The sequence below is a fragment of the Krasilnikovia sp. M28-CT-15 genome (genome assembly GCF_047159595.1).
Taxonomy (GTDB): Bacteria; Actinomycetota; Actinomycetes; order Mycobacteriales; family Micromonosporaceae; genus Actinoplanes.
In genome coordinates, this window is sequence record NZ_BAAGAK010000001.1 from 7,132,501 (window position 1) to 7,247,843 (window position 115,343).

At 72.7% G+C, this 115,343-nt stretch carries 102 protein-coding genes (1 of these 102 running past the window's edge); 41 read left to right on the forward strand and 61 right to left on the reverse strand.

Annotated features, from left to right (window positions below; all coding sequences use genetic code 11):
* Nucleotides 1–239: 239 nt before the first annotated feature.
* Nucleotides 240–752, forward strand: a complete 513-nt coding sequence (locus tag ACMCNO_RS32770; protein WP_412753278.1) for a hypothetical protein — start codon at nt 240–242, stop codon at nt 750–752.
* 114 nt (nt 753–866) lie between these two features.
* The gene (locus ACMCNO_RS32775; protein WP_412753279.1) at nt 867–1,364 is read left to right on the forward strand and encodes a hypothetical protein; all 498 of its coding nucleotides are present in this window, start codon (nt 867–869) and stop codon (nt 1,362–1,364) included.
* Nucleotides 1,365–1,385: 21 nt separating this feature from the next.
* On the opposite strand, the gene ACMCNO_RS32780 is transcribed toward ACMCNO_RS32775, so the two are convergent.
* The 5 genes from ACMCNO_RS32780 to ACMCNO_RS32800 all read right to left on the reverse strand — a co-directional run bounded on the left by ACMCNO_RS32780 (nt 1,386) and on the right by ACMCNO_RS32800 (nt 6,717).
* On the reverse strand, nt 1,386–1,628 hold the full coding sequence (locus ACMCNO_RS32780) for a hypothetical protein (protein WP_412753280.1): 243 nt from the start codon (nt 1,626–1,628) through the stop codon (nt 1,386–1,388).
* A 332-nt stretch (nt 1,629–1,960) separates the two neighbouring features.
* A complete protein-coding gene (locus tag ACMCNO_RS32785) occupies nt 1,961–2,701 on the reverse strand; it encodes a helix-turn-helix domain-containing protein (RefSeq protein WP_412753281.1) in 741 nt (246 codons plus the stop codon).
* Nucleotides 2,702–3,066: 365 nt separating this feature from the next.
* Complete coding sequence (locus ACMCNO_RS32790) at nt 3,067–4,734, reverse strand: fumarate hydratase (protein WP_412753282.1); 1,668 nt, start codon at nt 4,732–4,734, stop codon at nt 3,067–3,069.
* Nucleotides 4,735–4,773: 39 nt separating this feature from the next.
* Nucleotides 4,774–6,084 carry a hypothetical protein gene (locus ACMCNO_RS32795; RefSeq protein WP_412753283.1) on the reverse strand — a complete coding sequence of 437 codons (1,311 nt, stop codon included), beginning with the start codon at nt 6,082–6,084 and terminating at the stop codon, nt 4,774–4,776.
* 144 nt (nt 6,085–6,228) lie between these two features.
* Nucleotides 6,229–6,717 (reverse strand): Lrp/AsnC family transcriptional regulator, encoded by a 489-nt coding sequence (locus ACMCNO_RS32800; protein ID WP_412753284.1) that lies wholly within the window; start codon nt 6,715–6,717, stop codon nt 6,229–6,231.
* Between the two features lie 88 nt (nt 6,718–6,805).
* Between ACMCNO_RS32800 and hppD the strand changes: the two genes are divergently transcribed.
* The 4 genes from hppD to hisC are packed head-to-tail and all read left to right on the forward strand — an operon-like array spanning nt 6,806 to nt 11,102.
* Entirely contained in the window at nt 6,806–7,963 is a 1,158-nt protein-coding gene (gene hppD, locus ACMCNO_RS32805) for a 4-hydroxyphenylpyruvate dioxygenase (RefSeq protein ID WP_412753285.1), read from the forward strand.
* A gap of 10 nt (nt 7,964–7,973) precedes the next feature.
* Nucleotides 7,974–8,777 (forward strand): RDD family protein, encoded by an 804-nt coding sequence (locus ACMCNO_RS32810; RefSeq protein WP_412753286.1) that lies wholly within the window; start codon nt 7,974–7,976, stop codon nt 8,775–8,777.
* Between the two features lie 55 nt (nt 8,778–8,832).
* A complete protein-coding gene (locus tag ACMCNO_RS32815; protein WP_412753287.1) occupies nt 8,833–10,026 on the forward strand; it encodes an RDD family protein in 1,194 nt (397 codons plus the stop codon).
* Complete coding sequence (hisC, locus tag ACMCNO_RS32820) at nt 10,023–11,102, forward strand: histidinol-phosphate transaminase (RefSeq protein WP_412753288.1); 1,080 nt, start codon at nt 10,023–10,025, stop codon at nt 11,100–11,102. Before ACMCNO_RS32815 ends, hisC begins: the two co-directional genes overlap by 4 nt.
* Before the next feature lie 95 nt (nt 11,103–11,197).
* Here hisC and ACMCNO_RS32825 read toward each other — a convergent pair whose 3' ends face one another.
* Nucleotides 11,198–12,751 carry a glycosyltransferase family 39 protein gene (locus ACMCNO_RS32825; RefSeq protein WP_412753289.1) on the reverse strand — a complete coding sequence of 518 codons (1,554 nt, stop codon included), beginning with the start codon at nt 12,749–12,751 and terminating at the stop codon, nt 11,198–11,200.
* Nucleotides 12,752–13,063: 312 nt separating this feature from the next.
* On the opposite strand from ACMCNO_RS32825, the gene ACMCNO_RS32830 reads away from it, so the two are divergent.
* A complete protein-coding gene (locus ACMCNO_RS32830; RefSeq protein ID WP_412753290.1) occupies nt 13,064–16,117 on the forward strand; it encodes a BTAD domain-containing putative transcriptional regulator in 3,054 nt (1,017 codons plus the stop codon).
* Here the strand turns inward: ACMCNO_RS32830 and ACMCNO_RS32835 are convergent.
* Complete coding sequence (locus tag ACMCNO_RS32835; protein ID WP_412753291.1) at nt 16,080–16,553, reverse strand: hypothetical protein; 474 nt, start codon at nt 16,551–16,553, stop codon at nt 16,080–16,082. The two genes, ACMCNO_RS32830 and ACMCNO_RS32835, sit on opposite strands and share 38 nt — an antisense overlap.
* Before the next feature lie 157 nt (nt 16,554–16,710).
* On the opposite strand from ACMCNO_RS32835, the gene ACMCNO_RS32840 reads away from it, so the two are divergent.
* Nucleotides 16,711–20,163, forward strand: a complete 3,453-nt coding sequence (locus ACMCNO_RS32840; protein WP_412753292.1) for a TIR domain-containing protein — start codon at nt 16,711–16,713, stop codon at nt 20,161–20,163.
* Nucleotides 20,164–20,166: 3 nt separating this feature from the next.
* On the opposite strand, the gene ACMCNO_RS32845 is transcribed toward ACMCNO_RS32840, so the two are convergent.
* The 3 genes from ACMCNO_RS32845 to ACMCNO_RS32855 all read right to left on the reverse strand — a co-directional run bounded on the left by ACMCNO_RS32845 (nt 20,167) and on the right by ACMCNO_RS32855 (nt 22,573).
* Nucleotides 20,167–20,649, reverse strand: coding sequence for an SRPBCC family protein (locus ACMCNO_RS32845; protein ID WP_412753293.1), 483 nt, complete (start codon nt 20,647–20,649; stop codon nt 20,167–20,169).
* 66 nt (nt 20,650–20,715) lie between these two features.
* Nucleotides 20,716–21,561: a hypothetical protein gene (locus tag ACMCNO_RS32850; protein ID WP_412753294.1), complete on the reverse strand. Its 846-nt coding sequence runs from the start codon at nt 21,559–21,561 to the stop codon at nt 20,716–20,718.
* 118 nt (nt 21,562–21,679) lie between these two features.
* Nucleotides 21,680–22,573, reverse strand: a complete 894-nt coding sequence (locus tag ACMCNO_RS32855) for a chitosanase (protein WP_412753295.1) — start codon at nt 22,571–22,573, stop codon at nt 21,680–21,682.
* Nucleotides 22,574–22,846: 273 nt separating this feature from the next.
* Between ACMCNO_RS32855 and ACMCNO_RS32860 the strand changes: the two genes are divergently transcribed.
* The 6 genes from ACMCNO_RS32860 to ACMCNO_RS32885 are packed head-to-tail and all read left to right on the forward strand — an operon-like array spanning nt 22,847 to nt 29,566.
* Nucleotides 22,847–24,028, forward strand: coding sequence for an ROK family protein (locus ACMCNO_RS32860; RefSeq protein WP_412753296.1), 1,182 nt, complete (start codon nt 22,847–22,849; stop codon nt 24,026–24,028).
* 55 nt (nt 24,029–24,083) lie between these two features.
* On the forward strand, nt 24,084–25,400 hold the full coding sequence (locus ACMCNO_RS32865) for an ABC transporter substrate-binding protein (RefSeq protein WP_412753297.1): 1,317 nt from the start codon (nt 24,084–24,086) through the stop codon (nt 25,398–25,400).
* A gap of 2 nt (nt 25,401–25,402) precedes the next feature.
* Nucleotides 25,403–26,341 (forward strand): carbohydrate ABC transporter permease, encoded by a 939-nt coding sequence (locus ACMCNO_RS32870; RefSeq protein WP_412753298.1) that lies wholly within the window; start codon nt 25,403–25,405, stop codon nt 26,339–26,341.
* Nucleotides 26,338–27,261 (forward strand): carbohydrate ABC transporter permease, encoded by a 924-nt coding sequence (locus ACMCNO_RS32875; RefSeq protein WP_412753299.1) that lies wholly within the window; start codon nt 26,338–26,340, stop codon nt 27,259–27,261. Before ACMCNO_RS32870 ends, ACMCNO_RS32875 begins: the two co-directional genes overlap by 4 nt.
* Nucleotides 27,258–28,523, forward strand: coding sequence for a 6-phospho-beta-glucosidase (locus ACMCNO_RS32880; RefSeq protein ID WP_412753300.1), 1,266 nt, complete (start codon nt 27,258–27,260; stop codon nt 28,521–28,523). Before ACMCNO_RS32875 ends, ACMCNO_RS32880 begins: the two co-directional genes overlap by 4 nt.
* Nucleotides 28,520–29,566 (forward strand): N-acetylglucosamine kinase, encoded by a 1,047-nt coding sequence (locus tag ACMCNO_RS32885; protein WP_412753301.1) that lies wholly within the window; start codon nt 28,520–28,522, stop codon nt 29,564–29,566. The genes ACMCNO_RS32880 and ACMCNO_RS32885 overlap by 4 nt, the downstream gene beginning before the upstream one ends.
* On the opposite strand, the gene ACMCNO_RS32890 is transcribed toward ACMCNO_RS32885, so the two are convergent.
* The 4 genes from ACMCNO_RS32890 to ACMCNO_RS32905 form a co-directional block, all read right to left on the reverse strand.
* Complete coding sequence (locus tag ACMCNO_RS32890; RefSeq protein WP_412753302.1) at nt 29,560–30,669, reverse strand: tetratricopeptide repeat protein; 1,110 nt, start codon at nt 30,667–30,669, stop codon at nt 29,560–29,562. The genes ACMCNO_RS32885 and ACMCNO_RS32890 overlap by 7 nt on opposite strands.
* A gap of 80 nt (nt 30,670–30,749) precedes the next feature.
* Nucleotides 30,750–31,235 carry a 2-C-methyl-D-erythritol 2,4-cyclodiphosphate synthase gene (gene ispF, locus ACMCNO_RS32895; protein ID WP_412753303.1) on the reverse strand — a complete coding sequence of 162 codons (486 nt, stop codon included), beginning with the start codon at nt 31,233–31,235 and terminating at the stop codon, nt 30,750–30,752.
* A 5-nt stretch (nt 31,236–31,240) separates the two neighbouring features.
* Complete coding sequence (gene ispD / locus ACMCNO_RS32900) at nt 31,241–31,933, reverse strand: 2-C-methyl-D-erythritol 4-phosphate cytidylyltransferase (protein WP_412753304.1); 693 nt, start codon at nt 31,931–31,933, stop codon at nt 31,241–31,243.
* A 42-nt stretch (nt 31,934–31,975) separates the two neighbouring features.
* Nucleotides 31,976–32,461, reverse strand: coding sequence for a CarD family transcriptional regulator (locus ACMCNO_RS32905; protein WP_041832964.1), 486 nt, complete (start codon nt 32,459–32,461; stop codon nt 31,976–31,978).
* 332 nt (nt 32,462–32,793) lie between these two features.
* Here ACMCNO_RS32905 and ACMCNO_RS32910 point away from each other — a divergent pair, with 332 nt between their 5' ends.
* On the forward strand, nt 32,794–33,606 hold the full coding sequence (locus tag ACMCNO_RS32910; RefSeq protein ID WP_412753305.1) for a hypothetical protein: 813 nt from the start codon (nt 32,794–32,796) through the stop codon (nt 33,604–33,606).
* A 43-nt stretch (nt 33,607–33,649) separates the two neighbouring features.
* Here the strand turns inward: ACMCNO_RS32910 and ACMCNO_RS32915 are convergent, their stop codons facing one another.
* From ACMCNO_RS32915 to ACMCNO_RS32930, 4 genes are all read right to left on the reverse strand, one after another.
* Entirely contained in the window at nt 33,650–34,144 is a 495-nt protein-coding gene (locus tag ACMCNO_RS32915) for a DUF6023 family protein (protein ID WP_412753306.1), read from the reverse strand.
* A 43-nt stretch (nt 34,145–34,187) separates the two neighbouring features.
* Nucleotides 34,188–35,252, reverse strand: a complete 1,065-nt coding sequence (locus ACMCNO_RS32920; RefSeq protein ID WP_412753307.1) for a type III polyketide synthase — start codon at nt 35,250–35,252, stop codon at nt 34,188–34,190.
* An 87-nt stretch (nt 35,253–35,339) separates the two neighbouring features.
* Nucleotides 35,340–36,494, reverse strand: a complete 1,155-nt coding sequence (locus tag ACMCNO_RS32925) for an acyl-CoA dehydrogenase family protein (protein WP_412753890.1) — start codon at nt 36,492–36,494, stop codon at nt 35,340–35,342.
* Nucleotides 36,495–36,510: 16 nt separating this feature from the next.
* The gene (locus tag ACMCNO_RS32930) at nt 36,511–37,368 is read right to left on the reverse strand and encodes a methyltransferase domain-containing protein (protein WP_412753308.1); all 858 of its coding nucleotides are present in this window, start codon (nt 37,366–37,368) and stop codon (nt 36,511–36,513) included.
* On the opposite strand from ACMCNO_RS32930, the gene ACMCNO_RS32935 reads away from it, so the two are divergent.
* The 4 genes from ACMCNO_RS32935 (at nt 37,367) to disA (ending at nt 41,823) form a co-directional block, all read left to right on the forward strand.
* Nucleotides 37,367–38,242, forward strand: a complete 876-nt coding sequence (locus ACMCNO_RS32935; protein WP_412753309.1) for a UbiA family prenyltransferase — start codon at nt 37,367–37,369, stop codon at nt 38,240–38,242. The genes ACMCNO_RS32930 and ACMCNO_RS32935 overlap by 2 nt on opposite strands.
* Before the next feature lie 98 nt (nt 38,243–38,340).
* Nucleotides 38,341–39,054, forward strand: a complete 714-nt coding sequence (locus tag ACMCNO_RS32940) for a hypothetical protein (RefSeq protein ID WP_412753310.1) — start codon at nt 38,341–38,343, stop codon at nt 39,052–39,054.
* Between the two features lie 59 nt (nt 39,055–39,113).
* Entirely contained in the window at nt 39,114–40,544 is a 1,431-nt protein-coding gene (radA, locus tag ACMCNO_RS32945) for a DNA repair protein RadA (RefSeq protein ID WP_412753311.1), read from the forward strand.
* Nucleotides 40,545–40,683: 139 nt separating this feature from the next.
* The gene (disA, locus tag ACMCNO_RS32950) at nt 40,684–41,823 is read left to right on the forward strand and encodes a DNA integrity scanning diadenylate cyclase DisA (protein ID WP_412753891.1); all 1,140 of its coding nucleotides are present in this window, start codon (nt 40,684–40,686) and stop codon (nt 41,821–41,823) included.
* A 75-nt stretch (nt 41,824–41,898) separates the two neighbouring features.
* On the opposite strand, the gene ACMCNO_RS32955 is transcribed toward disA, so the two are convergent.
* The 3 genes from ACMCNO_RS32955 to ACMCNO_RS32965 all read right to left on the reverse strand — a co-directional run bounded on the left by ACMCNO_RS32955 (nt 41,899) and on the right by ACMCNO_RS32965 (nt 43,748).
* Nucleotides 41,899–42,552, reverse strand: coding sequence for an adhesin (locus ACMCNO_RS32955; protein ID WP_412753312.1), 654 nt, complete (start codon nt 42,550–42,552; stop codon nt 41,899–41,901).
* A gap of 135 nt (nt 42,553–42,687) precedes the next feature.
* On the reverse strand, nt 42,688–43,239 hold the full coding sequence (locus tag ACMCNO_RS32960) for a peptide deformylase (RefSeq protein ID WP_412753313.1): 552 nt from the start codon (nt 43,237–43,239) through the stop codon (nt 42,688–42,690).
* A complete protein-coding gene (locus ACMCNO_RS32965; RefSeq protein WP_412753314.1) occupies nt 43,236–43,748 on the reverse strand; it encodes a glycine cleavage system protein R in 513 nt (170 codons plus the stop codon). The genes ACMCNO_RS32960 and ACMCNO_RS32965 overlap by 4 nt, the downstream gene beginning before the upstream one ends.
* 22 nt (nt 43,749–43,770) lie before the next feature.
* Between ACMCNO_RS32965 and ACMCNO_RS32970 the strand changes: the two genes are divergently transcribed.
* The gene (locus ACMCNO_RS32970; protein ID WP_412753315.1) at nt 43,771–44,673 is read left to right on the forward strand and encodes an A/G-specific adenine glycosylase; all 903 of its coding nucleotides are present in this window, start codon (nt 43,771–43,773) and stop codon (nt 44,671–44,673) included.
* A gap of 55 nt (nt 44,674–44,728) precedes the next feature.
* Here ACMCNO_RS32970 and ACMCNO_RS32975 read toward each other — a convergent pair whose 3' ends face one another.
* The 10 genes from ACMCNO_RS32975 to ACMCNO_RS33020 form a co-directional block, all read right to left on the reverse strand.
* Nucleotides 44,729–47,251 carry an ATP-dependent Clp protease ATP-binding subunit gene (locus tag ACMCNO_RS32975; RefSeq protein ID WP_412753316.1) on the reverse strand — a complete coding sequence of 841 codons (2,523 nt, stop codon included), beginning with the start codon at nt 47,249–47,251 and terminating at the stop codon, nt 44,729–44,731.
* 361 nt (nt 47,252–47,612) lie between these two features.
* The gene (locus tag ACMCNO_RS32980; protein WP_130509508.1) at nt 47,613–47,966 is read right to left on the reverse strand and encodes a histone-like nucleoid-structuring protein Lsr2; all 354 of its coding nucleotides are present in this window, start codon (nt 47,964–47,966) and stop codon (nt 47,613–47,615) included.
* 147 nt (nt 47,967–48,113) lie between these two features.
* Nucleotides 48,114–49,568: a lysine--tRNA ligase gene (gene lysS / locus ACMCNO_RS32985; protein ID WP_412753892.1), complete on the reverse strand. Its 1,455-nt coding sequence runs from the start codon at nt 49,566–49,568 to the stop codon at nt 48,114–48,116.
* A 114-nt stretch (nt 49,569–49,682) separates the two neighbouring features.
* Nucleotides 49,683–50,441, reverse strand: a complete 759-nt coding sequence (locus ACMCNO_RS32990) for a type III pantothenate kinase (RefSeq protein WP_412753317.1) — start codon at nt 50,439–50,441, stop codon at nt 49,683–49,685.
* A gap of 62 nt (nt 50,442–50,503) precedes the next feature.
* Complete coding sequence (nadC, locus tag ACMCNO_RS32995) at nt 50,504–51,391, reverse strand: carboxylating nicotinate-nucleotide diphosphorylase (RefSeq protein ID WP_412753893.1); 888 nt, start codon at nt 51,389–51,391, stop codon at nt 50,504–50,506.
* A gap of 44 nt (nt 51,392–51,435) precedes the next feature.
* A complete protein-coding gene (locus ACMCNO_RS33000) occupies nt 51,436–53,082 on the reverse strand; it encodes an L-aspartate oxidase (protein ID WP_412753318.1) in 1,647 nt (548 codons plus the stop codon).
* Between the two features lie 81 nt (nt 53,083–53,163).
* The gene (locus tag ACMCNO_RS33005; protein ID WP_412753319.1) at nt 53,164–54,075 is read right to left on the reverse strand and encodes a septum formation family protein; all 912 of its coding nucleotides are present in this window, start codon (nt 54,073–54,075) and stop codon (nt 53,164–53,166) included.
* A 166-nt stretch (nt 54,076–54,241) separates the two neighbouring features.
* Nucleotides 54,242–54,670 (reverse strand): aspartate 1-decarboxylase, encoded by a 429-nt coding sequence (gene panD, locus ACMCNO_RS33010; RefSeq protein WP_412753894.1) that lies wholly within the window; start codon nt 54,668–54,670, stop codon nt 54,242–54,244.
* The gene (gene panC, locus ACMCNO_RS33015; RefSeq protein ID WP_412753320.1) at nt 54,670–55,503 is read right to left on the reverse strand and encodes a pantoate--beta-alanine ligase; all 834 of its coding nucleotides are present in this window, start codon (nt 55,501–55,503) and stop codon (nt 54,670–54,672) included. Before panC ends, panD begins: the two co-directional genes overlap by 1 nt.
* Nucleotides 55,500–56,507, reverse strand: coding sequence for a Rossmann-like and DUF2520 domain-containing protein (locus ACMCNO_RS33020; protein WP_412753321.1), 1,008 nt, complete (start codon nt 56,505–56,507; stop codon nt 55,500–55,502). Before ACMCNO_RS33020 ends, panC begins: the two co-directional genes overlap by 4 nt.
* Nucleotides 56,508–56,658: 151 nt before the next feature.
* Here ACMCNO_RS33020 and ACMCNO_RS33025 point away from each other — a divergent pair, with 151 nt between their 5' ends.
* On the forward strand, nt 56,659–57,663 hold the full coding sequence (locus ACMCNO_RS33025; RefSeq protein ID WP_412753895.1) for an SAM-dependent methyltransferase: 1,005 nt from the start codon (nt 56,659–56,661) through the stop codon (nt 57,661–57,663).
* A gap of 122 nt (nt 57,664–57,785) precedes the next feature.
* On the forward strand, nt 57,786–58,910 hold the full coding sequence (locus ACMCNO_RS33030; protein WP_412753896.1) for an NADH-quinone oxidoreductase subunit D: 1,125 nt from the start codon (nt 57,786–57,788) through the stop codon (nt 58,908–58,910).
* 35 nt (nt 58,911–58,945) lie between these two features.
* Here ACMCNO_RS33030 and ACMCNO_RS33035 read toward each other — a convergent pair whose 3' ends face one another.
* The 4 genes from ACMCNO_RS33035 to ACMCNO_RS33050 all read right to left on the reverse strand — a co-directional run bounded on the left by ACMCNO_RS33035 (nt 58,946) and on the right by ACMCNO_RS33050 (nt 62,621).
* Nucleotides 58,946–59,935, reverse strand: a complete 990-nt coding sequence (locus ACMCNO_RS33035) for a hypothetical protein (protein ID WP_412753322.1) — start codon at nt 59,933–59,935, stop codon at nt 58,946–58,948.
* An 88-nt stretch (nt 59,936–60,023) separates the two neighbouring features.
* A complete protein-coding gene (locus tag ACMCNO_RS33040) occupies nt 60,024–61,022 on the reverse strand; it encodes a glycine betaine ABC transporter substrate-binding protein (RefSeq protein WP_412753323.1) in 999 nt (332 codons plus the stop codon).
* Between the two features lie 208 nt (nt 61,023–61,230).
* The gene (locus tag ACMCNO_RS33045) at nt 61,231–61,938 is read right to left on the reverse strand and encodes an ABC transporter permease (protein ID WP_412753324.1); all 708 of its coding nucleotides are present in this window, start codon (nt 61,936–61,938) and stop codon (nt 61,231–61,233) included.
* Complete coding sequence (locus tag ACMCNO_RS33050; RefSeq protein ID WP_412753897.1) at nt 61,935–62,621, reverse strand: ABC transporter permease; 687 nt, start codon at nt 62,619–62,621, stop codon at nt 61,935–61,937. Before ACMCNO_RS33050 ends, ACMCNO_RS33045 begins: the two co-directional genes overlap by 4 nt.
* Nucleotides 62,622–62,665: 44 nt before the next feature.
* On the opposite strand from ACMCNO_RS33050, the gene ACMCNO_RS33055 reads away from it, so the two are divergent.
* On the forward strand, nt 62,666–63,763 hold the full coding sequence (locus ACMCNO_RS33055; protein ID WP_412753325.1) for an ABC transporter ATP-binding protein: 1,098 nt from the start codon (nt 62,666–62,668) through the stop codon (nt 63,761–63,763).
* Nucleotides 63,764–63,782: 19 nt separating this feature from the next.
* On the opposite strand, the gene ACMCNO_RS33060 is transcribed toward ACMCNO_RS33055, so the two are convergent.
* The 7 genes from ACMCNO_RS33060 to folP form a co-directional block, all read right to left on the reverse strand.
* The gene (locus tag ACMCNO_RS33060; protein ID WP_412753326.1) at nt 63,783–64,274 is read right to left on the reverse strand and encodes a hypothetical protein; all 492 of its coding nucleotides are present in this window, start codon (nt 64,272–64,274) and stop codon (nt 63,783–63,785) included.
* Nucleotides 64,275–64,354: 80 nt separating this feature from the next.
* Complete coding sequence (locus tag ACMCNO_RS33065; RefSeq protein ID WP_412753327.1) at nt 64,355–64,645, reverse strand: hypothetical protein; 291 nt, start codon at nt 64,643–64,645, stop codon at nt 64,355–64,357.
* 64 nt (nt 64,646–64,709) lie between these two features.
* Nucleotides 64,710–65,834 carry an ABC transporter permease gene (locus tag ACMCNO_RS33070; protein ID WP_412753328.1) on the reverse strand — a complete coding sequence of 375 codons (1,125 nt, stop codon included), beginning with the start codon at nt 65,832–65,834 and terminating at the stop codon, nt 64,710–64,712.
* 96 nt (nt 65,835–65,930) lie between these two features.
* Complete coding sequence (locus ACMCNO_RS33075; protein WP_412753898.1) at nt 65,931–66,407, reverse strand: DUF3180 domain-containing protein; 477 nt, start codon at nt 66,405–66,407, stop codon at nt 65,931–65,933.
* Between the two features lie 35 nt (nt 66,408–66,442).
* Nucleotides 66,443–66,970 carry a 2-amino-4-hydroxy-6-hydroxymethyldihydropteridine diphosphokinase gene (gene folK, locus ACMCNO_RS33080; protein ID WP_412753329.1) on the reverse strand — a complete coding sequence of 176 codons (528 nt, stop codon included), beginning with the start codon at nt 66,968–66,970 and terminating at the stop codon, nt 66,443–66,445.
* A complete protein-coding gene (gene folB / locus ACMCNO_RS33085; RefSeq protein WP_412753899.1) occupies nt 66,967–67,314 on the reverse strand; it encodes a dihydroneopterin aldolase in 348 nt (115 codons plus the stop codon). The genes folK and folB overlap by 4 nt, the downstream gene beginning before the upstream one ends.
* A gap of 140 nt (nt 67,315–67,454) precedes the next feature.
* The gene (folP, locus tag ACMCNO_RS33090; protein ID WP_412753900.1) at nt 67,455–68,267 is read right to left on the reverse strand and encodes a dihydropteroate synthase; all 813 of its coding nucleotides are present in this window, start codon (nt 68,265–68,267) and stop codon (nt 67,455–67,457) included.
* Between the two features lie 364 nt (nt 68,268–68,631).
* On the opposite strand from folP, the gene ACMCNO_RS33095 reads away from it, so the two are divergent.
* The 7 genes from ACMCNO_RS33095 to ACMCNO_RS33125 all read left to right on the forward strand — a co-directional run bounded on the left by ACMCNO_RS33095 (nt 68,632) and on the right by ACMCNO_RS33125 (nt 77,249).
* Complete coding sequence (locus tag ACMCNO_RS33095; RefSeq protein WP_412753330.1) at nt 68,632–68,928, forward strand: hypothetical protein; 297 nt, start codon at nt 68,632–68,634, stop codon at nt 68,926–68,928.
* A gap of 15 nt (nt 68,929–68,943) precedes the next feature.
* Nucleotides 68,944–69,306, forward strand: a complete 363-nt coding sequence (locus ACMCNO_RS33100; protein WP_412737831.1) for a hypothetical protein — start codon at nt 68,944–68,946, stop codon at nt 69,304–69,306.
* 142 nt (nt 69,307–69,448) lie between these two features.
* Nucleotides 69,449–73,003, forward strand: coding sequence for an ATP-binding protein (locus tag ACMCNO_RS33105; protein ID WP_412753331.1), 3,555 nt, complete (start codon nt 69,449–69,451; stop codon nt 73,001–73,003).
* Nucleotides 73,004–74,971 (forward strand): MFS transporter, encoded by a 1,968-nt coding sequence (locus ACMCNO_RS33110; protein ID WP_412753332.1) that lies wholly within the window; start codon nt 73,004–73,006, stop codon nt 74,969–74,971.
* Between the two features lie 6 nt (nt 74,972–74,977).
* A complete protein-coding gene (locus tag ACMCNO_RS33115) occupies nt 74,978–75,526 on the forward strand; it encodes a hypothetical protein (protein WP_412753333.1) in 549 nt (182 codons plus the stop codon).
* Nucleotides 75,523–76,644, forward strand: a complete 1,122-nt coding sequence (locus ACMCNO_RS33120) for a M23 family metallopeptidase (protein ID WP_412753334.1) — start codon at nt 75,523–75,525, stop codon at nt 76,642–76,644. Before ACMCNO_RS33115 ends, ACMCNO_RS33120 begins: the two co-directional genes overlap by 4 nt.
* Nucleotides 76,641–77,249, forward strand: coding sequence for a hypothetical protein (locus tag ACMCNO_RS33125; RefSeq protein WP_412753335.1), 609 nt, complete (start codon nt 76,641–76,643; stop codon nt 77,247–77,249). The genes ACMCNO_RS33120 and ACMCNO_RS33125 overlap by 4 nt, the downstream gene beginning before the upstream one ends.
* Before the next feature lie 3 nt (nt 77,250–77,252).
* Here ACMCNO_RS33125 and ACMCNO_RS33130 read toward each other — a convergent pair whose 3' ends face one another.
* Nucleotides 77,253–77,798 carry a hypothetical protein gene (locus ACMCNO_RS33130; protein WP_412753336.1) on the reverse strand — a complete coding sequence of 182 codons (546 nt, stop codon included), beginning with the start codon at nt 77,796–77,798 and terminating at the stop codon, nt 77,253–77,255.
* Nucleotides 77,799–77,961: 163 nt separating this feature from the next.
* Here ACMCNO_RS33130 and ACMCNO_RS33135 point away from each other — a divergent pair, with 163 nt between their 5' ends.
* From ACMCNO_RS33135 to ACMCNO_RS33150, 4 genes are read left to right on the forward strand one after another with little or no spacing between them, the layout of a single operon-like run.
* Nucleotides 77,962–80,562 carry an FtsK/SpoIIIE domain-containing protein gene (locus ACMCNO_RS33135; protein WP_412753337.1) on the forward strand — a complete coding sequence of 867 codons (2,601 nt, stop codon included), beginning with the start codon at nt 77,962–77,964 and terminating at the stop codon, nt 80,560–80,562.
* A complete protein-coding gene (locus tag ACMCNO_RS33140; protein WP_412753338.1) occupies nt 80,559–81,203 on the forward strand; it encodes a hypothetical protein in 645 nt (214 codons plus the stop codon). The genes ACMCNO_RS33135 and ACMCNO_RS33140 overlap by 4 nt, the downstream gene beginning before the upstream one ends.
* Before the next feature lie 25 nt (nt 81,204–81,228).
* Nucleotides 81,229–81,480, forward strand: a complete 252-nt coding sequence (locus ACMCNO_RS33145) for a hypothetical protein (protein ID WP_412753339.1) — start codon at nt 81,229–81,231, stop codon at nt 81,478–81,480.
* Nucleotides 81,481–81,518: 38 nt separating this feature from the next.
* Entirely contained in the window at nt 81,519–81,743 is a 225-nt protein-coding gene (locus tag ACMCNO_RS33150) for a hypothetical protein (RefSeq protein ID WP_412753340.1), read from the forward strand.
* Here the strand turns inward: ACMCNO_RS33150 and ACMCNO_RS33155 are convergent.
* The 7 genes from ACMCNO_RS33155 to dacB form a co-directional block, all read right to left on the reverse strand.
* Nucleotides 81,733–82,599 carry a DMT family transporter gene (locus tag ACMCNO_RS33155; protein WP_412753901.1) on the reverse strand — a complete coding sequence of 289 codons (867 nt, stop codon included), beginning with the start codon at nt 82,597–82,599 and terminating at the stop codon, nt 81,733–81,735. The two genes, ACMCNO_RS33150 and ACMCNO_RS33155, sit on opposite strands and share 11 nt — an antisense overlap.
* A 239-nt stretch (nt 82,600–82,838) precedes the next feature.
* Nucleotides 82,839–83,516: a GTP cyclohydrolase I FolE gene (folE, locus tag ACMCNO_RS33160; protein WP_412753902.1), complete on the reverse strand. Its 678-nt coding sequence runs from the start codon at nt 83,514–83,516 to the stop codon at nt 82,839–82,841.
* Nucleotides 83,513–85,537 carry an ATP-dependent zinc metalloprotease FtsH gene (gene ftsH, locus ACMCNO_RS33165; protein ID WP_412753341.1) on the reverse strand — a complete coding sequence of 675 codons (2,025 nt, stop codon included), beginning with the start codon at nt 85,535–85,537 and terminating at the stop codon, nt 83,513–83,515. Before ftsH ends, folE begins: the two co-directional genes overlap by 4 nt.
* A 258-nt stretch (nt 85,538–85,795) precedes the next feature.
* Complete coding sequence (gene hpt, locus ACMCNO_RS33170) at nt 85,796–86,371, reverse strand: hypoxanthine phosphoribosyltransferase (RefSeq protein WP_412753342.1); 576 nt, start codon at nt 86,369–86,371, stop codon at nt 85,796–85,798.
* A gap of 127 nt (nt 86,372–86,498) precedes the next feature.
* Nucleotides 86,499–87,479, reverse strand: coding sequence for a tRNA lysidine(34) synthetase TilS (gene tilS / locus ACMCNO_RS33175; protein WP_412753343.1), 981 nt, complete (start codon nt 87,477–87,479; stop codon nt 86,499–86,501).
* Nucleotides 87,480–87,485: 6 nt separating this feature from the next.
* Nucleotides 87,486–88,553: a zinc-dependent metalloprotease gene (locus ACMCNO_RS33180; RefSeq protein WP_412753344.1), complete on the reverse strand. Its 1,068-nt coding sequence runs from the start codon at nt 88,551–88,553 to the stop codon at nt 87,486–87,488.
* A gap of 55 nt (nt 88,554–88,608) precedes the next feature.
* On the reverse strand, nt 88,609–90,198 hold the full coding sequence (gene dacB / locus ACMCNO_RS33185; protein ID WP_412753345.1) for a D-alanyl-D-alanine carboxypeptidase/D-alanyl-D-alanine-endopeptidase: 1,590 nt from the start codon (nt 90,196–90,198) through the stop codon (nt 88,609–88,611).
* Between the two features lie 553 nt (nt 90,199–90,751).
* Here dacB and ACMCNO_RS33190 point away from each other — a divergent pair.
* A complete protein-coding gene (locus tag ACMCNO_RS33190; RefSeq protein WP_412753346.1) occupies nt 90,752–91,255 on the forward strand; it encodes an inorganic diphosphatase in 504 nt (167 codons plus the stop codon).
* Between the two features lie 39 nt (nt 91,256–91,294).
* On the opposite strand, the gene eccD is transcribed toward ACMCNO_RS33190, so the two are convergent.
* Complete coding sequence (eccD, locus tag ACMCNO_RS33195) at nt 91,295–92,734, reverse strand: type VII secretion integral membrane protein EccD (RefSeq protein ID WP_412753347.1); 1,440 nt, start codon at nt 92,732–92,734, stop codon at nt 91,295–91,297.
* 175 nt (nt 92,735–92,909) lie between these two features.
* Between eccD and eccCa the strand changes: the two genes are divergently transcribed.
* Together eccCa and mycP are read left to right on the forward strand one after the other, a co-directional pair.
* A complete protein-coding gene (gene eccCa, locus ACMCNO_RS33200; protein WP_412753348.1) occupies nt 92,910–96,884 on the forward strand; it encodes a type VII secretion protein EccCa in 3,975 nt (1,324 codons plus the stop codon).
* 232 nt (nt 96,885–97,116) lie between these two features.
* A complete protein-coding gene (gene mycP, locus ACMCNO_RS33205; RefSeq protein WP_412753349.1) occupies nt 97,117–98,382 on the forward strand; it encodes a type VII secretion-associated serine protease mycosin in 1,266 nt (421 codons plus the stop codon).
* Nucleotides 98,383–98,458: 76 nt separating this feature from the next.
* Here mycP and ACMCNO_RS33210 read toward each other — a convergent pair whose 3' ends face one another.
* The 5 genes from ACMCNO_RS33210 to ACMCNO_RS33230 form a co-directional block, all read right to left on the reverse strand.
* Complete coding sequence (locus tag ACMCNO_RS33210; RefSeq protein WP_412753350.1) at nt 98,459–99,637, reverse strand: MarP family serine protease; 1,179 nt, start codon at nt 99,635–99,637, stop codon at nt 98,459–98,461.
* A gap of 31 nt (nt 99,638–99,668) precedes the next feature.
* On the reverse strand, nt 99,669–100,343 hold the full coding sequence (locus ACMCNO_RS33215; RefSeq protein WP_412753351.1) for an NUDIX hydrolase: 675 nt from the start codon (nt 100,341–100,343) through the stop codon (nt 99,669–99,671).
* Entirely contained in the window at nt 100,340–100,993 is a 654-nt protein-coding gene (locus ACMCNO_RS33220) for a TlpA family protein disulfide reductase (RefSeq protein ID WP_412753903.1), read from the reverse strand. Before ACMCNO_RS33220 ends, ACMCNO_RS33215 begins: the two co-directional genes overlap by 4 nt.
* Nucleotides 100,994–101,061: 68 nt before the next feature.
* Nucleotides 101,062–101,856, reverse strand: coding sequence for an endonuclease III (gene nth / locus ACMCNO_RS33225; RefSeq protein ID WP_412753904.1), 795 nt, complete (start codon nt 101,854–101,856; stop codon nt 101,062–101,064).
* A 91-nt stretch (nt 101,857–101,947) separates the two neighbouring features.
* A complete protein-coding gene (locus ACMCNO_RS33230) occupies nt 101,948–103,141 on the reverse strand; it encodes a CapA family protein (RefSeq protein ID WP_412753352.1) in 1,194 nt (397 codons plus the stop codon).
* A 245-nt stretch (nt 103,142–103,386) separates the two neighbouring features.
* Between ACMCNO_RS33230 and ACMCNO_RS33235 the strand changes: the two genes are divergently transcribed.
* The 3 genes from ACMCNO_RS33235 to ACMCNO_RS33245 all read left to right on the forward strand — a co-directional run bounded on the left by ACMCNO_RS33235 (nt 103,387) and on the right by ACMCNO_RS33245 (nt 107,842).
* Complete coding sequence (locus ACMCNO_RS33235) at nt 103,387–104,064, forward strand: Crp/Fnr family transcriptional regulator (RefSeq protein WP_130509547.1); 678 nt, start codon at nt 103,387–103,389, stop codon at nt 104,062–104,064.
* 293 nt (nt 104,065–104,357) lie between these two features.
* Nucleotides 104,358–105,824: a carboxyl transferase domain-containing protein gene (locus ACMCNO_RS33240; RefSeq protein ID WP_412753353.1), complete on the forward strand. Its 1,467-nt coding sequence runs from the start codon at nt 104,358–104,360 to the stop codon at nt 105,822–105,824.
* Nucleotides 105,825–105,835: 11 nt separating this feature from the next.
* Nucleotides 105,836–107,842, forward strand: a complete 2,007-nt coding sequence (locus tag ACMCNO_RS33245; RefSeq protein WP_412753354.1) for a biotin carboxylase N-terminal domain-containing protein — start codon at nt 105,836–105,838, stop codon at nt 107,840–107,842.
* A gap of 36 nt (nt 107,843–107,878) precedes the next feature.
* On the opposite strand, the gene ACMCNO_RS33250 is transcribed toward ACMCNO_RS33245, so the two are convergent.
* The 5 genes from ACMCNO_RS33250 to ACMCNO_RS33270 form a co-directional block, all read right to left on the reverse strand.
* Nucleotides 107,879–109,159: a serine/threonine-protein kinase gene (locus tag ACMCNO_RS33250; RefSeq protein WP_412753355.1), complete on the reverse strand. Its 1,281-nt coding sequence runs from the start codon at nt 109,157–109,159 to the stop codon at nt 107,879–107,881.
* A gap of 31 nt (nt 109,160–109,190) precedes the next feature.
* Nucleotides 109,191–112,829, reverse strand: a complete 3,639-nt coding sequence (locus ACMCNO_RS33255; RefSeq protein WP_412753356.1) for an adenylate/guanylate cyclase domain-containing protein — start codon at nt 112,827–112,829, stop codon at nt 109,191–109,193.
* Nucleotides 112,826–113,614 carry an MBL fold metallo-hydrolase gene (locus ACMCNO_RS33260; RefSeq protein WP_412753357.1) on the reverse strand — a complete coding sequence of 263 codons (789 nt, stop codon included), beginning with the start codon at nt 113,612–113,614 and terminating at the stop codon, nt 112,826–112,828. The genes ACMCNO_RS33255 and ACMCNO_RS33260 overlap by 4 nt, the downstream gene beginning before the upstream one ends.
* Before the next feature lie 111 nt (nt 113,615–113,725).
* Complete coding sequence (locus ACMCNO_RS33265; protein WP_412753358.1) at nt 113,726–114,211, reverse strand: RidA family protein; 486 nt, start codon at nt 114,209–114,211, stop codon at nt 113,726–113,728.
* Nucleotides 114,208–114,363 (reverse strand): DUF4177 domain-containing protein, encoded by a 156-nt coding sequence (locus tag ACMCNO_RS33270; RefSeq protein ID WP_130509553.1) that lies wholly within the window; start codon nt 114,361–114,363, stop codon nt 114,208–114,210. The genes ACMCNO_RS33265 and ACMCNO_RS33270 overlap by 4 nt, the downstream gene beginning before the upstream one ends.
* Before the next feature lie 119 nt (nt 114,364–114,482).
* On the opposite strand from ACMCNO_RS33270, the gene ACMCNO_RS33275 reads away from it, so the two are divergent.
* Nucleotides 114,483–115,343: the 5' portion of a hypothetical protein gene (locus tag ACMCNO_RS33275; RefSeq protein ID WP_412753359.1), read on the forward strand. Its footprint extends 294 nt past the window's final position; only the first 861 of its 1,155 coding nucleotides appear in the window; the start codon lies at nt 114,483–114,485; its stop codon lies off the right edge, out of view.

Consider the following 115,343-nt stretch of genomic DNA (forward strand, 5'->3'; position numbering starts at 1 on the left):
TCCACCTTGCCCGATAAGGGCATTTTAGGAGGTTAGACCGGTTTGTGAGTTGACTTCGTCGTCTGCGGTGCCTTGTCGCGGCTACGCACGGAGAACCGAATAGGCCGTGGAGGGAGCGACGGCCGACATCGAAGCTGGCCGCTGCGGTGGACGCGGCGGGGCGGCGCACGTATCGTCCGGAGGGTTTGTGCTCCTCTGTGGCACGATCCTAGACCCCCGGACGAACAGGATCCATTGTGATGCGACGCGCCATCCTGGCCGTGACCCTTGGCGGTGCTCTGTTGACCGCGGCGGCCTGCGACGACGCGGAGACTGCGACCCCGACGGCGGCGGGCACCCCCGCACCGACCACGACGGCCGCACCCGCCCCGACCGGCCCGAACTACGCCGCCGACACGAAGAAGGTGTGCGGTCAGGTGGAGGCGATCTTCACAGCGGATCTGAAGAATTTCGGTACGGAGCTGGGCAAAATGATCGCCTACCGGGAGGCGAAGCAGGCCGATGCCGCGGAGAAGGCGGAGAAGGCCGCCCGCGCCGAACTGAAGAAGGTCGGCGACAAGATCCGCAAGGCGACCACGGCGGCCCAGGACCCGGAACTGCGCAAGGCGGGCACGGAATCCGCCGGCAAGTTCAGCAGGAGCGCACAGGACTCCGCACTCCTCGACAAGATCAAAAGCACCAAGGATCTGGACAAGTCGCTCGAGGGCCTGATGACCAAGTGGCTCACCCCGGTCGCCGGAGTGTGCGGCTGACCTCGATCGAGGCTAGGAGGATCGCCGGGCCGGACCGCCCGAACGTCGGTTTGCCCGGCACCCGGACCGCCCGTATCGTGCCCGGCGATCTCCCCCTCGATGAACGGAATTGCGATGCGACGCGCCATCCTGGCCGTGACCCTCGGCGGCGTGCTGCTGAGCGGCACCGCCTGCAGCAACGACACGAAGACCCCGGCCGACGCCGCCGCACCCGCCACCACGACCACCACCGCAGCGCCGGACTACACCGCGGACACGAAGAAGGTCTGCGACGGGTTCGAGAAGGACCTGCAGAAGGGCGCCGAGGCGTTCGGTAAGGAACTCGGCAAGATGATCGGCTACCGAGAGACCAAGCAGACCAGGAACGCGGCGACGGCGAAGAAGGCCGCCGCCGCGGAGTTGAAGAACTGGGCCTCCGACGTCCGCAGCGCGACCAGGGCCGCGATGGACCCGAGGCTCCAGGCCGCCGGTGAATCGGCCGCCGGCAACATGGTCAAGGCCGCCGACGGCGACGCGTTCTTCGCGAAGTTCAAGACCGAGAAGGACGTCGACAAGCACTTCGAGGCGGAGCTGAACGGCTGGTTCACCCCACTCAACGCGCTCTGCGCGTAACTCCCAGCCACGGCTTCGGCGTCAGGACTCCCCGTCGCGGACGATCTGGCGAATGCGCTCGCGGGAGTACCCGGTGGCCGCCACGATGTCCACTTGGCGCATTCCGGCCCGGTCAGCCGCCTGAATCTCCTTTGCCAACACGGCGCGCGCCCGATCCACCCGATCCCTGGCTTCAGCAATGATCTGGGCGGCTCGCTCCTCCGCACGGGGCACTCCGGCTTGCGCCGCGCGCAGCTTCCGTACCGCCGCCTCCAGATCCGCCATTCGGCCATCGTCCCTGGCCATCCGCTAGGCCAAGTCACGCATCCATAATTTGGACCAACCAGGCTCATCGCCATTTGGCCAACTGTCTGGCTTAGTTGTTGGTATTCCCCGGCGCCCGGGAGTGCCTGGCCACGGAGTTGAGTCCCGCGAGGCTCCGTATCCACATGTGGATACGGCTGGAGGTGGCTGTCCGGGATATCCCCCCGACCCCGGCCGCCGAGCTTTTCGACCGCTTCCTCCGCTGGACCCGGTTGATACCACCAACTCCCAGCCACCAGATTGCGGGTACCGGCGTCCATGCCGGTACCCACGTGTTCGGCGCCACTCGGCCGCTAATCCGCCCCGGGCGCCTGCTCATACTTCGCCAGCGTCGCCTTGCGCGTGCTCGCGTCCTGGAAGGTCAGCGTCCACGGGCCCGTGTTGATATCCATGTCCTTGCCGAACCCGACCCACTTCCCGGCAAAGCGGCGGCCGGTCGGCTCGGCGAGGAGCTGAATCGCACCGTGGTAGCGGGCTCCCCGGTAGTAGCCTTCAGCCTCGGTCTCCTCGACCCAGGTCCCCGTGATCACGCTGCCATCGACCGCCAGATCCATCGTGAGCAGCGACGTGTGGGGGCGGTGGACGCTGCGTACGGTCAGCCGGTCGCCGTGCTGGAGGATCACCACATAGTGGGCGCTGTCGAACTCCTGGGCGCGGCTGCTGGAGTAGTAGCGGTAACGACTCAGCCACACTCCCGAGTGGCCACCGTGCGCCTGCGCCGCCCCCTTCGGGCCGGGGATCGCGGCGGGACGGACCTCCAGGTCGTGTCCTCCCCTGCCGTCATCGACGACCATCGCGTCCGCGTCCGCGGGGAAGCCCAGCGACGTGATGGGCAGCCGCGTGACCATCTCAAGCGCCCGGGCGCTGGCGGGACGAGGGCTTGCTATCTCGCCGCTCTCGTAGCGCTGGACGGTCCGCTTGGTGGTGCTGGCGGCGCCCGCCTCACGCATCCGCTCGGCCATCTCGTCCTGGCTGAGACGCATGGAGAGGCGGACGGCGCGGAATGCCGTGTTCGGCCGGGGCTGGGTCTCCATGGCCAAGACCGTACTCCGTACGTCGCCGGAATGTCGCCTTGAGTGTCGCCGGAATGCCGTCCCGGGCGTCGTCGCGCTGGGCGACATTCCGGCGAGATCCTGTCTTCGCCCCCCGGGTGCCCGGCTGGACAGACGAGCCCCGGGCACTCGGCGGGAGCCGAGATCCCGGGAGGCGGCGTGGCGCACATCGAGGACCTGCCCAGATGGGACTGCCGGGCTTGCGGCAGGCCGTGGCCGTGCAACCCGGCCCGGGAAGGCCTGTCCGCGGAGTTGTCCCGCACCGTGCTGCGCATCCACATGTGGATGCGGCTGGAGATGGCTGTCCGGGATCTCCCCCCACACCGGGATGCGGTTGGAGCCGACCGTTATCGCTTGCCGATCTGCAAGGTCGGTTTGGTGACCTCGGCGAAGAAGTCGTTGCCTTTGTCGTCCACGACGATGAAGGCCGGGAAGTCCTCGACCTCGATCTTCCACACCGCTTCCATGCCCAGCTCGGGGTATTCGAGCACCTCGACGTGCTTGATGCAGTCCTGGGCCAGCCGCGCGGCGGGGCCGCCGATCGAGCCGAGGTAGAACCCGCCGTGGCTCTGGCAGGCGCGGGTGACCTGGGCCGAGCGGTTGCCCTTGGCCAGCATGAGCAGCGAGCCGCCCGCGGCCTGGAACTTCTCCACGTACGAGTCCATCCGCCCGGCCGTGGTCGGGCCGAACGAGCCGGACGCGTACCCCTCGGGGGTCTTCGCCGGGCCCGCGTAGTAGACCGCGTGATCGCGCAGGTACTGCGGCATCGGCTCACCCGCGTCCAGCCGCTCGGCGATCTTCGCGTGGGCGATGTCGCGGGCCACGACGAGCGAGCCGCTCAGCGACAGCCGGGTCTTCACCGGGTACTTCGACAGCTCCGCCCGGATCTCGTCCATCGGGCGGTTCAGGTCGACGCGGACGACCTCGTCGGTCTCCAGGTGCTCGTCCGTGACGTCCGGCAGGAACCGGGCCGGGTCGGTCTCCAGCCGCTCCAGCCAGACGCCGGACGGCGTGATCTTGGCGAGCGCCTGGCGGTCGGCCGAGCAGGACACCGCGATGGCCACCGGGCACGACGCGCCGTGCCGGGGCAGGCGGATCACCCGTACGTCGTGGCAGAAGTACCGGCCGCCGAACTGCGCGCCGATGCCGAAGTCGCGGGTCAGCTCCAGCACCGCCGCCTCCAGCTCGACGTCGCGGAAGCCGTGCGCGGTCATCGACCCCTGCCGGGGCAGGTTGTCCAGGTACTTCGCGCTGGCCAGCTTCGCGGTCTTCAGCGCATGCTCGGCGCTGGTGCCGCCGATCACGACCGCGAGATGGTACGGCGGGCACGCCGACGTCCCGATCAGCCGCAGCTTCTCGTCCATGAACTCCATCAGCCGCGCCGGGCTGAGCAGCGCCTTGGTCTCCTGGTACAGATAGGACTTGTTGGCCGAGCCGCCGCCCTTGGCCATGAAGAGGAACTTGTACGCGTCCGGATGCCCGCCCGGATCCTCGGCGTACAGCTCGATCTGCGCGGGCAGGTTCGTGCCGGTGTTCTTCTCGTCCCACATGGTCAGCGGGGCGAGCTGCGAATACCGCAGATTGAGCTTGGTGTACGCCTGGTACACGCCCTGCGCGATCGCCCGCTCGTCCTGGCCGTCGGTGAGCACGTGGCGGCCGCGCTTACCCATGACGATCGCGGTGCCGGTGTCCTGGCACATGGGCAGCACCCCGCCGGCCGCGATGTTCGCGTTGCGCAGCAGGTCCAGCGCGACGAAGCGGTCGTTCGCCGACGCCTTGGGGTCGTCGATGATCGACCGCAGCTGGGTCAGGTGGGCGGGGCGCAGGTAGTGCGCGATGTCGTGCATCGCCTCCGCGGTGAGCTGCGTGATCACCGACGACTCCACCGTCAGGAAACGGCGCCCGCCCGGCCCGTTGACCACGTCCACGCCCTCGTCCGTAATGAGGCGGTATTCGGTCAGGTCGTCACCGATCGGCAGCAACGGGGCGTACGAGAAAGCGTCGGCTCTGCTCATGAACGGCAAGCCTAGGCCAGCCCCTGCTCAAGGTGCGAATCAACCTGCTCGATCAACGGCGAACGGCACGTACGCGAGGTCCCGCCCCGACACCAGCACCAGGCCACCGGGCCCGGTGGCGTACGGCTTGCCGGTGGTCCGGACCTCGGCCAGCACCGCGCCCGAACCGGGACCGATCGCGGTGACCCGCCCCGCCTTCGGCTCCACCAGCACCGCCGCGTACGGCGTCAGCGCCGCCTGGGCGCCCGCGCCGATCGACCGCCGCCACCCCGCGCCGCCCCGGGCTAAGGAGCGCCCGCGGGCCGTGGACCCGTCCGCGTCCCGCAGGACCGCGTACCGGTCGTCGACGGCCAGCACCCGCTCCCCCTCGACGCCGTGCCACAGCTCACGCCCGTCGTGCGCCGCGATCAGCACCTGCCGCCCCACCGGGTCCACCCCGAGCACCACGTCGCCCCCGCCCACCGGGTCGCGGTCCTGGCGGCACCCGGACCCGTCGTCGGCGGTGCGCAAGTTGACGTCGCGCTGCCACACCGGATCGTTCGACGGCGGATCGGTCGCCACGACCCGGTAGTAGCAGGTGCCGTCGCGGGCCCGCCCGGTCACCGTGAGCAGGCGGCCCCCGGCCACCGCGACCCGCTGCCGCGTACCCTGCTCGACGGTCTGCACCAGCCGCCCCGCGGCGGTGTCGACGATCTTGACCTGATCGTCGTCGGGGAGGCCGAGCAGGGCGGGCATGGGCGCCGGCCCGGCGATCTGGTCGTCGATCTGGCTGCCGGTCAGCGGCCGGGTGCCGGGCAGATCCGGGTTGTCCCCGTCCAGCACGAATCCCGGGCTCGGCGACGGCACCCGCCACAGCGGGTCACCGCCGCGCGGGTCCCAGGCGGTCAGCTCGCAGCCCGCGTCGCCGCAGTGCAGATCGAGGATCGCATTCGTGTACGTCCAGACGGCCGTCGCCGTGGTGTCGGCCCGCCGGACCGTCCCGGTGTGCGGGTCGAGCACCTGATAGCCCTTGGTGAGCAGCCGGCCGGTCACCACGACCGCGTTGGGCCCGCTGCCCGCCACCGCCGACCAGTCGGCGTCGGACTCCCACAGCCGCACCCCGGCACCCGCCCCGTACGCCTCGACGGAGGTGCGGTACTCGACGATCACCGCGTCGTCCGCGATCGCCACGCTGCGCGGGGTGCCGCCGAGCTTGGCCTGCCACTTCGCGGCGCCGGGGGCGATGGGTTCGCTGCGGTCGATCCAGCTCCAGAGCTTCGGGAAGGGGTTCCACACCCCGGTGGTGGCCAGCACGACGACGACCACGCCGGCGCAGACCGCGTATCCTCGCCACCCACCGCCGGACGCCACGCCGGACAACCTAACGAGCCCCGGCCGCCCCGCCCGGCAGCACGATTCGCCCGTGTCGAGTTGTTATGACCTAAATGCGGAGATCACGGCGACGGCGCTCGGTCCGTACTTCTAGGCATGGCCGCTGCGACGCCCGAGCGGGGACTACGCCCCTGATGCGGCGGATCGCACCAGTGGCAGCACCCGGTACGGGATCAGCTCGGCGAGGGCGATGATCGTGGAGGCACGGACGATCCCCTCGTAGCCGACGATCTGGTCGATGACGCGCTGCAGGTCGGCGTTGGAGCGGGCCACGATCCGGCACAGGATGTCCCCGGTCCCGGTGATCGTGTGCGCCTCCAGCACCTCCGGGATCTCGGCCAGGTGCGCGGCGACCGCGTCGTGGCCGTAGCGCTGGCTGATCTCCAGGGTGACGAAGCTGGTCACCCCGAAACCGATCACGTCCGGCGCCACGTCGGGACCGAAGCCGCGGATCGCACCGCGGGCGATCAACTTGTCCAGGCGGGCCTGGACCGTGCCGCGGGCGACCGCGAGACGGCGGGACAGTTCCAGCACGCCGATGCGCGGTTCCGCGTGCAGCAGGGCGAGCAGCCGCGCGTCCAACGCGTCGAGCTGAACATCTTGTATAGCCATGGTGGTTCTTGAGAGTACCGAATGCGCAGACTGATCAGCCGAGAACGAGACGGTTGCCCAGCGGTGTGACCTGCGCCAACCTCGGCACATGACGCAGATGATGGCAGCCGCCCAGTCGCCCAACGTCGACGTGTTCCCCGTCAAGGGTGTCGACTACCTGCAGTTCCTCGTGGGCAACGCGAAGCAGGCGGCCCACTACTACTCGACCGCGTTCGGGATGACCTGCGTCGCGTACCGGGGTCCCGAGCACGGCTATCGCGACCACGCCGAATACGTCCTGGTCAGCGGTTCCGCGCGGTTCCTGATCACCGGCGCGGTGCACGTGAACGCGCCCGGCGCGGACCACGTCACCCGGCACAGCGACGGCATCAAGGACATCGCCCTGGCCGTCCCGGACGTCGACGCCGCGTACCGGCACGCCATCGAGGCGGGCGCCCGCTCGGTGGCCGAACCGCACGACGTCACCGACGAGCACGGCACCGTCCGGCTCGCCGCCATCGCCACGTACGGTGAGACCATCCACACCCTGATCGACCGCTCCGGCTACGACGGGCCGTTCCTGCCCGGCTTCGTGGCCCGCGGCCCGATCGTGGACCGGCAGCCCGCGATCGACGCCGGCCTACAGCCCAAGCGCTTCTTCCAGGCGGTCGACCACGTCGTCGGCAACGTCGAGCTCGGCAAGATGGACGAGTGGGTGGAGTTCTACCGCCGGGTCATGGGCTTCACGAACATGGCCGAGTTCGTCGGCGACGACATCGCCACGGACTACTCGGCCCTGATGAGCAAGGTCGTGGCGGACGGCACCCGCAAGGTCAAGTTCCCGCTGAACGAGCCGGCCGTCTCCAAGCGCAAGTCCCAGATCGACGAGTACCTGGAGTTCTACGGCGGCCCCGGCGCCCAGCACATCGCCGTGGCGACCAACGACATCCTGGCCAGCGTCGACGCCATGCGCGCCGCCGGGGTCGAGTTCCTGGCCACCCCGGACTCGTACTACGACGACCCGGAGCTGCGGGCCCGCATCGGCTCGGTCCGGGTGCCGATCGAGGAGCTGAAGAAGCGCCGCATCCTGGTCGACCGCGACGAGGACGGCTACCTGCTGCAGATCTTCACCAAGCCGGTGCAGGACCGGCCCACGGTCTTCTTCGAGCTGATCGAGCGGCACGGCTCGCTCGGCTTCGGCAAGGGCAACTTCAAGGCCCTGTTCGAGGCGATCGAGCGGGAGCAGGAACTGCGCGGCAACCTGTAACACTGTCTGCGTGACACAGCCATCCGACGCGGGCGGTCGGCCCGGCACCCCATCCGGGTACGGGCCGCCGCCCGGCCCGGTCCCCGGCCAGCCGTACGGTCCCCCGGGCTACGGTCCCCCGCCCGGCCAGACGCCGCACCCGGGGTACGGGCCGCCGCCCGGTCAAATGCCGCAGCCGGGTCAAATGCCGCAGCCGGGGTACGGACCGCCGCCCGGCTACCCGCCACCGCCCGGATATCCGCCCGGTGCCGGCTACGGACCGCCGCCCGGTTACGGCTACCGGCCACCGGCGCTGAGCCCGGGTGGTCAACCGCTGGCGGACTTCGGCACCCGGCTGCTGGCTCATCTCATCGACGGCGCCATCCTCACGGGCGCCCTGATGGTCGTCTTCGTGCCGGTCATGTTCCTGCTGTTCACCCGGATGAGCGAGTTCACCGTGACGGCCGACCCGTACACGGGCCGCGCGACTGCCCCCAACTTCTTCACCGAGCTGATGCTGCCGATGCTGCTGGTGGAACTCGGCCTGCTCGTGCTGGCCATGGTGGCGTACTACGTGTACTACGTGGAGATGATGTACCGCTCCGGGCAGACCGTCGGGAAGAAGGTCCTCAAGATCCGGGTGGTGCCGCTGGACCCCACCGCGAAACTGACCCGCGGCATGGCCGCCAAGCGGTATCTCGTCGCGTACGTCGCCGGGACCTTCGTGCCGATGCTGGCCTGGATCGACGGGCTGTGGCAGTTGTGGGACAAGCCCTACCAGCAGACCCTCCACGACAAGGCCGGGCAGACCGTCGTCGTTAAGGTTCCGGCATGACCGACCGCACCGCCGCGCAGCAAGGGCCGGGAGTGCATGCCGTGGAGGGATCCGCATGAGCTCCCTGCCTGCGGGCTGGTACAAGGATCCGGCCGACCCGTCGACCCAGCGCTGGTGGGACGGGGAGGGCTGGGTGGGCAAGCCGCTCCCGGCCGACGCCGTGCCACCGGACGGCCCACCCGCCGACGAGGCGCCCACCTCACCCGCTCCGGCGCCGGACGCCGCCACACCGGGCGAGTCCACCCCGGGTCATCCGGCACCCGGCACCACCACACCCGGCCCGGGCGCACCCGGCGCTGCCACACCCGACCCGAACGCACCCGGTACGGCCGCACCCACCACGGGCGCGCCCCATTCGGGCGTCCCGTATCCAGGTGGGTCCCACCCCGGTGCGCCTTATCCGGGCGGCGTCCATCCGGGTGGGCCCTACCCGGGAGGGCCCTATCCAGGCGGGCTCCATCCGGGCGGGCACGGCCCCGCCGCCCCGGCTCCGCCCACGGGCTGGGGCCCTCCACCGGGCTGGGGCCCTCCGCCGGGCTGGCAGCCACCGCCCGGCTGGCAGCCACCGCCTGGGGGGCAGCTGCCGCCCGGGGGACAGCTACCGCCGGGCTGGCAGCCGCAGGCGCCGGGGACACCTGGCTACTCCTGGGCATACGTTCCCCAACTGCGGCCGCACGGCTTCGCGCTCGCCGGGTTCGGCCGTCGGCTCGTCGCCCGGATGGTCGACTTCGCCATGGTGCTGCTGCTCAACATCGCCGTGAACGGCTGGTTCGCGTACCAGTGGTGGCTGGAGGTCGAGCCGATCCTGCGCGCCGCCTGGACCGACCCCATGCACTCGACGCCGCAGCCGGCGTCGCTGCGGGCCAGCTACCTGATGTACACCATTCTGATCATCGCGACCGCGCTGTGGTTCGCGTACGAGGTGCCGGCCATCGCGAACCGCGGCCAGACCCTGGGCAAGCGGCTCATGCAGGTCCAAGTGCTCCGGCTGGAGAACACCGAACAGATCGGCTTCGGCCGCGCGTTCCGGCGCTGGGCCCGGCTCGGTCTCTGGACCCCGTTCTGGACCTTCTGCGGTCTCGGGCTGGTACTGCAGTTCATCGACTCCGTGTCGCCGCTGTTCGATCCACGGCTGCGGCAGGCATTGCACGACAAATCCGCGCAGACCGTGGTGGTCGCGCTCCCGGCGGGGTACCGCCGCCCTGTCGAGGCCGCCGACGGCGGCGACCACTCCGGAGGAGAGAAATGACCCGGCTCACCCGCGCCGACCTGGACGCCCTGCCCGCGTACGTGGCCGGGCGCAACGTCGCCGACCTGGCCCGCGACCTCGGCCTGACCGAGGCCATCAAGCTGGCCAGCAACGAAGTCCCGTACGGTCCGCTGCCCGGCGTGCCCGAGGCGATCGCCGAGGCGGCCCGCACGGTCCACCGCTACCCCGACATGGGCGTGGTCGCGCTGCGCGACAAACTCGCCGACCGGTACGGCGTGCGTCCCGACCGGATCGTCACCGGCTGCGGCTCGGTCGCGCTGGCCGAGACCCTGGCCAAGGCGACCTGCCTGCCCGGCGACGAGATCGTACACGCGTGGCGGTCCTTCGAGGCGTACCCGATCATCGCCACGGGCGCCGGGGCCACCGGCGTACGTGTGCCCAACACCGCCGGGCACGGCCACGACCTGTCCGCCATGGCCGATGCGATCACGGACCGGACCCGCCTGGTCATCGTGTGCAACCCGAACAATCCGACCGGCACCAGCGTGCGCCGGGCCGAGCTGGACCGGTTCCTCGCGCAGGTACCCGACGACGTGCTGGTCGTGCTCGACGAGGCGTACCGGGAGTTCGTCACGGACGAGCAGGTGCCGGACGCGCTCGAAACGTACGGTGACCGCCCCAACGTCGTGGTGCTGCGCACCATGTCCAAGGCGTGGGGCCTGGCCGGGCTGCGGATGGGTTTCCTGGTGGCCCAGCCGGAGGTGGCCGCGACCATCCGCAAGGTGGTGACCCCGTTCTCCACCAACCTGCTGGCGCAGGCCGCCGCCCTGGCCGCACTGGACGCCGAGGACGAGGTGACGCGCCGCTGCGCGGTGATCATCGCCGAGCGCGACCGGGTCACGGAGGCGCTGCGCAAGCTGCAGCTGGAGGTCCCGGCGAGTCAGGCGAACTTCGTGTGGCTGCCGCTGGGCGACCGGGCCGCGGCGTTCGGCGCGGCGTGCGAATCGCGGGGGGTCATCGTCCGGGCCTTCCAGCCGGAAGGCGTCCGCGTGACCATCGGTACGCCGGAGGAGAACGACGCGTTCCTCGCCGCCGCGGAGCAGGCGCTGGCCTGACCACTGAGGATGTTGCCTGGGCGCTCGTCGCGAAGGACGAGCGCCCGCCAGCCGGGATTCGCCGGCGCGGCGCGCCCGGCGCCCCTTCCCGCCCGCTACCTGGCGATCAGCAACGAGACCCGCATGCGGTGGAAGGTCCGGGTCTCGGCGACGGCGTAGCGCTCGGCCAGCACCGCCCGGACGGCCGGGGAGAGACTGCTCAGGGCGTGGCCTTTCGGGTCGGTGGAGACCAGCCAGACCCGCCGGTAGCCCGCCAGGGCGGCCACCGGGTCGGCACGGTCGCGGCGCTGCCACGACCACGGCTGCCCGGGCGGCGGCTCGGTGAGGATCTCCGGCGGCACCGGCTTACCGGCCTGCTCGAGTTCGTACCTGAAGGCGCGGTGGGTGTTGCGGTAGCCGGTGTACACCACCCCGTCGCCGGCCGACTCATGGTCGCCGAGGTAGCGGGCGGCCGCCGCGAAGGCGAACTCCTTCTGCACCGCGTCCGAGCGGACGAACCGCTGCTGCGGCAGGGCGGTCCCAGCCACCGCGACCACGGCGGCCAGCGCCACGGGCAGGTACGCCCGGGTGGAGCCGGCGAGGCGGCGCAGCGCCCACCCGGCGGCGAGGGCCCACGCCGGCACGGTGAACAGCAGATACCGGGGGTAGAACAGGCTGAACTCGTCGAAGGTGTAGTACGCCACCACGGGCGGTAGCACGGCCCAGACCGCCAGCATGAGACCCGGCCAGCGCTGCGGAGCCGCGACGGTGCCGGTCAGGGCGATCGCCACGACACCGAGCACCACGATGAGTCCCGCCACGGCACCGCTCATGAACAGGCTGGCCGGGAACGACTCCACCCGCGCCCAGACCGGATCGGGAATCCAGCCGATCTGCCCGCCCTGCCGACTCGCCACCACCACCAACGGGGCGGCCGTCACCAGCGCGACGCCCACCGTGAGCAGCCATCCGACCAGGATCCGGCGGCGCCGCGGCCCGGCCCCGGCGAATACCGCCGCCCCCACCGCGACCAGGTGTGCGGCCAGCGCCATGAGGGCGACCATGTGGCTGGCCGCCACCCACAGCACGGCCAGGCCGTAGCCCACCCACCGCCAGGGCGACGGCTTCTCCAGCGCCCGCACCAACAGCAGGACGGCCGCGACCGTGGCGGCCAGGGCCATCGCGTACGGGCGGGTCTCCTGGCCGTACCGCGAGATCGCCGGGATCGACGCCAGCAGCAGCCCCGCGACCAGTCCGGTCGGTACGTCGAACAGCCGCCGCCCGAGCAGTGCCAGCAACCCGGCCGCCACGGCCATGAACAGCGCCGACGGCAGGCGCAGCACCGCCGGGGAGTCCCCGAACACGCCGATCCAGACGTGCATCAGGACGTAGTACGGGAACAGCGCCAGGTCCATGGTGCCCATGAGGTGACGCAGGTCCGCCCACGACAGGGATGCGGCCCACCACGTCGCGTGCTCGTCGCGCCACAGTTGCCGATCGCCGATGCCGAACAGCGTCATCGCCAGCGTGCACAGGAAGGGCACCGCCGCGACACGGAGCGAGACCGGCACGGCGCGCACTGTGGACCACGTCGTCGCAGGATCCGGCGCGGTGTCGGTCAACTCACCGTCCGGGGTCGGCGCGGCACCCGTGGTGACCCCGATGGACATCTCCGTCACCCCCGCCGATCCGCTCTCCCGCGAGCGACCGATCCTACGGAAGTGGTCCACTGCCCGCCGCAGCGGTACGACGGCCGAACCTGTCGCAGGTGAGCAGGCCGCTCGTCGCATCCTGGTGCTCTGCACGTCCCGATTCCCCCGTACGCACGCGTAACCGGGCGAAGGCGGCCTGCCAACTCACCTGCAACCCATCCAGAGTCGCCGTCGGACCTTGAACGAAGCGTGAAAGACTCGCATCGCTCCTTGTGGGTATCTTGAATCCCCTGGTCACCAGCGGGCGCAATGGGCATCCATGGAGGTGAGATGACGGCGGAGTTCGGCGTGCTCGGCGCCGTGGAGGCCCGGATCAACGACCGACCCGTCGACCTGGGTCATGCCCGGCAACGGTGCGTGCTGGGTGTGCTGCTCGTCGAGGCCGGCCGGCCGGTCCCGGTCGACCAGCTCGTCGACCGGGTGTGGGGCGGGGACGTGCCGCAGCGCGTCGCCGGGGCGCTGTACAGCTACCTGTCCCGCCTGCGGCGGGCCATCGCGGAGGCGGCCGGGGTGGAGATCAAGCGCCAACCAGGTGGCTACCTCCTCACCGTCGATCCGCGGGATGTGGACATCCACCGATTTCGCCAGTTGACCGCGCTGGCCCGGTCGGCGGAGTCGGACCAGTCCGCCGCGGCGCTGTTCGCGCAGGCCCTCGGCTGCTGGCGCGGCGAGCCCTTCACGGGCCTGGACACCCCCTGGCTCACCTCGACCCGGCACACGCTGCTCAGCGAACGGTTCGCCACCGAACTCGACCGCAACGACGTGCTGCTCCGGCTGGGCAGGCACGGCGAGCTGCTCCCCGCACTGTCCGCCGCGGTCGCCGAGCACCCGCTGGACGAACGGCTGGCCGAGCAGTCGATGCTCGCCCTGTACCGGTGCGGGCGCCAGGCCGACGCCGACGAGCAGTACCGGCGGATCCGCCGTCGCCTGGCCGAGCAGCTCGGCAGCGATCCCGGCGCCGCACTGCGCCGCCTGCACGAGCGGATCCTGGCCGCCGACCCGGGCCTCGCGGCTCCGGCCGCCGACGTCGGAGAGGTTCGCCTCGCCGGGCCCGCTCCCGTGCCGGCGCAGCTGCCCGCGGACGTGCGCGCGTTCGCCGGGCGTACCGGGGAACTGGCCGTGCTGGACGGGCTGCTGTCGCAGCCGGCCGCCGACGATCCGCAGCTCTCCGCGGCCACCGCGGTGACCATCGCGGTCCTGTCCGGTACGCCCGGCGTCGGCAAGTCCGCCCTGGCCGTACGGTGGGCGCATCGCGTCCGGGACGCCTTCCCCGACGGGCAGCTCTACGTGAACCTGCGCGGCTACGACGCCGAGCAGCCGGTGGCGCCCGCCGACGCGCTGGCCTGGTTCCTCACCGCACTGGGCGTCCGCGCGCCGGAGCTGCCGCTGGAACTCGACGAGCGGGCCGGACGCTACCGGTCCGAACTGGCCGGTCGGCGCATGCTCGTGCTGCTGGACAACGCCTCCTCGGTGGAGCAGGTCCGGCCGCTGCTGCCCGGCGCGGGACCGTGCCTCGTGCTGATCACCAGCCGCGACTCCCTGCCCGGCATGGTGGCGGTGGACGGGGCGGAACGGCTCAACCTCGACCTGCTTCCCCCGGCGGACGCGGTGGGCCTGCTGCGCCGGTTGATCGGCGCCCGGGTGGACCACGAGCCGTCCGCCGCCGCGGAGCTCGCCGACGCCTGCGCCCGGCTGCCGCTGGCCCTGCGGATCGCTGCGGAGCTGGCCGCGGCGCGCAGCGATGCCCCGCTTGCCGAGCTCGTCGCCGAGCTGACCGACCACCAGGGGCGGCTCGATCTGCTCGACGCAGGCGGGGATCCGCGCGCCGAGGTCCGCGCGGTCTTCTCCTGGTCGTACCAGAATCTGCCCGGGGCCGCGGCCCGCGCGTTCCGGCTGCTCGGCCTGCCACCGGGGGTCAGCCTGCACGTCGACGCCGCGGCGGCGCTGACCGGCACCGGCACGGGCGAGGCGCGGCGGCTGCTCGGCCTGCTGGCCCGGGCCAGCCTGATCCACACCTCCGGCAGCGGCCGGTACGGCATGCACGACCTGCTGCGTGCCTACGCCGCCGAACTCGCGACCGGGCATGACTCCGCAGCGGACCGGGACGCGGCGCTGACCCGCCTGTTCGACCACTACCTGGCCGGGTCCGTCGCGGCGATGACGGCGCTGTATCCGGCGCCGGACCAGGCCCGCGACCTGACGGCGGGCGGCGACGCGGACGCGGCCCGCGCCTGGATCGAGGCCGAATGGCCGAACCTGGCCGCCGCGTGCACGTACGGCGCCGCCCACGGCTGGCACCGCCATGCCATCGCGCTGGCCGAGACGCTGTTCCGCTACCTCGACGCCGGGGGGCCGGTCGCCGAGGCGGTGACCGTCACCGCGGCGGCCGCCGCGGCCGCCGGGGCCGTCGGCGACCGGGACGCGCAGGCCCGGGCGCTGACGAACCTGGGGCGGCTACACCGCAGGCAGGGCCGGCTGGACCGGTCGGCCGAGTCCTACGGGCAGGCGCTGACCCTCTACACCGGACTCGGCGACGACGCCGCCGTCGCCGGGGCGCTGCGCAACCTGGGCAGCGTCCACTGGCGGCAGGGGCACTACCGGCAGGCCGCGGACCACTATCAGCAGGCGTGGACGCGGTACCGGCAGTTGGGCGACGAGGCCGGGGAAGCCGACGCGCTGGTCCGGCTCAGCCTGGTCGACGAGCGGCTGGGTGACCCGGCTCGGGCGGTGCAACGGCTGCGATCGGGGCTGGAGCTGTACGCCCGGCTCGGCGACCGGTTCAGCGAGGCGTACGTGATGTCGCTGCTGGCCCGGCTGCGCCACGACCCGGATCAGCTCCCACCGACCGCCGCGTCGCTGGAACTCAGCCTTGCCGCGGCCCGGCAGGCCGGTGACCGCACCCGGGAGGCGTACGCGTTGACCGACCTCGCCGCGGTCCACGCGCGCCGGGGGCGGCTGGCCGAGGCGGCCGGTCAGCTGCGACAGGCCCTGGTGCTGCACCGGCGGATCGGGGACCGGGCCAGCGAGGCCGAGGCCCTCAACGACCTCGGCCAGGTGCTGCACGCCGCCGGCGAGGCCGCGCAGGCCGTACCCGAACACGGTCAGGCCCTGGTCCTGGCCCGCGAGATCGGCGACCGGTACGAGCAGGCGCGCGCCCACGACGGCATCGCCGCCGCATACCGGGTCACCGGCGAACTCGACCAGGCCCGCTCGCACCTGGAGCACGCCGGGCGGCTCTTCGCCGACCTCGCGGTGCCGCACGTCGGCGGCGGAAGCCGGCTACTGGTCACACCCGGACAACACCCTCCACCCACAGCACCGTGACGGGGCGTCCACGGGCCCGGGCGTAGGCGACGACGTCGGCGGTGCCACCCATGCCACGGCCGGGCCGGCCGTCCCAGACGGCGAAGAGATGGTCACAGCGGTCGACCAGGACCTGCCCGGCGGCCAGGAACGCCTCGTCGCAGGGCTGCGGAAAGGGCAGGGTGAGCACGGTCGCGGCCGCCCGCCGAAGCCGCTCGAGCCGGGCCCGGCCGTCGTCGGTGACCAGCGAGCGGGCGTAGTCCGCACAGGGCAGGATCGCCTCCAGCACGCCACCGGACGCCACGACGTGCGCGGCGAACAGCTGGTCGGCGCCCTCGGCGAGGTTCGACACCCCGTACAGGTGGGTGCCGACGGGCAGCACCCGGCGCCAATGCTCCACCGCACGGTCGACGATCCTCGGCGGGAGAATCTGATGACCGGTGACTCCGAACCGCACTGCGACCCCCGTACGACGGCTCGTTCCGTTCAGAAACACCACGACGATACGGACGTCCGTCCGGTACGGCCAGGGCTGTGGCATCCGTCCTTCTCGGGTACGGCGGCGGTGTGCAGAATGGGCGGTCGCTGACCGGACCGATCGCGGGGATCTCGCCATGACCTTCAATGGGTTCATTTCGTACAGTCACGCGGCGGACGGGCGGCTCGCGCCGGCCGTTCAGCGTGGTCTGCACCGCCTGGCGAAGCCGTGGCACCGTCGGCGGGCGTTGTGGATCTTCCGGGATCAGACCGGGTTGGCGGTCACCCCCGCGTTGTGGTCCTCCATTCAGCACGCGCTCGATGGTTCGGACTACTTCGTGCTGCTGGCCTCGCCCGAGGCGGCGCGCTCGCCGTGGGTGAACCGGGAGATCGAACACTGGGTGGCCACGAAGTCGGCGGACCGGATCCTGCCCGTGGTCACCGACGGGGAATGGCAGTGGGATGCGGCGCGGCGGGACTTCACCGATGAATCGACCGCGGTGCCGGCGGCGCTGCGTGGGGTGTTCGCCGAGGAGCCGTTGTACCTCGACCTGCGGTGGGCACGCGACGATCAGCATCTGAGCCTGCGGCATTCCCGGTTCCGCGACGCGATCGCGCAGCTGGCCGCGCCGATGCACGGGGTCAGCAAGGACGATCTGGAAGGCGAGGATGTCCGGCAGCATCGCCGGGTACGGCGGCTGCGGTCGGTGGCGGTGACCGCGCTGGTGCTGCTGGCGTTCGTGGCCACGCTGACCGGGATGTTGGCGTTGCGCAACGCACAGCGGGCGAACGCTGCTGCGGTGGAGGCGCAACGCCAGCAGCAGGCGGCGTTGGAGCAGCGCGGCAGCGCCGAGCGGTACGCGCAGGAATCGCGCCGGCAGGAGGAGCTGGCGCGACAGCAGCAGGCACGGGCGCGGGACGCGGCGGCGGAGACGCGGCGGCAGGAGCGCCTGGCGCGGGACCAGAAGAGGCTGGCGGCACAGGCGTCGCAGGAGGCCGGTCGGCAGGAGGGCAACGCGCGCCGGCACGAGGCACTGGCGGCGCAGGCGGCGCGGCGGACCCGCGAGCAGGAGCGTCTGACCCAGCGGCAGCGTGATCGGGCGCAGCACTGGGCAGGTGAGGCTGGCCGGCAGGAGCGGAACGCCCAGCAGCAGAAGCAACTGGCCCACCAGGCCACCCTGGAGGCGCTCCGGCAGCAGCGCAACGCCGAGCAGCAGCAGCGCAATGCCGAGCAGCAGCAGCGCCGGGCGGACGAGCAGCAGCGCAGAGCCGACGAACAGCAGCGGCGGGCGGACGACGAACAACGCAAGGCGGACGAGCAACAGCGCCGGGCCGACGACCAGCAGCGCAGGGCGGAAGAACAGCAACGCCGGGCGGAAGAACAGCAACGCCGGGCGGAGGAGCAGGAGCGCCGGGCCGGGGAACAGCAGCGCAAGGCGGACGAGCAGCAGCGGATCGCGATCAGCCGGCGACTGCTCAACCAGGCCAGGACGTCCATCGTGGACGATCCGAAGACCGCCCTCGCGCTGGGGCTGGCGGCCCAGAAGATCCAACCCGGCACGGAGACCCGCGGCGAGCTGACCGGCCTCGTCACCTCCACGCATTACGCCGGTTCCCTCAGCGGCGTGACCGAGACCGCCTTCGGCCCCGACGGCGTTCTGGCGACGGACGGCGAGGGCGGGACCGTGTCGCTGTGGAACGTGACCGACCGGGCGAATCCGGTGCGGCTCGCCACGCTCAGCGGTGACGGCTCGTTGGTGAGCGCGCTGGCGTTCAGCCCCGACGGACGGATGCTCGCGGTCGTCGGCTGGAAGGGCATGGCGATGCTGTGGAACGTGGCCGACAGAGCCCATCCGGCACTGATCGCCACGCTGCCCAGTCGCACGGGCCTGCCCTCGGTGGCGTTCAGCCGGGACGGTCGCGTCGTCGCCACCGGGGCCCAGGACGGGACCGTGACCCTGTGGGATCTGGCCGACCCGGCCGGGCCCCGTCGGCTCTCCGCGGTGCGGTGCGACAACTTCCTGGTGGATGAGGTGGAGTTCAGCGCGGACGGGCGCACGATGGTGACCAGATGTGGCATCGCGGTCGTCTGGGACGTGACGAAGCCGGCCCACCCGGCCCGGCTCACCGTGCTGGGCGACGGCAAGGTCCGCCCGGCGTCGGTGGCCTTCAGCCCGAACCGGCCCTTCCTGGCCACCGGCGGCTGGAAGGGGGAGCTGATCCTCTGGGACATGGCGGCTCCGGCAAAGCCCCGACAGGGTGCCGCCCTCACCGGCCACGCCGATGCGGTCTCCTCGGTGGCTTTCAGCACGGGCGGGCGCATCCTGGCCTCTGCCGACGCGGACGGATCGGCGATCCTGTGGGACGTGGCCGAGGCGGCGTCCCCCGTGCGACTCACCACCATCACCGGCCGCGACGGCGGAGTCGAGGCGATGGCGTTCGGTCCGGACGATCGGACACTGGTGACGGCCGGCGGCGAGACCGCGACGCTGTGGAACGTGGCGGATCGGGGCGCGCCGCGACCGCTCGGCGCGGTCACGGACTTCGACGGACAGCCGGTGGCGATGGCGTACAGCCGGAACGGCCGTTCGTTGACCGCCGTCGGCAGCGACGGGACGGCGATGTTCTGGGACGTGACCAACCCGGCCCGTCCGGTCCGGCAGGCCACGCTGACCGCGCACGACGACACGGTCATCGCGGCGGCGTTCAGCCCGGACGGGCACATGATCGCCGCCGCGGGCTGGGAGGACGAAACGGTGACGCTGACGGACGTGGCCGAACCGACCAGGCCGGTCACGCTCGCCACGATCAAGGAGGACGTGACGCAGGTGAACCGGGTCGCGTTCAGCCCGGACGGGCGCACCCTCGCCATCGGCGCCACCGAGGGGAAGCTGATGTTGTGGGACCTGACCGACCGGACCCGTCCCGCCCGGCTGACGACGCTGACCGGTCACGGCGGCATGGTGGAGTCGGTCGCGTTCAGCCCGGACGGGCGCACCGTGGCCGCCAGCGACAACAAGGGGAAGGTCCTGCTCTGGGACGTGACCGACCGCGCTCATCCGGCCCGGCTCGCGACGCTGACCGGCCACGGTGAAACCGTGGCAGCGCTGGCGTTCAGCCCGGACGGGCACACGCTGGCGACCGGCAGCTTCGATCACACCGCGATCCTGTGGGATCTCACCGACCGGGCCCGTCCGTACCGGCTCGGCACCCTGACCGGGCACAGCAACTGGGTGCGAGGGGTGGCGTTCGGCCCGGACGGGCGCACCCTGGCGATCGGGAGCCAGGACCGGACCGTGACGCTGTGGGACGTCTCCGAGCGGGCCAGACCGGTCCGGCTCGCCACCCTCAGGGGCAGCGACCTGCAGACCCACCTGCTGACGTTCAACCCGGACGGGCACACTCTGGCGACCGGTGGAAACCACGATGCCGACCCGGCACACGCCACGCTCTGGGACTTTGCCGAGCTCAACGACCTGCGCGCCGATCCGGCCGGCCACGCCTGCGCCATCACCGGGCGCGGACTCACCGCCGACGAATGGGCCCGCTACATCCCGGAACTGCCGTACCAGCCCACCTGTCCGGGATGAGAATCAGGCGGCCTCGGTGGAGGGGTTGGCGGCGGCCTGGGCCAGGTCGTCCAGGTCCTGGCGCAGCGCGCCCTCGACGGTGGCGGCGGCCAGCCCGCCGAAGACCAGCGCCAGCAGCCGCCCGCGCGGCTCGGTCGGGGTGCCGTCCTGGACGGCCGTGACCATCGTGCCGCCCCGGTGCCGCCCCGCCGTGACGGGCGCGAAGGTGTAGGTCATCCGGTAGTCCGCCCCGATCCCGGGGGACTCGACGACGAACAGCTCCGGGACCGCGCAGTCGCTGACCCGGAACTCCTCGGTGATCTCGGTCCCGTCGGCCATGAGCCGGGCCTCGCGCCAGGCCGTGCCGGAGCGGAACTCGCCCGTGGTGAGGGACTCGACCCGGTGGACCGTGGACAACCAGCGCGCCCGGCGGGACAGGTCGGTGAACACGCGCCAGACCTCACTCACCGGCGCCTCGACCAATCGGGTGACCGCGACCGTCGACATAGCGTGACCTCCCGGATACACCGTACGGGTCGGTAGCTGTTGCGACCAACGATTACCCGATGCGCCTCATTCGTATCCGCCGTTGATCAGGCCCACCCGGATCAGTTCGGTCAGCGGTTCGCGGACGTGGCGGGCCCCGAAACCGGTCAGCAGCGGGCGTGGGGAGTCCCGGCGGGCGCGGGCGGGTTCGGCCAACGGCACGGGATGGGTCGCGGCCAGCACCTCGGCCACCTCGGCCACTTCTGCCCCGTCGACGGCCGCGGCGCATCCGACGAGCACGTTGAGGAAGCCGTGGTGGGTGAGCCCGGTCTCCGGGTCGGTGTGCCGCAGCGCGTGCCGCTGCCCGGCCGCCAGCTTGAACGGCAGCTCGCGGTCGCGGCAGGCGCAGATCACCGCGGCCAGTTCGACCGGGGTGGGGAACAGTTCGGCGGCCAGGCCGCCGACCCGGAACTTGGCGCCGATCCGCTGCCCGTCGGCGCGGCTCCCGGCGACCGTGTCGAGCGCGGCCAGCAGGCCCCAGCTGAGCGGGATCTCGGCGTACACGTCGAGGTCGGGGTGGGTGGTGGCGAGCCGGTGCAATTCGCGCAGGCCGGGCTGGGAGTCCTCGCCGCGGCGGGCGACCGCCGCTTCGACCTGGCGCACCGCGGCCCCGGCGCCGCGCAGCGCGGCGACCGCGCCGCTCAGGCCGTCGATGGCGGTGTCGCAGACGACGCCGACCGCGAGCTCGTCGACGGGTGGGGCACGGAAGGCCAGCGAGGAGGGTACGAGCAGCGAGCCCAGCAGGGGCGCGTACCACGCGGCGGCGTGCTCGCGGTGCGCCGCCACCGCGGCGCCGACGTCGGTGTCGTTCGGCGGCAGCAGGACGGCGTCATCGACGAGCCCCGCGAACAGCGGCGGCACCAGCGTTGACACGAACAATGAACCTAATGGACGCTCTGAAGTCCGGACAACACCGACCGTAATGTCACTTCTCATAGAGGAAGGCAGCGACGCCGTGCCACCGCACGGCGCCGCTGCGGACCGACGACGTCTAGCTGATGTGGTAGTGATCGCCGTAGACGGCGAAGTCGAGCGGCGTGTTCAGGTCGAGGTTGCCGTTGCGCAGGAAGACCCGCTGGGCGGTGTCGACACGTGAGGTGTCCGAGTGCGCCTCCTCCTTCTTCATCTCGACGACCCGCTCGTCCAGGAACGCGTTGAGCCAGGTGGTCTCGTTGCCACCCTGGGCGGGCGGCTTTGCCTTGCGCAGGGCCCGGCTGCGGATCGACGCCATGCCGTCGGGGCCGTGCATGACGGCCGCGTCGTAGTACGCGAACTGGCCGAGCGCGCGCACGCCGTCGGACTTGCCGCGGGAGACGGCCGGGTTGAAGTACACCCGGTCCCGCTCGGCCTCCTGGGCGGCCTGGAAGGCCGGGTCCTTGGCGGCGGTGCGCCAGTCCTTGGGGAAGTTCGGGTCCAGCCCGGCGTGCGAGTCGGTGCCGTTCACCTTGCGCAGCGCGGGCAGGTACTTGGCCAGCACGTTGCCCGGCTTGGTGTTCGTGTACGCCTCGACCAGTTCCAGCATGTCGCCGGTGCCGGAGCAGAAGCCGATGATCCCGGCGGTGTAGCCGCGACCGTCGCCGATGTCCTCGATGTACGGGAACTGGGCCCGCCAGTCGAGCGACGAGTTCTCGGCGGCGGAGACGATCTGCATCGCCACGTCCTTCTTCGCCGGGTCGTCGAGGTTCTTGCGGGCCGCGGCCACGGGCCGGGCCCCGGCCGGATCGGCGGGGGCCACGAACGCGGCCGCCGTCCCGGTGGCGGGGACGGTTGCGGCGCCCGCGGGCAGCAGGCCGTACGCGACGGCCGCGCCGGGGATGAGCAGGCCCGCTGCGACATAGGCCGCCGTGCGGCGGCGGGGACGGGGGGTGGTGCTCGGGGTGGTCATTGCGCTCCTCGGGGTAGGGGACGGACGCGCAGGTTCGGCACCGGCGACGGGCGGTGGGGTGCGCCGCCGCCGGCGATGGGTGGTGACGCTACGACAGTTAAAGAAGTTAATCAATGACCGTTAAACAGTTTTATCAATCCCGGTGCGATTGACAACCCGATGGGTGGTTCAGGACGATTCGTTCATTGATCAGGACCTTGACAGTCCGTCGGCCCGGGCCTACCGTCCCAGCTAATTGTTAGCCAGTTTGCCAATCACTACCCGGGGGCCACCGTGTCGCGTCTCGCCGGCTCGTCGAAGCTGCTCCGCGCCATGAACGAGAGCGCGGCCCTCGCCCACCTGCTCGAACCCGGCACCCTGACCCGCTCCGACCTGCGCAAGCTCACCAAACTGAGCACACCGACCATCTCCGAGGTGCTGCGCCGGCTCACCGAGGCGGGCCTGGTCACCGTGGTCGGCCACAACAGCGGTCGCCCCGGCCCCAACGCCGAGCTGTACGCGGTCAACCCCGACGCGGCGTACGCGGCGGCCGTCTCGATCCGCGACATCGGCCCCCTGGACGCCCCGTCCGTGGCGGCCGCCCTGTGCGACCTCACCGGCACGATCCGCTCCCGCACCGAGCTGCGGGTCGACTTCCTGCGGACCGACCCGAAGTCGGCCGTGCTCGACGCCGTCGCCACGGTGCGCCGCGACAGCGGGGTGCCCGCGGAGCGCCTGCGCCACGTCCAGCTCGGCGTCGCGGGCTCGTACGACAGCCGCACCCAGACCATCCGGCACGTGGAAATGCCCGGCTTCGGGCGTACCGGCCTGGTGCCGGAGATCGCCGCGGCGTTGGGCACCCACGTCGGCGTCGACAACGACGTCAACCTCGCCGCGGTCGCCGAACGGCGGCACGGGGTGGCCCGGGACGCGGACGGCTTCGCCCTGCTCTGGCTCGGCCTGGAGGGCCTCGGTCTGGCCATCGACATCGCGGGGTCGCTGATGCGTGGCGCCCGCGGCGGCGCGGGCGAGATCGGCTACATGCCGCTGTACGCCCCGGATTCCACCCACCGCAAGGTCGACCTGCAGGACCTGGTCGGCGGCGCGGCCGTCCTCGCCCTGGGCCAGGACTGCGGGGTGCCCGGCCGTACCCCGCCGGACGTGGTCCGGGCCGCGGCCGCCGACCCGGAAGCGGCGAGCGAGTTCTTCCCCCGGCTGGCCGACCGCATCGCGGTCGGCCTGGCCGCGGTCATCGCGGTCCTCGATCCGTCGCTGGTCGTGCTGGCCGGCCCGGTCGCGCAGGCCGGCGGGCGGACCCTGCTGGCCGCGGTCGAGAGCGCGCTCCACCGGGCCGCTCCGCTGGAGAGCACGGTCGCGGTCACCACCATCGACGACGACGCGGTGCTGCTCGGCGCGCTCGACGCGGGGCTCACCGCGGTCCGCGAATCACTCATCGCGTCCATTCGCGACAGCTGACCCCAGCCACCCTCATCCCCAACCCTGACAACGAAGACCCGGGAAGGACCCCCTCATGAACACCCGGATACCGCGCGCCCTTTTTGCCCTAGGAACCGCCGTTGTACTGACCGCGGCGTGCACCCCCGCACCCAAGGAGAACAAGATCGCCGACCCGGGCACGGAGGTGTCCGGCACGGTCGAACTGTGGCACTTCTTCACCGAACGCGAGGCCGCCGCGATCGACACGGTCGTCAAGGACTTCGAGGCCACCCACCCGAAGATCAAGGTGACGGTGAAGTCGGGCCAGGACGATTCGAAGGTCACCCAGGCCATCGGCGCGGGCAACGGACCCGACATCGGACTGTCCTACTCCACCGACATCGTGGGCAAGTTCTGCTCCTCGGGGGCCTGGGTCGACCTGACCCCGTACCTCGCCCGGGACAAAGTGGACGTTTCCCGGCTCAACTCCACCACCCGGCAATACACCGAGTACGGCGGCAAGCGGTGCGCCATGCCGTTCCTCGCCGACGCGTACGGGCTGTTCTACAACAAGGACATGTTCGCCAAGGCGGGCATCGCCGGGCCGCCGAAGACCCTGGACGAGCTGGCCGAGGACGCCAGGAAGCTCACCGTACGCAACCCCGACGGCTCGCTGAAACGGGTCGGCTTCCTGCCCCTGTCCGACTTCTACGAAAACTCCGCCTCCCACCTCGCCCCGACCGTCGGCGCGAAGTGGCTCACCGCCGACGGCAAGTCCGCCATCGGCGCCGACCCGGCCTGGAAGACACTGCTGAGCTGGCAGAAGAACCTCGTCGACTGGTACGGCTACGACAACCTGCAGAAGTTCCGGGCCGGTCTGGGCGACGAGTTCAGCGCGGACAACGCGTTCCAGAAGGGCCAGGTGGCGATCAACATCGACGCCGAGTACCGGCTCGCGTTCCTCTCCGACCAGGCGCCGAAGCTCAGCTACGGGGTGGCCCCGCTGCCCACCACCGACCCGGCCCGCTACGGCGCCGGCTACGTCACCGGCAACATCATGGGCATCGCCAAGAACGCCAAGAACCCCGAGGCGGCCTGGGAACTCATCAAATACCTGACGACGAACGACACGACGATCGTCAAGCTGGCCAACTCCCTGCGCAACATCCCCACCACGACGGCCGCCGCAGCCGACCCGGCGTTGAAGGTGGACCCCGCGTTCAAGACGTTCATGGACATCTTCGCCAACCCGAACTCGTCCACCACCCCGCCGTCCGCGTCCGGGCCCGCGTACCAGGAGACGTTCCAAACGTTCGTGAACAGCTGGCAGGCGGGCAAGGTGCCGAACCTGGACGCGGGACTGGCCGAGGCGGACAAGCAGGTCAACAGCGTCATGACGCTGGGCGGCTGACGATGAGCGCCAAGCCCCTGGCGATCCGGGCCCGGCAACAGGCCACCACGCTGTCGTTCCTCGCGCCCGCCCTGATCGGCATCGTGGTGTTCTTCGGATACCCGCTGGTGTCCGCGGTGTACTTCTCCTTCACCAAGTTCGACCTGCTCTCCGCGCCCCAATGGGTCGGGCTGGCGAACTACCGGCGGATGGCCGACGACCCGTTCCTGCTCCAGTCCGTGCGTAACACGTTGTGGATGGTGGTGGTCTTCGTCCCCGTACGCATCGTCAGCGCGATCGGTCTGGCGGTGCTGCTCACCCAGCTCAAGCGCGGCGCGGGGTTCTTCCGGACCATCTTCTTCCTGCCCGCGCTGGCCCCGCCGGTGGCCGCCACGATCGCCTTCGTCTACCTGCTCAAGCCGGGCACTGGACCGGTGAACACGATGCTGGCGCACCTGGGCATCGAGGGCCCGCTGTGGTTCAACTCCCCGGAGTGGGCCAAACCGTCGCTCGTGCTGCTCGGCCTGTGGGGCATCGGCGACCTGATGGTCATCTTCCTGGCCGGGGTGCTGGGCGTCCCCACCAGCCTGTACGAGGCCGCCGCCCTGGACGGCGCCAACGCCTGGCACCGCTTCCGGTACGTGACCATCCCGAGCATCCGTCCGGTGATCCTGTTCGCCGCGGTCACCGGGGTCATCTACACATTGCAGTACTTCGACCAGGCCGCGGTGGCGGGCTCGATCGCCAGCGGCCGGGCCACCACGGGCGCCGGGATCTCCCAGGCCTTCGGATTCCCGGAGGGTTCCACGTTCACCTACCCGCTGTGGCTGTACACGGTCGGGTTCCGCTACAACGCGCTCGGCTACGCCAACGCCCTCGCCGTGGCGCTGTTCCTCGTGGCGTTCGCGGTCACCGTGATCCTGCTGCGCCGCGCCAAGGCGTTCTCCGGGGAGGAGTCGTGACCGACCGCATCGCAGCGAAGGGAGTGGGCACCATGACCGCCGTACTCGAGGCGCCACCCACGCGGAGGTCGGCCCCGCCCGCCACGAGGAAGGCCCGCCGGCAGAACCGGCTCGTCTGGATCGCCCGGCACAGCATCGCCATCGCGCTGGCCATCATGTTCCTGACCCCGGTGGTCTACTTGGTGCTGATCTCGCTGATGACCAGCGACCAGGCCCTGACCAGCGACTACTGGCCCAACTCCTGGCACCCCGAGAACTACGTGCGGGTCTTCCAAGTCACCCCGCTGCCCCGCTACCTGCTCAACACCCTGCTGTACGCGGTCACCGCGACCGTACTCATGCTGCTGTCCAGCGTCCCCGCCGCGTACGCCCTGGCGAAGCTGCGCTTTCGCGGCCGCAACGCGCTGTTCCTGGTCATCATCTGCGTGATGATGCTGCCCCCGCAGGTGGTGACCGTCCCGCTCTACCTCATGTGGGCCCGGTACGGCCTCACCGGCTCGCTGTGGCCGCTGGTCATCCCGATGCTGTTCGGCGACGCGTTCGCCATCTTCCTGCTGCGCCAGTTCCTGCTGACCATCCCGGACGAGTACCTCGACGCGGCGAAGGTCGACGGCTGCGGCGAATGGGGCACCCTGATCCGGGTGGTCCTGCCGATGGCCCGCCCCGGCATCGCGGCCGCCGGGCTGTTCCAGTTCTTCTACTGCTGGAACGACTACTACGGTCCGCTGCTCTACACCAGCGAGAACGAGCAGGCGTGGACGCTGTCGCTCGGGCTCGCGTCGTTCCAGAGTGTCCATCACGTCGACTGGAACCTGGTCATCGCGGCCACCGTGCTGACCATGGCGCCGATCGTCGTCGTGTTCTTCTTCGCCCAGCGCGCGTTCGTGCAGGGTGTCACGCTCACGGGAGTCAAGGGATGAGGATCGCTGTCGTCGGCGGCGGATCGACGTACACGCCGGAGCTGGTGGACGGGTTCGCCCGGCTGCGCGACTCCGGCCTACAGGTCGACGAGCTGGTGCTGATCGACCCGGCCGCGGACCGGCTGGAGATCGTCGGTGGGTTCGCGGCCCGAATCTTCGCCGCGTACGGCCACCCCGGCCGGGTCACCTGGACCACCGATCTGGACGCCGGGGTCACCGACGCCGACGTGGCGCTGATCCAGCTGCGGGTGGGCGGGCAGGCCGCCCGGATCAGCGACGAGACCTTCCCGCTCGACTGCGGCTGCGTCGGGCAGGAGACCACGGGGGCGGGCGGGCTCGCCAAGGCTCTGCGTACGGTGCCGGTGGTCCTGGATGTCGCGGAGCGCGTCCGGAAGCGGGCCCGCCCGGGTGCCTGGATCGTCGACTTCACCAACCCGGTCGGCATCGTCACCCGGGCGTTGCTCGACGCGGGCCACCGCGCGGTCGGCCTGTGCAACGTGGCGATCGGCTTCCAGCGCCGCTTCGCCGGATACCTGGGCGTCGACCCGTCGACCGTGGTGCTCGACCACGTCGGACTCAACCACCTGACGTGGGAGCGCGCCGCGTACGTGGACGGCGTGGACCGGCTGCCCGAGCTGCTGGCCGCGCACCGGGCCGAACTGGCCGCCGAGGTGGAGATCGACGAGCCGGTGCTGGCCGCCCTGGGCTGCGTGCCCTCGTACTACCTCTCCTACTACTACGGCCACGACCGGGTGGTGCGCGCCGAACGCGGCACGCCCACCCGTGGCGCACGGGTCGCACAGATCGAGTCGACACTGCTGGACATGTACCGCGATCCCGCCCTGACCGCGAAGCCCGCCCTGCTCGGCGAGCGCGGCGGCGCGTACTACTCCGAGGCGGCCGTCGGCCTCATCGCGGCCCTGCACGGCCTGGACCCGGACGGGGTGCACTCGGTGAACGTCCGCAACGACGGCACCCTGCCGTTCCTGCCGGCCAACGCGGTCATCGAGGTGTCCGCGCGCGCCAACCCGGGCGGCCCGCGTCCGCTGCCGGTCACCCCGATCGCGCCCGACCAGGCCGGGCTCATCGCCCACGTCTGCGGGTACGAGGAGCTGGCGCTGGACGCGGCCCTGCGCGGCGGCCGGGACCGGGTGTACCGGGCCCTGCTGGCACACCCCCTGGTGGGCCAGCACGAATACGCCGACGCACTGGCCGACAAGCTCATCGCCGCCGGGGCCGAGCACCTGGCCTGGGCCCGATGACAGCGCGGCCTGACCGAGCGCGGCGTGGGCGTGCCGAGCCAGCCCTGTTCCTCGCCGTCGACGGCGGCAACTCCAAGACCGACGTCGTGCTCGGCACCGCCGACGGCCGGGTGCTCGGGGTCGCCCGCGGCGGCACGTCGTCACCGCACACGCTCGGCCTGCCCGGCGCGGTACAGGTGCTCGACACCCTGATCGCCGCCGCCCGGGCCCGCGCCGGGGTGCCCGCCGGGACCCCGGTGGACCTGGCGGCCGTCTACCTGGCCGGGGCGGACCTACCGGTCGAGGTGGACCGCCTGCACGCCGCGGTCGCGGACCGCGACTGGGCCCACGGGTACGTGGTCGACAACGACTGCTTCGCCCTGCTGCGGGCGGGTACGGCGAGGCCGGACGCGATCGCCGTGGTGTGCGGGGCGGGCACCAACTGCGTGGGTCGCGCCGCCGACGGCCGGACCGCGCGCTTCCCGTCTCTCGGGCCGCTCTCCGGGGACTGGGGCGGCGGCCACGACCTCGCCGAGCACACCTTGCGTGACGCCGCGCGTGGCGAGGACGGCCGCGGGGAGCCGACCAAGCTCACCGATGCCGTGGCCCGCCATTTCGGGCGGCCTACCGTGGAGGCCGTCAGCATCGCCCTGCACCTCGGCGAGCTGCCCCGCCACGCCGTACGCGAGCTGACCCCGCTGCTGTTCGAGGTCGCCGCCGCGGGCGACCCCGTGGCCCTGGGACTGATACGGCGCCAGTCCGACGAGATCCTGGCCCAGCACCGGGTCGCCGCGGCCCGCCTCGGGCTCACCGACGCCCCGCACGCGCTCGTCCTCGGCGGCGGGGTGCTGCGGGCCCGTCACCCCGTGCTGCACGAACGCATCCTGGCGGGAGCCCGCGCCCAGGCCTCCCGCGTCGAGGTCACCGTGGTGGCCGATCCCCCGGTGGTCGGTGCCGCGCTGCTGGCGCTGGACACCCTCGCCGGGGGCCCGGTCCCGCAGGGCATCGAGCTGAGTGTCCGCACCGCGCTGCGCGACCACGCCGACCGGCTCGCCCGCTATTGACGGACGAGGACGAACAGTTCGGCCAGCGCGGCGGTGACCATGGCGGCCACCAGGGCAACCACCCCGCCGACCGCGGCATGCAGGACGATCAGCAACGGCGCGGCCCCGGCCAGGTAGGCCGCCGCCAGCAGCGGGCGGTCCCGCTCGCCGAGTCGGCGCAGCGCCGTGCCCAACGGCTCGGTGAGCCGCCGGGTCAGCCACACCACGACCGCGACGAGGATCAGCACACCCATCACCGCCGCCCAGACCCGGGAGGCGCCGGGGCTGGCCAGCCGCATGACCGCGGTGAGCGCCCCGGCCACCAGGACGGAATTGGCGCAGTACAGCACCGCCTGCCGGACGGTGCCGGCCGAGTCGGGCCCGGGGTCGAGCACCGGTCCGGCCGGCCGGACCACGGCCGGGGACTGCGGGGACGGCAGCAGGGCGGCGTCCGGCATGTCCGGCGCGGGCGGCTGGGCCAGGGCGGCCTCATCGGCGAGGGTCTCCAGCGCCCGCGCCCAGCGGCGCCGCTCCAGCCGGACGATGCCGACGTCGCTCTGCGCGTCACCGATCGCGGAGTCCAGGTCCAGTGCTTCGGCGTACGCCCGCTGCGCCAGGTCGAACAGGTGCAGCCGGGCGGCGACGACCGCCAGTACCAGGTGCGCCTCGCCGTCGGCGGGGGCGATGCGCACCCCGTGCCACGCGGCGTTCAGCGCCTCCTGGCCGTTACGCGCCTCGCTCAGCAGCGCCGCGCCGGTGCGCTGGGCGTACGGGTCGGCGGGCCAGCGACCGAGGATGGCCCCGGCGACCTGGGCCGCCTCGGCGAAACGGCGGTTGTCGACCAGCGCCATCCCGCGGGCGACCAAGCCGTCCACCCGGTCCGGCCCGGCGGCGACTGCCCGTTCCGCGGCGACCAGTGCCTCGACCGGCTGCTCGGCGACGAGATGCACGCGGGCGAGCGTGGCCAGCAGCGCGGGATCGGTGGGCGCGGCGGTCAGCCCGGCGGCCAGCTCCCCCGCCGCCTCGTCGTAGCGGCCCAGGTCGGCCAACAGCAGCGACCGCTGTCGGTACTCCTCGGGGGTGGTCTCGGGCTCGAACGGAGCCGACGCGGCATCGCTGGGCACCACGCCAGCTTATGAGGACCACACCAGAAATGCGCGGCGCTGAAATCAGCGACTCATCCCAGACCCGGACCGGGCCCTCGTCACCGTCCCGGATCGGCCTCGCGCAGCAGTGCCACCGCGATCGCAGCGAGACCCTCACCACGTCCGGTGAGGCCGAGCCCGTCCGTCGTCGTGCCCGAGACCGACACCGGGCCGCCGGCCGCCTCGCCCAGCACCTTCTGCGCCTCCGCGCGCCGCGTGCCGATCTTGGGCCGGTTGCCGATGACCTGGATGGACAGGTTGGCCACGAGCAGACCTTCAGCGCGTACCCGGCGGGCCGCCTCGGTCAGCAGCCTCACCCCGGAGGCCCCGGCCCACTCGGGACGGTCCGTACCGAAGTTGCTGCCCAGATCGCCCAGCCCCGCGGCGCTGAACATGGCGTCGCAGGCGGCGTGGGCGGCGACGTCACCGTCGCTGTGCCCGGCCAGGCCGGGCTCACCCGGCCAGTGCAGACCAGCCACCCAGCACGGCTGGTCCGGGTCGAAGGCGTGCACGTCGGTGCCGATGCCCACCCGCGGAACGATCATGCGGGTCAGCGTACGCCGAGCAGCGCCTCGGCCAGGACCAGGTCGAGGGGCCGGGTGATCTTGAGGGCCAGCTCGGAACCCGGCACACAGGTCACCGCGACCCCGGCCTTCTCGACCAGGCCCGCATCGTCCGTGAGCGGGTCACCCGCGCCGGCGTGTGCCGCCGCCAGCACGTCGTGCCGGAACCCCTGCGGGGTCTGCACGGCGCGCAACACGGAGCGGTCCACCGTGCCGAGGACCCGGTCCTGCGGCCCGACCTCCTTGACCGTGTCGACCACGGGCAGGGCCGGGATCACCGCGGGCAGGCCGCCGCGGACCGCGGCCGCGACGGACTCGACGAGTTCGGGCGGGGTGAGGGCGCGCGCGGCGTCGTGCACCAGCACGATGCCGACCTCGTCCGGGACGGCCGCCAGGGCCGCCGCCACGGACTGCTGCCGCTCGGCGCCACCCGCGACCACGACAACCGGGGCGATCGGAGCGAGCATGGCGCGGGCCGCGTCGACGTCGGCGGCCGGGGCGGCCACCACGATCATCCGTACGGACGGTGCGGCGGCGACCCGGCGGATCGCGTGGACGAGCAGCGGCTCACCGGCCAGTAGGCGCAGGGCCTTGGGGGTACCCGGGCCGAGGCGTACGCCGGCACCGGCCGCAGGAACCAGGACCGCGACGTCACCGTGCGGATTGAGCTGCGCGGTCACGTCGCGGTCCAGGCGAGGGATGGTGCGATCGAGGATGGAACGTCAGGCCTCGGTGAGCACCTTGTCGAGAAGCACCTCGGCCTCGTCCTTGGTGCTCTTCTCGGCGAGGGCCACCTCACCGACGAGGATGTCGCGGGCCTTGGCGAGCATGCGCTTCTCCCCTGCCGAGAGACCGCGCTCACGCTCACGACGCCAGAGGTCACGAACGACCTCGGCAACCTTCAGCGGGTTACCGGAGGCAAGCTTCTCGAGATTGGCCTTGTAACGCCGCGACCAGTTGGTCGGCTCCTCGGTGTGCGGTGCGCGGAGGACGTCGAAGACCTTGCCCAGGCCTTCCTCGCCGACCACTTCGCGCACGCCGACGATCTCGGCGTTCTCAGCGGGCACGCGGACCGTCAGGTCGCCCTGGGCGACCCGAAGGACGAGGTACTGCTTCTCCACGCCCTTGATAGTTCTAGTCTCGATTGCCTCGATGAGTGCGGCCCCGTGGTGGGGGTAAACAACGGTCTCGCCGACACTGAAAACCATAGGTTCGAAACCCCTTTCGCTGTGTCTAGGGTAACACGCTCAGGCAGCGATGTCCCACCCCAGCCGTGACTGTTAGTGCAGCTCAGAGGGCCTGTGAGAGGTCTTTCTCCCGCTTGACAGGAGCCCTTTGAGGTGCCCCTCTCACGCTGAGTAACCACACCGTGACCACTCAAGTCAGCGAGTCGTATATTTCGGATCTGGCCGCTTTGCGAGGTCAAGCGTATCGCTCGCTCCCGGAACCACCCGCTACTAGCGATCCGGGTCACAGTACGGCAGGCTGAACCCAGATCCCCATCGACGCGATATTGGTCGGCAAGGGGGGAGGGTGAGTAGTGGGCAGCTTCAAGGACAATGGCAACGAGTGGCCACCTGATGGCGCCTCCCCGGACGGCCTCCCCGACCTGCCGGAGGAGTGGGGCCTCATCGTCATCCCGGACGATCTGTCCGAGCTGGCCGACGAGGTCGCGGCGATCCAGGCCGAACTCCACCTGGCCGTGCCCCGCACACCCTGGCAGCGCTTCACGGCCCGCCCCGTGGTCCGTGGCCTGCGCCGCGTCGCAGCCGCGGGGCTGCGCGCTCCCGTACTGATCATCTCCCTGGCAGCGCTGGTCACGGTCGCCAGCCTGTTCGCCTCCGCGTGGCCCGGACCGGGCCAGGTGCCCGCCACCCAGCACACCGCCGGGAGCGGCACCCACGCCAGCCCGCGGAACGCCACCGGCGAGGGTGACGCGCTGCCCGCACTGGAGCTGATCGGTACGGACGGCACCATCGTCGCGCTGCGCGGGCGGCTGCCCGCCGTGCTCCTGCTCACCGACGGCTGCGACTGCGCGCGACTGGTCGCCGACACCGCCGCGGCCCGCCCCGACCTCCCCGTCCTCACGGTCACCAGAGGTACCCCACCGGTCGGCGCGCTGCCGCCCGCCGCCGCCCCGGCCGCACCGCCGACCGGTGCGGCGCCGCGCGCGGCCGGCCCCTCCGTACGCGAGCTGCGCGACCCGGCCGGGGAACTGCGCAGCAGCCTCGCGCTGGCCGCACCCGACGGCACGGCCGCGGCCGTGCTCGTCGACGAAGCCGGCAAGATCGTCCGCAAGCTGGAGGGCACCTCCTCGGTCGAGGACCTCAAAGCCGACCTCGCCGCGCTCTGACCACCGGGTCCCGGACCCGTCCGGGCCCGCCACCGTCGGTCTGTCAGAAGGCAGCCGCCTGAGTCAGGCGCCAGCGGAACACCGCCGAACTGTCCGTCTCCGCGGTCATCGACATGAAGAACTCGTGCGCCAGAGCCACCGTGAGCATCACCGGGTCGGGCCGGTCCCCGCACGGCACCGCGCGGCCGGAGTCGTTGCCGGAGGTGCTGAGCCGCACCCGCACCTGCCCCTGCCCGGCACACACCATCGTCAGCGTGAACGTGCCGCCCGGCACAGCCGTCTCCCGCCGCGCGCTCCCACCCCGGGTCAGCACCAGGGTGTCCGACAGCACCTGCGGTGTCGCGTCCGGCAGCAGCCGCGCCACGACGTCCTTCCAGCCCGCCACCCGGGGGTCGGGACGCGGCCCCGGAGCGGCATGGACCCACCACGCGGCACCCGCGATGAGCAGCGCGGCGGCGAGGGCGTACAGCTGCACGCCGCGGGCCCGGTCGCCGGTCATCGCGACCGGGTCTCGCCGCACCGGGTCATCAGACGACACCGGGTCATCAGACGACACCGGGTCATCGGGCGACGCTGGGTCATCAGGCGACCTTATGTCGTTCGAGCAGCGCCACATAGAGCGTCAGCCCTGGCCCGAACGCCAGCATCAGGACCCGCTGCGGCGGCTGGGCCCGGCGGCGCAGCGCGTCCAGTACCAGCAGCACGGTCGGCGAGGAACAGTTGCCGTACGTGGCCAGCACCTCGCGCGAGGCGGCGAGGTCGGCGTCGGCCAGCCCCAGCCGCTCCTGCACCACGTCGAGGATCTTCGGCCCGCCCGGGTGCACCGCCCAGCCCGGCACGTCGCCGACCGTGAGGCCGTGCCGGGCCAGCAGGTCGTCGACCAGACCCCGGACGTGCTGCGACAGCACCTGCGGCACCCGCGCCGACAGGCCCATGCGGAAGCCCAGATCCGTGACATCCCAGGTCATATGGTCGGCGGTGGCCGTATCGGTCACCGCGGCCACCTCGGTCACCGCGTACCCGGACCCTCCGTCACCCGGCGTGAGCACGACGGCGGCCGCCGCGTCCGCGAACAGCGCGTGCGAGACGATCTGCTGCACGTCCGCCCGGGTCTCCGGCGGCTGCAGGTGCAGGCTGGTCAGCTCGGCGCAGAGCAGCAGCGCGGGCCGGCCGCGGGCGACCACGAAGTCGGCCACCGAGCCCAGGCCGGGCAGCGCCGCGTAACAACCCATGTGGCCCACGAACAGGCGCTGGACATTCGGCGACATGCCGGTGTCCCGGGCCAGCAGGATGTCCAGGCCCGGGGTCGCGTACCCGGTGCACGAGCAGACCGCGAACAGGCCCAGCTCCTCGGCGGCCACCCCGGCGTCGGTCAGCGCCCGGCCGACCGCCTCCTTGCCCAGCGGCACCGCCTCGACCTGATAGCGGAGCATCCGCCGCTCCGTCGACCAGTCGGACACGTCCTCCAGCAGCGGGCTCACCGCGGCCTGCCGGGTACGCACCCCCGCGTTGGCGAAGATCCGCTGGGCCAGCCCACGGCGGCCACCGTGGTAGCGGTCGGCGAAGAAGCCCTCCCACAGCTCGTCCTGCACCGCGGACGGCGGCAGTGCCGTGCCGAGACCTGCGATCGTTGCGCTCCGGTTCACGTCTCTGCCTCCCCAGGCTGAACCACCACGTTGTGGTACCCATCGCTGAGCGTCAATCACAGCGCGGCGCGGATGCCTTACCGCCGATCACCAGCGCGGCGCGGTGCCGTCGGCGTCCGGATCGCCCCCGAGCGCCTCGACCCCCAGCCAGTCCGCGCACACGTCCGACGTCGCGGGCTGCAGCGAGCCCGCGCGCGCATCCCGGTACAGCCGCTCCAGGGGGTGCCCGCGGCGCATCGCCGAGGTGCCCGCGGCCTCGAGCATCGACGCCGCCACCTCGGCCGCGGTCGTTCCGGCGATGAGCTTCGCCCGCCACACCCACCGGTTCGTCTCGGCGTCGCCCGGCGCCTCGTCGACCCGGCGGGCCGCCTCCAGCACCGCCAGGTGGGCGGCGGCCACCGCCGCGTCCGCGCGGCCGATCCGGGCCCGTACGGCCGGCAGGTGCCCGAGCTTGCGCTCCGTCACGTGGGCCACCGCGGCGTCGACGGCCGCGCGGGCCACCCCCACATACACCGCGGCGTAGCTGGCCACCATCCAGTGCGGGGCCAGCTGCGCCACCACCAGGGCCAGCCCCTCCACGCCGCCGAGCAGGGCACCCGGCGGCACGGTCACGTCGACGTGCAGGTCGTGCGAGCCGGTCGCCCGCATCCCCAGCGCGTCCCAGGTCGGCTCCACCCGCAGCCCGTCCCCCGCGGGCACCAGGAACTGCGACACCTGCGCCGGGTCGGACGTACTGCGGGCCGCGATCAGGTACGCGTCGGCGTGGCCCGCGCCGGAACAGAACGTCTTGGACCCGGTGATGCGGTAGCCGTCGTCGACCCGGGTGTAGCCGGTGCTCAGCTGCGACAGCCGGGAGCCGGCGCCGCGTTCGCTCATCGCGACCGCGTACCAGCTGCCCCGGGCTGCGGCGGCCAGATGGTCGTCGCGGGCGCGCAGCGCGTCCGGCGGCAGGCCCAGCGCGTCCGCGAGGTCGTCGGTGACGCCGGCGAGGGCGCCGGTCACCGAGGCATGCATGTTGAAGATCAACGCGGTGGCGCCGTTGCCACGGGCCAGCTCGTACGCGACCGCCGCGTAATCCGCGAAGCCCGCCCCGGCACCGCCGAGCCGGGGCGGCACCATCAGGCCGAACAGGCCCGCTCGCCGCAGATCGGCGAAGTCGTCCGCCGGGAACGAGCCGTCCCGGTCGTACCGCGCCGCCCGGGCGGCGAACCGGGGCGCCAGCCGCCTCGCCTCATCGATCATCACGCCGTTTCCGCCTTCATGCCGCTCCCCTGGCCGTCGGATCGTGCTCGTGGTCGCTCGTTCCCTGCTCGTGGTCCTTCGTTCCGCGTCCCTGGTAGAGCACCGCCGCCGACCAGGTCGGCACGATCCGTCCGAGCAGCGCCCCGTCCTCCCGACCGGCCCGGGCGGCGTGCCCATCCGGCGCGGGGCCGTCCCGCCCGATTCCGGGCGCATCGCCCCCCGGCGGCGCGCCGCCGGACCGGCGGCCCCGGGGAAGGAGCCAGCGCAGCAGGCCGGTAGCGGTGGGCCGGACCCCACGCACCCGCAGTGACACGCCGTGGCGCGCGAACGCGGCCGTCAGTACCCCGGGGTCGACGAACAGGTCCGGGTCGTGCAGGCCGCGCGGCGCGACGCCCAGCCACTCGCCCACGGTCACGGTGATCAGCCGGGCCAGCCCGGTGTCATTGACCGTGTCCAGCACCACGAGCCCGCCGGGACGCAGCACCCGGCACAGCTGCGCCACGGTCGCGGCCAGATCGGTGACGTGTTCCAGGATCTCGCCGGCCACCACCACGTCGGCGCATCCGGTGGCCAGCGGCAGCGCGGCCACGTCGCCGGCCAGCGGGGTGACACCGTGCGCCGCGGCCTGCGCCAGCCCGGTACGGCGCAGGTCCACGCCGATGTGCCGGTAGCCGAGTTCGCGCACGTGCGGGGCCAGCAGGCCGCCGCCGCACCCGGCATCGACGAGCACCGCGCGGGGCCGGGCCGCCGGGGGCACCAGCGCGGCGCGGGCGGCGGCCAGCCAGTGCAGGATCTCGAAGTCGCCGCCGCGGCGCCACCACTCGCGCGCCAGTTCGTCGTATTGACGGGGATCGTTGCGCTCGATCGACCGCATGCGATCGAGCGTGGCATGTCGATCGCCGAACCACCACACTGCTGTCATGTCGCGCGCGTTAGCCCTGTTACGGGCCAGTCACCCCGAACCGGGCGGCGCGGTGACCGCCGCCATGACCCTGCTGGCGCTCGGCGTGGGGCACCGGGGCTGGTCCCTGGTGGGGGTGGCCGCCGCCGTCGCGGCCACCCAGCTCTCCGTGGGCTGGGTCAACGACTGGCTGGACGCCGACCGGGACCGGCGCACCGGGCGCGCGGACAAGCCGGTCGCCACCGGCGCCGTGGACCGCCGTACCGTCGGGCTGGCCGGGCTGGCCGCCTCGCTGGTGGTGCCGGTGCTGGGCCTGCCGTTCGGCGCCGCCGCGGCCGTGTGCATCACGCTGGTGGGCATCTTCGCGCTGCTCTACGACTGGCCGCTGAAGTCCACCCCGTTGTCCGTGGTGCCGTACCTGGTGGCGTTCGGGCTGCTGCCCGCGTTCGTGGTGCTGGCCCTGATGGGCAGCCCGTGGCCGCCGGCCTGGCTGGTGGTGGCGGGCAGCCTGCTCGGCGGTGGGGCACACTTCGCGAACGTCCTGCCGGATCTGGCCGACGACGCCGCGACCGGCGTGCGCGGACTGCCGCACCGGCTCGGCCCCACCGGCTCCCAGCTGGCGGCCGCCGGGCTGCTGCTGGCCGCGACGCTCACGCTGGTGTTCGGACCGCCCGGGCCGCCGTCGTGGGCGGGCCTGGCCGCGGCGGTCACGGCCACCGTGATCCTGCCCATCGGCTGGTACGCGGGCACCCGGGCGCGCGGGCGCCCGGTGGCGATGTTCCGGGCGGTCATCCTGGTGGCGCTCTGCGACGTGTTGCTGCTCATCACCAGCGGCCGCGTGGTGTGACCGGGTGGTGTGAATGGACGGGTCGCCGTACGGCCCGGATCACCGCCCTCTAGGCTGGCGTCAGGTTGGTCGGAGCCCGCGTTTCTTGGAGGACTGTGATGCGCTCGCTGGGAACCCGCCGTGTCGCCCGCATCCTGGGTGCCGTCACGGTGGCCGCCGTGGCGCTCACCGGGTGCAGCGCCGGTCAGGTCGCCGAGACGTCTCTGAAGCAGCCCGGCGTCTTCGGGGTCAACCAGGACAACTCCAACGCCAGCGTGCTCATCCGCGGGCTCGCGGTGACGTACAACGGACCGGACGGCTTCAAGGCCGGCGCGAACGCTCCGCTCGAGCTGAACCTGTACAACCAGACCCCGCAGCCGGTGACCGTGACGGTCAGCAGCGCGCCGCAGATGACGCCGGACCCGAGTGCCGGCGTCGTCTACGCCCGCTCGGTCGGCCTGATCGGCGGCGCCCCGGGGGCCGGCGGCTCGGCCCAGCCCGTCGTGAACCCGACCCCCGTCGCTGCCAGCCCGGCCCCGGGCACCAGCGCACCCGCGGTGCCGGCGCCCGCTGGTGCGGCGGCGCAGCCCGCCCGGCTGACGATCCCGCCGCTCAGCTTCCTCTCCTTCCAGCCCGGCGGCACGTCGCAGCTGCAGGCCATCGGCCTGGCGGCCCCGCTGAAGCCGGGCAACTCGGTGAATCTCGTCTTCGAGTTCAGCAACGGCGCCCAGCCGCTGGCCGTACCGGCCCCGATGAGCGTTCCGTTCTCGCCGGCCTCCCGCGCCCCGGCCAACCCCGCGGAGGACGTCGAGGGTCCCGCCGAGCACGAGTGACCCCGCCGGGCCTGACGGCACCGCACGGAAACGTCAGAGGCTCCCGCTAGCGTGGCCGCGTGACCACCTCCCGGACCTCCGCCAAGCCGGCCAAGCCCGCCTTCATCTGCGACGCCTGCGGCCATCAGCCGCCGAAGTGGCTGGGTCGCTGTCCGGAATGCGGGGAGTGGGGTTCGGTCATCGAGTCCACGGTGACCGGTGCGGTCGTCTCCGGGCGGGTGGTCAGTTCGCGCATCCCGTCCGAGCCGGCCCGGCCGATCGCCACGATCAGCGCCGCGCCCGCCCGGGCGGTGCCCACGGGAGTCAGCGAACTGGACCGGGTGCTCGGCGGCGGCCTCGTCCCCGGCGCGGTGGTGCTGCTGGCGGGCGAGCCGGGGGTCGGCAAGTCCACCCTGCTGCTCGATGTCGCCCAGCAGTGGGCGGCGGGTGCGGGCACACCGTCCCTCGTGGTCAGCGGCGAGGAGTCGGTGAGCCAGGTGCGGCTGCGGGCCGAGCGACTCGGCGCGCTGGACGAGCGGCTGTTCCTGGCGTCCGAGAGTGACCTCGCAGCGGTGCTGGGCCACCTCGACGCGGTCCGGCCGGGCCTGCTGGTGCTCGACTCCGTCCAGACGATCTCCGCGCCGGGCACCGAGGGGGTGCCGGGCGGAGTCACTCAGGTGCGCGCGGTGACGGCGGCGCTGGTGGCGATCGCCAAGGAGCGCGGTGTCGCGACCGTCCTGGTCGGCCACGTCACGAAGGACGGCCAGGTGGCCGGTCCCCGCGTTCTCGAACACCTGGTCGACGTCGTGCTGCATTTCGAGGGGGACAAGCACTCCTCGCTGCGGCTGGTGCGGGGGGTGAAGAACCGCTTCGGCGCCGCCGACGAGGTGGGGTGCTTCGAGATGCACGAGGGCGGCATCAGCAGCCTCGCCGACCCCTCCGGCCTGTTCCTCACGCGCTATGCCGAGCCGGTTCCCGGCACCTGCGTCACGGTGGCGATGGAGGGTCGCCGGGCGCTGGTCACCGAGGTCCAGGCGCTGATCGGCGCGGAGGTCAACGGCTCACCACGGCGCACGGTGTCCGGGCTCGACAGTGCCCGGCTGGCCATGGTCCTGGCCGTGCTGGAACGCCGCACCCAGCGGATGAAGCTGCACGACCGGGAGGTCTTCGCCGCCACCGTGGGGGGCATCCGGGTGGTCGAGCCCGCCGCCGACCTGGCCGTCGCGCTGGCCGTGGCGTCCGGCGGCCTCAACCTGGCCATGGCGCCACACCTGGTGGCGATCGGCGAGGTGGGGCTCACCGGGGAGGTGCGCCGGGTCGGGGCGGTGGGCCGCCGGCTGGCCGAGGCGGCCCGGCTGGGCTTCAAGTTCGCGCTGGTGCCGCCCGGGTGCGGCCCCGGCGGATCGGGCGGGACACCGGCTGGCATGCGGGTCGAGGAGGTGGGCGATCTGCGTACGGCGCTGCAGTGGGCGGCCACCGCCTCCGCCTCCGTCGGGGATCACCAAGAGTGACTGCTCATCACGCTACGGAGCACAAAGCGCACCGCGCCTCGTTGCACCGGATGACAGTCCGTAGACTGTACAGGTGCCGCTCGACCGCGATGCTCCGCATGACCGCCAGGGACCCAGGCAGACCACTGCCGGCTCACCGCTGCGCGCCGGCGTCAACGGTTCTGCACCGCGCCCCGTCGTGCCCAGCTCTCCCGGCCTGACCGGAGGTGGCGTCATCGGCGACCCACTACGCGCCAACCTTGCCCTCATGGCCCCCGGCACCGCGCTGCGCGACGGCCTCGAGCGCATCCTGCGCGGCCGCACGGGCGCGCTGATCGTGCTCGGCTACGACGCGGTCGTGGAGACGATCTGCACCGGCGGCTTCGCCCTGGACGTGGAGTTCTCCGCCACCCGGCTGCGCGAGCTGTGCAAGATGGACGGTGCCGTGGTGCTCTCCAGCGACGGCACCCGCATCGTCCGCGCCGCGGTGCACCTCATGCCGGACCCGGGCATCCCGTCCGAGGAGTCCGGCACCCGGCACCGCACCGCCGAGCGGGTGGCGAAGCAGTCCGGCTATCCGGTGATCTCCGTCAGCCAGTCGATGCACATCATCGGCCTGTACGTCAACGGCCAGCGACACGTCCTGGACGACTCCGCCGCGATCCTGTCCCGCGCCAACCAGGCCCTGGCCACCCTGGAGCGCTACAAGCTCCGGCTGGACGAGGTGTCCGGCACCCTCTCCGCCCTGGAGATCGAGGATCTGGTGACGGTCCGCGACGCCGTCGCGGTCGTGCAGCGCCTGGAGATGGTGCGCCGCATCGCGGACGAGATCTCGGGGTACGTGGTGGAGCTGGGCACCGACGGCCGCCTGCTGGCCCTGCAACTCGACGAGCTGATGGCCGGCGTGGACGCCGACCGTACCCTGGTGATCCGCGACTATCTGCCCGCCGGGCGCAAGGCACGCACCCTCGACGAGGCGCTGGTCGAGCTGGACCTGCTCACCGCCACGGAGATGATCGACCTGGTGGCGGTCGCCAAGGCGATCGGATATCCGGGTTCCTCCGACGCGCTCGACGCCGCGGTCAGCCCGCGCGGATTCCGGCTGCTGGCGAAGGTGCCGCGGCTGCCCGCTCAGATCGTGGAGCGACTGGTCGTGCACTTCGGCAGCCTGCAGCGCCTGCTCGGCGCCACGGTCGAGGATCTGCAGACCGTCGAAGGTGTCGGGGACGCCCGGGCGCGGGGTGTCCGCGAGGGACTGTCCCGCCTCGCCGAGGCATCCATCCTCGAACGCTACGTCTGACGCGGCATCCCGCCGCGACGGGCCGCGGCATCCGACTGCGACCGGCTGCGGGGGGCCTCAGCGGCAGCGCTGCGGTCAGGCCACGATGGCGAGCAGGATCGGCGGGCCGATCTTCGTGCCGAGACGGGCGTGCACCTCGTACTGGCCCGGGTTCGGCGCCGGGCCCGCCGGCTGACCGGCCGCGCACTTGGTCGCCATACGGCCGTTCCAGGTGACCCGATACTCGCGTTCGGCGCCCGGCGCCAGCGTCTTCACGTCGGGCTGATTGGTCGCTGTGCAGGTGTCGGACGACCAGACCTTCTGTGCTCCCTGGTCGATGTACAACTCCTGCGCGTCGGAGCCGACCGCCCGGGCACAGGGGCGATCGGAGACGTTCTTGAGCCGCAACCGGATCTCCACGGGCACGCCCCGCTTGACCGTCGTCGCGACCGGCGCGGGCACCACCACGACCTCGGCGTCCGTGCACGGGCCACCGTCGGCGGCTGCGGTCACCGGCACGTTGCCGCCGTCACCGCTCGGCGCGGGCGTCAGATCGGCCGGGTCCGGCAGGGACGGGTCGTCGCCGGGCTCCGCGTCCGTGAACGACGGCTGCTCCTCGGGGGTGGTCGCCGACGGCGTGGGCGTCGGCGTCTGCGAGGCCGCGGTCTTCGCCTGCTTGCCGTCCTCATCGTCACCGGTGCAGGACACGAACAGCACGATGACGCCGAGCAGCACTGCACCCAGCACCACGGCTCGACGCCGCCAGTAGACGGAGGGAGGAAGGGGACCAACCGTCGTTCGCATGATGGGCATACGGTAGTCCCGTACCGATGGCGGATCGTGCCGACGCGCCGAGATGGGCGACACCGACTCGCGGGTAGCTCGTTAGAGATAGACCTTGCGCTGGTACACGGCGTGCGCACCGGCCACCCGATCGAGGAAGAGCTTGCCGGCGCAGTGATCGATCTCGTGTTGCAGGGCACGGGCCTCGAACGCGTCGGTGGCGAGTCGCACCGCTTCGCCCGTACCGGGCAGGACGGCCTCGACCACGATGCGGCCCGCCCGCTTGACGTCCCCGGTCAGGTCGGGCACCGACATGCAGCCCTCCCGCCCGGGCCGCCACCGGCTGGCCTCCACGACCCGCGCGTTGCAGAGCACGAACGTGCCGTGGGTGGTCGCGGTCTTCGGGTGCTGGGTGACGTCCACGCTGAACACCTGCGCGCTCACCCCTACCTGCGGGGCGGCCAGGCCGACACAGCCGGGCGAGACCCGCATCGTGGCCACCAGGTCGGCCGCGAGCTGCACGATCTCCGGATCGGTCGGGTCGACCTCGGCGCCTGGGCGGCCGAGCACCGGCTCGGGCGCCGTGACCACCGGCAGCACCCGGCCCGCCACCCCGAGGACGTCGGGCTTCCAGTCGGCGAGGGCGTCGTTCACAGGACGTCCGACTCCGCCGGGCGCAGCGTCACGTCGACACCCAGCTCGTCGGCGGCCACGGCGAGCGCGGTGGCCAGGTCGCCCGCCACACCCGGCGGCAGGTCGACCTCGGCGACCAGCACGTACAGGGGACCGGTCAGGCGGGTGGTGAGGTCGGTGATGTTGCCGCCGCCGGCGGCGACCACACGGGTGACCGCGGCGACGATGCCGAGCCGGTCGGCCCCGTGCACGCTGAGCAGGTACGGCTCCCCGACCGGTTCGGTGTCCGACTCCGGCGGCACGGAACGCACCGTGGCCAGCAGCCTGCCGTCCGCGCTGATCGGCTGCAGCGCCTTCTCCACCGCCTCGACGGTGGGCCCGGTGCAGATCAGGGTCATCGCGAAATGCCCCCGCAGCCGGGTCATGGTGGAGTCGGACAGGTTGGCGCCGACCCCGGCCAGTGCTTCGGCTACGTCTGCGACGATGCCGGTCCGGTCCGGTCCGATGACGGTGATGGCGAGCTCGTTCACAGGACCTAGGGTAGGACCCACCATGACGCTCGCTGACGACGCCATCCAGTGGTACGACCGCAATGCCCGCGATCTGCCGTGGCGCCGGCCCGGCACCACCCCCTGGGGGGTGCTGGTGAGCGAGGTGATGCTCCAGCAGACCCCCGTGGTCCGCGTGACCCCCGCCTGGCAGGCCTGGATGACCCGCTGGCCGACACCGGCCGACCTGGCGCAGGATCCCCCGTCCGAGGCCATCCGGATGTGGGGGCGCCTCGGTTACCCGCGCCGGGCGATGCGGTTGCAAGCGTGCGCGGTGGCGCTGGTCGAGCGGCACGGCGGCCGGGTTCCGGACGACCTGACCGAGCTGCTGGCGCTGCCCGGGATCGGCACGTACACGGCGCGTGCGGTGGCGACGTTCGCCTTTGGGCAGCGTCACCCGGTCGTGGACACCAACGTGCGCCGGGTGGTGGCGCGCGCGGTGGCCGGGGAGCCCGACGCGGGCGCCGCCACCACCGCCGCGGACCTGACCGCGATGGCGGAGCTGCTACCCCCCGCACCCGAACGGGCGGCCCGGGCCAGCATCGCCTTCATGGAGCTGGGGGCGGTCGTGTGCACCGCCCGGTCGCCGCGCTGCCCCGAGTGCCCGTTCGCGGCGGTCTGCGCGTGGCGGCTGAGCGGCGCCCCGGCACCGTCCGGCCCGACCCGCCGCCCCCAGCGGTACGCGGGCACCGACCGTCAGGTGCGCGGCCTGCTGCTGGAGGTGCTGCGGCACGCCACCGGCCCGGTGCCGCGCCAGCGGCTGGACGTGGTGTGGGCGGACGAGGTGCAGCGGGCGCGGGCCCTGTCCGGCCTCGTGGACGACGGGCTGGTGGAGGCGCTGGGGTCGGACGCGGACCGGTTCGTGCTGGCCGGTGACGCGGACCGGGCCGACGTCCAGCAGCTCTGAGACGCACGACGGCCCGGCGCCGCGCGGCGCCGGGCCGTTGTTCACAGTGCGCTGATCACTCCTCGGCGGCGGCCGCCCCGAGGTCGGCGGGGACGGCGTCCGGGACCACGGAGCCCCGGTCGGCGCCGGAGAAGGTCAGCTTGGACTTCTCCACCTGGGCCGGGTCGCCCTCGCAGTCCACGACGACGATCTGGCCGGGGCGCAGCTCGTTGAAGAGGATCTGCTCGGACAGGGTGTCCTCCAGTTCCCGCTGGATCGTCCGGCGCAGCGGCCGGGCGCCCAGGACCGGGTCGAAGCCCTTGTTGGCCAGGTACTTCTTCGCGTTGTCCGTCAGCTCGAGGCCCATGTCCTTGTTCTTGAGCTGGGCCTCGATCCGCGCGGTGAAGATGTCGACGATCTGCAGGATCTCTTCCTGGCGCAGCTGGTGGAAGACGATCGTGTCGTCGATGCGGTTGAGGAACTCCGGGCGGAAGTGCTGCTTCAGCTCGTCGTTGACCTTCACCTTCATCCGCTCGTAGTTGCTCTCCTCGGCCTCGGAGGCCTGGAAGCCGAGCGACACCGCCTTGGCCACGTCGCGCGTGCCCAGGTTGGTGGTCAGGATGATCACCGTGTTCTTGAAGTCCACGATGCGGCCCTGGCCGTCGGTCAGGCGACCGTCCTCCAGGATCTGCAGCAGCGTGTTGAACACGTCCGGGTGGGCCTTCTCGATCTCGTCGAAGAGGACCACGGAGAACGGCTTGCGACGCACCTTCTCGGTGAGCTGGCCGCCCTCGTCGTATCCCACGTAGCCGGGAGGGGCACCGACGAGGCGGGACACCGTGTACCGGTCGTGGAACTCGGACATGTCGAGCTGGATCAGCGCGTCCTCGGAGCCGAACAGGAACTCCGCGAGCGCCTTGGAGAGCTCGGTCTTACCGACGCCGGACGGGCCGGCGAAGATGAACGAGCCGGACGGCCGCTTCGGGTCCTTGAGCCCGGCGCGGGTACGCCGGATCGCCTTGGACACCGCCTGCACGGCGTCCTCCTGGCCGATGACCCGCTTGTGCAGCTCATCCTCCATGCGCAGCAGCCGGGAGGTCTCCTCCTCGGTCAGCTTGTAGACCGGGATGCCGGTCCAGTTGCCGAGGACCTCGGCGATCTGCTCGTCGTCGACCTCGGACACGACGTCGAGGTCGCCCGCCTTCCATTCCTTCTCCCGCTGCGCCTTCTGGCCGAGCAGCTGCTTCTCCTTGTCGCGCAGCTGGGCGGCGCGCTCGAAGTCCTGCGCGTCGATCGCGGACTCCTTGTCGCGGCGCACCTGGGCGATGCGCTCGTCGAAGTCGCGCAGGTCCGGCGGCGCGGTCATCCGGCGGATGCGCATCCGGGCCCCGGCCTCGTCGATCAGGTCGATCGCCTTGTCCGGCAGGAACCGGTCCGAGATGTACCGGTCGGCCAGCGTCGCCGCGGCGACCAGGGCCGCGTCGGTGATGCTGATCCGGTGGTGCGCCTCGTAGCGGTCGCGCAGGCCCTTGAGGATCTCGATGGTGTGCGCCAGGGACGGCTCGCCGACCTGGATGGGCTGGAAGCGGCGCTCCAGCGCGGCGTCCTTCTCCAGGTGCTTGCGGTACTCGTCCAGCGTGGTGGCGCCGATCGTCTGCAGCTCGCCGCGGGCCAGCATGGGCTTGAGGATGCTGGCGGCGTCGATCGCGCCCTCGGCGGCACCCGCACCGACGAGGGTGTGGATCTCGTCGATGAACAGGATGATGTCGCCGCGGGTGCGGATCTCCTTGAGCACCTTCTTGAGGCGCTCCTCGAAGTCACCGCGGTAGCGGGAACCGGCGACCAGCGCACCGAGGTCGAGCGTGTAGAGCTGCTTGTCCTTGAGCGTCTCGGGCACCTCGCCCTTGACAATGGACTGCGACAGGCCCTCGACGACGGCGGTCTTGCCGACGCCCGGCTCGCCGATCAGGACGGGGTTGTTCTTGGTACGGCGGGAGAGCACCTGCATGACCCGCTCGATTTCCTTCTCCCGGCCGATGACCGGGTCGAGCTTGCCCTCGCGGGCGGCCTGCGTGAGGTTGCGGCCGAACTGGTCGAGCACCAGCGAGGTGGACGGGGCGGCCTCGCCCGCCGCCGCGCCGGCCGCGGCCGGCTCCTTGCCCTGGTAGCCCGAGAGCAGCTGGATGACCTGCTGGCGGACCCGGTTGAGATCGGCGCCGAGCTTGACCAGCACCTGGGCGGCGACGCCCTCACCCTCGCGGATCAGCCCGAGCAGGATGTGCTCCGTGCCGATGTAGTTGTGGCCGAGCTGCAGCGCTTCGCGCAGCGACAGCTCCAGCACTTTCTTGGCGCGCGGCGTGAACGGGATGTGCCCGCTCGGCGCCTGCTGACCCTGGCCGATGATCTCTTCGACCTGCTGGCGGACGCCCTCCAGAGAGATGCCGAGGCTCTCCAGAGCCTTGGCGGCGACGCCCTCGCCCTCGTGGATCAGGCCGAGCAGGATGTGCTCGGTCCCGATGTAGTTGTGGTTGAGCATCCGGGCCTCTTCTTGGGCCAGGACGACAACCCGTCGCGCTCGGTCGGTGAACCGCTCGAACATGCCCTCGTGCTCCTCACGTGCCGTGCGCCAATGGTCTGGCGGGGCCAGCGCACGGGCATCGGTGATACCCGTGCTGTAACTCTATCGCCGCCGGGTGACTCCGCCGGGGCCGTCACGGCCCCTCGGCGTACCCGGTGCGGATGTTTTCCCCAACCTCCCACGCTCAACCGGTGTTCCCCACCCCACGGGAGTACGCGCACAGCGAAATCCCGGCGTGGAAGCCACCCGGACAGCCTGTCCACAGCCTGTGGACAACGTTGTCCACCCCTGTGGATAACCGTACGCAAGCGGCGCCGCGTACGAGCCGAAAGCAGCAGGGTCCGCGGCGCCGTGCGCCGCGGACCCTGCGAATGCCGACCGACTAGCGGCCCGGCCCCTTGGCGTGGAACTCGTCCACGATCTCCTGGGGGATCCGGCCCCGGTCGCTGATCTCCTTACCGGCCTTCTTCGCCCACTCGCGGATGGCCTTGTTCTGCTCACGGTCGGCGGTGGCGCCGCCGCGGCCGCGGGCGGCCCGGCCGCCCACCACGACTCCACCGCGCGCCACCTTCGAGCCTGCGGCGACGTACTGAGCGAAGACGTCCCGCAATTTGGCTGCGTTCTTCTCCGACAGGTCGATCTCGTACTGAATGCCGTCGAGGGCGAACTTCACAGTCTCGTCGGCGTCGCCACCGTCGAGGTCATCGACCAGCTTGTGAATGATCTGCTTGGCCACGCGCCGTTATCCTCCCGAACACAGGTTCGCTCCGCACTAATAGGAGAACAATAACGCTTTGCCCGCACGATCCGTCAATCCAGGGGTGGTGATTGTCCGCGGCGGGATCCGAAATGACCCCGCCGGCCGGGCCAAAACCGCCGGGTGCTACTCGGGACGCACGAGCGGGAAGAGGATGGTTTCCCGAATCCCCAGACCGGTCAGCGCCATCAGGAGCCGGTCGATTCCCATTCCCATGCCACCCGCGGGTGGCATTCCGTACTCCATGGCGCGCAGGAAATCCTCGTCCAGGCGCATCGCTTCGGCGTCACCCTTCGCCGCCAGCAGGGACTGCGCCACCAGACGTTCGCGCTGCACCACCGGGTCGACCAGCTCCGAGTACGCGGTGGCCAGCTCGAAGCCCGCCACGTACAGGTCCCACTTCTCGGTCAGGCCCGGCGTGTGCCGGTGTGCCCGGGTCAGCGGGGTGGTCTCCTCGGGGTAGTCGCGCACGAACGTGGGTGCCTGCAGCGTCGGCTGGACGAGGTGCTCGAACAGCTCCTCGGCCAGCTTCCCGGCGCTCCACTTCGGGTCCACGGAGAGATCGTGCTTTTCCGCGTACCGCAGCAGTTGCGCCATATCGGTACGGATCGTCACTTCTTCGCCGATGGCCTCGGACAACGAGCCGAACAGGGTGACCGAACGCCACTGCCCGCCCAGGTCCAGCTCGGTGCCGTCGTGGTGGGTCACGACATGCGAGCCGGCGATGGCGTACGCGGCCTCCTGAATCCACTCGCGGACCTGGTTCTGCATCACGTCGTAGTCGGCATACGCCTGGTACGCCTCGAGCATCGCGAACTCCGGCGAGTGGGTGGAGTCCATGCCCTCATTGCGGAAGTTGCGGTTGATCTCGAAGACCCGCTCGATCCCGCCGACCACGCACCGCTTCAAAAAGAGTTCCGGGGCGATACGAAGATAGAGATCCGTGTCCAAAGCGTTGCTGTGCGTCACAAACGGACGAGCGGTCGCGCCACCGTGCAGCAACTGCAACATTGGCGTTTCCACTTCGAGATAATTGCGCGCAAAGAGCGACTCGCGAAGGCTGCGCACCACGGTCGCCCGGGTCCGCACCACGTCCCGAGCCTGCGGGCGGACGATCAGGTCGACATAACGCTGCCGGACCCGGGTCTCCTCGCTCAACGGCTTGTGTGCGACCGGCAGCGGCCGCAGCGCCTTCGCGGTGATCTCCCACGAGTCTGCCAGCACGGACAGCTCACCGCGCCGACTGGTGATCACCTCACCGGTCACCCCGACGAGGTCACCGAGGTCCACCAGGCGCTTCCAGTCCTCCAGGCGGTCCGCGCCGACCCGATCCAGGGAGAGCATGGCCTGCAACTCGGTCCCGTCGCCGTCGCGCAGCGTGGCGAAGCACAGCTTGCCGCCGTTGCGAACGAAGATCACCCGGCCGGTCACCCCGACCGTGTCCCCGCTGGCGGTGTCGGTCGCCAGGTCCGCATACCGCTCGCGGACCTCGGCCAGCGTCGCGGTCCGGGCGAAGCCGACCGGGTACGGCTCCGTGCCGTCCGCCAGCATGCGGTCCCGCTTGGCCCGGCGGACCCGCATCTGCTCGGGAAGGTCCTCGGCGGGGTCGACGGCGGGCTGGTTCTGCTGCTCGGTCACGGCACGGCTCTCTGTCGGGGGCGAACGGAAGTCGGGGAAAAGGTTACTCAGGCCGCCTCAGACGTTCCGCTCATATACCATCCGCAGCCCGATCAGGGTGATCATCGGCTCGTGCGCGGTGATCGTCCGGCACTCGTCCTTGACCAGCCCGGCCAGCCCCCCGGTGGCGATGACCGCGCGCACCGACCCCAGCTCCTCGATCATCCGCTCCACGATCCGGTCCACCTGGCCCGCGAAGCCGAAATACATCCCCGACTGCAGGCACTCGACCGTGTTCTTGCCGATCACGGACCGCGGCGCCGCGGGCTCGACCTTGCGCAGCTGGGCCGCCCGGGCCGCCAGCGCGTCGAAGGAGATCTCGATGCCCGGCGCGAAAGCCCCGCCGAGGAACTCCCCCTTCGCGCTGATCACGTCGAAGTTCGTGGTGGTGCCGAAGTCGACCACGATCGACGGGCCGCCGTACAGGGCGTGCGCGGCCAGCGTGTTGACCACCCGGTCCGCGCCGACCTCCTTGGGGTTGTCGATCGCCAGCTGCACGCCGGTCTTCACCCCCGGCTCGACGATCACGTTCGGCAGGTTGCCGTAGTAGCGGGCCAGCATCGTGCGCAGCGAGCGCAGCGCGGCCGGCACGGTCGAGCACGCGGCCACGCCGGTGATCTCCACGTTGTCGCCCGCCAGCAGGCCACGGAACATCAGCCCCAGCTCGTCGGCGGTCGAGCGGGCGTCCGTCTTGATCCGCCAGCTGTGCACCAGCTTGTCGCCGTCGAAGGTGGCCAGGACCGTGTTCGTGTTGCCGATGTCAATGCACAAGAGCACGAGCAAACCCTAAGACCTGAGGATCACGTACGGGTGCACCCGCCCCCAACCGCAGCGCCACCTCACCGGGCTCGCAGGTCCAGCGCGATGTCGAGGATCGGCGAGGAGTGCGTCAGACCGCCCACGGAGAGGTAGTCCACTCCGGTGGCGGCGTACGCGTCGACGGTCTCCAGGGTGAGATTCCCGGTGGCTTCCAGCTCCGCCCGGTCCCCCACCGCCACGACCACCTCACGCAGCAGCTCGGGCGTCATGTTGTCGCAGAGCAGGAAGTCGGCCCCGGCGTCGACCGCCTCCCGCGCCTCGGCCAGCGTGGTCACCTCCACCTGCACCGCGACCTCGGGGAACGCCGCCCGCACCGCCCGGTACGCCGCGGTGACGCTGCCCGCCGCCAGCTTGTGGTTGTCCTTGATCATCGCGACGTCGTACAGGCCCATGCGCTTGTTCGTGCCGCCGCCCGCGCGGACCGCGTACTTTTCCAGGGCCCGCAGGCCCGGGGTGGTCTTGCGGGTGTCCAGCACGAGCGCCTTCGTGCCCGCCAGCGCCTCCGCCCACCGGCGGGTGTGCGTGGCGACCCCGGACATCCGGCACAGCAGGTTCAGCGCGGTGCGCTCGGCGGTGAGCAGGGCCTGGGTCGGGCCGGTGACGACGGCCAGCACGTCGCCGCGGACCACCCGGTCACCATCGGCGGCGACCGGCGTGAAGGTCGCCGCGCCGCCGGAGGTGACCGCGAAGACCCAGGCCGCCACACCGAGACCCGCGACGACGCCGGGCGCCCGGGCGACCAGCTCGGCGGTGTCCACCTGCTCGGCCGGGATCGTCGCCGCGCTGGTCACGTCCCGCGGCGGATCCCCGAGATCCTCGGCGAGCGCGACGCGCACGATCCGCTCCACCGCCGCCGGATCCAGCCCCGCCCCCAGCTCGACCGGCCCGCCGCCGGTGCGCTCGGTCATGCCCTGCCCGCCGGGCATGCCCTCGTTGCCCTCGCTGCACACGGTCATGCCATCTCCTCGAAACTCTGGGTCAGGGTGCCGCCCGCGTCGATCGCGGTCAGCAGGTGGCCGCGCCACTCGTCGGCGGCGGTCGGGTAGTCCTCGCGCCAGTGGCAACCCCGCGTCTCCCGGCGGGCGGTCGCGGACGCCACCAGCGCGCAGGCGACCGTGAGCAGGTTCGTCGCCTCCCAGGCCGCGTTACGCGGGGTGCCGCGCTGCTCGGCGAGGCGGGACAGCTCCTTGGCCGTTCCGGCGAGGGAGTCGGCCGAGCGCAGCACGCCTGCGCCGCGGGTCATGGCGCGCTGCAGCTCGCCGCGCACCGCCGGGGCGGCCACCCAGCCGGGGGCGCCGGGGACCGGCACCGGGTCCGCCTGCGGGGGCAGGTCGCGCCCCAGCTCGTCGGCGATCCGGCGGGCGAACACCAGGCCCTCGAGCAGGGAGTTGCTGGCCAGCCGGTTCGCGCCGTGCACCCCGGTGCAGGCGACCTCGCCGCAGGCGTACAGGCCGGGGATGGAGGTCCGGCCGTGCAGGTCCGTACGGACCCCGCCGGACGCGTAGTGGGCGGCGGGGGCGACCGGGATGAGGTCGGTGGCGGGGTCGACCCCGGCGGCCCGGGTGGAGGCCACGATCGTCGGGAACCGCTGTTCCAGGAACTCCTTGCCCAGATGGCGGGCATCCAGGTACACGTGGTCGGCGCCGGTCGCGCGCAGCACCCGGTGGATGCCCTTGGCGACCACGTCGCGGGGGGCCAGTTCGGCCAGCTCGTGCTGGCCGACCATGAACCGGGTGCCGGACTCGTCGACCAGGTGGGCGCCCTCCCCGCGCAACGCCTCGGAGATCAGCGGGCGCTGCACCGAGGTGATGCTGGCGGTCATGAACGAGGTCGGGTGGAACTGCACGAACTCCACGTCGGTGACCTCGGCGCCGGCGCGCATCGCCAGGGCCACCCCGTCGCCGGTCGAGACCGAGGGGTTGGTGGTGGAGGCGTACACCTGGCCCATGCCGCCGGTGGCCAGCACGACCGCGCGGGCCAGGATGGCGCCCACGCCGTCCTCGCTGCCCTCGCCGAGCACGTGCAGGGTGATACCGCAGGCGCGGCCGTCGGCGGCGCGCAGCAGGTCGAGCACGAGCGCGTGCTCGACCAGCCGGATCCACGGGTCGCGGCGGACCGCCGCGTGCAGGGCGCGCTGCACCTCGGCGCCGGTGGCGTCGCCGCCCGCGTGCACGATCCGGTCGGCGCGGTGACCGCCCTCGCGGGTCAGCATGAGCGAGCCGTCGGGGTTGCGGTCGAACGCGGCGCCCATCCGGATCAGCTCGCGGATCCGCGCGGGACCCTCCTCGACCAGCACCCGGACGGCGGCGGGGTCGCACAACCCCACCCCGGCGATCTCGGTGTCGAACGCGTGCGCCTCCGGGGTGTCCAGCGGGCCGAGCACAGCCGCGATGCCGCCCTGGGCCCAACGGGTGGAGCCGTCATCGATGTTGACCTTGGTGACGACGGTGACGTGCAGTCCGGCCTCGCGCAGGTGCAGCGCGGCGGTCAGGCCCGCCACGCCGGAGCCGACCACCACCACGTCGGTGGTCTCGGCCCAGCCGGGGTCGGCGGCGGCGAGGCGGCGCGGCAGCGCCGGGAGATCCGCTTCATGCGACATTTGCTCAGTCAACCTCGCCCGTGCGCGGACATCGAGCCGGGGGCGCGTTTAGTGCTCGGAGTTACTCGGACAAGCCCGGCGTTACTTGTACAGGATCGGCAGTCCGGCGTTGCCCTTGCCCTTCACCGACGCGGTGAGCGTGGCGCCGTCCACCCAGAGGTAGCAGCGCACCGCGTGGTCGCCGAGCGCCCACACGTCCGCGCCGCCGGGCAGCGACACCACGCCGGTGCGGTACTGCTGATCCGCGTCGTTGGGCACGCCGGCGTACTTGGCGATGAGCGAGCGGCAGCCGGCGTGGAACTTGGCCCACTGGGCGTCGGTCTTCGGGTACGGCAGGTTGCCCGCGTTCCAGACTCCGACGAACTCGGCGTTGTGCTTGGCCGTGCATGCGGCGGGCGGCATGGTGTCGATCGCACCGGTGGCGTCCACCTTGACGGCGTAGCAGGTGAGCAGCAGTGGCGAGAAGGGCTGGGCCAGCGCCCCCTTGAGGCTGCCGGTGCGCTGGACCGCGCCACCACCGTCCTCGACCGAGGTCACCTCGACCAGATCGCACCGGAACCAGCGGGCGCCACCGGTCCACGCCGCCGCGGACGGCTGGGTGACGCCGATCCACAGGCGGGCGTTGCGCCACGCCCCGCCAACAAACGACGCGGTGTTCAGGTCACAGGTCCGGTACGCCTGGCTCGCCGCCGCGGAGGCCGCCGGTGGCGGGGTGGCCGCGTCCGGGTACCGGCCGACGAACACGGTCTCGCTGCGGTGCTGCTGAGTGCAGTCGACCTGCTCGTACGTCGAGCGCGGCCCGACCGGGGCGTACGCGGCTGCGTGGCAGGTCGCGGCGGCCGGGGTGAAGCCGGTGGGGGCCGCGATGGGGGTCCAGTCGTCGGTGAGGTTGCCGTCGACCCCGGCCGGCAGGGCACATCCCGCGCCGAGGGCCAGCACGACCAGGCCCGCGGCGACCAGCCCGCCGAGACGGGCATGAAGGCGGCGTCGCATGAACCCCTGCCTCCCGAGCGCCACAGATGTCCCTTTTGTCAATCATATGGCATTCGTTCCGGAGCGCCCATGGTCCCGATGCCGCAATGGATCCACGGCCGCCCACACCGGCGCGGCCGTCGGAGCGCGACTCAGCCGCGGGCCAAGGATCAGGCGCGGGACAGGATCAGGCGCGGGACAGGGTCAGGTCGCCGCGGACCAGGTCGTCGGCCATGCCGGGCACCGCGCCCGCCGGGTCGGCGTCCAGCGAGATGATGTTGTTCTGCGCATCGACGTGCACGATCCGCGGCTCGTACGCGCGGGCCGCCTCCGTGTCCATCTGCCCGTACGAGATCAGGATGACCAGGTCGCCGGGGTGCACCAGGTGGGCGGCGGCACCGTTGATGCCGATCACGCCGCTGCCGCGCTCGCCCGGGATCACGTACGTCTCCAGGCGCGCCCCGTTGGTCACGTCCACGATCGCGACCTGTTCGCCGGGGAGCAGGTCGGCGGCGTCCAACAGGTCGGCATCCACGGTCACCGAGCCGACGTAATGCAGGTCGGCCTGGGTCACCGTGGCCCGGTGGATCTTCGACTTGAGCATCGTGCGCAGCATCATGCGGCAATCTCCAGCTGGAGCGGGACGTTGTCGATCAGGCGGGTACTGCCGACCCGGGCTGCCACGAGCAGCCGGGCCGGTCCGTGCGCCGGGGTGGGCCCCAGCTCCGGGTCGGTGAGGGCAAGATAGTCGACCTGCACGCCCGTACTGTCGGCCAGGATCGCCGCCGCTGCAGCGAGTGCGGCCTCGGCCCCGGTCTGCGCGGCGCCGGCCCGCAGCGCGCGCGAGAGCGCGAGCGCGGCCGCGCGCTCGTCGGCCGACAGGTAGCGGTTGCGACTCGACAGCGCCAGGCCGTCCGGCTCGCGGACGGTCGGCACCCCGCGGATCTCGACGGCGATGTCGAGGTCGCGGACCATGCGGGTGATGAGCGCGAGCTGCTGGTAGTCCTTCTCGCCGTAGAACGCCAGGTGGGCCCGGGTCAGCAGGAGCAGCTTGCAGACCACGGTCAGCATCCCGGCGAAGTGTCCCGGGCGGCTGGCGCCCTCCAGGATCGTGCCGAGCGGGCCCGCCTCCAAGGTCACCGACGGCTGGCCGCCGGGATACATCTCCTCGCGGGCCGGGGCGAACACCACGTCGACCCCCTCGGCCCGGCACGCCTCCAGGTCGCTGTCCAGGGTGCGCGGGTAGCGCTCGTAGTCCTCGTTCGGGCCGAACTGCAGCGGGTTCACGAAGATCGTCACGATGACGTGGTCGGCGTTGCGACGCGCGGCCCGCATCAGCTCGCGGTGACCCTCGTGCAGCGCGCCCATCGTCATGACCACGGCGACCGTGCCGGGCAGGGCCTTGCGGGCGGCCTCCAGCTCGGCGCGGGTGTGCACCAGATCCGTCACGGTGCTACCTCCTCAGCTCGTCCCGCCCCATCGGCCGGCCACGCTTCGGCCGGCCACGCTTCGGCCGGCCATGCCTGGGCCGGCCGTGCCTGGGCCAGCCATGCCTGGGCCGGCTCTGCGTCGGCCCGGGCCGCGTGGGCCAGCACGTCGAGCAGGGCAACCGCGTCCTGCGGTCGCAGGCGGCCCGCCGCGATCGCCCGGTCCGCCGTGCGCCGGGCCAGTGCCAGGTAGGCGGGCACGGCCTCGGCCGGGATGCGGTCCAGATGCTTGTGTACGGTGCCCGCGTCGCCCCGCGACACCGGGCCGGTCAGCGCCGCGTCACCCAGCCGCAGCGCGTTCTCCAGCGCGGCACGCAGCAACGGCGCCAGCACCGTCCCCGGCCGCTCGACCCCGGCCGCGCGCAGCAGGTCGGCGGCCTCGTTGACCAGGGTGACCAGGTGGTTCGCGCCGTGCGCCAGCGCGGCGTGATACACCGGCCGGGCGTCCTCCGCGACCCACTCCGGCACCCCGCCCAGGTCCGTGACCAGCCGGGCGGCGAAGGGACGCAGCGGCCCCGGGGCCGTCAGGCCGTACGCGATGCCGGGCAGCCGGTCCAGGTCGGCGGACTCGCCCGTGAACGTCATGGCGGGGTGCAGCGCGATCCCGGCGGTCTCCCCCAGGACGGCGACACCGTGCGCGCCGGAGGTGTGCGCCACGATCTGACCCGCGGGCTGGGCACCGGTCGCCCGCAGCCCCGTCACCACCCCCGCGAGGGCGTCATCGGGAACGGCCAGCAGCAGCAGATCGGTCGCAGCGTGGGCGACCTGGTCGACCGGGAGTACGGCAGCCTGCGGCAACAGCCGGGCGATGCGGTCACGGGAGGCCGTGGAGACCCCCGCGGCGGCGACCACACGGTGGCCCGCGGCGGCCAGGGCCGCGCCCAGGACGGCGCCCACCCGCCCGGCGCCGACAACGCCGACGACCAGCGGTTCGGCCCGGTCTCGGGCGCGCGGCACTGCGCTCATGATGGGATCCAGTCCTCAGCGATTGGGGTACCGGTCGAGGAGAAGTATGCGCCGACGTAACACACCGGTGACAACCACCTGTGAACAACGGCACCCGACCTCAACCTAGGGTGGCGGTGTGACGGGGCGGCAGGTCGGATGGCGCACGGCGATGACCGACGCCCTGTACGGCGACGCCGGCTTCTTCACCCGCGGTGCGGCGGGCCCGGCCGGGCACTTCCGGACCAGCGTGCACGCCTCGCCGCTGTTCGCCGGAGCGCTGCACCGGCTGATCGGGCGCATCGACGCCGCGCTGCGGCACCCGCCGAGATTCGACGTGGTGGACGTCGGCGCCGGAGGCGGCGAACTGCTGGCCGCGCTGCGCCCCCTGCTGGCCGACACGCTCGGCCCCCGAGCCCGGCTCACCGGGGTCGAGGTGGCACCCCGCCCGCCCGGCCTGGACACCTCGATCGGGTGGCGCCACGACGTCCCGCACGGCGTGGTGGGCCTGCTGGTGGCCACCGAATGGCTGGACAACGTCCCGCTCGACGTGGTCGAAGCGGACCGGGACGGCCGGGTGCGCCGGGTCCTGGTCGAGCCGGACACCGGCGCCGAGTCGCTGGGTGGACCGGCCGACGCCGCGGAGGCGTTCTGGCTGGCCCGGTGGTGGCCGGTCAGGTCGCCCGGGGACCGGGCCGAGATCGGCTGGCCCCGCGACGTCGCCTGGGCGGACGCCGTGTCGGCGGTGCGCCGGGGGTGTGCGCTCGCGGTGGACTACGGGCACGTCCGCTCCGAGCGGCCGCCGCTGGGCACGCTCACCGGGTTCCGGGCGGGACGGCAGGTGCCGCCGGTGCCGGACGGCGGCTGCGACGTCACCGCGCACGTGGCCGTCGACGCGGTGGCGGTGGGGACCGGCAGCCCGTACGTGCTGCTGCGGCAACGGGCGGCGTTGCACGCGCTGGGGGTGTCCGCTGCCCGCCCGCCGTTGGGGCAGGCGGGCACCGACCCGGCGGGCTATCTGCGAGCGCTGAGCCGGGCGGGCGCCGCGGCCGAACTCACTGACGCGGCCGGGCTCGGCGGGCACTGGTGGCTGCTGCACGGCATCGACATCGACCCGCCCCTGACCGAAGTCCCCACCGACCCCGCTCGCCCAGCCCACTCCTCAGAGCCCGAGTAGCCGGCTCGAATGAGGTCCGGCGCGACATGCGTGGGATCCGGGCGGCGGGGCGCGCGCCCGCGCACCATCCAACGGTGGGGGGACCCCTACGATCGGAGATCGTGAGCAGCGATCTGCGCGAGATGACCGTCGGGACCGGCGCCGGACTCGACACGGCCGACATGGTGCTCAACATCGGGCCGCAGCACCCCTCCACGCACGGCGTACTCCGGCTGCGGCTCACCGTCGACGGGGAACGCGTCGTGGCCTGCGAGCCGATCGTCGGGTACATGCACCGGGGCGCCGAGAAGCTGTTCGAGGTGCGCGACTACCGCCAGATCATCGTGCTGGCGAACCGGCACGACTGGCTGTCCGCGTTCGCCAACGAGCTGGGCGTGGTGCTGGCCGTGGAGCGGCTGATGGGCATCGAGGTGCCCGAGCGCGCGGTCTGGTTGCGGATGGCGCTGGCCGAGCTGAACCGGGTCCTCAACCACCTGATGTTTCTCGGCTCGTACCCGCTGGAGATCGGCGCGATCACGCCCATCTTCTACGCCTTCCGGGAACGGGAGACGCTGCAGACCGTGCTGGAGGAAGTCTCCGGCGGGCGCATCCACTACATGTTCAACCGGGTCGGCGGGCTGAAGGAGGAGGTGCCCGCGGGCTGGACCCGGCGGGCCCGGGAGGCCATCGCGCAGGTGCGCCGGCGGATGCCCGACCTCGACCGGCTGATCCGCAACAACGACATCTTCCTCGCCCGGACGGTCGGGGTGGGCGTGCTGACCGCCGAGCAGGCCGCCGCATACGGGGCCTCCGGGCCGGTCGCGCGGGCCAGCGGGCTCGACATCGACCTGCGCCGCGACGAGCCGTACCTCGCGTACGACCAGCTGGACGTGCCCGTGGTGACCCGGACCGCCGGTGACTGCCACGCCCGCTTCGAGGTGCTACTGGATCAGGTGTACGTCTCGCTGACCCTCGCCGAGCAGTGCCTCGACCGGGTCGACCAGCTGGGCGGGCCGGTCAACGTCCGGCTGCCGAAGGTGGTCAAGGCACCCGAGGGGCACACGTACGCGTGGACCGAGAACCCGCTCGGCATCAACGGGTATTACCTCGTGTCGCGTGGCGAGAAGACGCCGTGGCGGATGAAGCTGCGCACCGCCTCGTACGCGAACGTGCAGGCGCTGGCCACCCTCATCCCGGGCTGCCTGGTGCCGGATCTGATCGCGATCCTGGGCTCGATGTTCTTCGTGGTCGGCGACATCGACAAGTAGCCGGTGGTCCGGACCGGCCTCCCGGTGGGCGGCGGTCACCAGCGGCTGCGCTGATCCCGGTGCCCGGACGGCTGGCGCCAGTCGTACTCGTCGCCCAGCGGGTCCGGGTCGTACGGGTCCGGCGCGGTCACGCCGTAACCGGGATCGCCGGGCTCGGGCCCGTACTCGAATTCGTCGTCGGTGTCGTCGGGGCGGGCCCGGCGCCCGGTGTAGCCGAGATCCACGGCGGTGATGTCGGCCCGGCGTCTCCCGCGCCCGTCCACCGGACGGTGGCCGGTGTCGGCCTGGGGAGTCGGGGCGGGCGACGGCGCGGGGCGCGGCAACGCGGCGATCGGCGGGTTCCGCGGCGGGCGGGCGACCGACGGTGGGGGTGCGGGAACCGGGCCGCGCGGGCGCGGCAACCCGGGCCTGGCCACCCCAGTCCCGTTCGGCATCGGCGCAGTCCCGTTCGGCATCGGCGCAGCCCCGTTCGGCATCGGCGCAGTCCCGTTCGGCATCGGCGCAGCCCCAGCGGGGCCGCCTGCCCCATGCGGCATCGCGGCGGAACCGCTGGGCACGCCTGCCCCATGCGGCATCGGGGCGGAACCGCCGGACACGCCCGCCCCGGGCGGCATCGGCGCGGGCACGGTCGCGCGGCCGCCCGTGGCGGTGCCGGGCTCGACGCGGGCGGCGCCGCGGAGCTGGGTCAGTTCGTCCTGCAGGGTCTGCACGTGGTGATGGGTGGCGCGGGCAGCCGCGGCGACCTCGGCCCGCAGCTGGTCGCGCAGGGTCTCGACCTCCGCGGCGACGCGGTCCTCGACATCGATGCGCATCAGGACCGGATCGCTGCGGATCAGCAGCGAGGCTCCGATCAGCACGACGCAGACCGCGAGGAGCAGCACCGCGACGCGCATCGACGTGTCGCCGCCGAGCAGCGCCACGGTCGCCGCCACGGGGGCGAGACCGGCGCCGGCCCAGACGAGCAGGCGCGGCAGCCGGGCGCTGTGCCCTTCACGGTTTTCCTGGTGCGGTTCCCGGTCCGGCATGGTGGCAGATCGTACCCACCAGCGGGTCGGTACGAAACGGGCGGACGGGCCCCGGATGGGCGCTCCGGGGCCGTCCGTCCAGCCGGCCTCAGCCCGCGGCCAGCGCCGCGTCGGAGCTGAACACCAGCCCCACGCTGATCGTGCCCTGCTTGAGGGCCGACTTGGTGAGCGGGCCGCCCGCGTCCAGCGAGGTGAATTTCCCCGCCTGGAAGTTGTACGTCGACGCCAGCCCGGGCTGGCACTTGGGCCGCTGCGGGCATTCGGGGGGACCACCGAGGATCGTGGCCGCCCCGGAACACTTGCCCGCGAGGTCGGACAGCGTCGTGAGGCCGTACTTGTCGGCGTAGCCCTGGGTCATCGCGAACGCGTTCTGGTCCTGAGCGGACGATGGCGCACCGAAGGCCAGGCCCACCTCGCCGCCCAGCGCGGTGAGGTTGGTCATGGTGGTGTTCAGGTCGGGCGACGACGGGTCCTTGGCGCCCTTGCCCTTCACCTTGCCGCTGAGGAAGGTGGCGAGAGTGGCCGCATACTCCGGCACCACGTCGATGTCGCCCTTCTCCAGGGCGGGTTCGTAGAGCTCACGGTTGCCGATCTGCTGCACCTTGACCGTGTATCCGGCCGCGGTGAGCACGATGTTGTACAGCTCGCCGAGGGTGGCGCTCTCGGCGAAGTTCGCCGCGCCGACCCGGATCGTGCCGCCGGGGCCCTTCGCGATGCCCGCGGTCAGATTGTTCGCCGTGGCGAATTCCTGCGCCGCGGTCTTGGAGGACTTGCGGTCGACGTCGACCGCCTTGTTCAGCTCGATCAGCTTGGGGGTGTCGAGCGCGGCCGACACCTTGTCCAGCGCCGCGATCAGCTGCGGCGACGACGAGGCCTTGTGGACGGCGGGGACGACGTTGTCCGTGTTCTGCAGGTGCTTGTCGTCCGTGAGCACGACCAGCTTGTCCCCGGCGACCGGGGCGCATCCGGCGCCCGCGGCGGCGCTGGCTGGCGCGGCGGTGCCGGACGAGCCGGCCTCGCCGCAGCCGGAAAGGACGACGACCGCGGCCGCGAGGCAGCCGGTCATCGTGAACAGGTGTCGACGCATGATGCCGCCTTCTGTGTCCCGGCACGGCCCGGCGGCCGTGCCGCGTGTCCGACGGGCGGTGGTTTCCGATGCCCGCATGATGGTCAGCCGCGCGCCCCCGGCGTGCGGCACTCCCCATCCCACCCCGGGGGTACGACAACCTGCGCACCCACCGGGCTGGCGTTGCCAAAGCGTTACCCGGTCGATCACGCGCCCAGTGGACGCCCGGTCACCCGACGGTGGCCGCCCCGGGCCTGACCCGGTGACGCAGCCCGCGCGGAGTGACCAGCCACTGCAACCCGGCCAGCAGCGCCTCCACGGTCAGCGCCAGGGCCGCCACGACCAGGCCACCGGCGACGATCTGCCCGCCGCCGCCGTTGCTCATGCCGATTCCGAACCCGGCGCTGATGATCTGCCCCAGGCCGCCGCCGTTCACGAACGCGGCCAGCGCGGCCGTGGCCACCACCTGCACCGCCGCCGTTCGCAACCCGGCCGCCAGGTACGGCACCGCCAGCGGCAGCTCCACCCGCCGCAGCAGCTGCCCACCGGACAGGCCCATTCCCCGCGCCGCGTCCCTGATCCCCGGGTCGACCTCCCGCACCCCGGTGTACGCGTTGGCCAGCAGCGGGGGGATCGCGAAGACCGCGAGCGCGACCACGACCGGCAGCCGACCGAAGCCGAGCGGGGTCAGCGGCAGGATGGTCAGCAGCGCCAGGGTCGGGATGGCCAGCGTGAGGTTCGCCAGGGTGACCACCAGGCCCCCGCCCTTGCCGCGGTGGCCCAGCCAGATGCCGAGCGGCCAGCCGACCAGGCAGCCCAGCAGCACCGCCCACGCGCTGATCACGAGATGTTCACGCAGCCGGTCGAGCAGTCCACCCGGGTTCGTCCAGTTGAGCGGGTCGTTGAGCCAGACCAGGCCGTCGGAGAGGAAGTTCACGACCGGCGTCCCCGGGTCCACGGGGTGAGCAACCGGCCCAGCCCGGCCAGCATCAGGTCCAGCAGCAGGGCCAGCAGCACGCAGAGCACCGTGCCGGTGAGGATCTCGGCGCGGTAGAAGTTGTGGTTGAAGCCGCCGAGGATCAGGTCGCCGAGGCCACCGTTGCCGATCAGGGCCCCGATCGTCACCAGCGCCACGGTCGACACCGTGGCCAGGCGCAGCCCGGTCAGCAGGGCGGGCAACGCCAGCGGCAGTTCGATGTGCCAGAGCCGGCTGAGCCGCCCGTACCCCATGCCGGCGGCCGCGTCACGTACCGCACCGGGGACCTGGATGAGCCCGGCCAGGGTGTTGCGGACCAGCACGAGCAGGGCGTACAGGACGAGCGCGATGAGCACCGAAAGGTCCTTCGTGGTCCCCACCGCGGGGGCGACCAGCGCAAGCAGGGCGAGCGAGGGGATCGTGTACAGCACACTGGAGAGTGCGAGAATCGGCGCGGTCAGTGGTCGCCACCAGTAGGCGGCGATCGCCAGCGGCACCGCCACGAGCAGGGCGATCAGCACGGCGCGGGCGGTGAGGCCCGCGTGGAACGCGAGCTTCTCCGCAATGGTGTCGGCGTTCTCGTGGACGTACGTCCACGAGAACCACGGATTACCCGGCCGGGAATCGGCCGGGGCGGCCAGCAGCCGAACCGGCACCGGCCCGGGCACCCAGGACAGGAAGGACACACGTGGACGCTACCGCGGACAGTCCCGGCGCCGGGCACGGCGCGGCCTCGATCACCGTGGAGCAGGTGGGCAAGGTCTACCCGGACGGCACGGTCGCGGTCGGCGACCTCAGCCTGGAGGTACGCGCGGGAGAACTGGCCGTGCTGATCGGGCCGTCCGGATGCGGCAAGTCCACCGTCCTGCGGATGCTGAACCGCCTCATCGAGCCCTCCAAGGGCCGGATCCTGCTGGACGGCCAGGACATCGCCGAGCAGGATCCGGTGGAGCTGCGCCGCCGCATCGGATACGTCATCCAGGACGTCGGGCTGTTCCCGCACCAGACGATCCGTACCAATGTCGGCACCGTGCCGCGGCTGCTCGGCACCGACCGCAAGCAGATCCGCGCTCGGGCGGACGAGCTGCTGGAGCTGGTCGGGCTGGACCCGGCCCGGCACGGCGACCGCTATCCGCACGAGCTGTCGGGGGGTCAGCGGCAGCGGGTGGGTGTGGCCCGCGCGCTGGCGGCCGACCCGGTCGTGCTGCTCATGGACGAACCGTTCTCGGCCGTGGACCCGATCGTCCGGGCCCGGCTGCAGGAGGAGTTCCTCCGGCTACAGGCCGCGGTCCGCAAGACCATCGTGCTGGTCACCCACGACATCGACGAGGCGGTCCGGCTGGGTGACCGGATCGCGGTCCTGGGCGAGGGCGGCCTGCTGCTGCAGTACGCGCCACCGGCCGAGGTGCTCAGCGCCCCGGCGTCGGAGGCGGTGGCCCGGTTCGTCGGGACGGACCGCGGGATCCGCCGCCTCGCGGTCACCAGCCTGCGCGACGCGATGCGCCCCCTCACCGGGACCGAGGACGTCGACCGCCTACCCTCGGTCGCCGACGCCGGGACCATGTACGACGCGCTGGCCGCGATGCTCACCGGCGACGCGCTGAACGTGGTGGTCACCAGCGACGGCCAGCCGATCGGGACGGTGTCCCGATCGGCGATCTTCGCGGCCCCCGACGTCCGGCACGGCGCCCGGTCCGGCCCGCCCTCCGACGGTCAGCCCTCCGACGGTCAGCCCGGCGCGCAGTCCGACCCGCCGTCCGGCGAGTCCGCCCGCGCCCCGGTCTGATCCGGCCGGCGCGCCGGGGTCAGCCGGTGCCGCGGCGCCCGCCGAGCGTGGCGAGGCCGACGATCCACCCGACGAACAGGCCGTACGTCGCGCCGTCGCCGGCGGCCCGGAACGCGCCGAGCAGCGACGGGTTCGCCAGGATCAGCGTGGTGAGCAGCGCGGCGAAACCGCCCGCGAAGATGTACGCCGCCCAGCCCGCGAAGAACTGGCTGATCGTGCCGCGGGCCCGGGCCAGCTGGGAACCGGGCAGCAGCACCAGGAAGAGCGCGGTCAGTACGACGAGCAGGATCGCCTTGAGGTCAGCGGCGACGACCTCGCGGACGGAGTCGCTGGAGCTGAACCGCCAGTGCGGCCAGGCCAGCAGCCGCAGCCACCAGCCGCCGGCGGTGTCGGGATCGGTGTTCTTCCCTGCCCAGTCCGCGTACCACGGGCTGCCGAAGATCAGGACAAGGATGAGTGCGGCGAGGGTGCCCGCACCAGGCGCGGTTCGATAGCGATTTCCGAGGGGCATGGATCCGTTGATTCCCAACGGATTACGCTGCGCAAACGCGCAGACGACAATGCCCGTGAATGTCCGCGTTCAGGTACTGTTCAGGGCTTTTGCAGGTAGTCGATGAAGGCCGCCCGCAGCAGCGGCTCGTGCTCGCCGTACCCGGTACCGTGCCCGGTCAGCTCCCGCCACAGCGCGTGCGCCTCGTCGATCGTCGGGCCGACCGAATTCGGTGCGCCGTCGAGCCCGGACGCCTCGTCGGAGTCCGGCAGATGCTTGAGGATCGACCAGAAGAACTTGACGTCGCGACTCTCCTTGGCCCGGGCGAAGGCGCGCTCGCGCAGCTCCTCCGTCGACAGGGCGTCCAGCTCGGCGAAGGTGGCATCGGTCATGGTGTCAGCATAGGTCCCGGGCCGGACCGGACACCCGCAGACGCCCGGCGCGGGGCCGGGGTGGTCAGCGGCCGCTGCCCCACGGCCCCTCGTCCCACCGCTCGCCGCGGCGCTGCGCACCGACCCCGGCCCCGGTCCAGGTCTCCGGCAGGTCGGCGCGCCAGGTGGCGGTGTCGGCGGGCGCCTCGGGCTCCCAGTCCGGTGCCGCGTCCGCCACGGTCAGGGTCCGGCCGTACGTTTCGACCAGCCGGGTGACGATCAGCCCGCCGCCGATGGTGCACGCGGCCGTGGCGAACAGCGCGATGTTGAAGCCGCGCCGGTCCGCGTAGTCCAGGAACAACGTCATCGCGACCACCGCCAGCAGGGTCCCGAAGACCCCGCCCCGGCGCCCGTACGCGCTGGTCCCCGCGACCAGGGCGGTGCCCAGCGCGATCCCGGTCCACTCCAGGCCGGTGCCGGGCACGATCGGCCGGGCCGACTGGGCCGCCAGCAGGATCCCGGCCACCACCGCGAACACCGACGACACGATCAGGGAGCCCAGCACCGGAAGGGCCACCTGAGTCCGGCGCCGGGCCGGGTCGGTGGCCTGGCGCATCGCACCCAGCCGGCGGCGTACCGGGTCCAGGACACCCACCGCGCCACCGACGACCGCCATCAGTGCGAACGCGCCGAACAGGAAGAACGCCTGATTGGACGGGTCGTATCCGCCCTGCACTCCGACGGGCGCGGTCCGTAACTGGTCGTACACGATGACGCCCATCCCGGCGCCCAGCGTGGCGACCCAACCGGGGACGTGCAGGGCGAGGATGAGCACCCCGATCACGACGGCGCCGCCCGCCGCGATCACCAGGGCGGGCGCGGCGGCCTTGATCAGGCCCCGGTCGCCGTTCTCGGCGAAGTGCAGCGACGCGGCGAGCGCGATCGGCCCGACCGCCAGGTTCGGTACCCCGGCCCGCAGGGTCAGGCCCGCGCCGAGGGTGAGCAGGCCGATCGCGGTGGCGGTGAGCAGCAGCGTGTCCAGGGCGGGCCGGCGCAGGCTGGCGGGGTCGAGCCGGTACAGCAGGAAGCCGAGCGCGGCGGCGCCCAGCGCCAGGACGACCTCCCATCCGAGGTGTACGCCGAGCCGGTCGCGGCCGCCGTCATCATCCTGTCCGGCCCGTCGGCCGAAGGCGACGTCGTCGTATGCCATGTCCGCCCCTCCTGGTGTGGGTCAAGGCGGCCGGGGCCAGCCCGGCTCAGGATACGGAGGCACCCGTACCCGGGTTCAAGGCCAATTGGACACCCGTCAGCGACGTCCCGGACTCTTGTCGGAGTCGTCCTCATCCTTCTGGTCAGATCGGGGCACCCGGCAGGCCCGCTCCAGCCGGAGCGCCGCACCGACGAGCGCGAGGGCGGAGACCACGCCGCCGATCGCCGCGGGGATGTCCTGCTGGGCGGCATGGGTCGGATCCAGGGCCAGCCAGGACAGCAGGCCCGCGGAGAATCCGGCGGACAGCGCCCCGGCCAGCGAGGACGCCTTGGCGAGCACCGCGTACCGGGCGACCGCGAGCGCGTCGACCGGCGGGGCGCCGCGGCGGTGCTGGATCCGGGCCCGGGTGTTCTGGGCCAGCAGGAACTCGGCCACCGCCAACGCGGCCAGCACGATGATGGGTGGCCAGGGCAGCGGCGGCATCCGCCAGTACAGCGTGCTCAGCAGCAGCCAGCCGAACGCTGCGGCGCCCAGCGCCGCGACCACCAGCACCGACGGGTTCGTCGGCCGCATCGTGGGAGGGTGCCGGTCACTGCCGGGGTCACTGCTCACAGATCCGACTCTAACGGCAGGTCGGGCCGGGGGGTCAGCGCGACGACGTCGGCGGCCAGCGCGTCCGTGGTGAGCAGGTCGGTGACCCAGCCGTGGCCGGGCAGCTGCGCGTAGGGCTGCACGTCCAGCCACGGCTTGAGCACGAACGCCCGCAGGTGCACGCGGGGATGCGGCAGGGTCAGCTCCGGATCGTCCTGGCACACCGGGGTGCCGTCCTCCTGCCACACCGCGATGACGTCGACGTCCAGCGTGCGCGGCCCGAAGCGGCGCTGCGGGTCGCGCACGCGTCCTGCGGCCGACTCCAGCGCCCGGGCCCGATCCAGCCACTGCCGCGGCGCGGCCGCCGGGTCCACGACCAGCACCACCGCATTCAGGTACGGCGGCTGCCCGGTGTCGCCCCACGGCGGGGTCTCGTACACCCCGGAGGTGAGCACGACCGCCTCGCCGAGGGCGTGTACGGCGGCGCGCAGGTGTGCGTACCGGTCGCCGAGGTTGCTGCCCAGCGACAGCAGCGCCCTGGTCATCGGGTCCGTCGCAGGGTGACCGCCACGTCGGCGAACTCGTGCGGGATGGGCGCCTGCGGCTTGTGCACCGTGACCGTGGCGGCGGCGACCCGGGGGTCGCGCAGGCACACCGCGGCCAGCCGGTCCGCGAGCGTCTCGATGAGGTCCACCGGCTCGCCCGCGACGACCTCGACCAGCTCGCCCGCCAGCTCCCCGTAGTGGACGGTGTCGGCGACGTCGTCGCTGGTCGCGGCCGGGGCCAGGTCCAGCTCGAGCTCGGCGTCGATCACGAAGTCCTGGCCGTCGCGCCGCTCGTGCGCGAACACGCCGTGGAAGCCGCGTACCCGAAGCCCGGTGAGGGTGATCCGGTCGGTGCCGCCGCCGGACCGCCCGGATCCGCCGGTGGATCGCCCCTCGCCGGACCGCGCGGATTCGCCGGTGGACCGTGGGGATCCGTCGGTGGAATGGCCGGGTCTGCTGGTGGGCCGGGCGGATTCGGGCGTGGTCATGCGGCACCTCGCAGGCGGGGGCGGCCGGTGGCGGTCCAGACGGCCAGGGCATCGGCGGTCCCGCGGACGTCGTGCACCCGGACCCCCCACGCGCCCGCGGCCACGGCCAGCACGCTGGTCGCGATCGTGGCGGCCTCGCGGCCGTCGACCGGGCGCGGCGCGCCGTCGGGCCCGGCCAGCAGCCGCCCGAGGTACGACTTGCGGCTGGCCGCGAACAGCACCGGGAAGCCGAGGGCGACCAGCTCGTCCAGGTGGGTGCTGAGCGCCCAGTTGTGCTCGGCCTGCTTGGCGAAGCCCAGGCCGGGGTCGAGGATGAGCTGTTCCGGCGCGACCCCGGCCCGGGTCGCGTCCGCGACCCGGGCGAGCAGTTCGGCGCGAACCTCGGCGACGACATCGGCGTAGGTCGCCCGGTCCTGCATGTCGCGGGAGTGGCCGCGCCAGTGCATGAGGATCCACGGGCAGCGGGCCGCGGCGACCACCGCCGCCATGCCGGGGTCGGCCAGCCCGCCGGAGACGTCGTTGACGATGACCGCGCCCGCCTCCAGCGCGGCGGCCGCGACCTCGGCGCGGGTCGTGTCGATGCTGAGCGGGACCCCCGCCGCGGCCAGCTGCCGGATGACCGGGACGACCCGGGCGATCTCGGTGGCCGCGTCGACCCGCTCGGCACCCGGCCGGGTGGACTCGCCGCCGATGTCCACCACCGACGCACCGTCGTGGTACAGCGCGAGGCCATGGGTGACCGCGGCGTCCAGGTCGCCGTACCTTCCACCGTCCGAGAAGGAGTCCGGGGTCACGTTGACCACGCCCATCACGACCGGGTGATTGCTGCGCAGCAGCCGGTCCCCGGCGTCGACCGAGTTGTCCACAGGCACACGTTACCGACCACACGATCTTCGAACGCGCGTACGATCCTTCGTGACTCATCTTCAGTCACGTCTCCACCTTGGGTAACGAATCAGGCAGCTTGTAGGTAGGAAGTACGGCCCGTACTCTTCGGAACTGGGCATCATTAAAGGACCGAAGAGAGCAGATGGGCTTGGAAGGACTGCAGTGCCCTAACGGCTCACTCGACGCGGTGAGCAGGAAGTAGCACCATATGGGCGTTGCCGCCAGCGAGGCTTCACAACTGCACCGTGCCCGGCGCCCCTCGCCGAGCACCCGGGAGGTACACCGATGATCGCCACCGACATCGCCGCTCAGCTCGCGACGGCGCTCCAGCACGGCGCGCTCGCCGCTCCCGCCGAGCCGAAGGGCATCAACACCGAAGGTGTCGTCACCTTCTTCGCCAGCAACATCGCCCCCATCCTGCTGGCCGTCCTCGGCGTCATTTTCATCGGCCGGGCCAGCCGGGGCGAGATCTCGAAGGTGCTGACGAGTTCGGCGATCGCCATCGTCGGCCTGGCGTTCATCGCCGGCGCCGCGACGCTGTTCTTCGTCGGGGACTACCTCATCAACCTCCTCTTCAGCTAGGCCGCAGGCGGACACATGCGGCTGCGCACCGACGACGACATCTACCGGGCCCGGCTGGTCTACCTAGGACCGCCGGGGTACACCCTGCCGGTCCACCTGCCGTACGCGCAGTACGGCATGTTCGTCGGGCTCGTGCCACTGTTCATGCTGCTGCACTACCTGATGACCCTCGACTTCGACGCGTTCCCGGCCTGGGAGATCGCCCTGGCCATGGTGACGACGTCGTACGTGTTCCGGCATGTCGACCCCGACCGGCCCGCCCGGGTGGTCATCCGCACCGCGCTCACCGACTGGCGCCGCACTCGTGAGCCAGCCGTGGAGCGACGCGATCCGAGACTTGTCGCCACTCGCATCCGGGTTCGGGAGGAGCTGATATGACCGGTCTGACCAGTCCTGCGGCGTGCCCGAACGGGGCATGCGCATGACCGAATCCCCACCGCCGGGGCATCCTCGCGCGGCCCTCTCCCCCGCAGGCAGGCAAGGTAACGGTGTGCGCTCGGACAACTACCCTCCGCCTCCCTTGCCGAACGAGGGCGTCGACCCCGAGATCGTGACCAACCCCGGGCACGGCACGGTCGGCGTGTTCCAGGCACCCCAGCCCGTGCGCCCCCGGTCGGCCGTGGACACCACCATGGACATCGACTCACCGTTCCTCGACCTGTTCGGCGGGGCTCCGGCTCCTGCCCAGCCCTCCGCCACCATCCGGAGTACCCCGCAGGAAGATCAGTATGCCGATGACCACGACCCGGATTTCGACCTCGTGGTCGACGACACCGTGGCCGGCGAGATCACCACGGGTGAACCGTCCGGATCGGATGGGCGCCCCACCGAGGTCCTCCAGCGGGTCGAGGCGCACCCGGCCGAGACCCCGGACGGGGTGACAGCCGACCCGGCCACCGCCGATCCGCCGGCCGGAGCCCCGACCGTCCCGGTCGCACCCGAGGTCACGGCCCCGGTGACGCAGGAGCCCGAGCCGACGGCGTTCACCCGGGTCCCGGCCGGACCACCCGCGGACTTCTTCGACGACGACCCCGGCGTCCCCAGCCCGTACTTCGGCGCACCCGGCCCGATCTTCGACGACTCCGGCTTCACCGACTGGGCGGACGAGGCCAAATCCGGTGCACCGGCCACGGCGCGACCCCCCGCCCCGGCGGCCGACACCGAGGTCCCGGACGTCCCGGTCACGACACCGCCGCTCTGGCAGACGGTGGCAGCGCCGAGCGCCGCCACGACGGTGGCACCCGGAGTCACCGCGGTGCCGTCGGCGACGGCGCGAGCCGCGACCGCACCGGCGTACGACGCGGCGGCACCGGGCCGGACCGACCTGCCGGCTACCCGGCCGGAGCATGCACCCGCGCACCGCACCACCAAGGACCCGGCCCGGCGCAGACGTCGGCGCGGCCACCCGGAGGCGGAACCAGCGAACCTGCCCGCCGTCGCCACCCCGGCCGGTCCGGACCGCAAGCAGCCGAAGAAGAAGGACGCCAAAGCGGCGCCGCTGCGCCCGCACAAGCTGAAGTTCAGCGACCGTGACCCGGCGGTCGAGCTGGAGATCACCGAGATCGCGGGGCACCTGACCTTCACCCAGAGCACGGTCACGGCCTGGTATCACCTGCCCGAGGTGCGCTGGGCGTTCCGGCCCGACGCGGAACGCGAGGCCCTGCTCTCGGCGATCTCCGAGCAGTACGCGGGCCTCGCGGGATTCCGGCTGCACCTGCGCCGCACCAGCCGCCCGTTCCCGGCGGACGAGTGGGCCCGCACGGTGGACTCCTTCACCGCCAAGCCGCTGCCCGACGTCTCCGGCGCCACCTCCTGGTCGGATCACCTGGTCGCGGCGCAGCGTCACCTGCTGTCGGTCAACCACGCCGAGGGCCAGACGTTCCTCGGGGTGACGTTCGCCCGGCGCTCGCTGGGCGACACGTTCGCCGAGCGGATCATGCGGGTCCTCGGCAAGGGCACCACGGACGGCGAACGCCGCAAGCTGGGCCGTACCGTCGAGCAGTTCGACGAGGTGCTCAACGCGTTCGGCATGCGGGGGCGGCGGGTCACCCCGCAGGAACTCGAATGGCTGCTGTTCCGCTCGGTCGCGCTGTGCATGGCCCCGCCCGGCCCGCTCTCCCCGGTCACCCACGGGCAGTGGGAGCGCGGCGACCTGCTGGCCCTCACGGAGCAGGTGGAGCGCTACCGCACCCCGTACGGATCGACCGTCAAGCTGGTCAACCGCATGTCCGGCGAGGAACGCCACGTGGCGGTGCTGTCGGTCGGCCGGATGGAACCGCTGGAGATCCCGGAGAAGCACGAGCCGTGGCTGCACTTCCACGAGCGGCTGCCGTGGCCCATGGAGCTGTCCTCCCGCATCGACATCCTCGGCTCGACCAGCTCCTTCAAGAACCTGGAACACCGGCTGCGGATGATCCGCTCCCAACAGCTCGACTACGCCGAGCACGGCATCGACGCGCCGCCCGAGCTGGAACGCCTCGCCAAGCGCGCCCTGGTGATCGGCGACGAGATGACCACCGGCCTGCCGGTCGAGTCCGCCCGCGCGCACGGCTGGCACCGGATCGCGGTCGGCGGCGCCACCCGCGAGGAGTGCCTGGAGCGGGCGCGGCGCCTGATCCAGCTCTACTCCCGGGAACTGCGCATCTCCCTGCAACACCCGAAGAACCAGGACCAGCTGGCCCGCGAGTTCATCCCGGGCGAGCCGATCGCCAACACCGGATACGTCCGCCGGATGCCGGTCAAGCTGCTGGCCGCCGCGCTGCCCCAGGCCGCCTCCACGGTGGGCGACCGGCGCGGCGACCTGATCGGGCGTACCGCCGGGACGTGCCGCCGGCCGGTCTTCCTCGACCTGCATTTCCCCATGGAGGTGCGGGAGCGCTCCGGACTCGGGGTGTTCGTCGCCGAGCCCGGCGGCGGCAAGTCCACGCTGATGGGCGCGCTCGGATATCTGAACGCGCGGCGCGGTGTACAGGTCACCCTGCTCGACCCGTCCGGCCCGCTGGCCCGGCTGTGCCAGATGCCGGAGCTGCGGCCGTACTCGCGGGTGCTCAACCTGACCGGCTCGGAGCAGGGGACCCTCGCGCCGTACGCGCTGATCCCCACGCCGGTGCGCACGGAGTTCCCGACCGGCCCCGCCGGCGACCGGGAGTTCGAGATCGCGGTCTCCAACGCCCGCGCCGAACGCCGGATGCTGGTGCAGGACATCTGCTCCATGCTGGTCCCCCCGCAGGTCGCCAAGGAGGCGTCCACGGCGACGCTCCTGCGCCACGCGGTGCGCCAGGTGCCCGCCGAGGAGACCTCCACGCTCGACGACGTGGTCGCCACGCTGCAGAACCTGGGCCACGACGAGGGCCGCGAGCTGGCCAACCTGCTGCTCGACACCGCCGAGATGCCGCTGGCGCTGCTGTTCTTCGGGCGCCCGCCGCAGCATCTGCTCAGCGGCGACTCGACCCTCACGGTGATCACGATGGCGGGGCTCCGCCTGCCCGACCTGAAGATCGAACGCGAGTACTGGTCCGCCGAGGAGTCCCTGGCGCTGCCGATGCTGCACACGGCCCACCGACTGGCCGTACGCCGCTGCTACGGCGGCTCGATGTCGTCGCGCAAACTGGTCGGCCTCGACGAGGCCCACTTCATGGAGGGCTGGCGCTCGGGCCGTTCGTTCCTGGTCCGGCTGGCCCGCGACTCCCGGAAATGGAACCTCGCCGCGCTGGTCGCCTCGCAGAACCCCCGCGACATCCTCGGCCTCGACGTGCAGAACCTGGTCTCGACCGTGTTCGTCGGCCGGATCGCCGAGGATCAGGAGATCGCCTCCGAGGCGTTGCGGCTGCTCCGGGTCCCGGTGCACGACGGCTACGAGGCCACCCTCGCCTCCCTGTCGCAGGTCGACACGTCGTCCGCGCACCGGCTCGGGTTCCGCGAGTTCGTGATGCGCGACGTGGATGGCCGGGTGCAGAAGGTGCGGGTCGACGTGTCGTACGTCGACGGGCTGCTGGACCACCTGGACACCACGCCCGCGGCCGCGCAGGCGGCACCCACGGCGATCCCGTCGTCGTTCACCGACCTGGAGGTCTGAATGGTCCGGCGGGCGTGCGCGCTGCTGCTCACCGTGCTGATCGCGGCGGTCGCATCGGTCGCGTGGGCGGTGGCGGCACCGTCCGGCGCGTCAGCAGCCGTGCCGGCACGGGCGCCCGGCGGCCTGTGCAGCACCGAGGAGTGGCAGTCCGACCTCAAGGCGTGCGTCGACCGGCTGGCGGACGTCAGCGCGGCCCGCGCCGAGTGCCTCACCCCGCCGACGCCCAGCGCCCCCGACTCCGGGCTGGCGGGCTGGTTCGCCGAGCGTCCCGAGTCGTCGACCCTGCCCGGCCCCCAGGGCATCTACAGCCAGTACGGGTACGCGGGCTACGCGTACACGACATACGACCTGGACAGCGGGTGTGCGTCCACACTCGTGGACCCGGACTACAAGTTCGAGACCACGGTGGCCAACGGCGAGTTCATGATCGCCACGGCGATCATCGGGGCCTCCAACGCGCTGCGCGAGCGCGCCTGGAACCCGGCGTCGATGTGGGGCTGGGCCGACCCGCTGGTCGAGCAGGCCACGAAGGCGGTCTACGAGAAGGTCTTCAGCGTCTTCGGTGTCATCACGCTCGCGATCGTGGGCCTGTACCTGATCTGGCGCTCGCAGCAGGCCGAAATGGGCGCGGCGATGACCACGGCCGGGTGGGCGATCCTCATCATGGTGGCGGTCACGGCGATCGCGGCGTGGCCGGTGCGCTCGGCCAACATCGCCGACCAGAGCCTCATAACGACCCTGGGCGTGGTGCACGACGCGGTCGGCCCGCGTCCCCAGGACGGCGACAAGACCGCTGGTTGCAAGCTCGGCAAGCCGGACGCCTGCAAGGACAACCGACCGCCCGCCGTGCGAGCCAGCGACACGGCCACCGAGACCATGCTGTACCGCAACTGGCTGCGCGGTCTGCTCGGCTCGGCGGACAGCACCACCGCACAGAAGTACGGCATGGCGCTCTACGACGCCCGCTCGCTGAGCTGGGACGAGGCCCAGAAGATGCGGGACAACCCGGATACCCGCCCGGCCACCCTCAACGGCAAGAAGGAGCAGTGGGAGAAGGTCGCCGAACAGATCAAGACGGAGGACCCGGAGGCGTACGAGTATCTGCAGGGTGTCAACGGCATGGACCGGATCGGTGCCGGGTTCATCGCGATGCTGGCCTCACTGATGTTCGCGATGTTCGACCTGACCGCGTCGCTGCTCGTACTGCTGGGCTTCCTGGTCTTCCGCTGGGCGGTGATCGCCGCACCGATCCTGGGCACGATCGGGCTGCTACGCCCGGCCAGTTCCGGCATCCGGCGGCTGGGCAACGCGGTGGTGGCGGCCCTGTTCAACATCGCGATCTTCGGCACCGGCGCGGCGATCTACCTCTTCGCGGTTGACTTGATCATGAATACGGCGAGCCTGCCGGGCTGGCTGCAGGTGGTCCTCGTCTGGCTCTGCGGCGTGGTGGGCTGGCTGCTGCTGAGGCCGTACCGCCGGATAACCCAGCTCGGCGGCAAGGACGGCACGGCCGCGATCACCTCGGCCGGGTCCTGGCACCGCCGGTTCTTCCGGGACATGCGTGAGGCGGCGAGACTGGAGGTCGCCGACGCGGGCGGCACCCGGGAACCGGTGATCGGCAAACGCCGCACGGTCTACGTCGAACAGTCGAACCTGCGCCCGGAGGCGCGCCTGGAGGACCCGGCGCACGCGGCGGCCGGACGCGGCCAGACGGTCACGGCCGCGGCGCCCGGCCAGCTGGACAGCGTGCCGGCGCCCCGGCCGGACGGCACCGAGACCAGGCACGAGGACACACCCGCGGAGCGGGTGCCGGCCACGGCCGCCCGTGCCGTCCGGCCTCGGCGCCAGTCCTCGTGGACGGAGCCGGACGTGGCCGAGCGTCCCGCGTCGTACGCGATCTACCGGCCGGAGACGGGCGCCACGGTGCGGGAACCAGCTCCACCTCGCACCCGCACCGAGGCGAGGTGACCGGCGGTGGCGCGCTTCGTCGAACTCGGCCTCAACCGGATCTTCCGGTCCCGCTGGGGTGTCGCGCTGGTGATCGCCGCGCTGGTGCTGCTGGTCGTCGGCATCGGTCGGCTGTTCTCCGACGGAGATGACCGCGCCGGTGCGGTCATCTCCACGGTCTCGCCCGCGCCGGTGCTCAGCGCGAACCCGGACGACGACGACAGCGTGATCTCACCGGAACCCCCGCCGTCACCCACCACCAGTCCCGGCACGGCCGAACCGGAGGCGGTCGCGTACGCGTTCGCCTCCGCCTGGGCAAACCATCGCAACGTCTCCGCCGGAGCCTGGCACGACGCCATCGCCCCGAACGCCACCAAGGACCTGGCCGACGAACTGGCCGGGGTGGACCCGGCCGCCGTGCCCGCCGACCGGGTGCTCGGCAGGCCCGCGATCGTCCCGGTCGGCGACGGCCTGGTCGACGCGGTCGTCACCACGAACGCGGGCAAGCTGACCCTGCGGCTCGTGGCGCCCGACAAGCATTGGCTGGTGGACGGAATCGACTGGGATGCTTCATGAGGCTCCCCCGGCCACGTCCCGTGGTTCTGCTGGCCGCGCTGGTCACCACATTGACGTTGCTCTGCTGCGGCGGGAGCGTGGTCGCCCTGCTGGTCGGCGCGTTCGACGCCGACCACAACGATCCCCGGTACACGACCGCCGGCTGCGGCGTCGGCGGCGTGGTCGATCCCGACGAGAAGATGCCGCGGGTGAACCATTACGGTGCCACCCAGATCCGCAACGCGGCGATCATCATCAAGGTCGGTTCGACGCTGAAGCTGCCGCCCCGGGCCTGGGTCATCGCGGTCGCCACGGCGATGCAGGAGTCCAGCCTGAACAACCTCGGCAACCTCGGGGCGCACAACGACCACGACTCGCTCGGCCTGTTCCAGCAACGGCCCAGCACCGGCTGGGGCACCCCGGAGCAGGTCATGGATCCGGTGTACGCGGCGACGAAGTTCTACGAGAAGCTGCAGACCATCGACGGCTGGGAACTGATGCCGCTCACCCGCGCCGCGCAGAAGGTGCAGATCAGCGCCTACCCCGACGCTTACGCCAAGCATGAGGCGGTGGCCACCCGCATCGTCAACCTGCTGGCACACGGCGCGGCCCGCGCGGTCGGGAACTCGGTTTCTCTGGTGTGCCTGTCCACCGTGGGGCAGATCGCCGCGTCGGGATGGACCATCCCGGCCCCGGGTGCGGTGGTGGGGTCCGGCTTCCGGACCAGGGACCGGCCCACCCACCAGGGCGTCGACCTCATCATCGACCGGTACACCCCGATCCACGCCGCTGCCAGCGGGGTGGTCTCCGTGGTGAAATGCAACGTGGACCATAGCGGTCGGCAGACGTGCGACGTCGACGGCTACCCGGGCAAGGGAGGCTGCGGCTGGATGGTGGAGATCGTGCATGCCGGCAACGTGATGACCCGCTACTGCCACATGGTCGAACACCCCGCCGTACAGGTGGGGCAGCGGGTTCAGGCCGGTCAGCAGATCGGCCGGGTCGGTACGAGCGGGAACTCCTCCGGGCCGCACCTGCATTTCGAGGTCCACCTCAACAACGACCGCCGGAGCGTCGGCGCGATCAACCCGGTGCCGTTCATGGAGCAGCAGGGCGCACCGCTGGGTGGCACCACATGACCGGCGGCGCGGTGCCCGACCCGTTCACCGGTAGCGCCGACTGGCTGCCCGATCCGCCCCGGCCCGTCGTGGCGACCCCGGCCGCGATGGGTGGGCAGCTGCGCGGGCGACGCGTCATCATCGGCCTGCCCGGCCACGGCTGGCGGCACGACCTGCGCGCCGACGAGACGGTGGTGCAGGGCAGCCGGACGTATGTGCCGGTCATGCCCGAATCGGAGTGGTATCGCGCGGAGGCCGAGCTGACCGAGGTGTTCGCGCCGCTGGTCCCGATCGAGCGGGTCTGGGTGGAGGAACTCGGCATGGTCGGCACCGGCCGCACCGGCGCGAACGACGTCGTGTCCCGGCTGGTCTCGCTGGACGAACCACCCCGGCGTAGCCCCGTGGCCGCCCTGGACGCGGGCGCGCTGACCGGCCGCCGCGTCGTGCAGCTGCTGGAGGACGGCGGCGAACGGCGCGACCTGCGGGCGGTCACCGAACTCCACACCAGCGACGACGGTGACATCTGCGCCCGCGTGGCGGCCGAGCTGGACTGGTACCGGTGGTCGTGGAGTGGCCGCGCCCCCCGCACGCTGGAGGTTCCGGTCCACCTGCTCTGGGTCGAGTGAGCCTCAGGCGAGTTGATTGCCGCCGCACACCCGCCAACCGTCCTGATCGACCATCACGAACCGCCACCGGTCTGACGTGCGTTCGCTGCCGTCGGAGATCGTGCGGACGATGTCGGTGCTCACGGTGGTCCGGCCACCCTCGTTCGCGACTGCCAGGCTGCGCCAGCTCACCCTGATACCAATCGAGAAGTCCTTCTCCCGAGCCTGCAGATCCGCGCGAAACGCCTCCAGCTTGGAGAAGTCCCCCCCGGATTTGCACATGTACAGGGCCGCTTCCTGGTCATCACGGTGGACCAGGTAGGCACGCAGGAAGCCGTCCACGACCGCGTCGGGCGCGCTCCGCTTGATCTCGGTGGCCGAGTCGTACAGCGACACGAACACCCCCACTCCGCCGAGGCAGAGCAGCGCCATGATGCCCGCGCCCATGGCCAGCCCGAGCCGCAGGCGGCGGTTGCGCGGCCGAGACGGGACGACTCCCGCCACCACGGGACCCGGCGGCTGGGCGGGCGGCGGCCCGACCGGCGGGTCGGGGATGTGGGGCGGCTGCACACCGTCGAGCCTAATGCGTACCTTCTGCCCCGGTCGGGTGTGGAGCGTACGAATGTGCCAGACGCTGCGAGCTGCGGCGGGGTGGGCGGTAGCGGCACGGAACACCCCATCGGCTCCGCAACGGGACCCGCCGCCGCGTCTGGGATACGGTTTGAACGCACAGATGGAGGTGAGGGCGGTGGCGGATTCGGCGAGCCGGATTGTTCAGGCCGCTGCCCTGCATCGGCAGGCGCAGGCGACCGTGGACGCGGCCGCCGCGGCGCTACAGGCTCACCCGGCCGCGGGCGGGGACCCGCGCGAGCAGCACCGGCTGGCCGAGGAGCTACGGGCCGCCGCGCAGGAGCTGGCCCCGGGCTGGCTGAGCGCGCCCCTGGATGCGCAGGCCGCCACGACGCCGCTGGGCGGGCCGAATCCGCCCCGGTTCGTCCGGGTCGGGGTGGCGCAACCGTTGGATGACGCACGCTTCCCGGTGATCGTCCCACTGCTGGGTACGGGTCATCTCACCGTGGACGCGGACGCCCGGGATCCGCGGGTGGCGGGGCTGCTGCGCAGCGTACTGCTCCGGCTACTGGCGACCGCCCCGGCGGGCTCGCTGCTGGTACGCGGGGTGGACGCCTCCGGCGGTGCGGTGTTCGCACCATTCTCGACGCTGGCCGACGCGGGGCTCCTGGCCCCGCCCGCGACGGACCGCAACGGCCTACGCGACGTGCTCAGCGAGGCGGAGAAGTGGCTGCGCCCGGCACGCGGCAGCGCCGTCCGGCGGGGGCGCCGGGACCGGCTCATGCTGGTGGTCGTCGCGTGCCTGCCCGAGCTGACCGAGGGCGGCGAGCTGAACCGGATCGCGGCGCTGGCCCAGCAGGGCCCGGAGTCGGGGCTGCACCTCGTGGTCGCGGGCTGGCCCCCGCCGCCGCTGACCGCGGAGACCACCCAGGCGCCGCTGCCGCGCACGACGATGGTGTCGGTGCGCAACCCGTACGCGGTGGTGGGCGACCCGCCCGGCGCCACGTTCGGCTCGGCGCCGGAGGCGGTGTGGCTCAACGCGCCGGTGTTCCTGGACGAGGATCCGCCGCCGCATCTGATCGAGGCGGTCTGCCAGGAGCTGGCCGCGCATTCGGCCGCCGCCTCCCAGGTGGTGCTCGCCGACCTGCTGCCCGAACCGGGCGACGACCTGTGGACCGCTGACGCCGCCGAGGGGCTCGGCACGGTGGTGGGCCACGACGGCGACACCGCGCTCACACTGCGTTTCAACGACCTGACACCACACTGGATGGTCGGCGGCCGCTCCGGCGCCGGCAAGACCGCGTTCCTCATCAACGTCCTGTACGGCCTCGGCGCCCGGTACGGCCCGGACGAGCTGGCGCTGTACCTGCTGGACTTCAAGGAGGGGGTGTCGTTCGCCGAGTTTGTGCCCACCCGGCGGGACCGCACCTGGTTGCCGCACGCCCGGGCCGTGGGCGTCGAGTCGGACCGCGAGTACGGGCTGGCCGTGCTCCGCGACCTGGACGCGGAGATGACCCGGCGCTCGGTCGCGTACAAGCGGGCGGGCGTCACCCGCTTTGCCGACCTTCGGGCGGTGGCCGCGCAGGAAGGCCGGGGCCGCCCGCTGCCGCGCATCCTCTGCGTCGTCGACGAGTTCCAGGTGCTGCTGGCGGGCAACGACGCGATGGCGGGCGAGGCGGTGTCCTTGCTGGAGTCGCTGGCCCGCAAGGGCCGCTCGTACGGGATCCACCTGGTGCTGGCCAGCCAGACCGCGCGTGGCGTCGAGGCCCTGTACGCGAAGCGCGATTCCATCTTCGGCCAGTTCCCGGTGCGGATCGCGCTGCCGGGCGGCGGCGATGTACTGGAGGCCACGAACGACTCGGCGGCCGGGCTGCCGCTGGGCACCGCGGTGGTCAACACGGCTGGTGGACTGGGCGGCCCGCGCGGCGCGACCCGCGGCCACGAGCGGGTGGTGCGGTTCCCGGACCCGCATGCGGATCAGAACGCGCTGAGCGACCTGCGGCACCGCCTGTGGGCCGCACGCGACCCGGAGGCCGCGCCGCCGCGCATCTTCGCCGGGTACGCCCGTCAGCATCTGGCCGACGACCCGACGTACCGGGCGGCGCTGGCGGGGCGGGCGGGACGCCCGGCCGCGCTGGTGGGGCGGGTCATCGACGTGCCGCTCTCCAGCGCCGCGTTCCCGCTGGACAGCTCCCCCGGCCGCCACCTGGCGGTCTTCGGCTCGACCCCGGCGGGGGCCGAGGTGCTGGACGCGGCGGCGCGCGGCGTGGCGGCGTTCCACCCGCCGCGCAGCACCCGGTTCGTCATCTCCTCGCTGGTCGCCGAGGGTGACGACCTGGCCAAGGATCTGGCCGAGGAGATCAGCCACCGGCAGGAGGTGGTGGTGGTCGACGCGGCCGGGCTCGCCGCCGAACTGGACGTGGAGCGGCCCGGCTACCGGGTGGTGTTCGGCATGGACGCGGCCGGGCCGGGCGCCCTGCCCTCGCTGCGCCGCCTGCTGCGCGAGGGTCCGGCCCGCGGGGCGCATCTGCTGTCCTGGTGGCGGGGCCTGCGGCGGTTCTCCGAGGAGACCGGCGGCAGCGCGGGCCGCGAGGACGTCGCGGGCCTGGTCTTCCTCAACGTGCCGCAGCAGGACGTGACGCTGCTGGTGGGCAGGCCGGTGGACTGGCAGCCACGGGCGAACCGGGCGTTGCTGCACGACCGGCAGGCGGACCGTCTGGTGACCTTCGTACCGTTCGCCCGGCCGGAAAGTGACGAGTCGTGAGCGACGAGCAGACCTCCGACGCATGGGCCGACTACCTCGCCGCGGCGCAGCGCCTCGACGCGGTGCGCCGGGCCGCCAGCACCGCGGCGGGCGAGCAGGCGGCGACCGTACAGGCCGCGCACCAGGAGCTGATCGGGGTACGGGCCCGGCTGGCGCCGCAGCACGCCCGGCTCGTCCAGGACCTCCGCGTACCCGAGGTCGACCTGGCCCCGCAGGCCGCGGAGCAGGTGCTGGCCGCGCAGGCGGTGGCGGGTGGTCCGGCCGGGGCACTGGCCGCGCTGCGGCAGGCCCGGGCCACCGCGGACGCCGCGGACGCCGCGCTGCTGGGCCCCGGCCCGGACGCGCCGTGGCGGCCGTGGGCGCGCAACCTGCTGGTGTACGGCCCGTTCGCCGCGGCCGTGCTCCTCGTGCAGATCGTGTTGTACCTGGTCGCCCCGTCGGGTTCGCTGCCCACGTACGCGTTGTTGTGCGGGCTGAGCATGCCCGTGCTGGCGTTCGCGCTCGGTTGGGTGACGCTCGGCTTCGTGTACGGCGGCGAGGGCGGCAAGGTCGACCGCACGCCGCTGGTCGGTGCGGTCACGTGTCTGACGCCGGTGCTGCTGACCTGCATGGGCGTGGGCCTGCTGGCGTTCTTCCGATAAGGCTGCGAGGGCTGTCGTGTCGAGTGTGGATGAGGTCAAGGCGAACGTGGCCGCGTCGGTGGACGGCACCCAGCGGGCGGTGTCCGGCATCCAGCAGGTCGCGGATCAGCTCGATGACGCGTTGACGCTGCTGCGGCTGACCGCGTTCGGCTCGGTGCATCCGTCGGTGGCCGCGGCGATCGCGCAGCTGGAACAGGCGCGGACCCGGCTGGACGAGGCGGCGACGCTGGCCCGCGCGGCCATGGACAGCGCCGACGCCTACCGCCTGATCGTCTGACGGTGAGTCCTCGTTGACCGCGCCGCTAGCCTGATGGCGTGGACGTATCTACCCGGGTCGACGTAGACGGAGAAGTGTTCGAGATCGTGGCGCGGCGGGACCGGCCCGGCCAGTACAGCTACAACTGGATCTCCGGGCCGAACCCCGGCTACGGGTTTGCGGGGTCCCGGTCGGGCGGCGTCGAGGCGACCCTGGCCGAGCACATGATCAACATCCGGGAGTTCCTGTCCGCGGTCGATCCGGAGACCGGCTTCATCGAGTAGCGGTGGCGCGTCGCCGCAGCCGCAGCCCCTGCGCGACGGCCACGCCGGCCAGCACGATCACGGCACCGGCAGGCTGGTGCCAATGCAGGTGTTCGTGCAGGATCAGCACGCCGACGACCGTGGCGACCACCGGCATCAGGTACGTCACCGACGTCGAGGTGCTGGCGCCGGCCACCCGGATCACCTGCAGGTTGAGCATGAACGCGATGCCGGTCCCGAGCGCACCGAGGGCCAGCACACACAGCATCACCTCGCCGGAGATCTCGGTCGGACTCGGCGGCGGGCCGGCCAGCACCGGCGCGGCGACGGCCAGCATGGCCAGCGCGACCAGCAACTGCGCCGCGGCCAGCGAGACGCCGCTGCCGGCCCGACCGGCGATGAACTTCTTCTGGTACGGAATCGCCACCGCGTAGCACATCGCCGCGGCGAAACACATGAGCTGCCCGGTGAGCTGTGCACCGCCCAGGCCGCGCCACACGCCGAGCACCACGAGCACCCCGGCGAACCCGATGCCGATACCGGCGATCCGGCGCGCGGTCAGCCGCTCGGTGCGGAACACCAGCGCCGCAAGCGGCAGCGCGACCAGTGGGGTGGCCGCGTTCCAGATGCCCGCCAGCACCGAGGACACCCGCTGCTCACCGAAGCCGAACAAGGTGAACGGCAGCACCACGCCGACCAGCGCGACCACGGTCAGGTGACCCCACAGCCGCCCGTCGCGGGGCAGCCGGTCACGGGTCACCAGGAGCACCGCCAGCAAGGTCAGCACGCCCGCGGCCACCCGGCCGAAGGTCAGCCACAGCGGGTGCAGCTCACGCACACCGACCTTGATGAACAGGAAACTGCTCCCCCAGATCATGGCGAGCAGCAGGTAGCCGGGCAGCCATCGGCGCAGCTCGGTGGAGGACGGTGCGCCGGAGCCGTCGGTGGCCGCCGGGCCACCGCGGGAAGCCTGTAGGTCAGGACCGATCTGCGTTGTCACCCCTGACACTCTGCCGTAGGGGTACGACAATCGCGCGCGGTTTTCGGACGACGAGTTCGTCGACCCCCGCCGGCCCGGGACACCGGTCCGGGGGCGTCGCGCCCCCGGCCACCGGCTCAGCGGGGAGCGTTGATCAGCATCATCGCCTCGGCGCGGACCTTGGCGTCGCTCTTGAACGCGCCGCGCACCGCAGAGGTGGTGGTGCGGGCCCCGCCCTTGCGGATCCCGCGCATCTCCATGCACAGGTGCTCGCACTCCAGCACGACGATGACGCCGCGCGGGTCGAGCCGGGTCATCAGCAGGTCGGCGATCTGAGAGGTGAGCCGCTCCTGCACCTGGGGCCGCCGCGCGAACACCTCGACGAGGCGGGCCAGTTTGGACAGGCCGGTGATCCGGCCGTGCTCGCCGGGGACGTAGCCGACGTGGGCCACCCCCTTGAACGGCAGCAGGTGGTGCTCGCAGAGGCTGATCACCTCGATGTCGCGGACCAGTACGAGTTCCTCGTGGTTGGCCTCGAACGTGGTGGCGAGCACCTGCGCCGGGTCGACCCGGAGGCCCGCGAAGAGCTCCGCGTACGCACGGGCCACCCGGGTGGGGGTACGCAGCAGCCCGTCACGGTCCGGGTCCTCGCCGACGGCCAGCAGGATCTCGCGGACCGCCTTCTCGATCCGCGGCAGGTCGACGACCTGCTCCACCGGGGAACCGGTGAGCTTGCCGTCGACCAGGCGCGCAGCGAGGTAGTCGAGCTCGTCGTCCGAGTCGGCCGGCTCGGTCGAGCTGCCGTCGGTGATCAGTGGACGCCGTCCGTGCTGCTGTTGGCGCTGCCACCGGCGCTGCCGCCCACGGCGGCCTGGCCGTCGGCCTCGGCCTGCGCCTTGAGCTTCTCCCGCTCGGCCGGGGTCACCACCGGCGGAGCCTCCGAGGGCAGCCGCTTACCGAAGCCGTTGAACGGGGCCATCGGCGGCCGCTTGGCGACCCGGGCGCAGATCCGGTCCATGTCCTCGCGGGAGATGGTCTCCTTCTCCATCAGCTCGAGGACCATGCTGTCGAGCACGTCTCGGTACTCGACGAGGATCTCCCACGCCTCGTCGTGGGCCAGCTCGATGAGCGCCCGCACCTCGGCGTCGATCTCCGCCGCGACGGAGTCGGAGTAGTCCCGCTCGTGGCCCATGGTGCGGCCCAGGAACGGCTCGTCGCCGCTCGTGCCGTACTTGACGGCGCCGAGCTTGGAGCTCATGCCGTATTGGGTGACCATGGCCCGGGCCAGGCTGGTGGCCTTCTCGATGTCGTTGCCCGCGCCCGTGGTGGGCTCGTGGAAGACGAGTTCCTCCGCGGCCCGGCCGCCCAGCGCGTACGCCAGGGTGTCGATCATCTCGGCGCGGGTCTGGGTGTACTTGTCCTCGGTCGGAAGCACCAGGGTGTGCCCGAGCGAGCGACCGCGCGGCAGGATGGTCACCTTGTGCACCGGCGCGGAGTGCGGCAGCGCGAACGCGACCAGGGCGTGCCCGCCCTCGTGGTACGCGGTGATCTTCTTCTCGTTGTCGCTCATCGCCCGGGTGCGGCGCTCTGGGCCCGCGATGACCCGGTCGATGGCCTCTTCGAGGAAGTCGTTCGTGATGGCCCGCTTCTCGTTACGCGCGGTGAGCAGCGCCGCCTCGTTGACGACGTTGGCCAGGTCGGCACCGGAGAAGCCGGGGGTACGCCGGGCCACGGCGTCGAGGTCGACGTCCGGGGTGAACGGCTTGCCCTTGGCATGCACGCGCAGGATGGCGCGCCGCCCTTCCATGTCGGGCGTGTCCACCGGGATCTGCCGGTCGAAGCGGCCGGGGCGCAGCAGCGCCGGGTCGAGGATGTCGGGCCGGTTGGTGGCCGCGATGAGGATGACCCCGCCCTTGGTGTCGAAGCCGTCCATCTCGACGAGCAGCTGGTTGAGGGTCTGCTCGCGCTCGTCGTGGCCGCCGCCCATGCCGGCGCCGCGGTGCCGGCCGACCGCGTCGATCTCGTCGACGAAGACGATGGCCGGGGCGTTCGCCTTGGCCTGCTCGAACAGGTCACGGACCCGGCTGGCGCCGACGCCGACGAACATCTCGACGAAGTCCGAGCCGGAGATCGAGTAGAACGGCACCCCGGCCTCGCCCGCGACCGCGCGGGCCAGCAGGGTCTTGCCCGTACCGGGCTGGCCGAACAGCAGCACGCCCTTGGGGATCTTGGCGCCGAGGGCCTGGTACTTGGCCGGGTTCTGCAGGAAGTCCTTGATCTCGTGCAGTTCCTGGACCGCCTCGTCGGCGCCCGCCACGTCGGCGAACGTCGTCTTCGGCGTGTCCTTGGTGATCATCTTGGCCTTGGACTTGCCGAAGTTGAGCACCCGGGAGCCGCCGCCCTGCATCTGCGACATGAACAGCAGCAGCAGGATCACCAGGATCGCGATGGGCAGCAGGTTGACCAGCAGGGTGAGCAGGATGCTGTCACCGGAGACCTTGGTGTCGACGCCACCCGAGATCCGTCCGGCGGCCTTGGCCTCCTTGACCTCGGTCCAGACGTCGCTGGTGGCCTCGTACGGATACTGGGTCTCGATCTTGCTGGTGTTCTTGCCCTCGAAGTCCTGGGCCTCGGACAGTTCGAGCTGGAGCGTCTGCTCCTTGTCCTTGATCAGGGCCTTTTTGATGCCGGGCTGATTCAGCCGCTCGAGCGCGACCGACGTATCGACGCGCTGGTAACTAGGGCCGCTGGTGAAGAATGAGCTCAGCGCAATCGCCCCGATGATCACCAGAATGATCCAGACCACCGGGCGGCGGAAGAAACGCGTACGTTCCATGCTGTTGTCGGGCGGCACCCGCCCGGACCCTCCTGTATCGGCGTCCTGGTCACCTGGGTTGTGCCTCCGGCGCGCGCGGAACATTGCGCCATCGGTCACTCGACGGTACACCGTGGCTGCCCCGTCCGACCCCGTGAGCCCGGCGCCCGCAGGCCGGGCGGGCGGGTTTCGCCCGCGTACCCCAGGCCGGGCAACCGCCCGCAACCCGGACGAAACGGTGGGCGTGCGCCGGTTTCTGTGAGTCCGCTGGGAGCGCGTTCAGCTACGGGCGTAGACCTCGGGCCGCAGGATGCCCACGTACGGCAGCTCGCGGTAGCGCTCGGCGAAGTCGAGGCCGTACCCGACCACGAACTCGTTGGGGATGTCGAAGCCGACGTAGCGCACCGGCACGGACACCTTGACCGCGTCGGGCTTGCGGAACAGCGCCACCACCTCGACGCTCGCGGGTGAACGGGACTGCAGGTACTTCATCAACCAGGACAGCGTCAGCCCGGAGTCGACGATGTCCTCCACCACGATCACGTGCCGGCCGGCGATGTCGCGGTCCAGGTCCTTGAGGATGCGCACCACCCCGGACGACGTGGTCCCCGAGCCGTACGACGAGACGGCCATGAACTCCATCTCGGTGGACGGGCCGTGGCGCCCCAGCGCGCGGGCGAAGTCGGCCATGAACATCACCGCGCCCTTGAGGACGCAGACGAGCAGGATGCCGCCGTCGGCGTCGGCATGGTCCGCCGAGACCTGCTTGGCCAGCTCGGCGGTCTTCTCGCGGATCTGCTCCTCGGAGATGATCACGCGGTCGATGTCGGCGTGGTACCAGGAGCCCTCAGCCATGGCCCCTAGCCTGCCGCATGCCCCCCGGTTCCCGGCCAACGGGTCGGCGCTCCAGGGCCCGTATCCCGCCGCGTATCGCCTGGATCAGACCCGTCTGACCGAAAATCCCCCCGGATCGTGACAACCGTCACAGTGAGTCGGGGTCCACCCGGACGAGTACTCCGTGGCGCCGCGCCACCGCCGCGCCGCCGGGCAGGTGCGTGGCCCCCTGCCCGTGCCAGTCCACGACGAGCGCCTCCAGCGCCGCCACGTGCCGATGCGACAGCGCGCCGCCCCGGGCGCCCAGCTCGCGGGCCCACGTGTGCAGCACCCGGCCACGCACCGCGGGGCCGAGCGCGGCCAGCGTCGCCACCGACAGGCCCCGCTCCGTCCGGGCGGTCGCCAGCGCCTCGGCGGCCAGCGCGTCCAGCGCCGCGGTGTCCGCCCCCAGCAGCGCCGCCGTCCGGGCCAGGTTGTCCACCACCGCCGGACCCAGCGCGGCGACCAGCGCGGGGAGCGCCTGTCCACGCACCCGGGACCGGGCGTACGCGGGATCGGTGTTGTGCGGGTCCTCCCACGGGCTCAGCCCCAGCGACGCGCACGCCTTGCGGGTGTCCGCCCGCGCCACCGTCAGCAGCGGTCGCAGCAACCGGCCCCGGCGCACGGGCATCCCGGCCAGTCCCCGCGGCCCGGCCCCCCGAGCCAGCGCCAGCAGCACCGTCTCCGCCTGGTCGTCCATGGTGTGGCCGAGCAGCACCACCGCGGCGCGATGCCGGACCGCCGCCTCGTCCAGCGCGGCGTAACGGGCGGAGCGGGCCGCGGCCTCCGGACCTCCGGGACCGGTCACCTCGACCATGGCCACCTCGACCGGGTCGAACCCGGCGACCCGGGCCCACCCCGCCAGCCGGGCGGCCCGCTCGGCGGAGCCCTCCTGCAGGCGGTGGTCGACCGTGACGAGCCCGGCCTCCAGGCCGAGCCGCGGCGCCAGGAACGCGGACGCGGCCGCCAGGGCCAGCGAGTCGGCGCCGCCCGAGCACGCCACCAGCACGCGGGTACCCCGGGGCAACCCGGCCAGCGCGACGCGCACCGCCTGCCGGACGGTGGCCACCGCGGCCGGGATCCGCGCCACGGTCGGTCAGTCGGCGGGCGGCAGCGACCCGGCCGGGCCGTGCACCCGCTCCACCCAGGCGTCCGGGTCGTTCAGCTCCTCCAGCCGGGGCAGGGTCAGCGGGGAGCTGAACACCTTGTTGAACCCGGCCATCCCGACGCGTTCCACGACGCCGTGCACGAACTTGCGGCCCTCGGCGTACTGGCGCATCTTGACCTCGATGCCGAGCAGCCGCCGGATCGCCTTCTCCAACGGGTTGCCGCTGGCCCGGCGCTGGTTGAACTTGGACCGGATCGACTCGACCGTCGGGATGACCTCGGGGCCGACACCGTCCATCACGAACTCGGCGTGCCCCTCCAGCAGGGTCATCAGCGCGGTCAGCCGGTCCAGCACGGCCTTCTGCGCAGGGGTCTGCACCAGATCCAGCACCGACGAGTGGCTCTCGGAGTCGCGCAGCACGTCCGAGAGGGTCGCGATGCCGCGGCGCAGCCGCTCGAGGATGTGCTCGCCGCTCTGCGACGCGTCGACGAACGCCTGCACCTCGCCGAGGAAGTAGCCCCGCATCCACGGGACGGCGGTGAACTGCGCGCGGTGGGTGACCTCGTGCAGGCACACCCACAGCCGGAAGTCGCGCGGATCGGCCTGGATCTTGCGCTCGACCTCGACGATGTTCGGCGCGTTGAGCAGCAGCTGGCCGGGATCGTCGGTGAAGACCTCATACTGCCCGAGGACCCGGCCGGACAGGTACGCCAGCACCGTGCCGGCCTGCACACCGGTCAGCCGCGAGCCGATCGCGTCGGCGACCGCGCCGGGCGGGTTGTCCCCGGTGATGCGGCTGGCCAGCGGGACGATGACCTGCTTGAGGCCGGTGATGTTGACCGCGGCCCAGTCCTTGCGATCCACCACCCGCACCGGCGGCACCTCGACCTGCGGGACCAACCCGGTGTACGCCGCCACGTGCTCGGCGGCCTCGTCGGTCAGCTCCCGCAACCGGACCACGACCTGCGTAGCCTCCTCGTAGGACACCGCGGGGCCTGACTTCGACAAGGCGCCCGCGGTGGCGGCGGCCAGGTCCCAGTCCACGAACTGCGCCATGCCCACCACCGTACCCGTGCGGGGCCACGGCGCAGCTCCGGCGAAAACCCGGAGATCAGCAGCCGCAGTCGACCAGCCGGGCCGCCATCCGGTCCAGCGCCGCCCGAGCCGGTACGGCGTCCCCGGTGGCGTCCGCCATGAACGCGAAGACCAGCAGCCGGCCGTCCCTGGTCACCAGCTCACCCGCCATCGTGTTGACCCCGTTGAGCGAGCCGGTCTTGGCCCGGACGATGCCCTGCCCGACGCGGTTCGGGTTCGGCGTGACGAACCGGGTCTGCAGGGTGCCGGACCAGCCCGCCACCGGCAGGCCGCCGAAGAGGCTGCTCAGCGCTGGCTGCTTGCCGCCCGCGGCGAGCGCCAGGAGCTTGGTGAGCACGGCCGGGCTGATGCCGTTGTTCCGGGACAGGCCGCTGGCGTCGGACAGACTGGTCTCGTCGGCGGGCAGGCCCAGCTCGCCCAGCTTGGCGATCATCGCCTCGGTCGCGCCCTCGAACGTCGCGGGCTTGCCCGCGGCGAGCGCGACCTGGCGGCCCATGGCCTCCGCGATGACGTTGTCGCTCTGCTGCAGCATCCAGTCGAGAACGTGCACCAGCGGCGGGGACTGCACCGCGCCCAGTTCCGTGCCGGGCGCGACCGCCTGGCCGGGCGCCGTGGCCGCCGCGGCGGCGGGAGCCTTGCCGCGGCTGACCGCACCGGCCGGCACGCCGAGCTGTGCCGCGAACGCCCGCCCCGCCGCCATGGCCGGGTCGCTGTAGCGGGGGTCACCGCCGAACTCGTGGTGCACCGGCTTGATCCGGCCCGCGTTGGTCATCAGCGACTGGATCGCGGCGACCTGTCCCTCGGGCGCGATCAGGCCCGAGCTCCAGCCGGTCGCCGTGGTGGGGCCGGAGAACAGTGAGGTGTCCACTACGACCTTGGTCGGCTTCGTGTCGCCGAGGGCCTTGCGCACCTGGGCGGCGAGGCGGTCGAGCCGGGCGGCGCCGGGGAACTGGCCCTTGGCGTTGACCGCCAGCGTCGGGTCGCCGCCGCCGACGATCACCACCTCGCCCGGCTCGGCCCCCGCCACCGCGCGGGTACTCAGCCGGTAGGCGGGCCCGCGCGCCGCGAGGACGGTGGCCGCGGTGATCAGCTTGGTGGTCGAGGCCGGGATGGTCCTGGTGTCGGCGTTCTGCTCGAACAGCGCCTCCCCGGTGGCCACGTCCACCACGGAGACGTTCACCCGCGATCCCAGCGCCGGCGCCTGGACGAGCGACGCCAGCGCGTCCTTCACCCGGGCCGCCGAGGGTGCGGCGGCCTCGGCCCCCGCGGCGCGCAGCACCGGCGTCGGGCTCGGGTCGGGGGTGGGTGGCGCGGTCGTCGGCGCGCTCGGGCCGGCCGCCAGCCAGGCGCGTACCGGGCCGGGCCGGGCGACCAGGACGGTCGCGGCGGCGACCGCCAGCAGGAGCACGGTGGCCAGCGCCGAGATCAGGACGGTACGGCGTCCCCGGGAGGCCCCGCCGCCTGCGACCTGCGCCCCGCCCGGGACGCCCGGCGGAACCGGGCCGCTGGGCGGAATCGGGCCGCTGGGCGGAACCGGGCCGCTGGGCGGAACCGCCGGGAGGGCGGTGGGGATCGTCGCCGGTGGGTGACCCGGGGCGGCATTCATGGCCGAACCGGCGGGCTGAGTCGGGCCGGGCGGCGGAACCGTGGCTCGGCCGGACGTCGCGGGCATCGGGGCGGTCGGCGGCCGCACGGGGGCCGTTCCCCCGACCGGTGGGACCACGGCGCGCCCCGCCGCCGGGGGAACAGGCGCCCGGCCGGAGGTACCAATCGGAGGATTTCCCCCGCCCTGCGGCGCGCCCGCCGGCTGCTGCCGGGATTGCCCCGGAAAATGCGGCGCGGATGGCGGAATCTGCGGCGCCCGCGCGGCGTCCTGAGGTCCAATAGGCGGGACGACAGCCGGGGTGGCGGAGGGCGGCGGCACCGGCACACCGGCCCGGCCGGCCGGTGCGCGGCCAGGTCGGGGCGCCTCGGCGCCGTCGCCGTGCTGTGAATCTTGCCTCCCCACGGGCCCCCTCCTCCGATACGGCTGCAGACTTAGGGGAGACTACTGTCATCCGGCACACCGTTGCGCGCGGATACTGCGGGCTCCCGTGTGCCCCGCCTCCGCCGCCGGCCACCCCGCCGGGTCAAGCGCGGGACGAACAAGGGAGCACATCATGGATTTCGACGTTCTGGTTGAGATCCCCAAGGGTCAGCGGAACAAATACGAGGTCGATCACAAGACCGGCCGGATCCGGCTGGACCGGACCCTCTTCACCGCGACCCAGTACCCGGCCGACTACGGGTACATCGAGGGCACGCTCGGCCAGGACGGCGACCCCCTGGACGCGCTCGTACTGATCCAGGAGCCCACCTTCCCGGGCTGCCTCGTCCGCGCCCGGGCCATCGGCATGTACCGGATGACCGACGAGAAGGGCCGCGACGACAAGGTCCTCTGCGTGCCCTTCGAGGATCCGCGCCAGGAGCACCTGCGCGACATCCACCACCTCGGCGAGTTCGACCGGATGGAGATCCAGCACTTCTTCACGGTCTACAAGGACCTGGAGCCCGGCAAGTCCGTCGAGGGCGCCACCTGGGTGGGCCGGGTCGAGGCCGAGGAGGAGATCCGGGCGTCGTTCAAGCGCGCCGCGTCCGCGGAGCACCACGACGGCGAGGACTGATCTCCCGGCCTGGCGAAACCAGGCCGGGAGGCTTCCCGCCTACAGCTTGATGTCCCCGACGAGGCCGTAGAGGCCCACCACGGCGCACGCGACCGGGATCACCGACACCACCACCAGCGTGTCGATCAGGTCGGCGGCGCGCCCGAGATACGGCGAGGGTGGCCGGCGCGACCACGTCGCGCCGGCCACCATCGTGACCAGCGCCAGCACGAACGCCGCCCCGCTCACCGCCAGCAGCATCCCGGCGTCGGCGCCCCACAGCAGATCCACCCCGAGCGCCGCCACCCCGAACAGGCCCGCGACCAGCAGCGGCACCCGCTGGCGCAGCGTGACGAACAGCCGCGAGCGCAGCAGCAACGCCGCCGCGCACACCGCGACCAGCAGACGCGCCGAGCCCGAGCCGTCGGCCGCGAGGACGGTGAACGCCCCGGCCGCCAGCACCGCGTGGCCGAGCAGCATGCCCGCCAGCAGTTCCTCGGTGCGGGCCACGGCGGCGAACACCACGGCCCGCCCCGGCCGCTCCCGCGCCGCGTCCAGCACCCCGGCCGGGGCGGCCGCGGTGAAGCCCTCTGCCGCCTCCCCGCCGGAGGGCAGCGTCACGGGCGGCGTCGGCATCTTGCCGAACCGGATCGCCAGCAGCGGGAGCGCGCCGATCCCGCACACCAGTACGGACAGCAACGCCGCAGCCGCACCGGCCGCGGACGTGACCATGCTCAGCGCCGCCGCCAGCGCGGCCAGCAGGCCGACCGTGGCGCCCGCGGTGAACAGCCGGCGGGCCGCCGCGACCCCCACCCCGCCCAGTACGGCCGCCAGCAGCAGCGCCGCCGCACCGGCCAGCAGCTCCGGGCCGCCGAGCCACGGGAGGATGCCCAGCACCCCGACCCGGTCACCCGCGGCCGGGGCGATCAGCACCGCGCCACCCGCGAACGCGTACGGCATGGCGCAGGCGCCCAGTGCGGCACCGGCCCGCGCGTCCCCGTACGCCCGGGAGGCCGTCACGCCCGCCAGGGCAAGCAGCACCGCGATGCCGAGCCCGACGAACGCCGAGCCGGGCCACCCCGGACCGGCGGAGAGCACCGCCAGCAGGCCCAGCCCCAGCAGCACGGCCCCACCGGCCAGCGTCGCCGCACGGGTCGCCGCGGGGGTCCAGACCGTGCCACGGCGGCGCGCCCCCTCGGCGACCGCCTCGACCACGTCGTCGTACTCCAGCTCCGGCCACTGTTCGCGGGCGGGCACGAGGTGCAGCACCTCGCCGTCGCGCACGCCCTGCGGGAACAGACCCTGGGCGGTGGTCAGGGCCACCCCGTCGGTGCGCCGCAGCAGCCAGCCGCCGTGCTTCTCCCCGTCGTCGGCCAGCCCTTCCCCGGCGTGCCGCAGCACCTCGGGCAGCAGCTCCGCCAGCGGGACGTGTTCGGGCAGCGCGACGTCGACCCGGCGCTGGGGCGCACTGATCGTGACCCGAGCAAGACCCACCGTCATGTTGTGCCAACCTTTCGCATGCGCTCGCACCCCCGCTTCGCCAGTGTGTTCGGGCCTGCCGTCGCCTCGATCGGTGCGGCCGAGGGCTGCGGAACGGAGGGCACTTTACCTACCATGGGCCGACCGCGGTGCCCGGTGACCGGCCGCGGACGGGGCGAAGGGACTGTCTGCACAGATGAGCACGGTGGTGATCAAGCGGGGTGCCCGGCGTCCGGCGCCGGAGATCCCGACGGGTGAGCTGGCGGTCGACGCGCCACCGGAGATCCCGCAGGCCACCGGGGGCCGCTGGCAGCAGGCTCTGATGGCGCTGCCCATGCTGGGCGGCTCCGTCGCGATGGCGATGATGATGAGCCAGGGCAAGGGCGGAGCCTTCTCGTACGTGGTGGGTGGCCTGTTCGGCGTCTCGTCCGTGGCGATGATGGCCACCTCGCTCGGCAGCAACGGCTCGCCGAAGAAGGCGGAGATGATGGCCGCCCGCCGCGAGTACCTGCGCCACCTCGCCGGGCTGCGCCGCCGGGTCCGGGAGACCGCGGGCAAGCAGCGCACCGGTCTGTACTACCGGCACCCGGACCCGACGCAGCTGTGGTCGACCGCGGGCAGCCACCGGGTGTGGGAGCGCCGCCCCAACGATTCCGACTTCGGCGTGGTGCGGCTGGCGGTCGGCCCGCAGACCCTGGCCACGCCCCTGGTGCCGCCGGTGACCCGGCCGCTGGAGGATCTGGAGCCGATGACCGCGGGGGCGCTGCGCCGCTTCCTGGACGCGTACTCGGTGGTGCCGGACCTGCCGGTGGCGGTGTCGCTGCGCGGCTTCGCGCGGGTCTTCCTGCGCGGGCACGGGCCCGGCGCCGAGGCGGACGCCCGCGCCCTGACCCGCGCGGTGCTCACCCAGCTCGGGGTGTTCCACGCGCCGGACGATCTGATCATCGCGGTGTGTGCCGGGCCGGAACGCCGGGCGGCCTGGGAGTGGGTGAAGTGGCTGCCGCACAACCTGCACCCGTCCCGGACGGATGCGCTCGGCCCGGTGCGCCTGGTCGCCAGCTCCGGCCCCGACCTGGAGAAGCTGCTCGAGGATGTGATCGGCAGCCGGCACCGGTTCAACCCGGCCGGTGGCAGCAACACCGGCCCGCACGTGGTGATCGTGCTGGACGGCGCGGACCTCAAGGGCGCCACCCAGCTCGACGACGGCATCGACGGCGTCACCGTGCTCGATCTGGACGAGCAGCCGCCCCGGCTGCTGGACCGCTCGCTGCTGGTGCTCGAGGTGCGCACCGCCGCGGGCGCTCAGCCCGAGCTGCACACGTACGCGATGGATTCGGCCGCCGACGTCGGCACCCCGGACCGGCTGACCGAGGAGCAGGCGGAGGCGGTGGCCCGGCGGCTGTCCCCGCTGCGGCTGGCGGCCATGTCCAAGTCGTCCGACACTCCGCTGGCCGCCGAGATGGGGCTGGCCGAGCTGCTCGGCATCGCCGACCCGGACACGTTCAGCGTGGCGCAGAGCTGGCTGCCCCGGCCCAACCGGGACCGGCTGCGGGTGCCGATCGGCATGGGTGCGGACGGCGGCCCGGTCGAGCTGGACCTCAAGGAGTCCGCCCAGGACGGCATGGGTCCGCACGGCCTGCTGATCGGCGCCACCGGTTCCGGCAAATCAGAGCTTCTGCGTACGCTCGTGCTGGCGCTGGCCACCACCCATTCGTCCGAGTCGCTGAACTTCGTCCTGGTCGACTTCAAGGGCGGTGCGACGTTCGCCTCACTGGACCGGCTGCCGCACACCGCCGCGGTCATCACCAACCTCGCGGACGAGCTGCCGCTGGTCGACCGCATGGTGGACGCGATCGACGGTGAGCTGGTCCGGCGGCAGGAGCTGCTGCGCAAGGCGGGCAACTACGCCAGCCTGCGCGATTACGAGAAGGCCCGGACCGGTGGGGCCGCGCTGCCCCCGCTGCCCTCGCTGCTGGTGGTCTGCGACGAGTTCTCCGAGCTGCTGTCCGCCAAGCCGGACTTCATCGACCTGTTCGTCCAGATCGGACGGCTGGGCCGTTCGCTGGGCGTGCACCTGCTGCTGGCCAGCCAGCGCCTCGAGGAGGGGCGGCTGCGCGGGCTCGACACCCACCTGTCGTACCGGATCGGTCTGCGGACCTTCTCGGCGCTGGAGTCCCGGGCGGTGCTCGGCGTCCCCGACGCGTACGAGCTGCCCCGCTCCCCCGGGCACGGCTACCTGAAGTTCGGCACGGAGCCGCTGGTGCGGTTCAAGGCCGCGTACGTGTCCGGGGCGTTCCGCCAGACCGGCGCGCGCGGACCGGGCGCCACCGGTGACGGCTCCCCGCCGGAGATCCTGCCGTACTCGACGCACTACGTGCCCGCGCCCAAGCCGGTCGTGGCCGCCCAGCCGAAGCCGGAGGAGATCCCGGCCGGGGAGAGCCTGCTGGACATCATGGTGGACCGCCTCAACGGCCAGGGTCCGCCCGCGCACCAGGTGTGGCTGCCGCCGCTGAACCAGTCCGCCGCGCTCGACGAGCTGCTCGGCCCGGTCACCGCCGACCCGGTGCGCGGGCTGGCGTTCGCCAATCCTGAGCTGCACGGCGCGTTGCAGGTGCCGATCGCGCTCATCGACAAGCCGCGCGAGCAGATCCGCGACGTCATGTGGCTGCCGCTGGCCGGTGCCGCGGGGCACGTGGCGGTCGTGGGCAGCACGCTGAGCGGCAAGTCCACCGCGCTGCGCTCGCTCGTCTGCGGGCTCGCGCTCACCCACACCCCGGCCGAGGTGCAGATCTACTGTCTCGACTTCGGCGGCGGCTCGCTGGGCACACTGCGGGACCTGCCGCACGTCGGCGGCGTGTCCGGGCGACTGGACGCGGTCGGGGTGCGCCGGACGGCCGGCGAGATGCTCACCCTGCTGGCCGAGCGGGAGCAGCGCTTCGCGGAGCTGGGCATCGACTCGATGGCCTCGTACCGGCGGCGGCGGGCGAACGCGCTGGGCACGGGTGCCGATACCGACCCGTTCGGCGACGTGTTCCTCATCGTGGACGGCTGGGCCACCCTGCGTAAGGACTATGAGGAGCTGGAACCGGTCATCACCGACATCGCCACCCGCGGCCTGTCGTACGGCATCCACATCGTGGCCACCGCGACGCGCTGGATGGACTTCCGCCCGGCGATCCGTGACCTGTTCGGATCCCGGCTGGAGCTGCGTCTCGGCGACCCGACCGACTCGATGATCAACCGCCGGGCGGCCGCCGGGGTGCCGGAGCGGCCCGGCCGCGGCATCATCGAGCACCCCACGGACAAGAACAAGAGCCTGCACCTGCTGACGGTGCGCCCCGAGGTGAACACCCTCGGCGACACGGGTGCCCTGGTCAAGGCGATCGCCACGAACTGGCGTGGGCCGGTGGCCCCGCGGGTCCGGCTGCTGCCGTCCGACCTGCCGTACGCGGAGCTGGACGTGTTCCGCAGCTCCGGGCTGCGGTTGCCGATCGGCATCTCCGAGGCGGACCTGCAGCCGGTCGACATCGACTTCGCGACCGACCCGCACTTCCTGCTGTTCGGCGACGCCGAGTGCGGCAAGTCGTCGTTCCTGCGGGCTCTGGCGACGACCGTGATGCGCCGGTTCACCCCGGAGGAGGCCCGGATCATCCTGGTCGACTACCGCCGCAGCCTGATGGACCTGCCGGAGACCGACCACCGCATCGGGTACGGCATCCAGGCGCAGAAGACGCAGGACCTGATGGAATCCGTGGCCGGCTACATGGAGCGGCGCCTGCCCGGCCCCGAGGTGACCGCCCAGCAGCTGCGGGACCGCTCGTGGTGGCAGGGTCCGGAGCTGTTCGTCCTGGTCGACGACTACGACCTGGTGGCGGCCGGGCCGACGAACCCGCTGCAGCCGCTGCTGGAGTACCTGCCGCAGGCCCGCGACGTCGGCCTGCACCTGATCGTCACCCGCCGCGCGGGTGGTGCCAGCCGGGCACTGTACGACCCGGTCATCCAGCGCCTGCGCGAACTGTCCGCGCCCGGCCTGGTGATGTCCGGCCCGGCGGACGAGGGCGCCCTGCTCGGCCCGGTCAAGCCGACCGCCATGCCGCCGGGTCGCGGGCGGCTGCTGACCAGGCGGGAGGGGGTACGACTGGTCCAGCTCTCGCACCTGCCGCCGTCGTGATCGCACGGTGACGACGTACATCCGGTGCGAATGCATGGAAGGACCCCCCACGACAAGACGCTGAATCGGAGTAATCTCCCTGCATCGACCGTCCATCATCAGAATGGCGACGCCGACCTGTGAGCGCTACGAGTTCGCGACTGCGCGCGTCCCGCCGGCCCCGGCGCGACGCGGTAGAGCCGCACCCCAGCGGCGACGACCGCTGCCCGCCTCCGGCCGGGGGTGCCCTTTGGTGAGCGCCCGGCGGTCGCTGCGGCGGATCGTCGCCGCGGCCCTGGCCGGTCTCGTCACCGCGGGCACCTGTGTGGCCCCGGCATGGGCGGCGACCACCGAGGTCGGTCATCCGCTGGAGACCCCCGCCCCGTGGCACGGCGACTCCGTCCGGGACGAGCAGTGGCATCTCAAGACACTGAACGTGGCGAACGCGTGGACGTACGCGACGGGCCAGGGTGTGACGGTCGCGGTCGTCGACTCCGGCGTGGACGCCCGGCACGTCGACCTGGCCGGGCAGGTGCTGCCCGGGCTGGACCTGGTCGATCCGCGCGGTGACGGCGACACCGACCTGGTCGGCCACGGCACCACGGTGTCGGCCATCATCGCCGGCCACGACGACGCCGCCGGGGTCGTCGGCATCGCACCGAAGGCGAAGATCCTGCCCGTCCGGGTCCTGGACGAGGAGAACCGGTACGACGACGCGATGATCGTCGCCAAGGGGGTGCGCTGGGCGGTCGACCACGGCGCCCGGGTCATCAACCTGTCCCTCGGCGGCAACGGCGCGAGCGCCGCGCTGGCGGCCGCGCTGGACTACGCGTTCGCCAAGGACGTCGTCGTGGTGGCCTGCACCGGGAACGCGAGCGCCTCGCCCTCCAGCGGGGTCTGGTATCCGGCCCGCGAGCCCGGGGTCATCGCGGTCGCCGGCATGGAACGCGACGGCAATGTGCTCTGGTCCGGCTCCATCACAGGCAAGGAGACCGTGGTGAGCGCCCCGGCCACCCATCTCGTCGGTGCCCGGCCGGACGGGTACTGGCGGGTGCAGGGCACCAGCTTCGCCGCGCCGATGGTGTCCGCGACGGCGGCGCTGATCCGTTCCCGCTGGCCCACGATGTCCGCCGCAGAGGTGATCAACCGGATCATCCGGACCGCGAAGGACCGCGGCGCGCCCGGCCGCGACACGATGTACGGCTTCGGGATGGTGGATCCGGCCGCGGCGCTGACCGCCGAGGTGCCGTGGGTGGCGAACAACCCGCTGGATAACACCCCAGACCCGGGTGTCTCCCGGTTCGGCAGTGCGCCCGCGTCGGGGCAGGCGCAGTCGGCCCCGGACGACGGGCCCGGCACCACGGGCGCTCTGGTTCCGGGGGCCAACGCGGGGGCCGCGATGCCGGATCAGTCCGCCGCCACGCATTCCGAGCGCGGCTGGTGGGCGGCGGGGGCCCTGTTCCTGGTGTCGGTGCTGGTCGGCCTGGCCATGCTGCGCCGCTTCGCCAACGTCACCTGACCGGTCGAGCGGGTCGGGGCGAGCAGCCGTCCACCTGAGCCGCCCGTGACCACGCCGGCCCGGGGCGGGAACGGCGTCAGGCGCAGTCGCCGGTGCGGACCCTGCGGGTGCGTTCCTGGCCGAGCCGCGCCGTGCCGGACGCCTCGGCCGCGGTCAGTGCGAAGCCGACGTTGCGGTCGTCGGCCGCGGCGGCGAAGATGACGCCCATCACCCGGCCGTTCGGCGCGACGAGCGGGCCTCCCGAGTTACCGCTGCGCACCAGCGCACGGATCGTGTAGATCTCCCGGGTCACATCGGCGGAGTCGTAGATGTCCGGGCCGGTGATCCGGCTGACCTCGCGAACCCGGGCCGACTGCGCGTTGTACGGCCCGTCGAGCGGAAAGCCGAGCACGATCGCGCTGGACCCGGTGCCCGCCGCCTTCTGCACGAACGGCATCACCTGCGCGGTCAGCCCCGGCACGTAGAGGACCGCGAGGTCGCGCTTCGGGTCGTAGACCACCACGGTGGCGTCGAGCCGGCCGCGCGGGGTCTCCACCTGGACGTCGCGGGTGCCGGCGACGACGTGGGCGTTGGTCATGACGCGCTCGGGCGCGTACACGAATCCGGATCCCTCGATGCGCCGCGAGCAGCTCGGGGCCGTGCCCAGCACCTTGAGGACCGAGCGCCGGGCGTTCGACACGATCTGAGAGTTCGCCAGTGCCGGATCGGGCGCCGCGACCTCACGGGCCTCCGTGCGGGCGAGGCCGCCGAAGACGTCCGGGAAGCCGTTGGTGTCCAGGGTCTGCCGCAGCGCCGACGACAGCGCCTGCGCCTGCTCCGGCATCAGCTTGTTGACGCCGCCGAGCACCGCGCTGCTGCGGACCTCGCGATTGAGCCAGGGCAGCGACGAGGAACCCAGCGGCACCGCCACCAGCCACGCCACCAGCAGCACCGCGACCAGCGACACCACCGCGCCGCCGGCGTCGTCGACGCGCTGCAACGGGCGGCTGGCGATGGAACGCCGCAGCCGGGTGCCGAACCATCCGGCCAGCGTCTGCCCCAGCACCGCGAGGGCGAAAATGGACACCAGCGAGACCACGACCCGGGTCGCCCCGCTGGCGAACTGGTCGGCGATCAGCGGCCCGATCTGCAACCCGATCAGAGCCCCGCTGAAGAAGCCACCGAAGGACAGGGCACCGACGACGAAACCCTGCCGGTAGCCGCTGATCGCGAAGATCAGCATCAGCAGGATCAGGATTCCATCGACCACGTGCACCCGCTCAGCGTAGAAGTGGGATTCCAGGCGTTCATGAAACCACCTCGTCCGACGCGCCGCCCGGGGTGGCCGGGGCCGGGGCGGGCAACTCCACGAGCCGCCCGGGCTGCCACGGCCGGGACCATCCGGCCATGTCGAGCAGCGCCGAGATGACCCCGGCGGTGAAGCCCCAGACGAGCATCCCGCGGGCCTGGAACGCCGGCCCGACCCACCCGCTGGGGTGGCGGACCCGGATCCGGTTGGCGGGGTCGACCAGCTCGGCCACGGGCAGCCGGGCCACGTGCGCCACCTCGTCGGGCTGGCGCGGATGCACCGGATGCGGCGCATGCCACCAGGCCAGCACCGGGGTCACCAGGAACGAGCTGACCGGGATGTACAGCGGGGGGAGCATGGCGAGCACGGTGGCCGTCGCAGGGTCCAGGCCGACCTCCTCGTTGGCCTCCCGCAGCGCGGTGTGCGCCGGGTCGCGGTCGGCCGGGTCGGCCGCGCCGCCCGGGAACGCGGGCTGTCCGGCGTGGTTGCGCATGGTCGCGGCCCGCTGCAGGACGAGCAGGTCGGGCGCGCCCGGGGCGCTCTCGCCGAGCAGCACCAGCACGGCGCTGGGCCGCCCGCCGGTGGCGGGCGGCCGGATCGGCGTGAAGTCCTCGGTACGGCTGGTGGTGACGCGCGACAGCAGCGGCTCGAACCAGTCCGGCAGCGCGGTCACGGCGCCACCGTCACACCGATCCAGTCGCGCACATGCGCGGTGAGCCGGTCCTGGTCCAGGGGCAGCGGCTCGACGCGCGCCCGTCCCTGCGCGTCGACGAAGACCGTCACGGGCAGCGTGGTACGGCCCAGGGCGGTGATCAGCGTCCGGTCCCGGTCGTACAGGGTGGGCAGGGTCACGCGATGGTCCGCGGCGAACTCGGCCGCCGCGTCCCGGTCATCGCCGGTGTCGACGCCCACGACCGTGAGCCGGCCCGCGGACTTCTCGGCGAGACGCTGCATGGCGGGCAGCTCCGTGCGGCACGGCTCGCACCAGGACGCCCACAGGTTGACCACCGCAGGGCCCCGCAGACCGGCGAGTTTCACCGGTGCGCCCCCGGTGAAGCACGGCAACTCCAGGTCGGGCAGCGTCGCACCACCGGAGGACCCGCCCGACTGCAGCCGGCCGCCCGCGGCCGCTCCCGAGGCCGAGGCCGCGCCGGACGGCGCCCCCGCGGCCACCGACGGAGCGCCGGACTGCGGCGGCGCGGCCAGCGCGGCACAGTCCGCGAACGGTGACGGCCCGCTCTGCGACGCCGCGGAGCGCCCGTCGGCGGTGCAGGCCGCCAGCGCCAGCGAGGTGGTCAGCGCCAACGAGGTGGTCAGCGCCAGCGAGGTGGTCAGCGTGGGCGCGAGCGTAGCGACCAGCCGGCCCGCCCAGCGTGCCCGGCCGACCGCGGTCACGGCGCCTCCGGCGTGACGATGGCCGCGGCCGGGACCAGCTCCGGATCCACACCGGCCTGGGCTGCCAGGTCGCGGGCCCGTGGGCCCTTCAGCAGGCGCGCGGCGGCCGCGGCCTCGGTCGGTCCGGTGCCGTACGCCGGGCAGGAGGGGGCCAGGGTGCAGGCGCCGCAGGCGGGCTTGCGGGCGTGGCACACCCGGCGCCCGTGGAAGATGACCCGGTGCGACATCATCGTCCAGTCGCGCTTCTCGATCAGGTCGGCGACCTGGAATTCGATCTTGACCGGATCCTCCTCGGCGACCCAGCCGAAGCGGTTCGCCAGGCGGCGTAGGTGGGTGTCGACCGTGATGCCGGGCACCCCGAACGCGTTGCCCAGAATGACGTTCGCGGTCTTGCGGCCGATGCCGGGCAGGGCGACCAGCTCGTCGAGCGTGCGGGGCAGGACGCCGCCGTGCCGCTCGGTCAACGCCTCGCCCAGCTTGATGAGGGAATCCGTCTTGGCCCGGAAGAAGCCGGTCGGGCGCAGGATCTCCTCCAGCTCCGGCCGGTCGCCCGCGGCGTAGTCGGCCGCGGTGCGGAAGCGGCGGAACAGGACCGGGGTGACCTCGTTGACCCGTACGTCGGTGGTCTGGGCGGAGAGGATCGTGGCGACCGCCAGCTCCAGCGGGGTGGTGAAGTCGAGCTCGCAGTGGGCGTCCGGGTGGGTCTCGGCGAGGACCTTTGCCATCCGTCTGGCCCGCCGTTTGCGTCCGATCGGGGTCTCGTTCGCGAACCGTTTGGCGGACCGCACCAGAACGGCCGGCCCGGGGACGGCGGGGGCGGCGGGCGGACGAGTCACGGTGCAAGAGTACGTCGCAGCACCGACAGCGTCGGTGCACGTACCGTCAGGCGGGCGGCGTGATCGCACCGTCGTCGGAGATCCGCGCCCCGGTGTCGGCGAAGTCGTCCGCGGACAGCTGCGCGACCAGCTTGCGGCCGCGCTCGTTCGCGCTGTCCCGGGTGGGCACACCCACCCCGTTCAGGTACGTGGACAGGAAGGTCCCGCCCGCGAAACGGCCGTCCGCACCGAGCGTGACGTGCAGGATTCCGGCGTACTTGAGCACCCCGGAGCTGGACAGGGTCTTCCCGCCCCCGGCGAAGTTGCCCAGGCTGTACGCGATCAGCTTGCCCTTGTAGAACTCCATCCCGCGCAGCACGTGCGGGCCGTGCCCGATGACCACGTCCGCCCCGGCGTCGATCACCGCGTGGGAGAAGGCGATCGGATCGCCCCGGTTCTCTCCGAAGAACAACTCGTTGCCCGGCTTGACATGGTTCCTGTTGGAACCTTCGGCGCCCATGTGCACCTGCACCACGACCAGGTCGGCCTTCTCCTTGGCCTGCCGGATCACCGCGCGGGAGTGGTCGAGGTCGTTGAGGTTGTTCGCCCCCGCGTACGGGGAGAAGCCCACGACCGCGACCGAGACCCCCTTGACGTCCACGACGGTGATCTCGTCCTCGGCGCCGGTGTGCCGCAGCCCGGCCTGCTCCAGGGCCGCGACGGTGTTGCGGTACCCCGCCGCGCCGAAGTCCTTGGAGTGGTTGTTGGCCGTGTTGAGCAGCTGGAACCCGGCCTCCTTGAGGTGCTGGGAGTACTCCGGGGGCGCGCGGAACGCGAAGCACTTGGGGCGCGGCGGAATGCCGCATTTGCTGACCCCGGTGTCCCCGGTCAGCGGCTGCTCCAGGTTGCCCATGACCAGATCCGACTTGAGCCCCTCGGCGACGGAGTCGAAGAAGCCGTCGCCGCCGTTCGCGGGCAGCCGGTTCGGGGCGCCGCCCATGATGATGTCGCCCGTGGCGGACAGGGTGATGGTCCCGTCGGCGGCCGGGCTGGCGGGCTTGGTGCTTGGTTTGGCCTGCCTGGTGCCGGTCGGTGAGGCGGCGGCGGCCGGCTGCTGCCAGCGGGGCGTGTCGGTCGCGGCGTTGCGGCCGGCCAGGGCGACGCCGCCGAGGCCGGCGCCGATCAGCGCGGCGACCACGATGGTGAGGGTGAGGACCGGGCGACCGAACAGCCCGTTGCGCGGCGGGGGGTGGGCATTCATCGACGGCGACGATACTGTCGGGAAGCAACCGGCCACGACGTCCGTTCGGTCCTTCGTCGGTGGCCCCGTCGGTCGCCTGGTCGGTCCCTCGGTCGGTCCCCGGCCGGTCGCTGGGAGCGACGAAATACCGGTCGCCCGCCGGACCGGTTACGCTGCGGATCTAGATCAAGGGGTGCTCCCCTGTTTCCCGTACGCGTGCGCCTAGACTGGTCGAGCGCAGGCGTGGCGCATTCGGAGGTGCGGCGATGGATGAAGTACTGGCTCGCAGCGGGATCTTCCAGGGTGTGGACCCGGAGGCCGCTGAGGCGCTCGCCAAGGAGATGGACACGATCGAGGTCCGTAAGGGCGACATCGTCTTCAACGAGGGCGAGGCCGGTGACAGCCTGTACATCGTGCTCTCCGGCAAGATCAAGCTGGGTCGCCGGGCCGCCGACGGCCGGCAGAACCTGGTCTCGATCATGGGCCCGTCGGACATGCTCGGTGAGTTGTCGCTGTTCGACCCCGGTCCGCGGACAGCCACGGCCACCGCGGTGACGGACAGTCGCCTGGCCCGGCTCAAGAAGTCCTCGCTGCGCCCCTGGCTGAACAACCGGCCCGAGATCGCCGAGCAGCTGCTGCGCGTGCTGGCCCGCCGCCTGCGCCGCACCAACGACGCCCTCGCCGACCTGATCTTCACGGACGTGCCCGGCCGGGTGGCGAAGAACCTGCTCCAGATGGCGGGCCGGTTCGGCACCCGAGACGGCGGCGTCCTGCGGGTCACCCACGACCTGACCCAGGAGGAGCTGGCGCAGCTCGTCGGCGCCTCCCGCGAGACGGTGAACAAGGCGCTCGCCGACTTCGCCTCCCGCGCCTGGCTGCGCCTCGACGGCAAAAGCGTGATCATCCTCGACCCGGAGCGGCTCGCCCGCCGCGCCCGCGTCTGACCTCGCCGCCGACCTGCTGATCCACCTCTGAAGGGCCGCCCGTCCAGGCGGCCCTTCAGCGTCTCCACCGGCGATCCCGTCGTCGCCGCGGACCGCCCGACGGCGTCCCGGCGGGCGGTGGTTTCGCGTTTTCCGCGGACCCCTGAGCGGGCCGGGAAGCAGCCCCGCCCGAGATCCGTGTCGCACCCGGTCGGCCGCTCGTTACGGAGGTGGTCGAGAGGCGATCAGGACGGCGAGAGGGCGCGGGCTTTGGAGACGGTGGGGGGCGGCGCGGCACGCGGTGGGGTGGCGCCATGACCGTGCTGGACAGCGCGATCGACCCGCGCAATCCCGCATACCTGGAGAGCCGCAGCGCCATGCTGCAGCGCCTGACCGAGCTGGAGGCCGCGCTCGAGGAGGCGCGCGCCGGGGGCGGCGAGAAGTCCGTCACCCGGCACCACGCCCGCGGCAAGCTGCTGCCCCGTGAACGGGTCGAGATGCTGCTGGACCAGGACAGCCCGTTCCTGGAGCTGTCGCCCGTGGCGGCGTGGGGCTCCGAGTTCCCGGTCGGCGCGAGCGTGGTCACCGGCATCGGTGTGGTCGAGGGCGTCGAGTGCGTGATCGTCGCGAACGACCCGACCGTCGAGGGCGGTGCGGTCAACCCGTACACGGTGGAGAAGATCCGGCGGGCGGCCCGGATCGCCTCGGTCAACCGCCTGCCCCTGATCAACCTGGTGGAGTCGACCGGGGCGGCCGCACCCGCCGGGCCGCCGCCGGGCGGGGCCATCGCCCGCGACCTGAGCCAGCTCACCGTGGACCGGGTGCCCACGGTCTGCGTGGTGTTCGGTGCGACCAACGGCGACGCGGCCTATCTTCCGGCCCTGTCCGACTACACGATCATGGTGCGCGGGCACGCGAAGGTGCTCACCATCCACCCGCAACCCGCCCGGGCGGCCGGCCCGAACGGCCGCCCCGCCCCCGAGGTACGCAGCACCCCCACGGTGCCCGCCGGGGTCACCGGCCCCGCCGACCAGCTCGCCGAGGACGAGCGGGACGGGCTGCGGCTGGCCCGCCAGTGCGTACGCCGGTTCAACTGGCGCAAGCGCGGCCCGGGACCGCGCACCGCGCCCCCGCTGCCGCCCCGGCACGACCCCGAGGACCTGCTGACGATGGCGGCGGCCGACCCGGCCACCGCGTTCGAGCCGCGCGAGGTGCTGGCCCGCATCCTCGACGACAGCGACTTCGACGAGTTCAAGCCGACCCAGGGCACCGCGCTGGTGACCGGCTGGGGTGAGCTGCACGGCTACCCGGTCGGGGTGCTGGCCAACCTGGGGCAGGCGTTCTCACCTGCTGAGACCCAGAAGGCGGTGCATTTCATCCAGCTGGCCAACGCGACCGCCACCTCGCTGCTGTTCCTGCAGTACACCGGCGCCGCGCCGGCAGCCGAACCGAACGAGGCGGCCGACGTGCGGCACGGCGCCCCACTGGTGCACGCGGTGGCCAAGTCCACGGTCCCGCACCTCACCCTCATGATCGGCGGGACTCCCGCCGCGGAGGCGGGCGGCATCTACGGCCGGGCGTACGAGCCCCGGTTCCTGTTCAGCTGGCCGGTCGAACGGGCCGACGAGGCGTCCGGGCCCGCCCCGTACCCGGTCGGGAAGCTTCCGGACGACGGCGTCATCGACCCCCGCGACACCCGTACGGTGCTCGGCCTCTGCCTCTCGGCCGTGCACAGCGCGGCCGTCGAGGGTGCCGAGCACGTGGGTGTCTTCCGACCCTGAAAGGCGAAGCTGTGATCCGACGTCTTCTGGTGGCCAGCCCGGGTGAGATCGCCCGCCGGGTGTTCGCCACCTGCCGCCTGGTCGGAATCGAGACGGTGGCCGTCTACACCGACGCCGACTCCGACGCCCCCTATGTCTCCGAGGCGGACTACGCGGTCCACCTGCCGGGCAGCACTCCGTCGTCCACCTACCAGCGCGGCGACGTGCTCATCGCCGCCGCCCAGCGCTCCGGCGCGAACGCCCTGTACCCGGGTAACGGCACGCTCGCGGAGGATCCACAGTTCGCGGCGGCGGTGACCGAGGCGGGCATGATCTGGGTCGGCGCACCCCCGAAGACCCTCTGCGTGCTGCACAGCAAGATCGAGACGAAGAAGATCGTGGCCGAGGCGGGGGTGCCGGTCCTGCCGACCGAGACGGATCCGGCGGCGGTCACCCAGTTTCCCGTACTGATCAAGCCGACCGCGGCCGACGGCGGCCGCGGGATGCGGGTGCTGCGCGACCCGGTGACGCTGGCCGAGGCGGTCGCGGCGGCCCGGCAGGAGGCGGGCGGCGAGGTCTTCTGCGAACCGTACGTGGAGGACGCCCGGCACATCGAGATCCCGGTCTTCGCGGACGTGCACGGGGCCGTGGTGCCGTTCGGCGAGCGGGAGTGTTCCGTGCAGCGCCGCTACCAGAACATCGTCGAGGAGACCCCGTCCCCCGCGGTCGACCCGGCGCTGCGCGAGGAGCTGTGCCGGGCCGCGATCATCGCGGTCCGGGCCATCGGGTACGTGGGCGCGGGCAGCGTCGAGTTCCTGCTGGACGCCGAGGGCGGGTTCTGGTTCCTGGAGCTGACCCCCAGCCTGCAGGTGCAGCACGCGGTCACCGAGTGCGTCTCCGGCTACGACCTGGTCCGCCTGCAACTGCTGGTCTCCGAGGGCGGCACCCTGCCGATGCCCGGTCCCCCGCCGATCCGCGGGCACGCCATCGAGGTGCGCATCTGCGCGGAGGACCCCGCGTACGCGTGGCTGCCCGCGACCGGCACCCTGCACCGTTTCGCCGTGCCGGACGTGGCGGGCTCGTTCCGGCCGCTGTCGCAGCCCGGCCTGCGGCTGGACTCCGGGGTGGCGGACGGCTCGGTGGTCGGGGTGCACCGGGACTCGATGCTGGCGAAGCTGGTCGCCTGGGCGCCGACCCGGCAGGAGGCGGCCCGGATGCTGGCCTCCGCGCTGACCCGCTCCCAGCTGCACGGCGTGGTCTCCAACCGGGATCTGCTGGTCCGGGTGCTGCGCCACCAGTCGTTCCGGGCCGGGGACACCGACACCGGATTCCTGGACCGGCACCCCGAGGTCTTCGCGCCACTGCTGTCCAGCGTGGACGCCGTCCGCGTGTCCTGCCTGGCCGCGACGCTGGCCGGGGCGGCAGCCCGGCGCGCGACCGCCCCCGTGCTGGCCTCGCTGCCGTCCGGCTGGCGCAACGTGCCCTCCGGCTCGCAGACCGCGGTGTACGACGGCCCCGCCGGACCGGTCGAGGTCGGCTACCGGATGAACCGCCAGGGCGAGCTGGCCGGCTGGTGGGTGCGGGCCGTGGACCCCGAGGAGCTGGACCTGGCCGGGCTCGGGCAGGCGCCGACGATCGACGACCACCCGCCGACCGCGGTGGTGCACGCCGACGGCACCCGGGTGATCCTGGACGTCAGCGGCATCCGCCTCACGTTCGGGGTGCACCGCGTCGGCGACGTGTCGTACGTGGACAGCCCCGAGGGCTCGGTCACCCTGCGGGAGTTGTCCCGGTTCCCGCTACCCGCCCTGGACACCGCGGAGGGGTCGCTGATCGCCCCGCTGCCGGGCGCGGTCCGCCGCGTGCTGGTCGTGCCCGGCCAGCGGGTCCGCGCCGGTGAGCTGCTGCTCACGCTGGAGGCGATGAAGCTGGAGCATCCCGTGCACGCCCCGTCCGCCGGGGTGGTCGCCTCCCTGCCGGTGCAGCCGGGCGCGGAGGTGGACACCGGCGAGTTGCTGGCGGTGCTCGACCCGGAGTAGCCGGCACGGACGGGCCCGTCCGTTGATCAACCCGGCTCAGTGAGCTGCGCCGGGCCCGCCGATGCCGGGCCCGCCGATGCCGGGCCCGCCGATGCCGGGCCCGCCGATGCCGGGCAGCGTCGCGGCCCACGGCGCCTGGGCGCTGGTCGGCACGGGGAGGTCCCGCCCGGGTTCGGGTCGGTGGTCCGCGGTGGACATCCGGCCCGCAACCGCGCGCACCGGGGGCCGCGACGGCAGCGCCAGCCCCGTGACAGGCCCTGTCAGCAGCAGGAACAGGCCGAAACCGCCGAACAACCACTTGCGCTTGGCCCGCTTGGGCTCCCCGGTGTGCTCGGTCGGGGTGTTGTCGGGCAGGTCACGGGTCGGCGACGCCGGGGGAACCGGCCGCGGCTGCGTCGACGGTCCCGGCCGGGCCGGCACGAAGCCTCCCGAGAAGTACAGACTGGACGCCCCGGGGCCGCCCACGGCGTACGGCCAATGCTCCGCGCCCGGGGGCAGGTGCAGGCCGACCAGCAGGTTGCGCAGTTGCTCGGCGGTGGGACGGGCGCGGGGGTCGCTGGCCATGCCGTAGCGCAGCACGTCGATCAGCTCCCGGGGCACCCCGGGCAGCTCCGGGATGGGCCGGTCGAACATCTCCATGAGGGTGATCAGGCTGGGGCTGCGGTCGGTCTCCCAGCGCGGCGGCCGCCCGCGCATCATCGCGTACAGGGTGGCGCACAGCGAGTACACGTCGACCGCCCCGGACGGGGTGTCCTGCCGGAACATCTCCGGCGGGGCGTACGCGGGGGTGAGCACCTCCAGGGTGACCGACGAGTCGCGCATCTCGCCCAACACGGCCAGCCCGAAGTCGGCCAGCACGGCGGAGTTGAACTGCGAGTACAGGATGTTGGCGGGCTTGACGTCGCGGTGCAGCACGCCGTTGGCGTGCGAGTGCACCAGCGCGTCGGCGATCTTCACCCCGACGTCGCGGGTCTCGGCCGGGCCGAGCGGGGAGACCCGCATCCGGTCGAGGTACGACCCGTCGCACAGCTCCATGATCAGGTACGGGTGCTGGTCGACGGTCACCCCGACGTCGAACAGGTCGACCACGTGCGGGTGCGACGACATCCGCCCGGCCGCCCGCGCCTCGCGCAGGAATCGTGCCTGGTCACGGTGGCTGTCCAGGGTGCGGTTCTCCATCTTGATGGCGACGTCGCGCCCTACGGAGTCCTGGGTGGCCCGGTACACGGTCGCGTACCCGCCGCGCGCCATGACCGACAAACCGGACATGCCTGGCACGTACGGCGTGGGCAGGGCCCCAGGCGCGGTCTCCGTCACGGATAAGAAAATACGCCAGCCGGTGCCAGGATCATCCGGGCACGTCAGACGCGTACGCGACAGACTCCGGCGGGTCCACGATGGACAGCCCGATCGTGTCCCGCAGCGCCTCCGCCTTGGCCCGCTCGCTCACCTGCTCCGTCGAGTACGCCAGCCGGACCGCCTCCTCCGACGCCTGCTTCGCCTCCTCGATCCGGTCGGCCGCCGCCAGCACCCGGGCCGCCACCATCGCGGCGACCACCTTGCTGCGCACGTCCTCCGCCGGGACCTCGATGGCCCGCTCCACCCAGGTCAGCGCCTCCGACACCCGGCCCTGAGCAAGCAGCGCGGACGCGTACGAGGACAGGGCCATCCGCCGGGAGAACAACAGCGACGGCTTGCTCATGTCGCTGGCGATCGGCGCCAGCAGGCCCACCGCGGTGGCCGCGTCCCCGCTGCGCAGCCGCGCCTCGGCCAGCAGCACCCGCGGCCCCACCTGCGCGGGCGCCAGCGGATTGTGCGGCTCCACCGCGGCCATCACCCGGTGCGCGTCCGCCTCCGCGCTGGCCACGTCCCCACGCTGGAGGGCCACGAACCCGCGCAACGTCAGCGCCATGCCCAGCAGCAGCGGGTGCCCGGTCCGGTGGGCGTACCCGAGAGCGTCCGTGAGCAGGTCCACGGCGTGCTCCGGCTCGCCCAGGCCACGGGCGATCGCGCCGCGCACCACCAGCGCCAGCCCGCGCCCCCAGTCGTCCGACATCGCCGCGAAGTCCCGGTACGCCCGGCGCGCCTCCCGGTCGGCCTCGGCCAGCTCGCCCAGCTCGACCGACGCGTACGCCTCGACCGCCCGCAGCGTGCCGACCGCCCAGCCCTCGCCCACCCGGTCCCCGAACGGCAGGAACACCCGGGCCAGCCGCCGCGACTCGTGCAGCCGCCCCGCCAGCAGCCGGGCGAACGCCGTGGTGCCGCGCAGCCACGCCCGCCCGGTCGCGTCCCCCAGCTCGGCGAACAGCCGCGCCGCGCGACCCAGCACCGCGTCCGTACCCGCGAAGTCGCCGCGGGTCGTGGTCACCCAGGCCAGGTTCTGCAACGCCCACGCCTGCCCGTGCCGGTCCCCCGCCGCCAGCGTCACCTGGTACGCGGCCGCGAACCGGCTGCTGGCCTGGCTCAGCCGCCCGGCCAGGAAGTCCGCCATGCCCAGGCGGCGCATCGCGTTCGCCCGTTCCGGGGCCAGCTGCGCCTCGGTCGCCACGTCGAGCGCCTCCTGCCAGGAGGCCACCGCCCGCGGCATGTCGCCCAGCGCCTCGTGCGCGCGCCCGACCACCAGTAACGCCTCGGCCCGCGACGCCGGGTCGTCGTCGGCGCCCGTGGCGATCTTCTCGCCGAAGACCAGCGCCTCCTCCGCGCGCCCCAGCCGCAGCAGCGCCCGGGCGTGCACGAGCTGGTCGGCCAGCGGCAGGCCGTCCGGGGCCAACGCGACCGCGCGTTCCGCGTACTCGATGGCGGCGGCCGGTTCGATGTTGGCCAGCGCCCGCCGGGCCAGCCGTCCCAGCGCGGCCACCCCGAGCGCGGCGACCTGGCGCACCGCGGCGTCCGGACGCAGCCGCACCTCGTCGGCCAGCCCCATCGCGCATTCGGCGTGCGTGGCGACGAACGCGTCGCGGTCCTGCTCGGTCAGGCTCAGCCGGCCTGCCGCGTCGTACCCCAGCTCGGTGACCGTCTCCGGCGCCGCCCACCGGGCCAGGTACGCGTGCCGCTCCGCGAGATCCGCCTTGCCGATCCCGTTGTACGCGGCCTCGCGCATCAGCGGCGTGGTGAACGCGAAGCCGCCCCGCACCCGGTGCAGCATCCGGCGTTGCAGCAGCTCGTCCACCGCCCGGTCCAGCTCGACCGTGGCCACCGCCCCCGGCCGGGTCCCGGCCGTACGCCGCTCCCGCAACGCCTCGATCACCCCGGTCGGCACCCGGTCCCCGACCACGGCCGCGTCCCGCAGCACCGAGCGCGGCTCCGCCGGCAGCGCGTCGATACGGGCCGCCAACACCGCCGCGAGGTCGCGGGAGAGCAGCTTGCTGTCCAGCGACCCGGCCGCCAGCTGCCACCGGCCGGACGGGTCACCGACGGCCGGGATCAGCGCCCCCCGCTCGAGCAGCAGGGTGACCAGCTCGGCCAGGTAGAACGGGTTGCCCTGGGCGGTGGCCAGCAGCCGGTCCACGTCCGGCTGCGACAGCCGCCCCCCGGCCAGGTAAGCGACGAGCAGCCGGGCGGCGTCCGCCCCGCGCAGCGGCGGCAGGGTGTGCACCTCGGCGTCGGCCAGCCGGGTCAGCGCCCCGGCCGTGCGCACCAGCTCGGGGCGGCCGAGCAGCAGCACCACCACGGGGCCGTCCAACCGGGACAGGGTGCTGCCGAGCGCGTCGACGGTCTCCGCGGTGGCGTCGTGCAGGTCGTCCACGATCACCACCAGCGGGGCCTCCCGGGCCAGCGCGGTGAGCAGGTCGGCGACCGCCCGGGGCATCGCCTCCGTGTCGGGCGGCCCACCGGTGGGCTGCCACTGGGTGACCCCCGCGGGGCCGACCGGGGCGGCCGGTGGCTCGCCGTACCCGAGCAGGGCCAGCAGCCGGTCGACGTCGATGTCGGGGAGCTCGCCGTCGCGGCCCAGCCGGTGTACCAGCTTGCGCAGCCGCTCCTCGACCACCGGCCGGTTCATCGTGACGGCCACGTCGCGGGGCAGCCCGACGGACTTGCGGACCAGGTCGGCCAGCGGCGCGAACCGCCGCCGTTCCCCGAACGCGCGGCAGCGCACCCGCAGCACCCGAGCCCCGGTGTGCCCCGCGAACCGGCCCGCCCCGGCGTCGAATCCGGTGGCCAGCCGCTTCACCTCGGACGCGAAGCGGGTCTTGCCGATCCCGGCCTCCGCGGTCATCACCAGCACCCGCGGGGTGCCGGAGTCGATGGCCTCGCCCAGGCGCCCGGCCACCCGGCCCAGCTCGGTCTCGCGTCCCACGAACGGCGCCTCGTCGCCCAGCCCGGAACGGGTGCCCGGCGCGTCGTGCAACCCCAGCAGCTCGTACGTCGGCACCGGCTCCCGCTTGCCCTTGAGCCGCAGCGGCCGCAGCTGGCGCCACGACGCCACGTGCCGGGTGCCGAGGGTGGTGCGGCTGCCCGCGTACACCGCGCCGACCGCGGCGGCGTCGGCCAGCCGCGCCGCGGTGTTGACCGTGTCGCCGATGACGGTGTACTCCAGCGCGGCCTGGATGCCCGCGACCACCTCGCCGGTGTTCAGCCCGACGCGCAGCCCGAGCGGCGCGCCGCCGCCCCGCTCGTCGTCGAGCACCCGGCGCACCGCGCGCTGCATGCTCAGCGCGGCCCGGACCGCCCGTTCGGCGTCGTCCTCGTGCGCGACCGGCGCCCCGAACACCGCCATGATCCCGTCACCGGTGAGCTTGTCGACGTGCCCGCCGAACGTCTTCACCGCGCCCGCGAGCGCGGCCAGCACCCGGTCGGTGACCGCGCCGACCCGTTCCGGGTCGAGGTCCTCCGACCAGGAGGTGAAGTCGGACAGGTCGCCGAAGAGCACGGTGACGATGCGCCGCTCGGCGGCGGGCAGGGTGGCCGCCGCGGGCAGCGCGGCACCGCAGTTGTGGCAGAAGCGGCCGCCCGGCACGGGGACGGTTCCACAGACCGGACAGGTCACAGCGGGTCCAACTGTTCCGGCAGCCGCGGTGATTCCCGTCTCAGGTAGTCGAGTTGGGCGCGGGCGGACGCCTCGGCCGCGAACCGGATGGCCGGGTCGATCTCGGGATAGACCGCGTCGACGATGTCGCCCGGGGTCCGCGCCCCGGCGGCCATCGCCGCCTCGACCTGGGCGAGCCGGTCGCGGCGGTGCGCCAGATAGGCCCGCGCGGCGGCGGCGCAGTCGGCCAGCGCCGGGCCGTGCCCGGGCAACAGCGGGCTCGGGTACGCGCTCAGCATCGTCAGGCTGTCGAGGTACGAACCCAGGTCACCATCGGGGTACGCGACGACCGTGGTGCCCCGCCCGAGGATGGTGTCGCCCGAGAACACCGCGTCACCCGTACGGAAGCAGACCGAGTCCCGGGTGTGCCCGGGCGCGGGCAGCACCTCGATCTCCAGGCCCGCCAGCACCAGCACCCCGGCGGTCAGCGGCGGCGCCCCCACGCAGTGCGCCGGGTCGGCGGCGCGCACCGGAACCCCGCCGAGCAGCTCCGACAGCCGGGCGGCACCCTCGACATGGTCGTGGTGGCCGTGCGTGATGAGGATGGCGCTCACCGGTCCGTGGTCGGCGATCGCCCGAAGATGCCCGGGGTCGTCCGGCCCCGGATCCACGACCACGGCGCCCGCCGCGCCGGGCGGCCGCAGCACCCAGGTGTTCGTCCCGTCGAGGGTCATCGGCCCCGGGTTGGGGGCACGGACCAGCGTCACCCCGTCCGGCAACCGGTCGACCGGCGCGACACCCCGCATGCAGGGCATCGTACGTCGCCCGCGCCGACCGGGCCGAGCCCCGAACCAGGCCCCGCCCGGGCCGCCGGTGGAACGGTCCACCAGCGGCCGGAGCGGCAGCTCACGACAGGTTCAGGCGATCTCGGCGATCACGTCGACCTCGACCGGGGCACCCAGCGGCAGTTCCGCCACGCCGACGGCGCTGCGGGCGTGCCGCCCGATCTCGCCGAGCACCGTGCCGAACAGCTCGGAGGCCCCGTTGACCACCGCGGGCTGGCCGGTGAACCCGGGCGCGGACGCCACGAACCCGTTCAGCTTGACGATCTTCACGAGCCGGCCCAGGCCGACCAGGGCGTCGATCGCGGCCAGAGCGTTCAGCGCGCAGATCCGCGCCAGCTCGGAGCCCTGCTCCGGGGTGACCTCGGCGCCGACCTTGCCCACCGCCTGCAGCTTGCCCTCGACGATCGGCAGCTGGCCGGAGACGTACACGTAGTTGCCGGACTGCACCGCCGGCACGTACGAGGCCAGCGGCGGGACCACCTCCGGCAGGGTCAGCCCCAGCTCGGTCAGCCGGGCGTACGCGTCCACGCCCCCCTCCCCGCTCACCGGTGTGGTCACGACTTCACCCGCTTCATGTACGCGATCAGCTGTTCCGGATTCGGCCCCGGGACGACCTGCACCAGCTCCCAGCCGTCCTCGCCCCAGTTGTCGAGGATCTGCTTGGTCGCGTGGACCAGCAGCGGCACGGTCACGTACTCCCACTTCTGCATTGCCTGCCAGCTCCCTCATCGTCGGCCGCGACGCGGCCACGGCGTCAGCTTAGGGCTCGCCGCCCGGGCATTTTGGTTAGGCTGAGCGACAGCTCACATCCAGCACGGCAGGGGACACCATGACGCAGGAGCCCCGGGACGACTCCCCAGCTGAGGGCGCCCATCCGGGTCATCCCCAGCCCGGCCCGCTGCCGGTGCCCGACCCGGAGCCGCCGCAGCCCATCCCGCCGCCCGAGCCGGTCCCGCCGCCGGAGCCCCCGCACGCGGCCGACGACACCACCACGGTGCTGGCCGAGACGACGCCGGTTCCGCCGCCAGGGTGGCCGGTCGCGGGCCGCCGGGTCTCGATCGCCGAGGCCGAGGCGTTCCCCGGCGAGGCGGACACGGCATGGCACGGGCGGTCCGCCGGCGGGCACGACGCGACGACGGCCGGGGCGCAACCGCCACCGGCCCATCCGGCCGGCGGCGCCGACTTCATCGACGCGCTCCCCCCGCGCGGCGAGCGGGAATGGCCACCGCGTGGCGCTTACCCCGATGAGCCCGGCCACCCGGGCTCACCCACCGAACCCATCGCGGGCGCCCCGGTCGCGGAGGGCGACGAGCCGACGAGCGTCCTGCCGCCGCGGCCCGACGCGGACGTCACCGAGCAGTTCGAGCCGGTGTCCCGGCAGCAGACGGCCGCCTGGCAGCAGCCGACCGGCCCGACCGCCGGGCTCCCGGCCGGACCTCAGGAGCAGCCGACCGGCGGTCTCCCGGCCGGGCTTCAGGAGCAGCCGACCGCCGGGTCGCCGGAGCAGCTGACGGAGCCGATCGGCGTCGGCGCCCCGCCGCGCAACCGGCGCACCGGCCTGTGGGTGTCCGCGGCGCTGGCGACGCTGCTGTTCTGCGGTGGCGGCGCGCTCTCGGCGTATCTGCTGCTGCGCAACGCCGACCGCGGCAAGGGCTCGCCGGATCCGGCGACCGCGGTCGACCGTTTCCTG

Coding starts and splice junctions, on each gene's coding strand:
- ACMCNO_RS33030 (WP_412753896.1), top strand. CDS start 57,786: ATGACCGTCGGGACCGGCGCCGGACTCGACACGGCCGACATGGTGCTC.
- ACMCNO_RS33065 (WP_412753327.1), bottom strand. CDS start 64,645: ATGACCGATGCCACCTTCGCCGAGCTGGACGCCCTGTCGACGGAGGAG.
- ACMCNO_RS33260 (WP_412753357.1), bottom strand. CDS start 113,614: ATGCGGGGTGTCGCGCCGGTCGACCGGTTGCCGGACGGGGTGACGCTG.
- ACMCNO_RS33180 (WP_412753344.1), bottom strand. CDS start 88,553: ATGGCGCAGTTCGTGGACTGGGACCTGGCCGCCGCCACCGCGGGCGCC.
- ACMCNO_RS32830 (WP_412753290.1), top strand. CDS start 13,064: ATGACGGCGGAGTTCGGCGTGCTCGGCGCCGTGGAGGCCCGGATCAAC.
- ACMCNO_RS33075 (WP_412753898.1), bottom strand. CDS start 66,407: ATGCGGCCGACGAACCCGTCGGTGCTGGTGGTCGCGGCGCTGGGCGCC.
- ACMCNO_RS33120 (WP_412753334.1), top strand. CDS start 75,523: ATGAGGCTCCCCCGGCCACGTCCCGTGGTTCTGCTGGCCGCGCTGGTC.
- folK (WP_412753329.1), bottom strand. CDS start 66,970: ATGACCAGGGCGCTGCTGTCGCTGGGCAGCAACCTCGGCGACCGGTAC.
- ACMCNO_RS33110 (WP_412753332.1), top strand. CDS start 73,004: ATGGTCCGGCGGGCGTGCGCGCTGCTGCTCACCGTGCTGATCGCGGCG.
- eccD (WP_412753347.1), bottom strand. CDS start 92,734: ATGACGGTGGGTCTTGCTCGGGTCACGATCAGTGCGCCCCAGCGCCGG.
- ACMCNO_RS32845 (WP_412753293.1), bottom strand. CDS start 20,649: ATGTCGACGGTCGCGGTCACCCGATTGGTCGAGGCGCCGGTGAGTGAG.
- ACMCNO_RS33000 (WP_412753318.1), bottom strand. CDS start 53,082: ATGTCGCATGAAGCGGATCTCCCGGCGCTGCCGCGCCGCCTCGCCGCC.
- ACMCNO_RS32905 (WP_041832964.1), bottom strand. CDS start 32,461: ATGGTTTTCAGTGTCGGCGAGACCGTTGTTTACCCCCACCACGGGGCC.
- ACMCNO_RS32785 (WP_412753281.1), bottom strand. CDS start 2,701: ATGGAGACCCAGCCCCGGCCGAACACGGCATTCCGCGCCGTCCGCCTC.
- ACMCNO_RS32930 (WP_412753308.1), bottom strand. CDS start 37,368: ATGCGGTCGATCGAGCGCAACGATCCCCGTCAATACGACGAACTGGCG.
- ACMCNO_RS32815 (WP_412753287.1), top strand. CDS start 8,833: ATGAGCTCCCTGCCTGCGGGCTGGTACAAGGATCCGGCCGACCCGTCG.
- hpt (WP_412753342.1), bottom strand. CDS start 86,371: ATGGCTGAGGGCTCCTGGTACCACGCCGACATCGACCGCGTGATCATC.
- ACMCNO_RS33095 (WP_412753330.1), top strand. CDS start 68,632: ATGATCGCCACCGACATCGCCGCTCAGCTCGCGACGGCGCTCCAGCAC.
- ACMCNO_RS33005 (WP_412753319.1), bottom strand. CDS start 54,075: ATGCGACGCCGCCTTCATGCCCGTCTCGGCGGGCTGGTCGCCGCGGGC.
- ACMCNO_RS32780 (WP_412753280.1), bottom strand. CDS start 1,628: ATGGCGGATCTGGAGGCGGCGGTACGGAAGCTGCGCGCGGCGCAAGCC.
- ACMCNO_RS33230 (WP_412753352.1), bottom strand. CDS start 103,141: ATGAATGCCCACCCCCCGCCGCGCAACGGGCTGTTCGGTCGCCCGGTC.
- eccCa (WP_412753348.1), top strand. CDS start 92,910: ATGAGCACGGTGGTGATCAAGCGGGGTGCCCGGCGTCCGGCGCCGGAG.
- ACMCNO_RS32775 (WP_412753279.1), top strand. CDS start 867: ATGCGACGCGCCATCCTGGCCGTGACCCTCGGCGGCGTGCTGCTGAGC.
- nadC (WP_412753893.1), bottom strand. CDS start 51,391: ATGACCGAGCGCACCGGCGGCGGGCCGGTCGAGCTGGGGGCGGGGCTG.
- lysS (WP_412753892.1), bottom strand. CDS start 49,568: ATGCGGGTCCGCCGGGCCAAGCGGGACCGCATGCTGGCGGACGGCACG.
- ACMCNO_RS32880 (WP_412753300.1), top strand. CDS start 27,258: ATGAGGATCGCTGTCGTCGGCGGCGGATCGACGTACACGCCGGAGCTG.
- ACMCNO_RS33070 (WP_412753328.1), bottom strand. CDS start 65,834: ATGGCATACGACGACGTCGCCTTCGGCCGACGGGCCGGACAGGATGAT.
- ftsH (WP_412753341.1), bottom strand. CDS start 85,537: ATGGAACGTACGCGTTTCTTCCGCCGCCCGGTGGTCTGGATCATTCTG.
- ACMCNO_RS32940 (WP_412753310.1), top strand. CDS start 38,341: ATGCGCTCGCTGGGAACCCGCCGTGTCGCCCGCATCCTGGGTGCCGTC.
- ACMCNO_RS32870 (WP_412753298.1), top strand. CDS start 25,403: ATGAGCGCCAAGCCCCTGGCGATCCGGGCCCGGCAACAGGCCACCACG.
- ACMCNO_RS32855 (WP_412753295.1), bottom strand. CDS start 22,573: ATGACCACCCCGAGCACCACCCCCCGTCCCCGCCGCCGCACGGCGGCC.
- ACMCNO_RS33190 (WP_412753346.1), top strand. CDS start 90,752: ATGGATTTCGACGTTCTGGTTGAGATCCCCAAGGGTCAGCGGAACAAA.
- ACMCNO_RS32885 (WP_412753301.1), top strand. CDS start 28,520: ATGACAGCGCGGCCTGACCGAGCGCGGCGTGGGCGTGCCGAGCCAGCC.
- ACMCNO_RS33270 (WP_130509553.1), bottom strand. CDS start 114,363: ATGCAGAAGTGGGAGTACGTGACCGTGCCGCTGCTGGTCCACGCGACC.
- ACMCNO_RS33035 (WP_412753322.1), bottom strand. CDS start 59,935: ATGCCGGACCGGGAACCGCACCAGGAAAACCGTGAAGGGCACAGCGCC.
- ACMCNO_RS32865 (WP_412753297.1), top strand. CDS start 24,084: ATGAACACCCGGATACCGCGCGCCCTTTTTGCCCTAGGAACCGCCGTT.
- ACMCNO_RS33125 (WP_412753335.1), top strand. CDS start 76,641: ATGACCGGCGGCGCGGTGCCCGACCCGTTCACCGGTAGCGCCGACTGG.
- hisC (WP_412753288.1), top strand. CDS start 10,023: ATGACCCGGCTCACCCGCGCCGACCTGGACGCCCTGCCCGCGTACGTG.
- ACMCNO_RS32975 (WP_412753316.1), bottom strand. CDS start 47,251: ATGTTCGAGCGGTTCACCGACCGAGCGCGACGGGTTGTCGTCCTGGCC.
- ACMCNO_RS33155 (WP_412753901.1), bottom strand. CDS start 82,599: ATGATCTGGGGGAGCAGTTTCCTGTTCATCAAGGTCGGTGTGCGTGAG.
- ACMCNO_RS33060 (WP_412753326.1), bottom strand. CDS start 64,274: ATGCCCCTCGGAAATCGCTATCGAACCGCGCCTGGTGCGGGCACCCTC.
- ACMCNO_RS32970 (WP_412753315.1), top strand. CDS start 43,771: ATGACGCTCGCTGACGACGCCATCCAGTGGTACGACCGCAATGCCCGC.
- ACMCNO_RS32800 (WP_412753284.1), bottom strand. CDS start 6,717: ATGGCTATACAAGATGTTCAGCTCGACGCGTTGGACGCGCGGCTGCTC.
- hppD (WP_412753285.1), top strand. CDS start 6,806: ATGACGCAGATGATGGCAGCCGCCCAGTCGCCCAACGTCGACGTGTTC.
- dacB (WP_412753345.1), bottom strand. CDS start 90,198: ATGAATGCCGCCCCGGGTCACCCACCGGCGACGATCCCCACCGCCCTC.
- ACMCNO_RS33040 (WP_412753323.1), bottom strand. CDS start 61,022: ATGCGTCGACACCTGTTCACGATGACCGGCTGCCTCGCGGCCGCGGTC.
- folP (WP_412753900.1), bottom strand. CDS start 68,267: ATGGGCGTGGTCAACGTGACCCCGGACTCCTTCTCGGACGGTGGAAGG.
- ispF (WP_412753303.1), bottom strand. CDS start 31,235: ATGATCGTTCCGCGGGTGGGCATCGGCACCGACGTGCACGCCTTCGAC.
- ACMCNO_RS32825 (WP_412753289.1), bottom strand. CDS start 12,751: ATGTCCATCGGGGTCACCACGGGTGCCGCGCCGACCCCGGACGGTGAG.
- ACMCNO_RS33025 (WP_412753895.1), top strand. CDS start 56,659: ATGACCGACGCCCTGTACGGCGACGCCGGCTTCTTCACCCGCGGTGCG.
- ACMCNO_RS32770 (WP_412753278.1), top strand. CDS start 240: ATGCGACGCGCCATCCTGGCCGTGACCCTTGGCGGTGCTCTGTTGACC.
- ACMCNO_RS32935 (WP_412753309.1), top strand. CDS start 37,367: ATGCGATCGAGCGTGGCATGTCGATCGCCGAACCACCACACTGCTGTC.
- panD (WP_412753894.1), bottom strand. CDS start 54,670: ATGCTGCGCACGATGCTCAAGTCGAAGATCCACCGGGCCACGGTGACC.
- ACMCNO_RS33020 (WP_412753321.1), bottom strand. CDS start 56,507: ATGAGCGCAGTGCCGCGCGCCCGAGACCGGGCCGAACCGCTGGTCGTC.
- ACMCNO_RS32790 (WP_412753282.1), bottom strand. CDS start 4,734: ATGAGCAGAGCCGACGCTTTCTCGTACGCCCCGTTGCTGCCGATCGGT.
- ACMCNO_RS32840 (WP_412753292.1), top strand. CDS start 16,711: ATGACCTTCAATGGGTTCATTTCGTACAGTCACGCGGCGGACGGGCGG.
- ACMCNO_RS33235 (WP_130509547.1), top strand. CDS start 103,387: ATGGATGAAGTACTGGCTCGCAGCGGGATCTTCCAGGGTGTGGACCCG.
- ACMCNO_RS33135 (WP_412753337.1), top strand. CDS start 77,962: ATGGAGGTGAGGGCGGTGGCGGATTCGGCGAGCCGGATTGTTCAGGCC.
- ACMCNO_RS32925 (WP_412753890.1), bottom strand. CDS start 36,494: ATGATCGATGAGGCGAGGCGGCTGGCGCCCCGGTTCGCCGCCCGGGCG.
- ACMCNO_RS33100 (WP_412737831.1), top strand. CDS start 68,944: ATGCGGCTGCGCACCGACGACGACATCTACCGGGCCCGGCTGGTCTAC.
- ACMCNO_RS33240 (WP_412753353.1), top strand. CDS start 104,358: ATGACCGTGCTGGACAGCGCGATCGACCCGCGCAATCCCGCATACCTG.